Annotated in this window: 66 protein-coding genes (1 of these 66 only partly in view); 35 read left to right on the plus strand and 31 right to left on the minus strand. The window is 54.0% G+C overall.

What is annotated here, in order from left to right; all coding sequences use genetic code 11:
- The 3 genes from prlC to AC2A1E_RS10015 all read left to right on the plus strand — a co-directional run.
- Positions 1-1707, plus strand: the 3' portion of a protein-coding gene (gene prlC / locus AC2A1E_RS10005; protein WP_484383609.1) for an oligopeptidase A. Its footprint begins 336 nt before the window's first position; only the last 1707 of its 2043 coding nucleotides appear in the window; the start codon falls outside the window, past its left edge; the stop codon is at positions 1705-1707.
- A gap of 8 nt (positions 1708-1715) precedes the next feature.
- Positions 1716-2462, plus strand: a complete 747-nt coding sequence (gene rsmJ / locus AC2A1E_RS10010; RefSeq protein ID WP_484383610.1) for a 16S rRNA (guanine(1516)-N(2))-methyltransferase RsmJ — start codon at positions 1716-1718, stop codon at positions 2460-2462.
- Between the two features lie 188 nt (positions 2463-2650).
- The gene (locus AC2A1E_RS10015) at positions 2651-4561 is read left to right on the plus strand and encodes a bifunctional metallophosphatase/5'-nucleotidase (protein WP_484383611.1); all 1911 of its coding nucleotides are present in this window, start codon (positions 2651-2653) and stop codon (positions 4559-4561) included.
- 58 nt (positions 4562-4619) lie between these two features.
- On the opposite strand, the gene gdhA is transcribed toward AC2A1E_RS10015, so the two are convergent.
- Positions 4620-5963, minus strand: a complete 1344-nt coding sequence (gene gdhA, locus AC2A1E_RS10020) for an NADP-specific glutamate dehydrogenase (protein WP_484383612.1) — start codon at positions 5961-5963, stop codon at positions 4620-4622.
- A gap of 184 nt (positions 5964-6147) precedes the next feature.
- Entirely contained in the window at positions 6148-6585 is a 438-nt protein-coding gene (gene uspA / locus AC2A1E_RS10025; RefSeq protein WP_459400469.1) for a universal stress protein UspA, read from the minus strand.
- A gap of 736 nt (positions 6586-7321) precedes the next feature.
- Here uspA and uspB point away from each other — a divergent pair.
- Positions 7322-7657: a universal stress protein UspB gene (gene uspB / locus AC2A1E_RS10030; RefSeq protein ID WP_459402892.1), complete on the plus strand. Its 336-nt coding sequence runs from the start codon at positions 7322-7324 to the stop codon at positions 7655-7657.
- Positions 7658-7721: 64 nt separating this feature from the next.
- Here uspB and pitA read toward each other — a convergent pair whose 3' ends face one another.
- On the minus strand, positions 7722-9227 hold the full coding sequence (gene pitA, locus AC2A1E_RS10035; protein ID WP_484383613.1) for an inorganic phosphate transporter PitA: 1506 nt from the start codon (positions 9225-9227) through the stop codon (positions 7722-7724).
- Between the two features lie 304 nt (positions 9228-9531).
- Here pitA and AC2A1E_RS10040 point away from each other — a divergent pair, with 304 nt between their 5' ends.
- Complete coding sequence (locus AC2A1E_RS10040; protein ID WP_484383614.1) at positions 9532-10734, plus strand: BaiN/RdsA family NAD(P)/FAD-dependent oxidoreductase; 1203 nt, start codon at positions 9532-9534, stop codon at positions 10732-10734.
- Positions 10735-10822: 88 nt separating this feature from the next.
- On the opposite strand, the gene AC2A1E_RS10045 is transcribed toward AC2A1E_RS10040, so the two are convergent.
- Positions 10823-11329 (minus strand): hypothetical protein, encoded by a 507-nt coding sequence (locus tag AC2A1E_RS10045; RefSeq protein WP_484383615.1) that lies wholly within the window; start codon positions 11327-11329, stop codon positions 10823-10825.
- Positions 11330-11594: 265 nt separating this feature from the next.
- On the opposite strand from AC2A1E_RS10045, the gene AC2A1E_RS10050 reads away from it, so the two are divergent.
- Together AC2A1E_RS10050 and AC2A1E_RS10055 are read left to right on the plus strand one after the other, a co-directional pair.
- Entirely contained in the window at positions 11595-11849 is a 255-nt protein-coding gene (locus AC2A1E_RS10050) for a hypothetical protein (RefSeq protein WP_484383616.1), read from the plus strand.
- Positions 11850-12695: 846 nt separating this feature from the next.
- The gene (locus AC2A1E_RS10055) at positions 12696-13172 is read left to right on the plus strand and encodes a CS1 type fimbrial major subunit (RefSeq protein WP_484383617.1); all 477 of its coding nucleotides are present in this window, start codon (positions 12696-12698) and stop codon (positions 13170-13172) included.
- Between the two features lie 84 nt (positions 13173-13256).
- Here the strand turns inward: AC2A1E_RS10055 and AC2A1E_RS10060 are convergent, their stop codons facing one another.
- Positions 13257-13415: a LuxR C-terminal-related transcriptional regulator gene (locus tag AC2A1E_RS10060; protein ID WP_484383618.1), complete on the minus strand. Its 159-nt coding sequence runs from the start codon at positions 13413-13415 to the stop codon at positions 13257-13259.
- Positions 13416-13913: 498 nt separating this feature from the next.
- Between AC2A1E_RS10060 and AC2A1E_RS10065 the strand changes: the two genes are divergently transcribed.
- The 3 genes from AC2A1E_RS10065 to fetB all read left to right on the plus strand — a co-directional run bounded on the left by AC2A1E_RS10065 (position 13914) and on the right by fetB (position 15651).
- Positions 13914-14141, plus strand: coding sequence for a FaeA/PapI family transcriptional regulator (locus tag AC2A1E_RS10065; RefSeq protein WP_484383619.1), 228 nt, complete (start codon positions 13914-13916; stop codon positions 14139-14141).
- Between the two features lie 72 nt (positions 14142-14213).
- On the plus strand, positions 14214-14891 hold the full coding sequence (gene fetA / locus AC2A1E_RS10070) for an iron efflux ABC transporter ATP-binding subunit FetA (protein WP_484383620.1): 678 nt from the start codon (positions 14214-14216) through the stop codon (positions 14889-14891).
- Positions 14878-15651 carry an iron efflux ABC transporter permease subunit FetB gene (fetB, locus tag AC2A1E_RS10075; protein WP_484383621.1) on the plus strand — a complete coding sequence of 258 codons (774 nt, stop codon included), beginning with the start codon at positions 14878-14880 and terminating at the stop codon, positions 15649-15651. Before fetA ends, fetB begins: the two co-directional genes overlap by 14 nt.
- A 191-nt stretch (positions 15652-15842) precedes the next feature.
- On the opposite strand, the gene AC2A1E_RS10080 is transcribed toward fetB, so the two are convergent.
- Positions 15843-16679 carry a TIM barrel protein gene (locus tag AC2A1E_RS10080; protein WP_484383622.1) on the minus strand — a complete coding sequence of 279 codons (837 nt, stop codon included), beginning with the start codon at positions 16677-16679 and terminating at the stop codon, positions 15843-15845.
- A 325-nt stretch (positions 16680-17004) separates the two neighbouring features.
- Between AC2A1E_RS10080 and AC2A1E_RS10085 the strand changes: the two genes are divergently transcribed.
- Entirely contained in the window at positions 17005-18510 is a 1506-nt protein-coding gene (locus tag AC2A1E_RS10085; protein ID WP_484383623.1) for a CoA-acylating methylmalonate-semialdehyde dehydrogenase, read from the plus strand.
- Positions 18511-18525: 15 nt separating this feature from the next.
- The gene (iolB, locus tag AC2A1E_RS10090) at positions 18526-19341 is read left to right on the plus strand and encodes a 5-deoxy-glucuronate isomerase (protein WP_484383624.1); all 816 of its coding nucleotides are present in this window, start codon (positions 18526-18528) and stop codon (positions 19339-19341) included.
- A gap of 41 nt (positions 19342-19382) precedes the next feature.
- Here iolB and AC2A1E_RS10095 read toward each other — a convergent pair whose 3' ends face one another.
- On the minus strand, positions 19383-20219 hold the full coding sequence (locus tag AC2A1E_RS10095) for a MurR/RpiR family transcriptional regulator (RefSeq protein WP_484383625.1): 837 nt from the start codon (positions 20217-20219) through the stop codon (positions 19383-19385).
- A 339-nt stretch (positions 20220-20558) separates the two neighbouring features.
- On the minus strand, positions 20559-22499 hold the full coding sequence (locus tag AC2A1E_RS10100) for a bifunctional 5-dehydro-2-deoxygluconokinase/5-dehydro-2-deoxyphosphogluconate aldolase (protein WP_484383626.1): 1941 nt from the start codon (positions 22497-22499) through the stop codon (positions 20559-20561).
- A gap of 500 nt (positions 22500-22999) precedes the next feature.
- Between AC2A1E_RS10100 and iolD the strand changes: the two genes are divergently transcribed.
- The 3 genes from iolD to iolE are packed head-to-tail and all read left to right on the plus strand — an operon-like array spanning position 23000 to position 26941.
- Positions 23000-24940, plus strand: coding sequence for a 3D-(3,5/4)-trihydroxycyclohexane-1,2-dione acylhydrolase (decyclizing) (gene iolD / locus AC2A1E_RS10105; RefSeq protein ID WP_484383627.1), 1941 nt, complete (start codon positions 23000-23002; stop codon positions 24938-24940).
- Between the two features lie 45 nt (positions 24941-24985).
- A complete protein-coding gene (gene iolG, locus AC2A1E_RS10110; protein ID WP_484383628.1) occupies positions 24986-25999 on the plus strand; it encodes a bifunctional inositol 2-dehydrogenase/D-chiro-inositol 1-dehydrogenase in 1014 nt (337 codons plus the stop codon).
- A gap of 45 nt (positions 26000-26044) precedes the next feature.
- Positions 26045-26941: a myo-inosose-2 dehydratase gene (gene iolE / locus AC2A1E_RS10115; RefSeq protein WP_484383629.1), complete on the plus strand. Its 897-nt coding sequence runs from the start codon at positions 26045-26047 to the stop codon at positions 26939-26941.
- Between the two features lie 36 nt (positions 26942-26977).
- Here iolE and AC2A1E_RS10120 read toward each other — a convergent pair whose 3' ends face one another.
- A complete protein-coding gene (locus AC2A1E_RS10120; protein WP_484383630.1) occupies positions 26978-27475 on the minus strand; it encodes a GNAT family N-acetyltransferase in 498 nt (165 codons plus the stop codon).
- Between the two features lie 389 nt (positions 27476-27864).
- On the opposite strand from AC2A1E_RS10120, the gene AC2A1E_RS10125 reads away from it, so the two are divergent.
- Positions 27865-28560, plus strand: coding sequence for a pirin family protein (locus AC2A1E_RS10125; protein ID WP_484383631.1), 696 nt, complete (start codon positions 27865-27867; stop codon positions 28558-28560).
- Positions 28561-28682: 122 nt separating this feature from the next.
- Positions 28683-29678, plus strand: a complete 996-nt coding sequence (gntR, locus tag AC2A1E_RS10130; protein ID WP_484383632.1) for a gluconate operon transcriptional repressor GntR — start codon at positions 28683-28685, stop codon at positions 29676-29678.
- A gap of 31 nt (positions 29679-29709) precedes the next feature.
- On the opposite strand, the gene AC2A1E_RS10135 is transcribed toward gntR, so the two are convergent.
- Positions 29710-30216, minus strand: a complete 507-nt coding sequence (locus AC2A1E_RS10135) for a gluconokinase (protein ID WP_459400449.1) — start codon at positions 30214-30216, stop codon at positions 29710-29712.
- Positions 30217-30478: 262 nt separating this feature from the next.
- Here AC2A1E_RS10135 and gntT point away from each other — a divergent pair, with 262 nt between their 5' ends.
- The gene (gene gntT, locus AC2A1E_RS10140) at positions 30479-31795 is read left to right on the plus strand and encodes a gluconate transporter (protein ID WP_459400448.1); all 1317 of its coding nucleotides are present in this window, start codon (positions 30479-30481) and stop codon (positions 31793-31795) included.
- Positions 31796-31981: 186 nt separating this feature from the next.
- On the opposite strand, the gene AC2A1E_RS10145 is transcribed toward gntT, so the two are convergent.
- Positions 31982-32575 (minus strand): YhgN family NAAT transporter, encoded by a 594-nt coding sequence (locus AC2A1E_RS10145; protein ID WP_459402891.1) that lies wholly within the window; start codon positions 32573-32575, stop codon positions 31982-31984.
- Positions 32576-32925: 350 nt separating this feature from the next.
- Here AC2A1E_RS10145 and asd point away from each other — a divergent pair, with 350 nt between their 5' ends.
- The 6 genes from asd (at position 32926) to glgP (ending at position 44003) form a co-directional block, all read left to right on the plus strand.
- Positions 32926-34029: an aspartate-semialdehyde dehydrogenase gene (asd, locus tag AC2A1E_RS10150; protein ID WP_459400447.1), complete on the plus strand. Its 1104-nt coding sequence runs from the start codon at positions 32926-32928 to the stop codon at positions 34027-34029.
- A 526-nt stretch (positions 34030-34555) separates the two neighbouring features.
- Positions 34556-36742, plus strand: coding sequence for a 1,4-alpha-glucan branching enzyme (glgB, locus tag AC2A1E_RS10155; RefSeq protein WP_484383633.1), 2187 nt, complete (start codon positions 34556-34558; stop codon positions 36740-36742).
- Positions 36739-38730 carry a glycogen debranching protein GlgX gene (gene glgX / locus AC2A1E_RS10160; RefSeq protein ID WP_484383634.1) on the plus strand — a complete coding sequence of 664 codons (1992 nt, stop codon included), beginning with the start codon at positions 36739-36741 and terminating at the stop codon, positions 38728-38730. The genes glgB and glgX overlap by 4 nt, the downstream gene beginning before the upstream one ends.
- A 12-nt stretch (positions 38731-38742) precedes the next feature.
- Positions 38743-40020, plus strand: coding sequence for a glucose-1-phosphate adenylyltransferase (gene glgC, locus AC2A1E_RS10165; RefSeq protein ID WP_473189494.1), 1278 nt, complete (start codon positions 38743-38745; stop codon positions 40018-40020).
- Between the two features lie 77 nt (positions 40021-40097).
- The gene (gene glgA, locus AC2A1E_RS10170; protein ID WP_484383635.1) at positions 40098-41531 is read left to right on the plus strand and encodes a glycogen synthase GlgA; all 1434 of its coding nucleotides are present in this window, start codon (positions 40098-40100) and stop codon (positions 41529-41531) included.
- 24 nt (positions 41532-41555) lie between these two features.
- The gene (gene glgP / locus AC2A1E_RS10175; protein WP_484383636.1) at positions 41556-44003 is read left to right on the plus strand and encodes a glycogen phosphorylase; all 2448 of its coding nucleotides are present in this window, start codon (positions 41556-41558) and stop codon (positions 44001-44003) included.
- Positions 44004-44236: 233 nt separating this feature from the next.
- Here glgP and glpD read toward each other — a convergent pair whose 3' ends face one another.
- Positions 44237-45745 carry a glycerol-3-phosphate dehydrogenase gene (gene glpD / locus AC2A1E_RS10180; protein ID WP_484383637.1) on the minus strand — a complete coding sequence of 503 codons (1509 nt, stop codon included), beginning with the start codon at positions 45743-45745 and terminating at the stop codon, positions 44237-44239.
- A gap of 1016 nt (positions 45746-46761) precedes the next feature.
- Here glpD and AC2A1E_RS10185 point away from each other — a divergent pair.
- The 4 genes from AC2A1E_RS10185 to AC2A1E_RS10200 all read left to right on the plus strand — a co-directional run bounded on the left by AC2A1E_RS10185 (position 46762) and on the right by AC2A1E_RS10200 (position 51876).
- On the plus strand, positions 46762-47289 hold the full coding sequence (locus AC2A1E_RS10185) for a fimbrial protein (RefSeq protein WP_484383638.1): 528 nt from the start codon (positions 46762-46764) through the stop codon (positions 47287-47289).
- A gap of 88 nt (positions 47290-47377) precedes the next feature.
- Entirely contained in the window at positions 47378-48049 is a 672-nt protein-coding gene (locus AC2A1E_RS10190) for a fimbria/pilus periplasmic chaperone (protein WP_484383639.1), read from the plus strand.
- A 118-nt stretch (positions 48050-48167) separates the two neighbouring features.
- Positions 48168-50741: a fimbria/pilus outer membrane usher protein gene (locus AC2A1E_RS10195; RefSeq protein ID WP_484383640.1), complete on the plus strand. Its 2574-nt coding sequence runs from the start codon at positions 48168-48170 to the stop codon at positions 50739-50741.
- Positions 50742-50886: 145 nt separating this feature from the next.
- Complete coding sequence (locus AC2A1E_RS10200; RefSeq protein WP_484383641.1) at positions 50887-51876, plus strand: fimbrial protein; 990 nt, start codon at positions 50887-50889, stop codon at positions 51874-51876.
- A gap of 77 nt (positions 51877-51953) precedes the next feature.
- Here the strand turns inward: AC2A1E_RS10200 and AC2A1E_RS10205 are convergent, their stop codons facing one another.
- The 5 genes from AC2A1E_RS10205 to malT form a co-directional block, all read right to left on the minus strand.
- Positions 51954-52712 carry a DeoR/GlpR family transcriptional regulator gene (locus AC2A1E_RS10205; protein WP_459400433.1) on the minus strand — a complete coding sequence of 253 codons (759 nt, stop codon included), beginning with the start codon at positions 52710-52712 and terminating at the stop codon, positions 51954-51956.
- Positions 52713-52786: 74 nt separating this feature from the next.
- On the minus strand, positions 52787-53623 hold the full coding sequence (glpG, locus tag AC2A1E_RS10210; RefSeq protein WP_484383642.1) for a rhomboid family intramembrane serine protease GlpG: 837 nt from the start codon (positions 53621-53623) through the stop codon (positions 52787-52789).
- Between the two features lie 145 nt (positions 53624-53768).
- Positions 53769-54095 (minus strand): thiosulfate sulfurtransferase GlpE, encoded by a 327-nt coding sequence (gene glpE / locus AC2A1E_RS10215; protein WP_484383643.1) that lies wholly within the window; start codon positions 54093-54095, stop codon positions 53769-53771.
- A gap of 99 nt (positions 54096-54194) precedes the next feature.
- The gene (locus tag AC2A1E_RS10220) at positions 54195-55172 is read right to left on the minus strand and encodes an autotransporter family protein (RefSeq protein ID WP_484383644.1); all 978 of its coding nucleotides are present in this window, start codon (positions 55170-55172) and stop codon (positions 54195-54197) included.
- 154 nt (positions 55173-55326) lie between these two features.
- Positions 55327-58041, minus strand: coding sequence for an HTH-type transcriptional regulator MalT (gene malT, locus AC2A1E_RS10225; RefSeq protein ID WP_484383645.1), 2715 nt, complete (start codon positions 58039-58041; stop codon positions 55327-55329).
- Between the two features lie 546 nt (positions 58042-58587).
- Here malT and malP point away from each other — a divergent pair.
- Together malP and malQ are read left to right on the plus strand one after the other, a co-directional pair.
- Entirely contained in the window at positions 58588-60993 is a 2406-nt protein-coding gene (gene malP / locus AC2A1E_RS10230; protein ID WP_484383646.1) for a maltodextrin phosphorylase, read from the plus strand.
- 9 nt (positions 60994-61002) lie between these two features.
- Positions 61003-63084: a 4-alpha-glucanotransferase gene (malQ, locus tag AC2A1E_RS10235; protein ID WP_484383647.1), complete on the plus strand. Its 2082-nt coding sequence runs from the start codon at positions 61003-61005 to the stop codon at positions 63082-63084.
- 39 nt (positions 63085-63123) lie between these two features.
- On the opposite strand, the gene nfuA is transcribed toward malQ, so the two are convergent.
- Together nfuA and gntX are read right to left on the minus strand one after the other, a co-directional pair.
- Positions 63124-63699 carry a Fe-S biogenesis protein NfuA gene (gene nfuA / locus AC2A1E_RS10240; RefSeq protein WP_473189504.1) on the minus strand — a complete coding sequence of 192 codons (576 nt, stop codon included), beginning with the start codon at positions 63697-63699 and terminating at the stop codon, positions 63124-63126.
- A gap of 58 nt (positions 63700-63757) precedes the next feature.
- Entirely contained in the window at positions 63758-64441 is a 684-nt protein-coding gene (gntX, locus tag AC2A1E_RS10245; RefSeq protein WP_484383648.1) for a DNA utilization protein GntX, read from the minus strand.
- Positions 64442-64483: 42 nt separating this feature from the next.
- Here gntX and bioH point away from each other — a divergent pair, with 42 nt between their 5' ends.
- Together bioH and AC2A1E_RS10255 are read left to right on the plus strand one after the other, a co-directional pair.
- Positions 64484-65254: a pimeloyl-ACP methyl ester esterase BioH gene (gene bioH / locus AC2A1E_RS10250; protein ID WP_484383649.1), complete on the plus strand. Its 771-nt coding sequence runs from the start codon at positions 64484-64486 to the stop codon at positions 65252-65254.
- A 246-nt stretch (positions 65255-65500) separates the two neighbouring features.
- Positions 65501-65785, plus strand: coding sequence for a YdgH/BhsA/McbA-like domain containing protein (locus AC2A1E_RS10255; RefSeq protein ID WP_484383650.1), 285 nt, complete (start codon positions 65501-65503; stop codon positions 65783-65785).
- Between the two features lie 44 nt (positions 65786-65829).
- Here AC2A1E_RS10255 and AC2A1E_RS10260 read toward each other — a convergent pair whose 3' ends face one another.
- The 5 genes from AC2A1E_RS10260 to greB all read right to left on the minus strand — a co-directional run bounded on the left by AC2A1E_RS10260 (position 65830) and on the right by greB (position 71867).
- A complete protein-coding gene (locus AC2A1E_RS10260; protein ID WP_459400422.1) occupies positions 65830-66063 on the minus strand; it encodes a FeoC-like transcriptional regulator in 234 nt (77 codons plus the stop codon).
- Positions 66063-68378 (minus strand): Fe(2+) transporter permease subunit FeoB, encoded by a 2316-nt coding sequence (gene feoB, locus AC2A1E_RS10265; RefSeq protein WP_484383651.1) that lies wholly within the window; start codon positions 68376-68378, stop codon positions 66063-66065. Before feoB ends, AC2A1E_RS10260 begins: the two co-directional genes overlap by 1 nt.
- Positions 68379-68459: 81 nt before the next feature.
- Positions 68460-68681 (minus strand): ferrous iron transporter A, encoded by a 222-nt coding sequence (feoA, locus tag AC2A1E_RS10270; RefSeq protein ID WP_459400420.1) that lies wholly within the window; start codon positions 68679-68681, stop codon positions 68460-68462.
- A 276-nt stretch (positions 68682-68957) separates the two neighbouring features.
- Positions 68958-71297, minus strand: coding sequence for a Tex family protein (locus tag AC2A1E_RS10275; RefSeq protein WP_484383652.1), 2340 nt, complete (start codon positions 71295-71297; stop codon positions 68958-68960).
- A gap of 93 nt (positions 71298-71390) precedes the next feature.
- Positions 71391-71867: a transcription elongation factor GreB gene (greB, locus tag AC2A1E_RS10280; protein WP_459400418.1), complete on the minus strand. Its 477-nt coding sequence runs from the start codon at positions 71865-71867 to the stop codon at positions 71391-71393.
- A gap of 367 nt (positions 71868-72234) precedes the next feature.
- On the opposite strand from greB, the gene ompR reads away from it, so the two are divergent.
- Both ompR and envZ read left to right on the plus strand, forming a co-directional pair.
- Entirely contained in the window at positions 72235-72954 is a 720-nt protein-coding gene (ompR, locus tag AC2A1E_RS10285) for an osmolarity response regulator transcription factor OmpR (protein WP_037402839.1), read from the plus strand.
- A complete protein-coding gene (gene envZ / locus AC2A1E_RS10290; protein WP_484383653.1) occupies positions 72951-74321 on the plus strand; it encodes a two-component system sensor histidine kinase EnvZ in 1371 nt (456 codons plus the stop codon). Before ompR ends, envZ begins: the two co-directional genes overlap by 4 nt.
- Positions 74322-74345: 24 nt before the next feature.
- Here envZ and AC2A1E_RS10295 read toward each other — a convergent pair whose 3' ends face one another.
- From AC2A1E_RS10295 to AC2A1E_RS10325, 7 genes are all read right to left on the minus strand, one after another.
- Positions 74346-74825 carry a PIN domain-containing protein gene (locus AC2A1E_RS10295; protein ID WP_484383654.1) on the minus strand — a complete coding sequence of 160 codons (480 nt, stop codon included), beginning with the start codon at positions 74823-74825 and terminating at the stop codon, positions 74346-74348.
- A complete protein-coding gene (locus tag AC2A1E_RS10300; RefSeq protein WP_484383655.1) occupies positions 74822-75085 on the minus strand; it encodes a FitA-like ribbon-helix-helix domain-containing protein in 264 nt (87 codons plus the stop codon). Before AC2A1E_RS10300 ends, AC2A1E_RS10295 begins: the two co-directional genes overlap by 4 nt.
- 157 nt (positions 75086-75242) lie before the next feature.
- Positions 75243-76862: a phosphoenolpyruvate carboxykinase (ATP) gene (pckA, locus tag AC2A1E_RS10305; RefSeq protein ID WP_484383656.1), complete on the minus strand. Its 1620-nt coding sequence runs from the start codon at positions 76860-76862 to the stop codon at positions 75243-75245.
- 197 nt (positions 76863-77059) lie between these two features.
- Positions 77060-77938, minus strand: coding sequence for an Hsp33 family molecular chaperone HslO (gene hslO, locus AC2A1E_RS10310; protein WP_484383657.1), 879 nt, complete (start codon positions 77936-77938; stop codon positions 77060-77062).
- A 61-nt stretch (positions 77939-77999) separates the two neighbouring features.
- Positions 78000-78407, minus strand: coding sequence for a ribosome-associated heat shock protein Hsp15 (gene hslR / locus AC2A1E_RS10315; protein ID WP_484383658.1), 408 nt, complete (start codon positions 78405-78407; stop codon positions 78000-78002).
- On the minus strand, positions 78404-79084 hold the full coding sequence (yrfG, locus tag AC2A1E_RS10320) for a GMP/IMP nucleotidase (protein WP_484383659.1): 681 nt from the start codon (positions 79082-79084) through the stop codon (positions 78404-78406). The genes hslR and yrfG overlap by 4 nt, the downstream gene beginning before the upstream one ends.
- 82 nt (positions 79085-79166) lie before the next feature.
- A complete protein-coding gene (locus AC2A1E_RS10325) occupies positions 79167-81302 on the minus strand; it encodes an intracellular growth attenuator family protein (RefSeq protein ID WP_484383660.1) in 2136 nt (711 codons plus the stop codon).
- A 460-nt stretch (positions 81303-81762) separates the two neighbouring features.
- Here AC2A1E_RS10325 and nudE point away from each other — a divergent pair, with 460 nt between their 5' ends.
- The gene (gene nudE / locus AC2A1E_RS10330; RefSeq protein ID WP_484383661.1) at positions 81763-82317 is read left to right on the plus strand and encodes an ADP compounds hydrolase NudE; all 555 of its coding nucleotides are present in this window, start codon (positions 81763-81765) and stop codon (positions 82315-82317) included.
- Positions 82318-82367 lie beyond the last annotated feature (50 nt).

Here is an 82367-nt window from a genome sequence, read left to right on the forward strand (position 1 = left end):
CTGAAAGAGGGCGCAGGCTTCGCTCAACTGACTACGCCACAGCGTAAATCGGTGGAAAACGCGCTGCGTGATTTTGAACTGTCGGGCATTGGCCTGCCGGTAGAGAAACAGAAACGCTACGGTGAGATCGTTGCGCGCCTGTCTGAATTGGGTTCCACCTACAGCAACAACGTGCTCGATGCCACCATGGGCTGGAGCAAGCTGATTACCGACGTTAATGAACTGAGTGGCCTGCCGGAAAGCGCGTTGGCGCAAGCGCAGGCGATGGCCCAGGCCAAAGAACAGGAAGGCTGGTTGTTGACGCTGGACATGCCGAGCTATCTGCCGGTCATGACCTATGCCGACAGTCAGGCGCTGCGTGAAGAGATGTACCGCGCCTTTGCTACTCGGGCTTCCGATCAGGGGCCGAATGCCGGTAAATGGGACAACAGCGAAGTGATGGCAGAAACGCTGGCGCTGCGCCATGAACTTGCGCAGCTGTTGGGCTTTGCCAGCTATGCTGATAAATCCCTCGCCACCAAAATGGCAGAAAACCCGGAGCAGGTGCTGGGGTTCCTGAACGATTTGGCCAAGCGTGCGCGTCCGCAGGCGGAACAGGAACTGGCGCAGCTGCGCGCATTTGCCAAGCAGCATTACGGCGTCGACGAGCTCGAGGCTTGGGACATTACCTATTACGGCGAAAAGCAGAAACAGCATCTGTTCTCCATCAGCGACGAACAACTGCGCCCGTACTTCCCTGAGCAGCGCGTGGTTGAAGGGCTGTTCGAAGTGGTGAAACGCATTTACGGCATTACCGCCAAAGAGCGTAAAGATGTGGATACCTGGCATCCGGAAGTGCGTTTCTTCGATCTGTTCGATGCCAGCGGCGAACTGCGCGGCAGCTTTTATCTGGATCTGTATGCCCGTGAGAACAAACGCGGTGGGGCGTGGATGGACGACTGCGTCGGTAGCCTGCGCAAGGCGAACGGCGAACTGCAAAAACCGGTGGCTTACCTCACCTGTAACTTTAACCGTCCGCTGGGCGATAAACCGGCGCTGTTTACCCATAACGAAGTCACCACCCTGTTCCACGAGTTCGGTCACGGCCTGCACCATATGCTGACGCAGATCGATACCGCCGGTGTCTCTGGTATCAACGGTGTGCCGTGGGATGCGGTCGAGCTGCCGAGCCAGTTTATGGAAAACTGGTGCTGGGAGCCGGAAGCGCTGGCGTTTATCTCCGGCCACTTTGAAACCGGTGAACCGCTACCAAAAGCCTTGCTGGATAAGATGCTGGAAGCGAAAAACTATCAGGCGGCGCTGTTTATCCTGCGCCAGTTGGAGTTCGGCCTGTTCGATTTCCGTATGCACGCAGAATACAGCCCTTCGAGCGGCGCGCAGATCCTGCCAACGCTGTTTGACGTGAAGAAAACCGTGGCGGTCGTGCCATCACCAAGCTGGGGCCGTTTCCCACATGCCTTCAGCCACATCTTTGCCGGTGGCTACGCGGCGGGTTACTACAGCTATCTGTGGGCGGAAGTGCTGTCGGCAGATGCCTACTCGCGCTTTGAGGAAGAGGGGATTTTCAACGCACAAACCGGTAAATCCTTCCTGGATAACATTCTGTCGCGCGGCGGTTCTGAAGAGCCGATGGAATTGTTCAAACGCTTCCGTGGCCGTGAACCGCAGCTGGATGCTATGCTGCGCCATTACGGTATTAAAGGATAACCCGCCACGTGAGCGTGTTTTTATTGTGTGAAGCAGGCGCCGATCCCGGCGCCTTGTCTATTCTGACGCAGCGCTGGCAACTGACTTCCGACGACGATGCGCTGGTGGCGCTGGTATTGACGCCGGAGCGGTTGGAACTGCGCAAGCGCGATGAGCCGAAGCTTGGCGCGATCTACGTTGATTTTGTTACAGGCCCGATGGCGCACCGGCGGCGTTTCGGCGGCGGCCGTGGTGAAGCGGTTGCCAAAGCGGTGGGCATTAAGGGCAATACTCTGCCCAGCGTGGTGGATGCCACCGCGGGGCTGGGGCGCGATGCCTTTGTGCTGGCGGCGCTCGGTTGCCAGGTACGCATGCTGGAGCGTAATCCGGTGGTGGCTGCGTTGTTGGACGACGGTTTACAGCGTGGTTATCAGGACCCCGAGATCGGCCCGTGGCTGCGTGAACGTATGACGCTGCTGCATGCTTCTAGCCTGACGGCGCTGGCGGATCTCGAGCCGCGCCCGGAAGTGGTGTATCTCGATCCGATGTATCCGCATAAGCAGAAAAGTGCGCTGGTGAAGAAGGAAATGCGGGTGTTTCAGTCGCTGGTGGGCAGTGATGATGATGCCGATGGTTTGCTTGAACCGGCTCGTCGCCTGGCTACCAAGCGTATCGTGGTGAAACGCCCGGACTACGCGCCGCCGCTGGCGAATGTTCCAGCCCATGCGGCAACCACCACCAAGAACCACCGTTTCGATATTTATATGCCGCTGTAAAGCGGCAAGATTATTTAACCATCGGATTTCCTCTGACTCTGGCCCTCTCACGGGCTAAGGGGAAAGTTGTTGGTCAATCATTGAACTATCTCACATTTCCCATGCTCCTTCTGCAATGCTGCTGGTAAGTTTGGAATGTGCCTCGCATAATCCCATTTAATTACAATTACCTATGATTAAATCACATTATGAAAAAGACGCTTCTGTCCTTGCTGCTTTGCTTGAGCACCTCTGTTATGGCCGCTGAACCGGTAAATATCACCATTCTGGGCACTTCCGATCTGCATGGCACCTTTGTGCCTTGGGATTACTCCACCGATACCGAAAATCTGGCGGGCAGCCTGAGCCAGATCGCGACTCAGGTGCACCAGGTGCGTGCCCAGCAGCCGAACGTGATTCTGGTGGATGCTGGTGACACCATCCAGGGCAACTTTGTCGAAACCTTCAAGAATGACCAAACCAGCCCGATGATCCTCGGATTTAACGCGTTGGATTACGACGTGTGGGTGATGGGCAACCACGAGTTTGATTTTGGTTTGAAAGCGCTGGCAACCCCGATTAGCCAATTTAAAGGGGCTGCGCTGGCGGGCAATATTTTCTGGCAAAGCGGTAAGCCTTATTTGCCTTCCTACAAGATCGTTGAACGGCAAGGGGTGAAGATTGGCATTATCGGCATGGATACGCCGATGACCGCCGAGTTTGCCAAAGGCACCGATCGTATCGATGGCCTGACATTTACCGATCCGGTACAGGCGGTGAAAAACGTGATCCAGCAGATCCACAGCCAGGTGGATGCGATCGTACTGGTAGCGCATATGGGGATCGATAATGAGAACCAGCGGCCAGGCACCGGCGTGGGGGATATTGCGCGCGCCAATCCGGAATTGGCGGCAATCGTGGCTGGGCATATGCACGTCAAAGTGGATAAAGAGCTGATCAATGGCGTAATTGTCACCGAGCCGGATAAATATGGCCGTGCGCTATCGCGTATCGATCTGCAATTCGAGCAGCAGAACGGCAAGTATGTGTTGATCAATAAAGACAGCTACACCTACCCGATCAAAGGGATGGCGTCCGACAAAAAATTGGAAGAGATCTATCAGCCGTTCCATACCATTCTGCGCGCCAATGCTAACCGGCCGATCGCCCAACTGACGGGGCAGGATCTGGTGCCGCCAGATGCGGTGAAGGGCATCCCGCAGGTACATATTCAGGATACCGGCATCAGCGCGCTGTATCAGGAAGCTGCCCGCTACTATGCACCGCAGGCGCAGGTGATCGCGTTGCAGATTGATAACGATCGGCCAAAGCTGAACGTGGGGACGATTACCGCCAAAGATATCGCCTTTAACTATCAATATGCTGGGGGTGAAATCACCGTTTACCAACTTACCGGCAAAGAGTTGAAAAAGTATATGGAGTGGGTTGGAGATTATTTCAATCAGCAACAGGATGGCGATGTGACCTACAGCTTTAACCCACAGCGCCGCGCCTCCAAATACTCCACCAACGACTTCTTTGACGGCGTGACCTATACCATCGATCTGCGTAAACCGGTTGGGCAACGGATCACCGATCTGAAACTGAACGACGGCACCCCTGTAACCGACAGCACGCCGATTCGCCTGGGGATGAACAGCTATCGTATGGGCCACCTGACGCAGAAAGGCGGGGTGTTGGAGGGGATGCAGTTCCCGGTTCTTTCAGACACCAAGGCCGAATATGGCGAAGAGGCGGGCACGATCCGTAATCTCACTATCCGTTATCTGACCGAGGTGAAGCAGGGCCAATATCAGGGCAAAGCGATGCAACGCTGGAAACTGGTGGGGCTGGAAGGTTATGAACGTGAGCGTAAGATCGTCGAAAAACTGCTGAACGACGGTAAAATCAGCGTACCTACTACCGATGATGGCCGTTACAGCAATGTGGCTTCCATCAACGTCAAAGAACTGCTGTTCAGCGATCCACAGGCGATGCAGCAGCAGATGACGGCGTTGCGGCAACAGGCGCAGGCGGCGAGCGATCCGGTGATCAAACAGCGGTTGAACGATCGGTTAGTGATTATTGGGGCGATTAACTCACAGAAGGGAATCAATTAGAAAAAATTAATGCCGGCTGGAGCGCCGGCATTAAAAAATATCTCACTCTGAGCAGGGATTAGAGCACGCCCTGAGCCAGCATCGCGTCAGCAATTTTAACGAACCCGGCAATGTTAGCACCGTGAACGTAATGCGTTTGCTTGCTCTCGCCGCCGTATTCGACGCAGGCCTGATGAATATCCGCCATGATATGACGCAGGCGAACATCCACTTTCTCGGCTCGCCAGTTAAGACGTGCGGCGTTCTGTGCCATTTCCAGGCCAGAAGTGGCTACGCCACCGGCATTGGCTGCTTTGCCCGGAGCGAACAGCACGCCCGCCTCGAGGAAGGCATCGGTAGCCTGAATGGTGGTTGGCATGTTGGCGCCTTCTGCTACGGCTTTGACCCCGTTGCGGATCAGCGTTTGTGCGGCTTCCAGATCCAGTTCGTTCTGGGTAGCGCAAGGCAGGGCGATGTCCACCGGTACGTTCCACGGCTGCTGGCCTGCCAGATAGGTCAGGCCACGCTCACGGGCGTAATCCTCTACGCGACCGTAACGCTGGTTCTTGATTTCTGCCAGGTGAGCCAGTTTCTCGGTGGTGAAGCCCGCTTCGTCCACCACGGTGCCGCCGGAATCAGAAACGGTGATCACGCGAGCGTCCATTTCTAACGCTTTCTCGATGGTGTATTGCGCCACGTTACCGGAGCCGGACACCGCTACGCGCATGCCTTCAAAACCCAGGCCGTGGCGTTGCAGCATTGAATCGGTAAAGTAAACCAGGCCGTAACCGGTTGCTTCCGGGCGTATCAAGCTGCCGCCGAACGACAGGCCTTTGCCGGTGAACACGCAAGAGGTGTTGTTGGACAGCTTCTTCATCATGCCAGCCATAAAGCCCACTTCGCGGCCGCCTACGCCGATATCCCCAGCAGGCACATCGGTATCTGGGCCCAGGTGGCGATAAAGTTCGGTCATCAACGCCTGGCAGAAACGCATGATTTCGCCCTGGCTTTTGCCCTTCGGATCAAAGTCAGAACCGCCTTTACCACCGCCCATCGGCAGCGTAGTCAGGGCATTCTTGAAGGTCTGCTCAAAGCCGAGGAACTTCAGAATGGACGTGTTGACCGACGGGTGGAAACGCATGCCGCCTTTATACGGGCCGATGGCGGAGTTGAACTGGATGCGGTAAGCGCGATTCACTCGTACCTTGCCAAGATCGTCCACCCAGCTGACGCGGAACTGAATAATGCGCTCAGGCTCAACCAGGCGCTCTAACAAGGCATGGTCACGGTAATGTGGGTTGCGCTCAATGAAGGGCCACAATGAAGTGAAAACTTCACGTACTGCCTGTAAATATTCCGGTTGATGCGAGTTATGGCGCTTTAGCGAGGTTAGAAACGATTCCAGTGATACAGCTTGTTCCATGAATAAACTCCTTTTAGCATTTGGGTTCCCCTGTTTTTATAGATGTAGCTCACAGTTGGGGAGGATGTTGTGTCTATATCGACTATATCACCGGGGGGAGGCTGAATAACAAGTAATAAATAGGGGTTATACAACGAAAAACGCCCGCATTAGGCGGGCGCTGGCAGGCGGGGTTAGCAAATACTTACTTTTCTTCTTCGTCACGCAGCGGCACAATCAGCATGTCGATGTGCACGGTGTTGATCAACTGGCGTGCAGAAGACATCAGTTTGCTCCAGAAATCCTGGTGGTGGCCGCACAGCACCAGATCCACGTCATATTTCTTGATGGCATCGACCAGCACTTGGGCCAGATCGCCGCTGCCGCTCAGGGTTTCGCTGATCGGATAGCCCGCATTTTGCGAAAGTTCGGTTAACGCCTGGTGAGTTTCTTCGGAGATACGTTTCTGCATATCGCCGAGATTGACATCGATCAGGCCGGTATACAGATCGGAATAGTTAACATCAACGTGGATCAGGGAGACTTTGGCATTGTACGGTCGCGCCATGGATACTGCTTTTTCTACCAGAATTTTGCTTTCCGGTGATAGGTCAACCGCGATCAGAATGTGTTTGTAAGCCATGAGAATACTCCTTCCAGATAATGCCGATTAAAGGGTTGGCAGGCATTCAGTGTTCCAGCTTGGCGCTTGCGCCTTACCTGCATAGTACCATTCAGATAACACAGTGATATGTATGTGCGATCACACTGCATTGCATCAATATACCCGTCATACTTCAAGTCGCAGGTGCGTTGGCTTTCCTCGCTCACCCCAGTCACTTACTGGTGTAAGCTCCTAGGGATTCTCTGCGTCGCCGCCTTCCTGCAACTCGAATTATTTAGGGTATCAACCTTACTGTCGTCTACCTCTTTAGTTTTACACCGATGTAACAAAAAATCCTATTGTTTATATGGTTATCTACCATTTTAACCGTTGAGTTATCAGCGTTCTTGAGTAAAGAGGCGTTTACATTTCCCCTTGAACGGCGCAAAAGCGCTGCGGGTTACGGTTATGATTTATAACCAAGTAGTAGATGACAAATTTAGCCATTGCGTTAAATTTTATACAGGATTCAAGTCAGTTTGTGTTTCAGTATCCTACAATAGTGAGTATGGGCTTCACCCTATCCCCTCTGAGCCGCAAGGTGCTTCATATGCACTTTGCGTATCGATGCCCCGTCGGCCAGAGGTTGTGATAATGCGTGGCCACTTAAAAGGTGCTAGGAGGATGGGAGCCACAGGCTCCGGCAGCATTGGGTAGAGGTAGGGCCGTTGGCCCGGCGGTTGGCCGGGATCGCAACGCCCTTGAGGGGGCAATCATCATGAGTACTGTCGCGCTATTTTGGGCTTTGTGTGTGGTATGTGTGATTAATATGGCTCGTTATTACTCTTCTCTGCGTGCGCTGCTGGTGGTTTTACGCGGCTGCGACCCGCTGCTGTATCAATATGTCGATGGCGGGGGGTTTTTTACTTCGCACGGCCAACCGAGTAAACAGATACGCCTGGTGCGCTATATCTTTGCGCAACGTTATTGCGAGCATCACGATCCGGAGTTTATCCGCCGTTGCCAGCGTGTGCGTGGTCAGTTTCTGCTGACGACAGAGCTGTGTGGGTTGGTGCTTCTCAGCCTGTTAGCGATGGCAATCTGGTATTAGATGCTTGATTTATTAGCATAAAGAAAGGCGGCCAAGGCCGCCTTTCTTATTTCATGCACGATAATTAAATCAGCTTCAGAGCCAGCCAGTACAGACTACCGGAAAGCAAAATCGACACCGGCAGGGTCAGTATCCAAGCCAGCGCGATGTTCTTCACGGTTTTACTCTGTACGCCGCCGCCATCTACAAGCATCGTCCCGGCAACCGCCGAAGACAGTACCTGGGTGGTGGAGACGGGCATACCGGTGTAACTGGCCACGCCAATCGACAGTGCGGCAGTCATCTGAGCCGACACGCCCTGTGCGTAAGTCATGCCCTTCTTACCGATTTTTTCACCGATAGTGGTGGCAACACGCCGCCAGCCCACCATGGTACCGAGGGACAGCGCCAAGGCTACCGCAACGATAATCCACATCGGCGCATACTCAACGGTTTCCAGCAGGTCTGAACGCAGGTTCTTCAGGAAACGCTGGTCGTCCGCCGAGGTTTCCGGCAGTTTGGCCACTTTGCCCGCCGTATCCGTTACGCACATCAGCAGGCGGCGCAGTTGGCTGCGCTGTTCCACCGTCAGTTGATCGTAACTCTGCAGGTTGTTCAGCAGGTTGAGGGAGCGCTCTACGGCAATCATGGCGCGCGAACTGTCGCAATGGAACTCAGCCGGTTGGTTAGGCGTCTGAGACGCTTCCTCCGGCGTAGGGACCCGCGGAGTCTGGGCGATCACATGGGAAAGGGAATCCCCATGCTGCTGATAGAATTGCTGCAGGTGAGCGACGGCATCACGCGTACGGGTGATGTCATAACCGGTGGCATTCATATTGAGTACGAAACCGGCCGGAGCAACGCCGATCAGCACCAGCATGATCAGACCGATACCTTTCTGACCGTCGTTGGCACCGTGCGAGAAACTCACACCGATAGCCGACAGGATCAGGGCAATACGCGTCCAGAACGGCGGTTTACGTTTGCCGTCGACCTTCTCACGCTCTGCCGGGGTCATATGGATGCGCTGACGCTTTTTGGTCTTGCTCCAATAACGGCGCAGCACAAACACCATCAGCCCGGCAATAATCAACCCAATCAGCGGGGAGAAGATTAATGACAGGAAGATGCTGATCATTTTCGGCACATTCAGTGCGTCAACCACCGACGTGCTGGTGACGAGAGCGTTGGTTAACCCTACCCCAATGATGGAGCCAATCAGCGTGTGCGAGCTGGACGCCGGTATCCCAAAGTACCAGGTACCGAGGTTCCAGATAATTGCCGCCAACAGCATGGAGAAGACCATGGCTAACCCGTGTGTTGAACTGACGTTCAACAACAGATCGGTTGGTAACAGGTGAACAATGGCGTAGGCAACACTCAGGCCGCCGAGCATGACGCCAAGGAAATTGAACACGCCCGCCATCACGACCGCAACTTGCGAGCGCATAGCACGGGTATAAATTACAGTAGCAACCGCATTGGCCGTATCGTGAAAGCCGTTGATGGCTTCATAGAACAATACAAACATCAATGCGAGGATTAACATCAGGCCGGTATGGAAATCCAGGCCAGTGAACAAATGTAGCATAAGCGTTACGCCAGGTTGGTGGACATGAACGCCGCGCATTATCTGTGACAACCGGTGTCGGGGAAAAGGAAAATATGACGTTTTTTTGATTTCAATGTGACAAAAGAAGGTTAACGGCATGACTAATCGAATAACTATCAGCATATTACCTGTATTTACGCTTGCTAACATTTTCTTACGGTAGCGTCGGCCCGCCGATGCCTTTACAATCCTCCGCCGCAGATTTAACGCTGACTGGCAGCGAAACGGCGTGAAATAGCGCGCTTTTACCGCGATTGTGATTTTTTTGCTCAGAGAGGCTCAGGTGGAACAGTTTGATGTCGTAGTGATAGGTGCGGGTGCCGCAGGGATGTTTTGTGCTGCGCAGGCTGGGCTTCTCGGCTGCCGGGTGCTGCTGCTCGACAACGGCAAAAAACCGGGCCGCAAGATCCTGATGTCCGGCGGTGGGCGCTGTAATTTTACCAATCTGTATACCGAACCGGCGGCTTATCTCTCGAACAACCCACATTTCTGTAAATCTGCGCTGGCGCGTTATACCCAGTGGGACTTTATCGATCTGATTAATCGCCACGGCATTGCTTACCACGAAAAAACGCTGGGGCAGTTGTTCTGCGATGAGTCGGCACAACAGGTGGTTGATCTGCTGGTGAAGGAGTGCGAACTCGGTCAGGTGACGATGCGTTTGCGCAGCGAAGTGCTGAGCGTAGAAAAAACCGACGGTGGGTTCGAGCTGGCGCTGAATGGTGAAAAAGTGAGTGCTCGCTCACTTGTTGTGGCCAGCGGCGGGCTTTCGATGCCGGGCTTGGGGGCATCGCCCTTCGGTTACAAGCTGGCGGAGCAGTTTGGCCTGAAAGTCTTGCCCACCCGTGCCGCATTGGTGCCGTTTACCCTGCACAAACCGTTGTTAGAGCAATCCCAGACGCTTTCCGGCGTTTCGGTGCCTGCGGTGGTGACAGCGGAGAACGGCACCAGTTTCCGTGAAAGCATTCTGTTTACCCATCGCGGTCTTTCTGGCCCAGCGGTTTTGCAGATTTCCAGCTACTGGCAACCCGGTGAGTTTGTGAGCATTAACTTACTGCCCGCGCTAGACCTGATGGGCTTCCTGAACGAGCAACGGCAGGCCCATCCTAACCAGAGCCTGAAAAACACCCTGGCGCTGCACTTACCAAAACGTCTGGTTGAGTTCTTGCAAACGCTGGGGCAACTGCCGGAAGCGACACTGAAACAGCTCACCCCGGCCCAGCAGACCGCGTTGGTTGAGAGTCTGCAAAACTGGCGGGTACAGCCGAACGGTACCGAAGGTTACCGCACCGCAGAAGTGACATTGGGCGGCGTGGATACCAAAGCGCTTTCTTCCAAAACCATGGAGGCTAACAGCGTGCCGGGCCTGTACTTTATCGGTGAAGTGGTGGATGTGACAGGGTGGTTAGGGGGGTATAACTTCCAGTGGGCCTGGAGTTCCGCCTGGGCCTGCGCGCAGGCGGTGGCCGCTGTTTTGGAGAAGTAACACTGCCGATCGGCCCTTTTGCCCCTGTGGCAATCCCACATGCTGTGTTTTCGCCAGGGGGGAAAAGGTTCTGCCAACATCCAATCGGTTAACTGACTATTAAAGTCTGTGCAGCATTTTTTTGCTTCTGGCGGCGCATACTTCTGAATGATAACAGGAGCACTCCACCAATAATTGCCGAAATAGATGAGAATATTCCCAAGGTTATCCAGCTATTTTTATTGCCTTTTTCATTACTGCCGGGTTTGACAAGCTTGTATTCACCATTGCGGTCAACAAAGACTTCGCGTTGTATACTATATCGAGAACCTTTTGAGATTCTTGCTTTTAATGCAGAATCTATCTTCTCCTCACCTTTATATTTTCCGTCTTCCGACTGAAAGATTGCATAGTAGTATTTAACTTTTTTATATGATTTTCTTCCTGTTTTTTCACTGACTTCTTTTTCGTATTGGGCTCCAGTGGTAAGGAATTTATAAACCCCAACACTTTCATAACTTCGCCAAATAGAGTAACCCGCTGCATAAGAAAACATTAAGCTACCTAAAAAAACAAGAGTACCGAGTATCATGAAATACACACGAGAACTAGTCATTGATCCCTCAAAACCAGATTAAAAAAACTATCTTTTCAGACAGGTGTAAAAATACTTGCTTGAGTATAATAAAACCATATATTCACTGTTTTGATTAAGATCAAAGGCGTCAGAGGCATGATTCCAATATGATTAATTAGTGATAAATGCTACAGATTTTGCTTCCTCACAAAGCATAGTATGATTCATTACCATGAAGTATTAAGTTAGCTGATGTTTTCAAGGTTCAAATCAGTGGTGAAGTGTCTAAAAATAGGAGGTGGGTATGTTTTTCTTAAAAAAAATTATTGAAAATGATAAAGCATCTTGGTTAAAAAATTTCGGTACTTCTGGTATTGCTACGGGTATTCTACTTTGTCTCCATTCGATAATGATGTATTTTTCTGATGTCGATCTATTTGGTATGCCCAATTATAATCAATCAGAGTTCTTTCATTTTGCGTTTTCATTTTCATTTGGCATTATCACTCTGCTTGTTGGCATTCGTCTTTATAGAAAGTTTGATGGCCGCATTAAATAACAGCAAATGCTGTTTGCGTGCAGCGATTGATATGACCAAGAGCGTGGTGGAATAAATCAAGGTTCTTGCCGATCTTCCCTGGCAATTTTCGCTTTTTTGGGTTGCAGGCGGCACAACCCTGGCTCTGAAAGCCGCTTCGGCTACGGGAGGCGGCATCTGTACCATACGTATCGGTTTGGGCAGTTCGCTTCTCAATCGAGTCTGAATAAGTTGGTGTACTGGTCTGACAGTCAGGTTTTGTAATATAGAGAAACCTGATATATGAATAGCTTTTCAATCCCCATAATTATTGATTTCCTCGCCCTAAGCTCCGTCTTTTTTGAGAGCAGCAACTCGTTGCCTGACCGATTCTTCCGCGTATTGTCACCTTTTAACTCGAGCTATTCACAATGTAGAAGATAATAGCGTTTTATCAAATTGGCAGGTTCATAGTAATGTATATTTTATTTATCATAGGGGAAAAATTTTACAGATGTTATTTGAAAAAGTGCTGTAAATTCCTCTATAATCTATTTGGGGTAGGTAAAGAGCGAATGAGTCAAGTTCACGCTATGTATGTTTAATATCAAATGGCTACGTGTTAACCCCGTCATACCCCAAGTTGCATGTACTTTGGCTTTTCTGTAGCCCGAATTATTCAAAGATATAATAGGAGTTTTCTTAAGGGTTGGACCCCAGCCGTTTGTCTGCAAACGATATTTCAGTATCAAAGCGCATTTAATGCTGATGATATTGAATCATGAGCGGGCAAGTCGGTAATACTTAATGTATTTTAATGGGTAATCAAATATGCATATCAACAAACCATTATTGGCACTAGTAAGTGGGTTATTCCTTGTTTCAGGAATGAGTTATGCGCAAGAAACTCACCCCGGCGTGATAAAAACCATCAAGATCACCGCGAATATCAGTGACAGTATTTTTGTTTCACGGCCAGACGGCGGGGGGTGGTACGACACGGTAAGTTTGGCAGCAACGGACGGTACGCAGAAGTCTTTCGCGGCCGACATCCCGGTTCAAGTGTGGACCACCACGCCAAGCGTCGATGTCTCTCTGGTTCACCCCCTTGATCTCACTCGCACTGATGCTGCCTACAAAATGGAGCAGGTTAACGTTAAGTTTGGTGATGGGGCAGGTGCAGGCAAAGACCTCAGCGCGTCACAGACGTTTGTGCAGAAGACAAAAGTGGGTAACGGCTACCAAAGTATCTATCACCTGCAAATCAAAGCCAATTCTCCCACCACCGCTGACCGGGCCACCACGCAAGGCCTTTACACGGGCGATCTGGTCATGCTGTTCGAGATCCCACCCAGCGCTATTTGAAGGAAAGCCCTGGTACTGAATCACCCCCGTCATAATCTACGGTGGCCACTCAGGTGGTCACCGCTATCTGATACGCACAGAGCCTCATCCCCCTAGCCTTATCTGGCTCAGCAAGACCTTATGCAACTCGCTGCTCTTGTTGACGTTGAGCTTACGCATCGCTGAGCGTTTGTGGGAACTGATGGTTTTCTGGCTGCGCTGTAGCATACCGGCGATGGTTGAGGCGGGCATGCTGGTGCTCATCAGTTTGAGTATTTGCTTTTCGCAGGCGCTCAGCGCCGCGATTTATACTGGCCGCTGGCGTGTGATACCGCCCATGGTTGATGACAGAAGCGTTCCAGTACCTCAGCGGTTTGGCCAGTGAAAGCCACTTTCACGCTTTTCTTGACGGCGATATCACAGCCTTTCAACAGAATGCTGAACTTCTCAGACTACCTGTATCAGCAACAACGTCATGTCACGGCTGGCACAGTCGGAGCCAATTAATAGAGTCGGGTTTCTGAGCGAGATTAGTCGGCAAAACGCTCGGGAACGCGGCCTATGTATCGAGAGAGATAAGTGGGTCACTACCGTTTAGTCAACTGAGAGAAGCGTTATGTCACTATTTATGAAGGTGCTGGGTGAGAGAGGGTTTTATCGATAGCTTACGTATGGTCGCCGCATATAGAGACGCTTAAAAGTCATGATAGGGAGAAAACTATGGGGAGAACAGCCATCAAATATGAACTTAAAAAACGGCATATGCTAAAGGTATTACAAGATTTGTGTTCGTTGCAGATGACTCCGGGAGAATTGCAAGCCCTGCCACCGCCGGAACTGTGGCCGAAAACGCGGGAGCTGGCAGACCAGTGTGGCGAGAACATCTATGTGACACGCACGCTGCTCTTGGCGCTGGAGAAAGAGGGCAAGGTTCACTGCACTCATCGCAGCATCAATAACTCATTGCGTTGGTACATTTACACTGAATAAAAAGTGGCAGTTTGGCTGTCGCATGCAAGATGAAAGGTATAATGAGTCATCCTGTAAAAAACTGGAGCCACCATGCAGGGCTGTAATGACATATTGGTATTGGATGATATCCATTATCAAATCGGGGATGCAGTCATTCTGGATTCCGTCTCTTTCACGCTGAAGCCGGGCGAATTCAAGCTGATTGCCGGGCCTTCGGGGTGTGGGAAAAGTACGCTGCTAAAAATTGTCTCTTCTTTAATCAGCCCGACTCGCGGCTGCATTCTGTTTGACGACCAATCGATCAATGATATTGCGCCAGAAGAGTATCGCAAACAGGTGTCTTACTGTTTCCAGACGCCATCGCTGTTCGGTGCCACGGTCTATGACAACCTCGCGCTGCCTTACCAAATTCGTAAACTGAAGCCGGATGAACAGAAAATGCAGCGGGATCTTGAGCGCTTTGCTTTGCCTGGCAGTATGTTGAAAAAAGGGATTAACGAGTTATCTGGCGGTGAGAAACAGCGTATTTCCCTGATTCGTAACCTGCAGTTTATGCCCAAGGTATTGCTGCTGGATGAAATCACCAGCGCGTTGGATGAGGACAACAAGCGTAACGTCAATACGCTGATCCACCAGTTGGTGGCTGAGCAGGGGCTGACCGTGCTGTGGGTAACGCACGATCGAGATGAAATCAGCCACGCAGACGATGTGATTACCCTGCCGTTCAACCGCGCCAATACTCAGGAGAGCACCGATGAATCAGCCTAGCATTACCAATGAGTCATTGGGGCTTTCGATGGTTTTGGTGGTTGTCGCCATTTTGATCAGCCACAGAGAAAAGCTGGCGTTAGAAAAAGAGATTATCTGGAGCATGTGCCGCGCGGTGGTGCAACTGATCATCGTCGGTTATGTGCTGAAGTATCTTTTTGATTTAAATAATGAAATCCTGACTGTGCTGATGGTGTTGTTTATCTGCTTCAATGCGGCTTACAACGCGCAAAAGCGCAGCAAATATATCGATCACGCGTTTGCCATCTCGTTGATTGCCATTACCACCGGGGCGGTGCTGACGCTGGTGGTGTTGGTGTTAACCCGCGCCATCACCTTTACGCCGATGCAGGTGATCCCCATCTCCGGCATGATCGCCGGTAACGCCATGGTGGCCGTAGGGCTGTGTTACAACAATCTGGGGCAGCGTTTTAACAGCGAGCAGCAGAAAATCCAGGAAATGCTCAGCCTGGGGGCCTCCCCCAAGTTTGCCTCTGCGGCGCTGATCCGTGACAGCATCCGTGCTTCGCTGATCCCCACGGTGGATTCGGCCAAAACCGTCGGTCTGGTGAGCCTGCCGGGGATGATGTCGGGGCTGATCTTTGCCGGTATCGATCCGGTAAAGGCGATCAAATACCAGATTATGGTGACCTTTATGCTGCTTTCCACCGCCAGCCTGTCGACCATCATTGCCTGCTATTTGGCGTATCGGAAGTTCTACAATTCGCGTAAGCAATTGTTGGTGGAGCGGTTGAAATAAAGGGAGCGCAGATGGCTGTGATATCTACAGATATGCCAGCCATCAAAACAGAGTAATGCGGTTTGCGTTCTAACTACACCTTGATGCTCGGTTTTCGGCGACTAAATTGTATATCACGCTGAACTTGCACGGTTGCATTGGTCGAACCAATGGCGAGTTCAGAGTCTCTTTGCAGTCCAGAATTGCCCATATCAATCCTGTAACAGCGCAATACTTTGGCGGATCTCGCGTTCAATATCCTGTTCCGTCCATGTATCCAACTGTGAAGAGAAGGGTTCGAAAGCATAGAGCCCGCGATAACCCAAACGCTCCAGGTTCTGCACCTGTGCTTTACTCTTCAAGCGATCCTTATCACTCAGCATAATGCGTTGCTCATCGCTCAACGCACTTTTGTTCATCGGATCTTCCACACCGGAAAGATGCACCAGACCAATTTGCTCGACCTGAATCTGCGTATCGAAGTCCGCCTGACTCACCTCGCTCAGGTAGTGATGGAAGGTATCCAGCACCATTTTATAAGGGGCTGCGGAATCGCGGATCAGCGCCTGGGTCAGTAGCGAAGAGCGCAGAGAACTGATGCCGAAACCCAAGGGTTCGACGTAACCCGCAACATCGTATTGCTTGAACAGCGGTGCCAGCAGTTGCAGTGATTCCAGCGTATCTTCGCGCTTTTGCGCCTCGCTGCGGCGATCGCCCGCGTTGCAGTTAGGGCACAGCACCACTGCCCGGCAGTGGAGGGTTTTTGCCTGCGCCAATAGGGTTTCGGTTCTGGCCAACAGCGCGGCTTTATCTGCCAACAGGTTGAATTGCCCCAGAGCGTTGATGGTGACGATCTCAATCCCGTATTCGGCCGCTAGCGCGTTGGTCTGCTCATAGCTCAGATGGTCGGTGACGCTGCCGCTCGGCATATCGTTGCGCAACTCAACCTTGTTGAGCCCGCACCTTTTTACCAGGCGGAAGAAACTTTCCAGGTTGAGCTTGGGGGCAATCTTACGGTTGATGCAAAAACGTTCTAAGGCAATGACCATCCTGTTTTACTCCTGTATGTAACGGGGATTCACGCAACTTGCTGCTGCACTCCGGGCTTCTATCCAATCTTTAAAAAGAATATTTATTTCATATTTATATAAATTTGAAATTTTATTGTTTGATCGGGTTCAAGAAATCAGCAAGACACTAGCGGGTAAAACGAACTTTAACCGTAGTGATGACTAAGATTTGCGATGCTCCGCACTAAAATTAAATTTTCTAAAATAATTTATTTGAAATATATTTTTCATTGAAATAGAGTCCTTAGCATATGGTCAGGATTTCGCCTGTCTGTCGCAGCGCGGACTTAAAGAGGGTGGGGAGATGAAAACTGTAGGTAACTTTATTGGCGGGCAGGTGTGCCTGAGCAGCAGTAGCCAAACCGCGGACGTACACAACCCGGCCACCGGTCAGGTTGAACGCCGCGTTACGCAAAGCACCGCCGCCGAGGTGAAACAGGCGATTGATGTCGCGCATCAGGCATTCAGTGATTGGTCGCGCACCACGCCGCTGCGCCGGGCGCGCATCATGTTCAATTTCAAAACTTTGCTGGAGCAACACCGCGAAGAGTTGGCGCAGATGATCGTCAGCGAACACGGCAAGGTCTACTCCGATGCGCAGGGTGAACTGACGCGCGGGATCGAGGTGGTGGAGTTTGCCTGCGGTATTCCGCATCTGATCAAAGGGGAATATTCAGCGGATGTAGGAACCGGCGTCGACAGTTTCTCACTGATGCAGCCACTGGGCGTGGTGGCCGGGATCACCCCGTTCAACTTCCCGGCGATGGTGCCGATGTGGATGTTCCCTATTGCGCTGGTTTGCGGCAACACTTTCATACTAAAACCCCCAGCTCTGGTGCCTTCCGCCTCGGTGCGCCTGGCGCAACTGCTGCAAGAGGCCGGGCTGCCGGACGGGGTATTCAACGTGGTGCACTGCCCCAACGAAGAAGCTTCACAGCTGTGTACCGATCCGCGCATTCAGGCGGTAAGTTTTGTCGGATCGTCCACCGTTGCCGAGCATGTTTACACCACCGCCAGCGCCCACGGTAAACGCGTGCAGGCGTTTGGCGCGGCGAAGAATCAGGCCATCGTGATGCCGGATGCCGATCTGGATGCTACGGTGAATGCCCTGATGGGCGGCGCATTCGGCTCTGCCGGTGAACGTTGTATGGCCCTACCGGTGGCCGTGGTGGTCGGCGATAGCACCGCCGATAAGCTGGTCGCCAGGCTCAAACCGTTGATTGCCCAGTTGCGTGTTGGCCCAGGCATACAGCAGGGCGGAGAGGAAAACGAAATGGGGCCGCTGGTTTCATCGGCTCACCAGAAAAAAGTGCTGGGGTATATCGATCTCGGTGTGCAAGAGGGGGCCACGCTGGTGGCCGATGGCCGCAATTATCAGGTGCCAGGCTATCCGCAGGGGTATTACGTGGGTGGCACGTTGTTCGACCACGTCACGCCGAACATGCGCATCTACCGTGAAGAGATCTTCGGGCCAGTGCTGGGCATCGTGCGCGTACCGGATTATCAGACCGCCATCGACACGGTAAACAGCCATGAATTCGGTAACGGCAGCGCGATTTTTACCAGCAACGGCCACTATGCCCGCCAATTTGTGCAAGAAGTGCAGGCCGGAATGGTGGGGGTCAATGTGCCGGTACCAGTGCCGATGGCGTTTCATAGCTTTGGCGGCTGGAAGCGCTCGGTATTCGGTGCGCTTAACGTACATGGCACCGACGGCGTGCGATTCTATACCCGCATGAAAACCACCACCGCCCGTTGGCCAACCGGCCAGCAGACGCTGTCTGAATACAGTATGCCCACGCTGGGGTAATTGAGAGGATAATCCATGTCTTTATTACTGGCCAAATGCCAGCCGCCGGATGCACAGGGGCGCATCCAAGCGGTGACGCCAGAGAACGCGGGCTGGCGTTATGTCGGGTTTGAGGTTTATCGCTTGCAGGCCGGGCAATCGCTGCAACTGGCCAGTGCGGATAAAGAGCTGTGCCTGGTGCTGGTGGCGGGCATTGCCTCGGTGGCGACCCAGCACGCAGAGTATCCGCATATTGGCAAACGCATGAACCCGTTTGAACGCACCCCGCCTTATGCGGTGTATGTTCCGCATCAGGATCGCGTAGAAATCCGTGCTGAAAGCGACTTGGAACTGGCGGTATGCAGCGCACCGGGCAACGGGCATTTACCTTCACGCCTGATCACACCGGCGGACGTCGGCGTTGAGCGGCGGGGCAAAGGCCGTAATCAGCGGTTGGTGCATAATATCCTGCCCGATAGCGCACCTGCCGACAGCCTGCTGGTGGTCGAAGTCTATACCGATGAGGGTAATACCAGTTCCTACCCGAGCCATAAACACGATCGGGAAGACTCACCGGATGAAACCTATCTGGAAGAAACCTATTACCACCGCCTTAACCCCGAGCAGGGCTTTTGCCTGCAACGGGTGTATACCGACGACCGTTCGCTGGATGAATGCATGCCAGTCTATAACCGTGATGTAGTGAAAGTACCACGCGGTTATCACCCGGTGGCCACGTTAGCGGGTTATGACAGTTACTATCTCAACGTGATGGCCGGGCCAGTGCGCTTGTGGAAGTTCACTTGGGAAAAGGATCACGCCTGGATTAATAGCGAGAGTTATTCGTTGTAGGAATAGAGTAAAGGCGCTGCTGCATGGCAGCGCCAAACCCCCTACAACTCCTTAGCGTTATTCAGCGCCAGCGATACCGCCAGCGTTTGTGCCAGGCACATCGAGGCCACCTGCGAGCGGAACCCATCGACCTGTGCTTCGCGCACCACAAAGCAGACATCGCTGAAGGCGGCCAGCGGGCTGACCTGGCTGTCGGTAATGGCGATTTGCAGCGCACCCTGTTTGGCCCCCAACTCCACCAGTTCGATCGCCTCTTTGGCGTACGGCGAGTAGCTGATGGCGATCACCACGTCTTTGGGTTTCACCATGCTGAGCTGTTCGGTAAACATCCCGCCTAATCCGTCGATCAGGAATGCGCGTCTTTCCAGGTGGCGCAGCGCGTAGGTGAGGTAAGACGCCACGCTGAACGAGCGGCGCAGGCCAATCACATAGATATTTTCCGCGTTGTTCAACAACTCTACCGCCCGATCCAACTGTTCGGCGCTGGTTTGCATCGCAAGCTGTTGCAGCGCCTGCGAATTAACCATGGTGAAGACGTTGAGGATTTCAGCGGGTTTTTCTGGCGCGACGCTGTCATCGGAAGAGGTTTGGCGGAACAGCCGTGCGCGTTCGGTATAGTTAACCGTTTCTTCCATCAGGTGCTGGCGAAAAACCTGTTTCATTTCGTTAAAGCCGTTAAAACCAAAGGCGCTGGCGAAACGAATCAGGGTAGACGGCGGGACACTGGCCTGTGCGGCGATGGAAGCAACGGTATCGAAAGCAATGCTATTACTGTTATCCAGAATATAGCGCGCCACCTGTTTTAAACGCTTGCTGAGCGTTTCATAACGGCGACGGATCTCATCTTGTAACAGCGAAAGTTGAGTTGGGTTATTCATCCATTCGGCTCGCAGTAGGGGGAGGAAGCGTATCGATGTATACGCCTGAATTATCGGCAGGCCATTCTAACAGATGGAGCGGAAATTTCATTTCATCAAAAAGCGATTTATTCCATCGCAAGCTGCGTTGCCTCACAGAAAATCGGCAAAAAATCCCCTTAAAGCGGCGAAAAGCACCTTAAGGGGAAATGAGGTAATGCCGGTCTGTTATGCCAAAAAGTGCCTGATTTTTCGGCACAATGCTGAAAGTTTCGCCCCCTCTCCCTGTGGCAGAGGGCCGGGTGAGCAGCTTTAGTTCGGTGAAACTCCCCTCATCCTAGCCCTCAATTGTTGTCAGGTTTAGCGAAGAGCCGTTTTTTCCTCAGGCTGTGGGCGATACTGCCGCCATAGGTCGATCAACCTCAGGTATTTCTGTTTCACCTGTTCGATTAAGGCGGCATCGTCGATCTCCCCCTGTAGCCAGAGACGGGAAGGGGGGCCAAAGATGGTGCGGCCAACCGCAAACCCTTTCACCCAGCGGGCGTCTGCGGCGGCGGCAAAGCCCGCTTGCAGCGTGGCTTCCGGCGCATCCAGCCCCAGAATAAGCACCCCACGGCAGAACGGATCCTGAGCCTCAATCAGTGCGCCCACCTCTTGCCAGTTGGCGGCGCTCAGCGGGGGCAGTTTCCACCAGTCGGGTTTGATCCCCAAGCGGTAGAAATGTTCCAGCATGGTCAGATAGTGGCGCTGGTCTTTGTCTGCGCTGTTTTCCGGCAAAATCACCTCAAGCAACAGTTCGTGGCCGGATTTGCAGCAGCCGCGATACACCTCGGTAATCCATTCATCCTGTTCACGGCGCAGCTCCGCCGCATCTTGCGGATGATAGAACACCAGGCATTTCACCACATGTTCCTGCGGCCAATCGAGTAACTGTGAGCCGATATTACCGTGCTCCAGCCGCAATGGGCGCGAGCCTGGCTGCTCAACCGGGCGGCCAATCCACCAGCCTTGGCCGGTGATGTCATTCAGCACCGTCTGGCCGTAGGTGGTATCTGCCAGAATGCCGCTGTTGCCCTTAAGGCCGCCTTCTGCCGCCGCTGCCTGAGCCGCGGCCAACAGCAGGGTTTTCAAACGGGGAATGCGATCTTGGTCAACGCCCGCTTGATGTGCCATATCCGCCAGTTGCTTACGGTGATCGAAGGCAAACACACACAGCTCGGGCCATTGCTGTTTACGCGTGGTCACCCGGTGCAGATGGTTCAGGCGTGCATCGCGATCCGGGCGTGGCACCTGCTGTTCACGCTGCAAATAGTCATCCAGTTCCCGCTTGGTGGGCATCGCCGGTGCGCAGCCATGGCGCGACACCACCAGCGCTCCGCAGGCATTGGCGTAGCGGCAGGCCTGATCCCAACCTTCGTCATTCAGGTAGCCGCGCAACAGGCCGGACATAAAAGCATCCCCTGCGCCCAGCACGTTGAGCACCTCAACCCGCACGCCGGAGTGCAGTTTCACCTGCTGCCAATCCTCGACGATCGCTCCTTCAAAGACCGAACAACCCTGTGCGCCACGTTTGCACACCAGCGTTGCCTGGGTGGTTTTACGCACGTTTTGCAGGGCAGTCAGCGTATCGGTGCTGCCACCGGCAATATGGAACTCTTCTTCGGTACCGACGATCAGATCGAAATGATGCAGCACCTCTTGCAGTTCGCGGGTGACTTTTTCTGATTCGACAAAGCGGGTTTCACCGTCCCCCAGCGAGGTCAGCCCCCACAGCACCGGGCGGTAATCGATGTCCAGCGCGGTGCGCAACCCATAGCGGCGCGCATATTCCAGTGCTTTCAGCACCGCCGCACGGGTATTGGGGTGCGAAAGGTGGGTGCCGGTGATCGCCAGCGCTCTGGATGAGGCGATGTAGTTTTCATCGATATCTTCGGGCGTTAGGGCCATATCGGCGCAGTTTTCGCGGTAAAAAATCAGCGGGAAGGTTTCCTGATCCTTGATGCCGAGGATCACCAACCCGGTCAGGCGCTGTGGGTCGGTGATCAGGTATTGCGTATCGGCCCCGACGCGCTGTAGCTCTTCACGCAGGAAACGGCCCATGTGCTCATCCCCCACGCGGGCCAGCATGCCGGACCTGAGCCCCTGGATCGCCGTACCGTATGCCACGTTGCCGGACGAGCCGCCAAGGTATTTGGCAAAGGTGCTGGCATCTTCCAGGCGAGCGCCAATTTGTTGCGCATAGAAATCGACAGCGATGCGCCCCAGGCAGATGACATCAAGCTGCTTGTGTTGTGTAGCCATACCCGTTTCCTTCTGTATTAAGCGAAACCCGACTGCGATCCGGTCAAAGCGATGAGTAAATTATGAGGAATAAAAATTTCAATTTCAATGTTGAATGAAATTTAAACCCCGAAAATATGAGATGGCTGATAATGGCGTAAAACCGGGCGGAGCGGCAGCTAGACCGCGCTATTGCTGGCCTACGGCGAGCGCTGAACAAGCTCAAGCCTGACGGGGGTTGCTTGACAATTTGGTGGTAATAGATTGGCGTTTTTTGCATCCTCACGATAAAGAAAATTAATAACCTTATGAATTACAACTATAAATAGGCTTTCTGATTCATTGGTTCTGCGATCCTTATCGCAAAATGAAATATTTTTTCTGTTATTAAATTTTATGGAAAATATATTTGTTTATAATCGGTGGCGTTTCAGATTGTTCGATATCACACGGTTTCTCAGGCCCGAGCATGGCATCCCGTTGCAGGGCACCTACGGATAACGAATCGAAAGGGTGAGTAAATGGGGAAGATCAGGTTAACCATGGCGCAGGCGCTGGTCAGATTTCTCGATAACCAGTACCTGTTGGCAGACGGCGTAGAAACCAAGTTCGTCAAAGGCATTTTTGCGATCTTTGGCCACGGTAACGTGCTCGGTCTGGGGCAGGCATTGGAGCAGGATTGTGGCGATCTGCGGGTGCATCAGGGGCGCAACGAGCAGGGCATGGCGCATGCTGCTACCGGCTTTGCCAAACAGAAACTGCGGCGTCAGATCTATGCCTGCACCTCGTCCGTCGGCCCCGGAGCGGCCAATATGATCACCGCTGCGGCCACCGCCACGGCCAATCGTATTCCGCTACTGCTGCTGCCGGGCGATGTGTTTGCCTCGCGTCAGCCGGACCCGGTATTGCAGCAGATTGAACAGTCTTACGATCTCAGCATCAGCACTAACGACGCTTTCCGCGCCGTCAGCAAATATTGGGATCGCATCGTGCGCCCAGAGCAACTGATGAGCGCCTGCATCAATGCCATGCGGGTGCTCACCGATCCGGCCGAAACCGGTGCCGTTACGCTGTGTTTACCGCAGGACGTGCAGGGTGAAGCCTACGACTACCCGGATTACTTCTTCCAGAAACGGGTGCATCGTCTCGATCGTCGCCCGGCAACCGCAGGTATGCTGGCTGATGCGCTGGCATTGCTGAAAGGCAAGCACAAACCGCTGTTAATCTGCGGCGGTGGCGCAAAGTACTCCCAAGCCGGGCAGGCGCTGAAGCAGTTTGCTGAGCAGTTTCATATTCCGTTTGCAGAAACCCAGGCCGGGAAGGGCACCATACCTTCAGACCACCCTTATAACCTGGGGGGGATCGGCGAAACCGGCTGCCTGGCAGCCAACATGCTGGCAAAACAGGCTGATGTGGTGATTGGCGTCGGCACCCGTTATAGCGATTTCACCACCTCATCCAAGTGGCTGTTCCAGCACCCGCAGGTGGCCTTCCTCAATATCAACGTCAGCGCGTTTGATGCTGGCAAACTGGATGCGGTGCAGGTGCTGGCAGACGCCCGCGAGGCGCTGGATGCCCTGAGCAAGCCACTGGCACAGGCGGATTATCGTTCCGGCTGGGGCGATGCCATCCGTAGTGCACTCAGCGAGCAGCAGCAGGAAACCCGGCGCGTCTATCAGGCAGCCTATACCGGTGCCGATTTTGTGCCAGAAATCGACGACGCCCTCGATCATGAACGCGTCTTCGCCGAATTTATCGAAAAAACCGACTCCGTACTGACCCAAAGCCGGGTGCTTGGCGTGTTGAATCAGCACCTGCCGCCGGACGGCATCATCGTGGCCGCTGCCGGTAGCCTGCCGGGCGACCTACAGCGCGTCTGGCAGAACCGCAGTGAGCACGGTTATCACGTGGAATACGGTTACTCCTGTATGGGTTACGAAGTTAACGCCGCGCTGGGCGTCAAGCTCGCCGAACCACAGCGTGAAGTGTATGCCATGGTGGGTGACGGCGCGTTCATGATGCTGCATTCCGAACTGGTCACCTCGATCCAGGAAGGCTGCAAAATCAACGTGCTGCTGTTCGATAACATGACCAACGGCTGCATCAACAATCTACAAATGGGCAACGGCATGGGCAGCTACACCACCGAATTCCGCTTCCGTAACCCGCAGGGCGGCAAGTTGGATGGCGAATTGGTGCCGGTCAACTTCGCCATGCTGGCGGCGGCCTACGGCTGCAAAACCTATAGCGTTACCAACGAGCAGCAACTGATCGACGCGCTGGCGGATGCGCGTAAGCAACAGGTTTCTACCCTGCTGGATATTAAAGTGCTGCCCAAAACCATGGTGCACAACTATCTCAGCTGGTGGCGCGTGGGCGGTGCCCAGGTGGCCGAAAGTGAAAAAATCGCCGCAGCGGTTCGCCAGCAGCAAGAGAACATTGATAAAGCCCGCGACTACTGAATTGCCAGACATTACATCTGCCGTACATATGCGAGGAGAGCGAGAATGACATTGAATATTGGGGTGATTGGTACCGGAGCCATCGGCAGAGATCATATTCGCCGTTGCAGCAAAGTGCTGCAAGGCAGCCGGATTGTAGCGGTGAATGATATTAACCGTGACAGCGCGGCCAAAGTGGTCAGTGAGTTGAAACTGGATGCGCAGGTGTACGACAACGGCCACGATCTGATCCGCGCCGCCGATGTACAGGCGGTGTTGGTCACTTCATGGGGCCCAAGCCATGAAGAGTTTGTGCTGGCGGCGATTGCGGCGGGTAAACCGGTGTTCTGCGAGAAGCCGCTGGCGGTCACCGCACAGGGCTGTAAAAACATCGTCGAAGCCGAAGCCAAACAGGGCAAGCGGCTGGTGCAGGTCGGTTTTATGCGCCCTTACGATCAAGGCTACCGTGCGCTAAAGCAGGTGCTGACCAGCGGCCAGATTGGTGAACCCTTAATGTTGCATTGTGCGCATCGTAACCCGACGGTCGGCGAGGCCTACACCACGGATATGGCGATTACCGATACCCTGATCCACGAGATCGACGTGCTGCGCTGGCTGCTGGACGATGATTACGTCTCTGTGCAGGTGGTGTTCCCACGCAAGTCCTCCAAAGCCTATTCACACCTTAAGGATCCGCAGATTGTGCTGCTTGAAACGGCCAAAGGCACCCGCATCGATGTGGAAATCTTTGTGAACTGCCAGTACGGCTACGATATTCAGTGCGAAGTCGTCGGTGAAACCGGTATTGCCAAATTACCGGAACCCTCTGCGGTGCAAATGCGCAGCGGGGCTAAGCTTTCCACCGAAATTCTGACCGACTGGAAAGAGCGCTTTATCGACGCCTATGACGTTGAGCTGCAAGCTTTTATCAACGACGTGCAAACCGGCAAACTGACCGGCCCTTCCGCCTGGGATGGCTATGCCGCAGCGGTTGCTGCCGATGCCTGTATTGCCGCACAGATCAGCGGCGAAATTGTGCCGATCCGGCTGCCTGCCCGCCCTGATTTTTACGGTAAATAAATAGGGCCATAAGTGGTGGGCATTAACCGATTACCGAGGCTGAAAATGAATCAAGAACATGTGAAGTTAGCCATCGCCCCGATTGGCTGGACCAATGACGATCTGCCCGAGTTAGGGCAAGAAAACACCTTCCAGCAGTGCATCAGCGAAATGGCGCTGGCGGGGTTCATCGGTTGTGAAGTGGGCAGCAAATACCCGCGCGACCCAAAAGTGCTGAAACCGATGCTGGATATTCGTGGTATCCAAGTCTGCAATGCCTGGTTCAGCACCTTCTTTGCCGATGGTTTGAAGGAGAAAACCATTGATGAATTTGTGAATCATATGAACTTCCTGCATGCCATGGGTGCGAAAGTGATTGGTTGTTCCGAACAAAGCCGTAGCATTCAGGGCACCAGCAAAGGGGTGTTTGAAGAGAAACCCTATTTCAGCGACGCTGAGTGGCAACGCATCGCTGCTGGCTATAACGAACTGGCGAAAATTGCTGCCAGTAAAGGCATGCAGGTGTGCCTGCATCACCATATGGGCACCGGCATTCAGACGGCGGAAGAGATCGACCGTTATATGAGTATGGTGAATGACGATGTTTACCTGCTGTTTGATACCGGGCACGCCTACTATTCCGAAGGCAGCCAAAGCGCGATGTTGGCGATCCTGGAAAAATACCTGCCGCGTATCAACCATGTGCATTTGAAAGACGTACGTGATGAGGTGGTTGCAGCAGTGAAAGCCAACAGGCTGAGCTTCCTCGATGGCGTGAAGAAAGGCACCTTTACCGTGCCGGGCGACGGCGTGATCGATTTCCGCCCGGTGTTTAAACTGTTGGACGAAGGTGGTTATCGAGGTTGGATGGTGGTCGAAGCCGAGCAGGATCCGGCGATCGCCAACCCGTTTGAATACGCGGTGAAAGCGCGGCGCTATCTGCGCGAAACTGCGGGGCTTTGAGCAGGGCGGGGCGCATCATCGCGCCCCGTGGTGATCTCAAACTGAACGTAACCGTGCCATATGGTAGGCATCAACCAGTTCGCCGTCGCGGAAGGCAAAGCGGCGGCTGGTGCCTTCAATCTCGAAACCGAATTTGCGATACAGCGCGATTGCGCTCTGATTGTCGGTGAATACCGTCAGCTCAATGCGTTCGATGGCACCCCAGTTGTCGCAAATATCGATCATCGCCTTCATCAGCGCGCTGCCAATGCCTTTGCCGTGGTAATTAGCATCGACGCAGAGACCAAAAGTGGCCACATGGCGGCGGCGGATGCGTTGGATGAGTTCCACCGTCAGTTGGCCGACCACCTGCTCATTAATACAGGCCACCAGGCTGTAAGTCCCGGGTTTCACCTCGGCAATGCGTTGTTGCCAGTGGGCTTTTGACGGTAGCGGCAGTTGTAGCGTGTCACGGTAAACGGCGGGGTGCGAGAACAGTTGATGCAATGCTTCGGCATCTTTATCTTCTACGTGACGAACCACAATCTCGCTCATTATTGCTTCTCCTGTGAGTTTACCTTATTGAATAACCTCTAAAATTATCTGTTTACCCTAGGGAGTCAATATTCTTGTCAACTGTTCAAAAAAACGCTTTACAAGTGCGAATGATAATGATTATTATTAGCGTGCATTCAGGGGAAAGCATCAACCTTTGATACTGTCGCTTGAAGGCACGACATTGCTCACATTGCTTCCAATGTTTACTTAGCCAGCTCGGGTGCTGGCTTTTTTTTGCCCAAATTTCCTCGTCTGCTAACTTGGCCAACTTATTTGCAACTCGGTTGAAAACTCCATCTGATTTTTTGAAGAGAGGGGTGAGATTTTTACGCTTTCTTATTCTGCCGCCAGGACTAGACTGTAGAAAACGTTGAGGAGAGTTGAAGATGATTTATTTACGTAAAGCAGAAGATCGCGGTCATGCCAATCATGGTTGGCTGGATAGCTGGCACAGTTTCTCATTTGCTGACTACTATGATCCTGATTTTATGGGGTTCTCGGCATTGCGGGTGATCAATGAAGATGTGATCGACGCCGGTCAGGGTTTTGGTACCCATCCCCATAAAGATATGGAGATCCTCACCTATATCCTGAGCGGTACGGTGGAGCATCAGGACAGCATGGGTAATAAAGAACAGATCCATGCCGGTGAGTTTCAGATTATGAGTGCTGGTACCGGGGTGCGTCACTCTGAGTACAACGCCAATAGCGATCGGCCGTTGCATCTTTATCAGATCTGGATTATCCCGGATCAGGTTGGGCTGACGCCACGCTATGAGCAACGTAGGTTTGACGCACCGCAGGGTCGCCAACTGGTACTGTCGCCGGATGCCCGCGAAGGCTCGCTGAAAGTGTTCCAGGATATGACGCTGTCGCGCTGGGCGCTGAAAAAAGATGAGCAGTCGGTCTACCCGATTCAGGCTGAACGCCGAGTCTGGATCCAGGTGGTGCGCGGTAATGTCACCATCAATGGTCACAAGGCGGGTACCAGCGATGCGCTGGCCGTGTGGGATGAAGTCGCACTATCGATTCATGCCGACGAAGACAGCGAGATACTGTTGTTCGATCTGCCACCGGTATGATGGAGCAGGGGCCAGCGTGTTGGCCCCTTTTTCTTGCCCGCAGGCCACAGAAGCAACAATATCGGCCTGCCGTTTTTTTTGCTAGAATGGCCGCCCATTCACGGTAAGCCAGTTCATTGATAATGAAGAAAAAACGGCCGGTGCTCCAAGATGTCGCAGATCAGGTTGGCGTCACCAAGATGACGGTGAGCCGCTATTTGCGTAACCCCGATCAGGTTTCTGCGGCTTTACAGCAGAAGATTGCGATCGCGCTGGACGATCTTGGCTACATCCCCAACCGTGCCCCGGATATTCTTTCCAATGCCACCAGCCGTGCAATCGGCGTGCTGCTGCCGTCGCTGACCAACCAGGTGTTCGCCGAAGTGCTGCGTGGCATCGAGAGCGTGACCGATGCGCATAATTATCAGACCATGCTGGCGCACTATGGCTATCTGCCGGAGCGTGAAGAAGAACGCCTGACGTCTTTGCTGTCTTACAACATTGACGGGCTGATCCTGTCCGAGCGTAACCACACTCCGCGCACCTTGAAGATGATCGAAGTCGCCGGGATCCCGGTGGTCGAGTTGATGGACTGTGTATCGCCGTGCATCGATCTGGCTGTGGGGTTCAACAACTTTGAGGCCGCCCGCCAGATGACGCAGCAAATTATCGCGCGCGGCCATCGCCACGTGGTGTATCTCGGCGCGCGCCAGGATGAGCGTACTCTGATCAAACAGCAGGGCTATGAGCAGGCGATGCGTGAATCCGGCCTTGAGCCGCACAGCGTCATGACCGCGCGCTCTTCTTCCTATTCTGCCGGTGGCGAACTGTTGCTCGAGGCACAGCGCGCTTACCCGCAGATCGACAGTATCTTTTGCACCAACGATGATTTGGCGATCGGCGCGGCGTTTGAATGCCAGCGTCAGGGGCTTTCGATCCCGCAGGATATGGCGATTGCCGGTTTCCACGGCCACGATATTGGCCAGGTAATGGTGCCGAAGCTGGCGAGCGTGCTGACGCCGCGTGAGCGCATGGGGCAGATCGGCGCGGAACGCCTGCTGGCCCGCTTGCGGGGTGAAATAGTTGGCCCACGCATGGTTGACGTCGGTTTCACCGTGATCCCCGGCGGCAGTATCTGAAGCAGGGCGCATATCTGCGCCCTCAGCCCATTTATTTCTGCAGTTCGGCCACGCAACGGCTGACCACGCCTTCGATATCGGTATCGATATCAATGCAGATCACATCTTTCTCATCGGCCGTGGGTTCTTCCAAAGCGTCAAACTGGCTTTTCAGCAGATCGGTCGGCATAAAGTGCCCGGAACGCGCCTTCAGGCGTGCCAGAATCACATCGAAGCTGCCTTTCAGGTAGATAAACACCATGTTTTCGTTGTCTTTGCGCAGCAGATCGCGGTAGCGGCGCTTCAGCGCGGAGCAGACGATGATCCCATTTTCATTTTTGTGATTCAGGCTGTACGCCGCATCATTAAGACGCTGCAACCAAGGAACACGGTCATCGTCATTCAACGGTTGCCCGCTGGCCATCTTCTGGATATTGGCGCGCGGATGCAGATCGTCGCCATCAATGAATTTTGCCTGGATTTCCCGTGCGACAGCCGCGCCAATCGTGGATTTGCCGCTACCGGAGACGCCCATCAGGATGATGCTTTTTCCCGCCATAAGTTTGATCTCTATCTCAGAATAAGAATTTTGCCTTGGTTGATGGTTTCGAATCTTACCATGTTACCGGTATCATGATACGGGTAACAAATGGAGATGTGATTGTCATCACAAAGGGTTAGAGCCAGGGATAGTCGTCTGTACTCAATCGCACTCAAGCGGCCCAGTAACACCAGGAAAGGGCCGTAAAACTAAAACCAAGCACCCTTTTTCGCTGCCGTTTTGCGAAGAGGCTAAGTGATAAAAGAGTTGGAGAAAAATTATGCCATTAGTGATTGTTGCAGTCGGCGTAGCCATGCTACTGCTGCTGATGATCCGCTTTAAACTGAACGGCTTTATCTCGCTGATTCTGGTCGCGCTAGCGGTTGGGATCATGCAGGGCATGCCGGTGGATAAGGTGATTGGTTCCATCAAGGCCGGCGTTGGCGGTACGTTGGGGGGGTTGGCGCTGATCATGGGCTTTGGTGCCATGCTCGGCAAACTGTTGGCGGACTGCGGCGGAGCACAGCGCATCGCTACCACTCTGATCGACAAATTCGGCAAACAGCATATTCAATGGGCGATTGTGCTCACCGGTTTTACCGTCGGCTTCGCGCTATTCTATGAAGTGGGTTTCGTGTTGTTGCTGCCGCTGGTGTTCACCATCGCCGCTTCTGCGCGTATTCCGCTGCTGTATGTGGGTGTGCCAATGGCTGCGGCGCTGTCCGTAACCCACGGTTTCCTGCCGCCGCACCCTGGCCCAACCGCTATCGCCACCATTTTCCATGCGGACATGGGTAAAACCCTGCTGTTCGGTACCTTGCTGGCGATCCCAACCGTGATCCTGGCGGGCCCGGTGTATGCCCGCTTCCTGAAAGGCATCGACAAACCGATCCCTGAAGGCTTGTACAACCCGAAAACCTTTACCGAAGAAGAGATGCCTGGCTTTGCCGTCAGCGTAGCAACCTCGCTGGTGCCGGTGATCCTGATGGCACTGCGTGCGGTAGCGGAAATGGTGCTGCCAAAAGGCCATGCCGTTCTGCCTTATGCTGAGTTCTTCGGCGATCCGGTGATGGCAACGCTGATTGCGGTGTTGATCGCGATCTTCACCTTCGGCCTGAACCGTGGCCGCAGCATGGATGAAGTGATGGCAACCGTGACGGAATCCATCAAAATCATTGCCATGATGCTGTTGATCATCGGCGGTGGCGGTGCGTTCAAGCAGGTGCTGGTGGACAGCGGGGTGGATAAGTACATTGCCAGCATGATGCAGAGCAGCGGCGTTTCGCCGATCCTGATGGCCTGGTCAATTGCGGCGATACTGCGTATTGCGCTGGGTTCTGCCACCGTCGCGGCGATTACCGCAGGCGGTATCGTTGCACCGTTGATCGCTACCACCGGGGTCAGCCCGGAGCTGATGGTGATCGCCGTGGGTTCAGGCAGCGTGATCTTCTCACACGTTAACGACCCAGGCTTCTGGCTGTTCAAGGAGTACTTCAACCTGACCATTATGGAAACCATCAAGTCCTGGTCGGTGCTGGAAACTATCATCTCAGTCTGCGGCCTGATCGGCTGCCTGCTGTTGGCGATGGTGATTTAACGCTTTAACGCTAGGGCGCAGCAGCGCCCTGAGGTTGATGACAACGTCGACTTCTAGCCCGAGATACCCGGGTCTAGCGCACCGAGGGGCACTTCGACGGCTTACGCCGTTACGACCCCTTCGGCACGCTCCCCCTAATAACCGGCTTTGTCAGCAGTCTGAGGGCGCAGCAGCGCCCTAGCGTGGTTACAGTTTCATATAGGCTCGGATGCCATCCAGGAACATTTGGGTGGAGAGCATCACCAGAATCAGCCCCATCAACCTTTCCAGCGCGTTCACCCCTTTGCTGCCCAGCAGGCGCAGGAACAGGCTCGACATCAGCAGGATCGCCGCCGACAACCCCCAGGCAATCAACAGCGCCACCACCAGGTGCGACAACTGGTTAGGATACTGATGCGAAAGCAGCATCAGCGCCGCCAGAATCGACGGCCCGGCCACCAGCGGAATGGCAAGCGGCACCAGGAACGGCTCTTCACCGGCAGAAAGGCCGGTACTGTTACCTTCCTGAGACGGGAAAATCATCTTGATGGCAATCAGGAACAGGATAATCCCGCCGGAGATCGATACGGTTTCGGTGCGCAAGTTGAGAAACGCCAGAATACGCTCACCGGCAAACAGAAAGACCAGCATCAGCAGCAAGGCGATCAGCAGTTCGCGGATCAGCACCACCCGGCGGCGACGGGGCTCCAGGTGCTTGAGCACCGACATAAAAATCGGCAGGTTACCCAGCGGATCCATGATTAAAAACAGCAGCACCGTGGCCGAAATCATCTCTGTCATCATTACCTCAAAATCTGAAAAATGCGCCGGTGACTCGGGCAACACCCTGGTCTCTACATCCCCATCTCTTAGAAGAATGGCAGATATATAAGAAGCATTGCTGAGAATCGCTCAGCCATCGAATAAATTCACTTTGCGCCTGCGCCGACATTTTGTAAGGTGGGTATACCCTTCATACTTGAAGTTGCAGGGGTGTTGGCTGCCTTCGCTCACCCGAATCACTTACTTGAGTAAGCTCATCGGGATTCGCTCTGTTGCCGTCTACCTGCAACTCCAAGTATTTTGGGTATAGATATTATTCACCACTTATTACGACATGGTCGTTTATCCCCAAGGCAGGACTGTAAATTATGAAAAACGTTGGTTTCATCGGTTGGCGCGGTATGGTCGGCTCTGTACTTATGCAACGCATGACAGAAGAGCGCGATTTTGACGCCATTCGCCCGGTATTCTTTACCACCTCGCAGCACGGCGCTGCCGCCCCGGTTTTCGGCGGCCAACAGGGTACGCTGCAAGATGCGTATGATGTTGAGGCGCTAAGCGCACTCGACATTATTATCACCTGCCAGGGCGGTGATTACACCAACGAAATCTATCCAAAGCTGCGTGCAACCGGTTGGAAAGGTTACTGGATCGACGCCGCCTCCTCTCTGCGCATGAAAGATGATGCCATTATCATCCTTGACCCGGTGAACCACGACGTGATCCAGGAAGGGCTGAATAAAGGTATCAAGACCTTTGTCGGGGGGAATTGCACGGTCAGCCTGATGCTGATGTCACTGGGTGGCCTGTTTGCCAACAACCTGGTGGAGTGGGCGTCGGTAGCCACCTATCAGGCGGCATCCGGCGGTGGCGCACGTCATATGCGTGAACTGCTGATGCAAATGGGCATGCTGCACGCCGACGTAGCTAAAGAGCTGCAAAGCCCGGCTTCGGCCATTCTGGACATTGAGCGTAAGGTCACTGAAGCCACCCGTTCCGGCAAGTTGCCGACCGATAACTTTGGCGTGCCTTTGGCTGGCAGCCTGATCCCGTGGATCGACAAACAGTTGGATAATGGCCAGAGCCGCGAAGAGTGGAAAGGCCAGGCGGAAACCAACAAGATCCTCAATACCTCGGCGATTATTCCTGTTGACGGTCTGTGTGTCCGCGTCGGTGCGCTGCGCTGCCACAGCCAGGCATTCACCCTGAAGCTGAAAAAAGATGTGCCGCTGGCGGAAATCGAACAGATGCTGGCAACGCACAACGACTGGGTGCGCGTGATCCCGAACGACCGCGAACTGACCATGCGTGAACTGACGCCTGCGGCGGTGACCGGTACGCTGAACACGCCGGTCGGCCGTCTGCGCAAGCTGAATATGGGGCCGGAATATCTCTCCGCGTTCACCGTCGGCGATCAGTTGCTGTGGGGTGCTGCTGAACCGCTGCGCCGCATGTTGCGTATTCTGCTGTAAACCTCTGCCCAACAGACCTCAGGATGCATTGTAGCCTGAGGTCCAGCGGGATAAGCTGAACTTCCTGAGGGCTGGTCTCTTTCGGCCCTTTAACACCTTGTTTTCAACACTCTCTGTTCTCTGTGTACGCAACCCACCTTTTATCGTTTCTGGCGCGAAGGGAGATGGAAAATCGCTGAAAGAGGGAATGAAACACTGCCGTAACATGCGTGTCACAAAGCCGGTTGCAGCGCAAACAGGCTGCCAGATCTGTCGTTTTTCCAATGCAAAATTTTCCTTTGTAATCATCAATGCTTCTACAGACTTTGGCTATGCTTGTTAGGCTGACGAATTCATACCGATTAACGGTGAGTATTTGTCTGAAAAGTAGACATAAAGAGCGGTATTTCGGCTTTGAAGGATGCAAATTAATCAATAACCGACCGAAATCACGCTTTAGGTTCTGAATGAATTGCATGATAGACACAATGGCTGCTGTTAGGTGTAGCCCCTTAAGAGTCATGCTCTTAATCTAAGGAAGAATGCCATGCCTGTACTTCCCGATCGTGACGTGATCAATCAGATAATTTCCGGCCACTACGCCGATCCTTTTGCCCTGCTGGGTATGCATGTTACAGAGCGCGGGTTGCAAATTTGCGCTCTATTACCGGATGCGGGTTCCGTGTGGCTGGTGGAGAGCAAAACCGGCAACCGTGTGGTTCAGCTCAATTGTGACGATGCGCGCGGCTTTTTCAGTGCCATCGTACCGCGCCGTAAAACCCCTTTCCGTTATCAGCTGGAAGCCAGTTGGCGCGATCACCAGCAAATTATCGAAGACCCTTACCGTTTTGGCACTCTGTTGCAGGATATCGACAGTTGGCTGCTGGCCGAGGGCACTCATCTGCGACCCTATGAACGACTGGGGGCTCACCCCGGCGAACTCGATAGCGTAGAAGGTGTCAGCTTTGCCGTGTGGGCACCGAATGCACAGCGCGTTTCTGTGGTTGGCGAGTTTAACTTCTGGGATGGCCGACGCCACCCAATGCGCCTGCGCAGAGAAAATGGGATTTGGGAACTGTTCCTGCCGGGCGTCAAGGCCGGGCAACTGTATAAATACGAGATCATTGACTGCTACGGCAATGTCCAACTGAAAGCCGATCCTTATGCTTTTGAAGCGCAGATGCGGCCGGATACGGCGTCGCTGATTACGCCGCTGCCAGCCGTGGTGGAAAATACCCCCGAGCGGCAGCGGGCTAATGATTTTGATCGCCCCATTTCAATTTACGAAGTGCACCTTGGCTCATGGCGGCGTCATACCGATAACAATTTCTGGCTCAGTTACCAGGAACTGGCCGAACAGCTGATTCCTTACGTCAAAGAGATGGGCTTCACCCATCTTGAACTGCTGCCGATCAACGAGCATCCGTTTGACGGCAGTTGGGGGTATCAGCCATTAGGGCTGTATGCGCCGACGCGCCGTTTCGGGACTCCTGCGGAGTTCAAAGCCTTTGTGGCTGCGGCGCACGAAGCCGGGATCAACGTGATTCTTGACTGGGTGCCGGGGCATTTCCCAAGTGATGCTCACGGGTTAGCGAACTTCGACGGCACGGCGCTGTATGAGTATGCCGATCCGCGCGAAGGGTTCCATCAAGACTGGAATACCCTGATCTACAACTATGGCCGCCACGAAGTGCGTAACTATTTGGCGGGCAATGCGTTTTATTGGTTGGAACGTTTTGGTATCGATGGGCTGCGTGTGGATGCTGTCGCTTCGATGATCTACCGCGATTACAGCCGTGCCGACGGCGAGTGGGTGCCGAACTACTACGGCGGCAATGAAAACCTGGAGGCTATCTCCTTCCTGCGCTACACCAACCAGACGTTGGGCAAAGAGCGGCCAGGTGCAGTGACGCTGGCGGAAGAGTCTACTGACTATCCGGGGGTGACGCTGCCACCGGAGGCCAACGGTTTAGGGTTCCATTACAAATGGGATCTGGGCTGGATGCACGACACGCTGGATTACATGAAATGCGATCCGGTACACCGTAAATATCATCACAACATGATGACGTTCGGCATGCTCTACTCCCACACCGAGAACTTTGTGTTACCGATATCGCACGATGAAGTGGTGCACGGTAAACGTTCTATTCTGGACCGTATGCCGGGCGATGCGTGGCAAAAATTCGCTAACCTGCGGGCGTATTACGGCTTCATGTGGGCACATCCGGGCAAAAAACTGCTGTTTATGGGCTGCGAGTTTGCTCAGGGCCGGGAGTGGAATTTCGATACCAGCCTTGATTGGCACCTGCTGGAAGGGACGGATAGTTGGCACAACGGTGTACAGCGCCTGGTGCGCGATCTCAACCACTGTTACCAGAACCATGCGCCGCTGTATGAGCGTGATTATCAAGCCGGTGGTTTTGAGTGGTTGGTGGTGGATGATCATGAAAACTCGGTGTTTGCTTTTGCGCGTTACGACTCGCACGGCAATGAACTGATTGCCATCAGTAACTTTACCCCGGTGCCGCGTCATCATTACCGCATCGGTATTTCCCGCCCCGGTGAATACCGTGAAATCCTCAATACCGATTCGCACCATTATCACGGCAGTAATGCCGGTAATCAGGGGCGGGTGATTTCAGAGTCGATCGGCAGTCATGGCCGTGAGCATTCGATCAGCATCATGGTGCCGCCGTTGGCAACAGTGTATTTGTTGCGGGAGGTGCAATGATTGCACTGACCCCCGGCCTCGCTGCGCCTTTAGGGGCTTATTACGACGGTAATGGCATCAACTTTACGCTGTTTTCTGCCCACGCCACGCAGGTGGAACTATGCCTGTTCGACGCCGAGCTGCGGGAAACACGTTTGCCGTTACCGGCACGCAGCGGTGACATCTGGCATGGTTATTTGCCGGGTGGCGAGCCGGGGTTGCGTTATGGTTTCCGGGTGCATGGTCCGTTCGAACCGCAGCGAGGGCTGCGGTTTAACCCCAACAAGCTGCTGCTCGACCCTGCCGCCCGCGCGGTGGAAGGGCCGGTGGCCGATCACCTGCATCTGCATGGCGGTTATGACCAGCCGGATCCGCAGGACAGCGCGTCGCTGATGCCGAAATGCATCGTGATCGATGAACGTTACGACTGGGAAGACGATCGCCCACCGGCAACGCCGTGGCGCAAAACGGTGCTCTACGAAGCCCACGTGCGTGGCTTGACGTTGCTGCATCCGGAAATCCCGCCGGTATTGCGCGGCAGCTTCGCCGCCCTCGGGCACCCGGTGATGATCGCCTACTTCAAGCGGCTGGGGATTACTGCGCTTGAGCTGTTGCCGGTACAGCAGCACACCACGGAACCGCGTTTGCAGCGCCTGGGGCTGATCAACTACTGGGGCTACAACGTACTGGCGCCCTATGCGCCGGATAATCGCTATTCCAGCCTGAGAACCGAGATGACGCCGTTGCGCGAGTTTCGCGATGCGGTGAAGGCGCTGCATAAGGCAGGCATTGAAGTGATTCTCGATGTGGTGTTCAACCACAGCGCAGAATTGGATCTCGACGGGCCGACGCTGTCACTGCGCGGCATCGATAATCCGAGTTATTACTGGCTTGAACCCGATGGCGACTACGTTAACGCCACCGGCTGTGGCAATACGCTGCGGTTGGATCAGCCAGCAGGAGTGGCGTGGGTGATGGATTGCCTGCGTTTTTGGGTACGTGAGTGCCATGTTGACGGTTTCCGTTTTGATCTTGGCACCGTGTTAGGCCGTACACCGGCGTTTGACCGCGATGCACCGCTGTTTCAGGCGATGCTGGCGGACGACACGCTGGGGCGCTGCAAACTGATTGCCGAACCTTGGGACATTGGTTCCGGCGGCTATCAGGTTGGGGCGTTTCCCGGCCGTTTTGCCGAATGGAATGACCATTTCCGTGATGATATCCGTAGCTTCTGGCTGCAAGGGCATCTGTCACTCGGTCAGTTCGCCCGGCGTTTTGCTGCCTCCAGCGATGTGTTCAACCAACGTGGGCGCGCGCCTTATGCCAGCATCAATATGCTGGCGGCCCACGACGGATTTACCCTGCAGGATGTAGTGAGTTTCAACCAGAAGCACAACCAGCCGAACGGCGAAGGAAACCGTGATGGCAGTGACCACAACTTTAGCTACAACCACGGTGTTGAAGGCCCAGTTGCTGACGACGCCATCGTGCAACACCGTAGGGTCAGTCAGCGGGCGCTTCTTGCCACGTTGCTGCTGGCTCAGGGAACGCCGATGTTGCTGGCCGGCGATGAACATGGACACAGCCAGCAAGGCAACAACAATGCCTATTGTCAGGATAACGAAACCACTTGGCTCAACTGGGCCAAGGCGGATGATTCCCTCACCGCATACACCGCCGCGCTGATCCGCCTGCGCCAGCAAATCCCTGCTTTGCAGCAAGATTGCTGGTGGCAAGAGGGAGACGGCAGCGTGCAGTGGCTGAATGTGCATGGGCAACCGCTCAGCGCACAGGAGTGGGAACAGGGCGATCGGCTGTTACAGATCCGCCTGTCGCAACGTTGGCTGCTGGTGATCAATGCCACGCCGCAAGACGTTGAGATGACGTTACCTGATGGGGATTGGCAGGTTGTCGCCCCCTTTACGCAGGAAGAAGATTCTCAGGCGGAGTTACCCGCCTGGTGCCAGGCTGCGCATTCTCTTTGCGTGCTGGCAGAAAAGAAAAATTAAAAGGAGTCAGCTATGGTTAGGTTTGAGAGTAAAGACCCCCTGATGTTAGCGCGCCAATTGCCGAATAAAACCGTTGCCCTGATATTGGCTGGTGGTCGTGGCTCGCGTTTGAAAGATTTGACCTCTACCCGTGCCAAACCGGCCGTGCACTTTGGCGGGAAGTTTCGCATCATTGATTTTGCCATGTCGAACTGTCTGAATTCGGGGATCCGCCGGATGGGCGTGATTACCCAATATCATTCCCACACGCTGGTGCAACATATTCAGCGTGGCTGGTCGTTCCTCAATGAAGAGATGAATGAGTTTGTCGATCTGCTGCCTGCCCAGCAGCGCCAGAGTTCCGATCACTGGTACAAAGGCACCGCCGATGCGGTGTACCAGAACCTGGATATTATCCGCCGTTACGATGCGGAATACGTGGTGATCCTGGCCGGTGACCATATTTATAAAATGGATTACTCGCGCATGCTGATCGACCACGTGGAGAAAGGGGCGCAGTGTACGGTGGCCTGTATTCCGGTGCCGATCAGCCAGGCCAGCGAGTTTGGCGTGATGAAGGTGGCCGATAACGACCAGATCCTGGAGTTTCTTGAGAAGCCGGAAAATCCACCCGCCATGCCGGGTAATCCGGAGATGGCGTTGGCCAGCATGGGGATTTACGTCTTCAATGCCAAATATCTGTTCCGCTTACTGGAAGAGGATATGGCGACGCCGGATTCCACCAACGATTTCGGCAAGGATCTGATCCCGAAAATCACCGCACAAGGGGAAGCCTGGGCGCATCCGTTCACCATGTCCTGCGTGACTTCCAGCCCGGATGCACCGCCGTATTGGCGTGATGTCGGGACGCTGGATGCCTATTGGCGTGCTAACCTTGATCTAGCATCGGTAACGCCGGAGCTGGATATGTACGATCGCGCCTGGCCAATTCGCACCTATATGGAACCATTGCCGCCTGCCAAGTTTGTGCAGGACCGTTCTGGCAGCCACGGTATGACCATGAACTCGCTGGTGGCTGGCGGCTGTATTGTTTCCGGTTCGGTGGTTGTCCATTCGGTGCTGTTCTCGCGTGCGCGAGTGAACTCTTTCTGTACTATTGACTCTTCAGTATTACTGCCTGATGTGAACGTTGGCCGCTCTTGCCGCCTGCGTCGCTGCATTGTCGACCGTGCCTGCCAAATTCCGGAAGGGATGGTGATTGGCGAGAACGCTGAAGATGACAGCAGACGTTTTTATCGTTCAGAAGAAGGCATTGTACTGGTGACGCGCGAAATGCTGTCAAAGCTGTAGGCATTGGCTGAACCCGTGGGCGCTCGCTGCGCCCTCTATCTCTGCAAAGAAGTTTTTGCCGAATTTCAGGAGTGAGAATGCAGGTTTTACACGTATGTTCTGAAATGTTCCCTCTGCTTAAAACGGGTGGTCTTGCAGACGTTGTTGGCGCATTACCGGCGGCACAAATTGCTGCAGGTGCGGACGTTCGGGTGTTGTTACCGGCTTTTCCTGATATCCGTAACGGTATTCCGGACACCGTACTGGTGGCGGAGATCGACTCTTTCGCCGGGCGGGTGGGCTTGCGGTATGGCACCTATCATGGCGTCGGGGTTTACCTGATTGATGCGCCTTGGCTGTATGACCGGCCGGGCAGCCCATATCACGATCAGTCAATGAACGCTTATCCAGATAACCATCGCCGCTTTGCGTTGCTGGGGTGGATGGCCTGTGAGTTGGCGAAAGGGCTGGATCATTACTGGCGGCCAAAGGTGGTGCATGCGCATGATTGGCATGCCGGGCTGGCCTGCGCTTATCTGGCGGCCAATGGTTATCCTGCACGCTCTATCTTCACCGTGCATAACCTGGCTTATCAGGGGTTGTTCTCTGCCCATCATATGCCGGAGCTGTGGTTGCCACCGTCGTTCCTTAATCTTTACGGTTTGGAGTTCTACGGTCAGATCTCATTCCTTAAAGCCGGGCTGTTTTATGCCGATCATATCACTACCGTCAGCCCGACCTATGCGCGTGAAATTACCCGCGCGGAGTTTGGTTATGGCATGGAAGGGTTGTTGCAGGATCGTCAGCGGCAAGGCCGGTTGAGTGGCATTCTTAACGGTGTGGATGACAAGATCTGGGATCCGTCCCACGATGCACGTCTGACCGCCCGTTATGACGCCGATCGCTTGAAAGACAAAGCGAAGAACAAGATTCACCTGCAAAAGGCCATGGGTTTACAGGTGGATGAGTCTTTGCCACTGTTTGCCGTGGTCAGCCGCCTGACCAGCCAAAAGGGGTTGGATCTGGTGCTGGATGCCTTGCCGGCGCTGCTTGATCAAGGGGGGCAACTGGCGTTGCTGGGAGCCGGTGATGCGGTGTTGCAGCAGGCTTTTCTGGCGGCTGCGGCGGATTACCCAGAGCAGGTGGGTGTGCAGATTGGCTATCATGAGGCGTTCTCTCACCGGATTATCGGCGGGGCGGATGTGATTCTGGTGCCGAGCCGTTTCGAGCCTTGTGGCTTGACTCAGCTTTATGGTTTGAAATATGGAACGTTGCCGCTGGTGCGTCGCACTGGCGGGCTTGCGGATACGGTAGTGGACTGCGCGCTGGAGAATCTGGCCGACGGCACTGCCAGCGGATTTGTGTTTGATGATTGTGACGCCGTTGCCTTGAGTAACGCGATCCGACGCGCCTTGGTACTGTGGAGCAGGCCGAAACACTGGCGCCACGTACAACGCCATGCCATGGGCCTGGATTTTGGCTGGCAGGTCGCGGCAAAGGATTATCTGTCGCTTTATCAACGCTTGTTGTAATTACGCACTTGGGAACAAATCGTTATGACTTCACCATTTAGTTACACCTCACCCACGGTCAGTGTGGAAGCGCTGAAACATTCTATCGCCTATAAACTGATGTTTATTGTCGGTAAAGATCCGGCTATCGCCACCCAGCATGACTGGCTGAACGCCGTGCTGTTTGCAGTGCGCGACAGGATGGTGGAACGCTGGCTGCGCTCGAACCGCGCCCAGCTTTCGCAGGACGTGCGGCAGGTCTATTACCTGTCGATGGAATTCCTGCTCGGCCGTACATTATCAAACTCTTTATTATCTATGGGGATTTACCAGGATATTGAAGATGCATTGGATGAAATGGGCCTGAGCCTGAGCGAATTGCTCGAAGAAGAAAACGATCCTGGCTTGGGCAATGGCGGCCTGGGGCGTTTGGCGGCCTGTTTCCTTGATTCGCTTGCCACGCTGGCGCTGCCAGGGCGGGGCTACGGTATTCGCTATGAATACGGCATGTTCAAGCAGAACATCATTAATGGCCAGCAGATGGAATCGCCAGATTACTGGCTGGAATATGGCAACCCGTGGGAGTTCCCGCGTCATAACACCCGTTATAAAGTGCGTTTTGGCGGGCGTATTCAGCAGGAAGGGGCGAAAGCACGCTGGCTGGAAACCGAAGAGATCGTGGCGATCGCTTACGATCAGGTGATCCCCGGTTTTGATACCGATGCCACCAACACGCTGCGCTTGTGGAGTGCTCAGGCCAGTAACGAAATCAACCTGGGTAAATTCAACCAGGGCGACTACTTCGCCGCAGTGGAAGATAAAAACCACTCCGAAAACGTATCGCGCGTGCTCTATCCTGATGACTCTACCTATTCTGGCCGTGAATTACGTCTGCGGCAGGAGTATTTCCTGGTGTCGGCCACGGTGCAGGATATTCTCAGCCGCCACTGGACGATGCACAAAACCTTCGACAATCTGGCCGATAAGATCGCTATTCACCTCAATGATACTCACCCGGTATTGTCCATTCCTGAACTGATGCATTTGCTGATTGATGAGCATAAATTCAGTTGGTTGGATGCCTGGACGGTGGTGGAGAAGGTGTTCTCTTATACCAACCATACGCTGATGAGCGAAGCACTGGAGACCTGGCCGGTCGATATGTTGGGCAAGATCCTGCCGCGTCACTTACAGCTTATTTTCGAAATCAACGACCATTTCCTCAAGCATGTGCAGGAAGTGATCCCTGGCGATAACAAGCTGTTGTCGCGTGTTTCCATTATTGATGAAACCAATGGCCGCAGGGTACGTATGGCATGGTTGGCGGTAGTGGCCAGCCATAAAGTGAACGGCGTTTCTGCATTGCACTCTGAGCTGATGGTGCAATCTCTGTTTGCCGATTTCGCCCGCGTATTCCCGGATCGTTTCTGTAATAAAACCAACGGGGTAACGCCGCGTCGCTGGCTGGGCCTGGCTAACCGACCACTGTCGAAAGTGCTGGACGACAGCATTGGTCATCACTGGCGTACCGATCTCAGCCAACTCAGTGAAATCAAACCCAACGTGGATTACCCGAGTTTCCTACAGGCGGTACAGGCGGCCAAGCGCCAGAACAAAGAGCGTTTGGCGAGCTACATTGCTAAGAAACTCAACGTGGTGGTGAACCCGGATGCGCTGTTTGACGTGCAGATCAAGCGTATCCATGAATATAAGCGCCAACTGCTTAACGTGCTGCATGTGATCACCCGCTATAACCGTTTGTTGCAGGATCCGGAAACCAAGAGCGTGCCACGCGTGGTGATCTTTGCCGGTAAAGCGGCTTCGGCTTATTACGCGGCCAAGCAGATCATTCGTTTGATCAACGACGTGGCGAAGGTGATCAACAACGATCCGCGTGTGCACGACGATCTGAAAGTGGTATTCATTCCGAACTACGGCGTGAGCTTAGCGCAGATGATCATTCCGGCGGCGGATCTTTCCGAGCAGATCTCGCTGGCGGGTACGGAAGCATCAGGCACCAGTAACATGAAGTTTGCTCTTAACGGCGCGTTGACCATCGGCACGTTGGACGGTGCTAACGTCGAAATGCTGGAGCATGTCGGGGAAGAGAATATCTTTATCTTCGGCAATACTGCCGATCAGGTAGAAGATCTACGCCGTGCTGGCTATAACCCGCGTCAATATTATGAGCAGGATGCCGAGTTGCATCAGGCACTGACGCAGATTGCTACCGGTGCGTTCAGCCCGGAAGAGCCGCAGCGCTACAGCAACCTGTTTGATTCGCTGGTCAATCTGGGCGATCACTATCAACTGCTGGCGGATTACCGCAGCTATGTGGATACGCAGGACAAAGTGGATGAGGTGTATCTGAATCAGGACGATTGGACGCGGCGCGCCATACTGAATATCGCCAATATGGGCTATTTCTCTTCTGACCGTACTATTCAGGAGTACGCGGACGAGATCTGGAACATTAAGCCGATAAAATTGTAATAGAAAAGGGCCGAATAACGGCCCTTTGAGGTTGATGACAAAGTAGTTTTTAAGCCCGAGATACTCGGGCCTAGCGCACCGAGGGGCGCTCCGGCGGCTTACGCCGCTACGACCTCTTCGGCACGCTCTCCCTAATATCTGGCTTTGTCAGCAGTCTGAAAGGGCCGAATAATGGCCCTTTAGGGAAAGATGTTCGGAGGCTCAGCGTGCTGGGCCTCTTTTTTGCCTTGAGATTAAGAGGCCAGCGGCAGCGCTTTCAGCTTCGCGTGTTCAGCCAACCAGGCTTTCACCCGCGCCTGCTGGGCTTCATCAAGCCACATACCCAATTTGGTGCGGCGCCAGATGGCATCATCCAGCTCTACCACCCACTCTTTTTCTACAAGATAGTTGAGTTCCGCCTCATACAGACCATGACCAAAGTCTTCACCCAACTCGCTCAGGCTAGTGGCATTCGCCAGGATCAGTTCGCTGTGGCTGCCATAAGTGCGGGCGTAGCGGCGAGCCAGCGACTCTGGCAGCCAACCGTATTGGCGGCGCAGTTTGGCGGCATAGCTATCACGATCGCCACCGATGTCGCCACCGGGCAGCGCGCCGTTCTTGGTCCACGCCGGGCCAGCGCCAGGGTAGTAGTGCGCCAGTTTTTCCATCGCATGCTCGGCCAGCTTGCGGTAGGTAGTGAGTTTACCGCCGAACACGGAAAGCAGGGGAGCTTTACCCTGATCGTCATGCACATCCAGCGTGTAGTCACGGGTGACCGCCTGCGGCGAGTCCGATTCATCATCACACAGCGGACGCACGCCGGAGTAGGTCCAGACGATATCGTCACGGCCCAACTGCTTCTTGAAGTGATCGTTATACACCTTCAACAGATAGTCGATTTCGTTGTCATCGATTTTCACGTCTTTCGGGTCGCCGTGGTATTCCACGTCGGTGGTGCCGATGATGGAGAAGTCATCCAGCCATGGGATCACGAACACAATACGGTGGTCTTCGTTTTGCAGAATGTAAGACTGCGGCTGGTTATGCGCCTTCGGTACCACAATGTGGCTGCCTTTGATCAGACGGATACCGTAAGGGGATTTGAGTTTCAGGCCGTCGTCGAAGAAATGCTTCACCCACGGGCCAGTGGCATTGACCAACCCTTTGGCGCGCCAGGTCAAGGTTTTGCCGCTGTCGATATCGGTGGCTTCCACCATCCACAGGCCATTTTCACGCCAGGCGCGGGTGACTTTAGTGCGGGTACGCACCTCGCCGCCACGTTCAACCACTTCCTGCGCGTTCAATACCACCAGGCGTGCATCGTCTACCCAGCAGTCTGAATATTCGAAACCGCGCGTTAATTCCGGCTTCAGTACCGATTCTGGTCCAAAACGCAAACCTTTACTGCCTGGCAGGCTGGTGCGTTTACCCAAGTGATCGTACAGGAACAGACCGGTGCGGATCATCCAGGCTGGGCGTAAATGCGGTTGGTGCGGCAGGCGGAAGCGCATTGGAAAGGCGATGTGCGGTGCCAGTTTGAGCAGGACCTCACGCTCGGCCAGCGCTTCGCTCACCAGGCGGAATTCGTAGTGCTCCAGGTAGCGCAGGCCACCGTGGATCAGCTTTGAGCTGGCGGAAGACGTAGCACAGGCCAAGTCTTGCGCTTCCAGTAGCAGAACGGACAGCCCGCGCCCGGCTGCATCTGCTGCGATGCCGGCACCGTTGATGCCGCCACCGATCACGATCAAGTCTTTGGTTTCCACGTTAACTTCCTCCAGATGTTCGGAATAGCTCTTTAATGTTCGTTTTCGCTCATGATTGTAATCAAAAACCAACAAACAAGCCAAGAGTTAACCAAACAAAAACATTTTTGCGTGATAGAGGTAACGATTCGGTGATAATTGGCAACGAACCTAATGATGATTTAGGCCAATGGAGAGAGGATCTCGTGCCTTGACTGGCTGGTGCTCGTCTAGGCATCACATTTCTTGCTCTAGATTAGGTTTTTGGTATGCACCTCTGATTATACCCGGAAAGTGAGTAGGTGTTTTTAATCTGTCAAAACAACGTTATTGACCCTGTTTTAGATATGCTTATTCCATAAAATTACTGCTTTATATTAGATTTTCGTATAACTCCTTCCTCGATCTAGAAGAGTCAATTATTTGATTTTTCTAATATTTATCTTTATGCTATAAAAATAAAACATTACATGAAACAAAATAACATCTCCTCGGCCATAAAAAAGATCTTTATAGTCCTCCCATCTCAAAGTAATACACCCAACGTTAAACATGTAATGTGTGACTTTAGTAATCCATTAACTACGCTTTTTAAAATGACATAATGAGATTTTCTGAAAAAGAGTGTTCTGCCTCCTTCTGCTCATAGTGGTATTTAATTGCCGTATTAATAAAACCCAGCATGCAGAAAAAATGCGCATCGTGTTAAGCGTCTATCGAGAATCGATAGCTGCTATTTTATTCATTAATGTATAGCAATGATAAAGATAGATTATTCTTTGTATTAAAAAGCATGGAATAAAACAACTCGCGCAAAGTAATACCTTGCTTGTGAATAATCCTCGCAAGCATGTTAATCGGGAGCTATTGGCCGAGCGGTTTATTAACCAAACCAATAGTATTATCTCCCCTAAATAATTCGATTTGCACGAAAGCCAACGCCTCGGTAAGTTGAACTATGGCTGGGATATGAAACGATGTTAATGCATCAAATCAAGTCATAAATACGGATTCCGTATTTTAAAGGAAAGTGTTAAATGAAAAAGAATATTATCGTTGCCACCCTGGCTGCTGTTGCTGCTATGAGCTCCGTTTCTGCATTTGCTGCAGATGGCCAGATCAACTTCACCGGTGAAATCATCGATTCTGCCTGTGAGGTGGTGAACAACGTCAGCGCCCCACTGAATGTTAACCTGGGGAAAGTGGCTAAAACGGCTTTCTCAGGTGCGGGTGATACGGCTTCAGCCACCAAGTTTACACTGCAGCTGAAAAACTGCCCTGTCACATTAACCGGTGCGGCAGTGAAGTTTGAAGGTACAACCGCGGGTGGTGACAGCAGTGTCTTGGCACTGACCCAGGGCGCTGGCGTAGCAACAGGCGTGGGCATTCAAATCACTGATGCTTCTGATTCAATTGTGCAGTTGAACACCACTTCAGCCCTCTACCCGCTGGTATCAACCGGTGTGAATAGCCTGGACTTCGTTGCGCGTTATATTGCAACCGCAGCTGATGTTGGCGCGGGCCAGGCGAATGCCGTAGCCAGCTTCACCATTAACTACAACTAAAAATCAGCTAGTAGAAAAAGCTGTGAAATAACGGGGGAGGCCATGCCCCTCCGTTATTATTAAATCTTCACTTGTGGAATCAAGATATATGAAATTCTCACCTGTATTAATTTTAGCCCTGTTATTCACCATAAATGTGGCACAGGCGGGTGTCATTGTGGGTGGAACCCGGCTGATTTATGACGGCGATAAGAAGGAGTCTTCACTGAGCGTCAAAAACCCGGATAAAACGTCTTATTTAATCCAAACCTGGATTGAGACGGCCGGTGGTGCTGAGAAAGCCCCCTTTATAGTGACACCACCGCTGTTTCGTTTGGATGGCGGAAGGGAGAACGTACTGCGTGTGGTGCGAGCAGGTGGCAATCTGCCTGTAGATAAAGAATCCTTATTCTGGATAAACATTAAATCTATCCCATCTGCCGAACAGAATATCGATAGAAATACGCTGCAAATTGCCGTTAAGACACGCATCAAGCTGATTTATCGCCCGCAAGGGGTGAAAGGCAGCCCAGAAGATGGGGCTGACAAAATTATTTGGCAGCGCATTGGCAATGACCTGCAAGTGACTAACCCCACACCCTTCTATATGAACTTCCAAGGGGTGCAAGTGGCTGGAAAGGACGTGAAAGAGGCGACCTATGTTGCTCCAGGCAGCACCGCCCGCTTTGCCTTGCCGTCAGGCGTCAGCGCAGGCCGTGTAAGTTGGAAAATCATCAATGACTATGGCGGCGCTGGTAAAGAACATACGGCAACGCTGTAAACGATGCGGATGGAGCCAGAAAGCCACATACATCCAATAAATAAAGGGCACTAGGGGAAAGGATATTCCCCTGTCGGCCATCGGGTAAAACAAGTGAGTCGTCGTAAAGGTCAGTAACATGTCTAGGAATTGGGTAAAAAGTAAGTCTTCGCTGCGCGTCAGCCCGCTCGCTTATTTCATTGCTACACAGCTGATGCTGCTGGGGGGCGTCTCCTTCGGGGCGCAAGCCCGTGAGTCTTTCAACCCAGCTTTATTGGAGGTCGGTAACCCGCATCACGACAGCACTGACCTGACCGTGTTTGAAGAGGGGGCCTTACAGGCTCCCGGTACTTACCGGGTGGATATCTACATCAACAATGAGCAGCAGGATACACGCAGCGTTGAGTTTCAGATGGGGAAAAATGCGCAGGGTGAAGACAGCCTGCAGCCTTGTCTAACGGTTGCTCAGTTGAATGAAATGGGTGTTAAAACTGACCTGTTCCCGGAGATGGGCAATGCTGAGGCACAGTGTGCCAACCTGAGCGCTATTCCACAAGCCAATGCCGAATTCCGTTTTGATGCCCAGCAACTGCTGCTGAGTATTCCGCAGGCGGCCATGTCACAGCAGGCGCAGGGCACTGTACCGGAGAGCCAGTGGGATAAGGGGATCCCATCCTTGTTGCTGAACTACAGCCTGAGTGGAGCTAACACCTTGGCACGTGACGGCAACCGCGGTGACAGCAGCAGCCAGTTTGCCAACCTGCGCCCCGGTATCAACGCTGGCCCATGGCGGTTGCGCAACTACACAACGCTGAACCGCGATGATCAAGGGCAAAGTGAATGGAGTACGGTGTACACCTACGCAGCGCGTGACATCGCTTTTCTTAAAAGCCAACTGGTGTTGGGTGACAGCACCTCACCAAGCGACGTGTTCGACAGCGTACCGTTCCGTGGAGCACAACTGGCATCGGACGATGACATGATACCGGACAGCCTGAAAGGCTATGCGCCAGTGGTGCGTGGTATTGCACGCACCCATGCCCAAGTGACCATCCGCCAGAATGGCTATGTGATCCACCAGAGTTTCGTGGCTCCGGGAGCATTTGAAATTACCGACATGTTCCCGACTGGCGGCAGCGGGAATCTGTTTGTGACCATCCGCGAGTCTGACGGCAGCGAGCAGCATCTGACTGTTCCTTATGCGTCACTCCCGTTGTTGCAACGTGAAGGACGCCTGAAATACGCCATAACCGGTGGGCAATATCGTTCTTACGACAGCAGCGTAGAGAAAACCACCTTCGGCCAGGCTACGGCAATTTATGGCCTGCCCTATGGACTGACCGCCTATGGCGGCGGGCAGTTTGCCAGCGGGCAGTATCAGTCCGTGGCGTTGGGGATGGGGACCAACCTGGGTGACTTTGGTGCGCTGTCGACCGACGTGACCCAGGCGTGGTCCACTCTGCAAGATCAACCACAAGAAGATGGCCAGTCGTGGCGGATCCGTTACAGCAAAAACGTTGTGCAGACTGGCACTAACTTTGCCATTGCGGGTTACCGCTACTCTACCGATGGCTACTACAGCCTGCAGGAAGTACTGGATACCCACCGGGAGCAAGGCAGCCAACCACGGGACGAACGCCGACGCAACCGCTCTGAACTGACCATGAACCAGAATTTGTGGGAAGGGGCAGGTGCTTTGTCACTGAGTTGGATCAGCGAAGACTACTGGAACAGCAATCGCACTATGCGTTCAATTGGAGCCGGGTATAACAACAGTTGGAACGGCATCAGCTACGGCTTGAACTACAGCTACAGCGAGAACTCGACCGCGAGTGGCAGCCATGATGGTGGGCGCGTATACGACAGGGACCAGATGTTCTCGCTTAACGTTAGCGTGCCGCTGGACCGTTGGATGAGAAATACCTATGCAAACTATACGATAAACAGCAGCAAGCAAGGGGGAAGCACTCACTCTGTTGGCTTGGGCGGTTCGGTGCTGGCGGACAACAATCTGAACTGGAGCGTGCAGCAGGGTTACGGTACCCAGGGTGTAGGTAACAGCGGCAACCTGAACGCCGATTACCTCGGCACTTATGGGCAGGTGAATGCGGGCTATGGTTATGACCGCAACAACCAGCGGCTGAACTACGGTGTACAGGGCGGCGTGCTGGTGCATGAAAACGGTGTGACCTTCGGCCAGACGTTGGGAGAAACCGTAGCGCTGGTGAAAGCACCGGGTGCAGCGGGGATCGGTGTGAGTGGCCAGACCGGAGTGAAGACCGACTGGCGGGGCTATGCCATCGTGCCATACAGCAGCCCGTACCGTAAGAATCAGGTGCAGTTGAATACCGAAACGTTGCCGAACAATGTTGATCTGACGATGAGCAGCCAGAATGTGGTGCCAACGCGCGGTGCCGTGGTGCGCGCCGAGTTTGAGACCAACGTGGGCCAGCGTGTGTTGATGAACCTGTTCAGAGCAGGCGGTGCTCCGGTGCCGTTTGGCGCGACGGTCAGCAATCCGGCGCAGAAAGCGGCACAGGGTTTTATCGTGGGTGACAATGGGCAGGTTTATCTAACCGGATTGGCGGACAGCGGTTTACTGAACGTGAAATGGGGCAGCGGGGCCGCTCAGCAGTGCCAGGTGAATTATTCACTGGCGAAGCAGGTGCCAGAACTGGCGGGTATTCAGACGATAGACGGACAATGCCGATAATAAATCAGAATAAAAATCGCTTTTCCAAGATAAGTCATCACGCATAGCCGAATACTCACTGAACCTGTTCTAGATATCAAGACAACAGCAATGGGCTGATGTTACGTCCCATTGCTGATATATGTGTTAATGAGATTAATTAAATATGAAATTACACTGCAATCTTTACCATGTAATAATAATCTGCTTGTTGCTATTAATATCAGCATCGGCCTCTGCTAAGTGTACGGCACCTTCGTCCAATGTGACCTTCTCAAACTTGGCGGCTCCAGCAGATGCCTCTCTGGGGTCTGTGATAGGAACTGTGGTGATAGCCACAAAAATAAACTGTAATAAGGAAGGGACAGTTAACGTCAGTGACAGTGCCTGGAGTATCTATTTATCTCCTACCAACATTGACTTGGGAGCATCCACTTTTGGTACCAGAAATTCCCCCATTGCAGGGATAGGAATACAATGGGTAAACCTGAATAGTAATACAGGAACAAGCCAGACCTTCAGTAGCGATTATCTCAATAATACCAATACTCAACGAGGAGTCGCTCTTGAAGGTGTGACAACTTTTACTGATACTTTCAGATTAATTAAAACTGGCCCGATCTCGTCTACCAGTGCCACGGACACCATAACCTTGGGGTATCAATATAGAACTTCCACTACAAAAGTCTCCCAGGGCCCACTGTTCAATTACACCATAACGATTCCACCGGTGAAGGTAACAACCTGTTCAGTCGCGAGCAAAGCACTCAATGTAAGATTAGATCGTGTATTAAAAACGGATTTTACAGGGGGCGGTTCTCACTCGAAAAGCAAGGACTTTGCTATTTCACTGAGTCACTGCGATGCAGGTTTGAACGTCAGCATATCACTCTCACCGGGTAATGCTGGCAGTAGCAATAGCGCATTGGGGTTGTTAACGGCGGAGAATTCCTCAAGCGCTAGCGGGTTGGCCTTGCAGTTGATGTACAACAATGCACCGGTTCAATTAGGTACCGCTTTCAAAGTGCTGGGCTCAACAACGGCAGAGGGCAGCGGTTATGAAATCCCACTGGCGGTGCGTTATTACCAAACAGCCACCGAGATAACCAGCGGCACTGTCAACTCCAGCGCCACCTTTACCATGACGTATAACTGATCTTGGTGGCCGTACTATGAATCACTTGGGAGCATTGAATGCTCCCAAGCGATTATCGTTGTGGGGGAGGGCAAAAATCAGCACAACTCGAGTTGTACGTCATACTGCTCGATGATCTTCATTACGCTCGGCGGCGGAGCCTGGTCGGTAAACAGGTAATCAATCAGGTTCATATTGCCCAGGTTAACCATCGCATTACGGCCGAACTTGGAATGGTCAGTCACCAGCATCACGCAGCGGGAGTTTTCGATAATCGCGCGTTTGGTGCGCACCTCGTGATAATCGAACTCGAGCAGCGAACCGTCCATATCGATCCCACTGATGCCGAGAATACCGTAATCCAGGCGGAATTGGGAAATAAAGTCCAGCGTGGCTTCACCCATAATACCGCCGTCGCGGGTACGCACTTCGCCACCGGCCAGGATCAGGCGGAAATCCTCTTTGGCGGTGAGCAGGGTGGCGACGTTCAGGTTGTTGGTCACGACACGCAGGTTTTTATGATTCATCAGCGCATGGGCCACCGCTTCCGGGGTGGTGCCGATATCGATAAACAGCGTGGCGCCATCGGGGATCTGGCTGGCGACACGTTGGGCGATGCGGGCTTTCTCTTCGGACCACATCACCTTGCGATCGTGGTAGGCGGCATTGACCGAGCTGGACGGCAGCGCCGCGCCGCCGTGATGGCGTTGTATCTTGTTCTGATCGGCCAGGTCATTCAAATCACGGCGAATGGTTTGCGGGCTGACGGCAAAATGCTCGACCAACTCTTCTGTACTGACGTAACCCTGCTGACGCACCAATTCGATAATGGCGTCATGACGCTGTGTCTGCTTCACGATAATCCCCTAAAACGCCCGGTGTCTTTCAAGTCGCCACCTGGTCGGCAGCCACCCGAAATCCGCAGAGTAAATTATTTTTCGTTGTGCGTGCGATGACGCGTGTCCCAAAATGCCATTAATAACCCTAACACTAAACCGGCTACGTGTGCCGCGTTGGCGATCGACATTCCTAAAATATCGAAATAGCCAGCGACCAGCCAGAGCACGGAAAACACCATCAAACCGCGTGGTAGATTGAGGCCGCATTCGGGATTGCGTTCACCGCTCAGCCAGACGTAGCCCATCAGCGCGTAAACGACGCCAGACAGCCCGCCAAACAGCGCACCGCTGAACAAAGATTGCGCCCAGCCGCTGAAAAAGGCCGAAACCACGGCGATCACGAACAGTTTTCCCGCGCCGAGGCGTTTTTCTACCGGGCCACCAAGGTACCACCACCAGAGCAGGTTGAAGGTAATGTGCAGCAGCGAGAAGTGCAGAAACGCATGGCTGAACCAGCGCCACAGTTGGCCGTATTGCGAGCTGTTCTGCGGCCAGGAGAGCCAGTACATCACGGTATCATCCCCCAGCACCTGCATCAGGATATACACCAGAATACACAGTGACATGACCGTGAGCGTCAGCGGCCCGGCTTTGCTGCGGATAATTTGCAGGTAAGAGAATTGCTGGTAATGCAAACCGGCGTCGGTATTGCCCGCCTGCCAACTGGCGGCCTGATAGCGGTTATTCAGGGGATCGAGCAGAAACTGCTGCAACTCATGTTGCACCTGTTCCAAGTGGCCCTCGTCCGCCAGCCAGATTTCTGCCGCCTCGCCGGTATTGCGGATCTCAAGTGGGATGTGCTGCGTTGCCATGTAATCGACAAAGGCTTGTGCCAGACGAGGGTTGGATACGGCGATCACTCGAACCATGGGTTTTCCGTCTAATTAGATGATGTTATCCGCGAGTTTACCCCTCTGCGGCATTGATGGCAGATTATACCGTTGAAATACTGAACGCAGTGATAAAAACAGCGGAGAATTGAGCAGGCCGCCTAAATGAACGGCCTGTAAAGAATCAAGCGGAGGTTTCGACATCCTGCGGGAACTGGCGTGCCCAAGCCTCAAAGCCACCGTCGATGCTGTAAACCGCGTCAAACCCCTGATGCAGCAGGTACTGTGCGGCGCTGCGGCTGCTGTTGCCGTGGTAGCACATGACCATCACCGGGCGTTCGAACTCATTTTGCTGCATAAAAAGCGGCAGGCTGGCGTTGGTAAGATGAAACGCCCCGGGTGTGTGTCCGGCGGCAAAGCTTTGCGGATCGCGGATATCGACCAGCGTCGCGCTGCCTTCTTTCCAACGGGTATGGGCCTGCTCAACGCCGATCGCTTCAAACTGTTCCATGACTTCAGACTGCCTCGTAATTGGGGGGATCTGATTAGTGTAACCAAATCCACCCCATTTATGACCAGAACAACCCTGTGGGCTTTTCCGGCGGGCAGATTACCAGCGGTAGCTCAGACCCAATGAGGCACCGTAATCCTGATAACTATTGCTGCCCATGGTGGTTCCCCCTTCCATCCAGAGCTGGAATTGGCTGGAAGTTGGCGTTTTTATGCCGACCTTCACTTCGAAGAGATTATTAAGGGAGCCTGCTTCTATTCGCGATTCATTAAAATAGACCGCGTTGCTGCCGTTATTATGCCACCAGTTGGTAGCCAGATAGGCGGTAATATTGTCGTCTTGATTGCTATACCAACGAATGCCTGCCCGCGAAGTGAAATCTGGTGCATCACTCTGCCGAATGAATGTGTCTGTGGCATCACGATAATTATCGGTACGGAAATCGTTATAGATAAGCTGAAGCTGTGGCTCGATAATCAATTCCCACGCAGAGAGAGGTTGGAAAGCATAACCGGTTTCCAAAGAGAGGCTAAAATTGTTGCTGTTATAATCCTCTTGCCCTGCACTATTGTTAAACCAAGAATACTGTAGCCACGAATCAATATAAGCGCCTTCATGGTTTTTACTGTCTTGATACCAAGTGCTATAAAGCCCGACGGAATAACCGTTAACTCGGCCGTCAGATGTGGTGTTGGCGAAGTGCGACTCGCTATCAGCGCGGCCGTATCCCGTCATGAGACCCAAGGTCCACTCTTCGTTTTCCTGCTGTAACGCGAAAATATCGCCACCGAGCATGAACACCTGGCGATTCATATCGATCGGCAGGTTATCATCGGCTGCGCTCAGGTTCTTGGTGCTATAGCCGGAGGCGCGTAGCCATAACTGATCGCTACCTGGCGATGTTTTCCGCTGGTGCAAGGTTTGAGAAAATAATGAACGCGCGGCGATCTGATTACCTAAATAGGTGCCCGCATCTGCGCGATAGCTATAATCTGTGGTCGTGTTTTCGCTGGCTATTGCTGGGGAAATAGCGAAAGAAAGGCCTGCTGTAATTAGAAATTTCCTAGTTATTGCCATTATTCCAACTCCTTATGGAAAATATTAGGCAATACTACTGAGAGCAAGAGCTAATGTCATTGGGCTTGTGCAAAATAAGAATACGCCCGTCAATTTCCAAGCGGCAGTGTTCAGCTCACCGAGCGGCTGAACACCGAATGCCGTTAATTCCCCGTTATGCTCCATAGCCCATCATTTTCAGCAACTGCTGTGCTTGCTGCACCGCTTCCTGTCGATGGGCAACCCCCAGTTTCTGATACAGATTACGAATATGGGTTTTGATGGTGGTAGCCGCCACCGCCAGTTCACCGGCGATCTGTTCGTTGCTGTAACCGGAATAAATCAGGCCCAGCACCTGCCACTCACGCTGGGTCAGCGGGCTGGTACGGATCAGTTCCGGCACCTGTGGGTGGGTCAGCAGTTTATCGACGAAACTCTCGTCAAAATGGGCGAACTTGTGGCGATGATGCTGGTTGATGTCGCGCAAAATGCGTTGCGCGCGGTGCTGCTCCAGCTCAGGCAACGTATTAAGTTGGATTAACTGACGCAGTTGCTGCGCCATGGTTTCCCCTTCAATCACAAAGTGGCTGATAAACCCGGTGCGGTTTGCCAGCGCCAGCGCTTCGATCAGCACCCGTTGCGCGTCGCCTTTGCGATCCATCTGCCAATAAAGCTGATTGCTGAGCAGCAGATTACGATTGAGATCGCTGACCAGCCGCAGGCGGCGGGCGTTTTCATTCAATTCGTCCAGCACCACTTCGGCTTCTTCGAACTGGCCGAGCATAATCTGCACGCGGGCAATATTGCGCCACTGGCCCTGCATAAAGTGGTTGTTCGCCATGCCCGGTTTTTCGGTATGGCGCAGCCAGTTGGCGGCCGCGGCGGTGTCTCCGGTCATCTGCCAATGGATCACCCGGGGTTTATCGGCGTTGGTCAGCCAATCGCGGTGATATTGCGAGCCGTGCAGCAAGACTTCGCAACGCAGCAGGTGGCTATTGGCATTATCCAGATCGCCCCGTGCCAGTGAACATTTCGCCAACATCGCCAGGCATTGCAACTGCTGCTGTGGCTGGTAGTTGGCCAGCACCTTCAGCCCTTCACGCGCGGCGTCCTCGGCCTCGTCCAGCCGTGACCATGACCAGAGCACCTGCGAGCGGATACGCAGTAGGAACTCATGCATTGGCAACTGCTCCAGGTGCTGTTCGCGCACCAGCTCAAAGGCTTTTTCCTGCGTTTCGTAAGCGGCCTGCAAGAAGCCTTGGGCGATCAGAATTTCGCTTTGCTGCAACAGCGCCCACAGCGCGTAATGATAAGCCTGATGGCGGCGTGCCATCTGTTCGGTCTGCTGCATCATCGGCAGCGCGCGCGCCAGCTCGCCTTTGCAGTGGTGAACTTCGCCAGTGACCGAGGTGGCCACGATGCGGCTGTAATAGCTGGAAAGCGGCAGGAACTTTAGCGCTTCGGTAGCCAACCGTTCGGCCTCTTCCGGCTTGCCAGCGTTGATCGCCACCTGCGCGCGCAATGCATCGAATTCGGCATGCAAGGTCTGGTCGATGGCAATTTTCTGTTCGTGCATGGCCTGTTCGGCGCGTTCCAACTGGGTGTTGACCTCGCTGTAGCGGTGCTGGCTTTGTGCCAGCCAAGCCTGCAACAACGCCAGTTTCGGGCTTTGGATCAAGCGTTCATACGGCAGTGCCTTTAGGCACTCCTCCAGCAGCGCTAACTCACTGTGGTGGAACAACAACCAGGCATGTTGCAGCAGGATATCGCGCAGCATGCTGACGTCGCTGGCCGCCAGCGCATGGTGGATGGCTTCCGCTGGGTAACCGAGTGCCAGCCAGCCTTCGGCGGCGGCACGATGCAGGCCCGGTAGCTCCAGCGCCAGTTCCCACTGGCAGCGCTGGCGCAGGAATGAGGCAAATAACGGGTGGAAACAGAACCACTCACCGGTATCGTCCATGCGGTGGATAAACAGCCCTTGGCGTTCCAACTCTTCAAGACGCTGCTGGCCGTTATCTTCGCCGGTCAGGCGCACGATCAGCGCGTCGTTCATTGAACGCAATACTGAGCAGCGCAGCAGGAAGGCGCGGGCATCGGCATCGACGCGATCCAGCACCTCATCCACCAGATAATCGGAAAGGTGGCTGGCATTCAGCCCGGCTAAACGCTTGGCGGATTGCTGGGCGGAAGAGGTGGACTGGCGGGCAGACAGCGCGATCAACTGCAATGCGGTGGCCCATCCTTCCACTTCGTCGCACAGGCGGCTGCTGTCATGGTGTTCAAGCGGTGAACTCAAGCGGTAGTCAAAGAACTGCTTGGCTTCCTGGTGGGTAAAGGCCAACTGCTGCGTGCTCAATTCCAGCAGTTGGTCGCGCACCCGCAGATTAGCGATGCCGAGAGCAGGCAGCGTGCGCGACAGCAGGATCAGCGTCAGGTTTTCTGGCTGATGGCGCAGGAAGAAGCGCATCGCTTCGTGGATCACGTCGTTGGTAATCAGATGATAATCATCAATCACCAGATACAGGGGGTGATGCCAATCGGAAAGCTCGATAAACAGCTGTGCGAATAGCGCAGACAGGCTGGCGTACTGGTGTTTTTGGCTGAGCGCCTCGCTTTTCACGCAGTGCCCGCCGGTGGCCTGCTGCACTGCGGCGATCAGATAACTGGCGAAGCGCTCTGGCTGGTTGTCGCTTTCATCCAGAGAGTACCACCCCAGATCCGATTTGCCCGCCGCCCATTGGGCAACCAGCGTGGTCTTTCCATATCCTGCCGGGCAATTGACCAATGTCAGGCGATAATTTGCCGCACTGGCTAATTTGACCAGCAGGCGATCGCGTATCACGGTATTTTGCAGCCGTACCGGACGGCTCAGTTTTGATGGGATCAGCATAATATTCCAGGTGTAAAGTGCGGTTCCCGCCGCCGAAGGACTGCCCGAAGGTTTTTTGTCGCGAATCTTCTTCGGGACCGGGGCAGTATTAATTATTTTGTAGCTCGTAATTAATCCCCCTCAATAACTTCGAACATCGCCAAACGTATTGCAACAAGCTTCCGCTTTGGCTTGGAGTTAAGTTGCTATCGATCACACTTTTTTATGCCCCGCAACCAAGACGTTTTTTATCGAGACGTTTAATGGCACTCGGTAACTGTAGTGCAATTTTGTCGGATGACGAGGTCAGTACAAAACTTCAACGGCCGAAGTGACTATGTTAACGTCACAGCACAGCATCCTGCCGTTGTTTTTGTGCGCAACGATAGCCCTGATGGGGGATGTTGAGCCCCTTCAGAGGGGATAAAAAGTGCCCGAGATCACAATTCCGACTACGCCCCAACTCTCCTCCCTCGCTAATCCCCAGGCGGGATGATGCCGTTGTGCGTTCTCCCCGGCACGATAGCGAAAAAATTGGCCCATTTATCGGATTAGAGAGTTTTCCCTATGTCACAGTCTATGCTTAAAAAGGACGTTTTTCTGGCTGCGCTGACTCGTCAGTGGCAGCGTTTTGGCCTCAGTTCCGCACAGCAGATGACCCAACATCAATGGTGGGAAGCTGTCAGTGCTGCGCTTGCCGAGCAACTGGCGGCACAGCCGGCACCGCGTAAAAGCAGCAAGTCGCTGCGCCATGTGAATTATATCTCGATGGAATTCCTGATTGGCCGCCTGACGGCCAATAACCTGATCAACCTTGGCTGGTACGACACGGTTGAAGCGGTGCTGGCCGAGCAAGACGTCAAGCTGGCGGATTTGCTGGAGCAGGAAACCGATCCGGCGCTGGGCAACGGCGGGCTGGGGCGCTTGGCGGCCTGCTTCCTTGATTCAATGGCGACGGTGGAACAACCGGCCACTGGCTATGGCCTGAACTATCAGTACGGGCTGTTCCGCCAGTCGTTCAAAGAGGGGCACCAGCAGGAAGCGCCAGACAACTGGCAGCGCGAGAGCTATCCGTGGTTCCGCCATAATGCGGCACTGGCGGTGGATGTTGGCATCGGCGGTAAAGTGGAAAAACTGGCCGATGGCCGCGAACTGTGGCACCCGGAGTTTACCCTGCGTGGCGAAGCTTGGGATCTGCCGGTACTGGGGTTCCGTAACGGGGTGACCCAACCGCTGCGCCTGTGGCAGGCAACGCACGCGCATCCGTTCGATCTGAACGATTTCAACGATGGCAAATTCCTGCAGGCAGAAAAACAGGGCGTTGAAGCGGCTAAACTCACCAAAGTGCTCTATCCGAATGATAATCATCAGGCTGGCAAACGCCTGCGCCTGATGCAGCAGTATTTCCAGTGCGCCTGTTCGGTGGCGGATATCCTGCGCAAACATCATCAGGCGGGCCGCAAGATTGCAGACCTGCCAAAGTACGAAGTGATCCAGCTGAACGATACTCACCCGACCATCGCTATTCCGGAAATGCTGCGCATCCTGTTGGATGAACATCAGATGGATTGGGATGCCGCCTGGGCGATCACCAGCAAGACCTTCGCCTATACCAACCACACGCTGATGCCGGAAGCCCTGGAGTGCTGGGACGAAAAACTGGTGCGCAGCCTGCTGCCACGCCATTTCTCAATCATCAAACAGATCAACGCCAACTTCAAAAAGCTGGTGGACCAACACTGGCCGGGCGATGACGCCGTTTGGGCCAAACTGGCGGTACACCACAACAAGCAGGTGCGCATGGCGAATCTGTGCGTCGTGAGCGGTTTTGCGGTTAACGGTGTAGCGCAACTGCACTCGGATCTGGTGGTGAAGGATCTGTTCCCAGAGTACTACCAATTGTGGCCGAACAAATTCCACAACGTCACTAACGGTATTACGCCGCGCCGCTGGCTGAAGCAGTGTAACCCGGCGTTGTCCGGCCTGATCGACGAAACGCTGAAGGTAGAGTGGGCCAACGATCTGGATGCGCTGAAAGGCCTGGAAAAGTATGCCGACGATGCGGCGTTCCGCCAGCAGTATCAGCAGATCAAACGCGATAACAAGGTGGCTCTGGCCAATTACGTGCATAGCGTGATGGGTCTGACGCTCAACCCGGATGCGATCTTCGACGTACAGATTAAACGCCTGCATGAATACAAACGTCAGCACCTGAATTTGCTGCATATCCTGTCGCTGTATCGCCAACTGCGCGATAACCCAGAGATGGATATGGTACCGCGCGTGTTCCTGTTCGGCGCCAAAGCGGCTCCAGGTTACTACCTGGCGAAAAACATCATTTATGCGATCAATCAGGCGGCGGAGAAGATCAACAACGATCCGATCGTGAAGGATCGTCTGAAAGTGGTGTTTATTCCAGACTACCGCGTTTCGGTAGCGGAGCTGATGATCCCGGCGGCCGATGTGTCTGAGCAGATCTCCACCGCCGGTAAAGAAGCTTCCGGCACCGGCAATATGAAGCTGGCGCTGAACGGTGCCTTGACCGTGGGTACGCTGGACGGTGCTAACGTTGAGATTGCCGAGCAGGTGGGCGAAGACAATATCTTCATTTTCGGCAATACCGTGGAGCAGGTTAAGGCGTTGTTGAAGAAGGGTTACGATCCGCTGAGTTATCGTAAGAAAGACAAACACCTGAAAACGATTCTGGATGAATTGGCCAGTGGCATCTTCAGCCAGGGTGACAAGCACGCGTTCGATCTGATGCTGCACAGCCTGCTGGAAGGCGGCGACCCGTATCTGGTGCTGGCAGACTTTGCTTCCTATTGTGAAGCTCAACGGCAGGTAGACAAACTGTATCGTGACCGCGACGAATGGACGCGCCGCACTATCCTTAACACCGCGCGCGTGGGCATGTTCAGTTCCGATCGTTCGATCCGTGACTACCAGCAGCGCATCTGGCAAGCCAAGCGTTAAGGAGTACGAATGAGTAAAGGTATCGATCAGGCGGCCTCCCAGGCAGGGATTGCGGCTGATTACATCAATGCCCATGGTAAACAGCAGGCTATTTCGCCGGAAACCAAGCGTAAGCTGCTGGATGCCATGAGTAACGCGTCGCTTCGTTCGGAGGCTGCGCCGTTACCATTGGTGAAAGTGTTCTATCACGGCAGCCCGGTGGCTTTGCCGCTGGGCGGCAGCGGTGAGTATCACTGGGTGCTGCAATGCGAGGACGGTAGCCAGCAACGGGGCCGCGCCAGCGCGCGCAAAACCTTGACCCTGGCGGGGAAACTGCCGCAGGGGTATCACCAGCTCCAACTGACGCAGGGCGAGCAACAATGGCAGTGTCGGTTGATTGTCGCGCCGAAACGCTGCTATGAACCCCAAGCCCTGCTGACCGGAAAAAAACTGTGGGGTGCCTGCGTGCAGCTCTACACGTTGCGTTCCGATCGTAACTGGGGCATCGGTGACTTCGGCGATCTGCGCGTGATGGTCAGCGAAGTGGGGGAACGCGGCGGTGCCTTTGTTGGGCTGAACCCGATCCATGCGCTGTATCCGGCCAATCCGGAAAGTGCCAGCCCTTACAGCCCTTCTTCACGGCGCTGGCTGAACGTGGTGTATATCGACGTCAACGCGGTGGAGGATTTCCAGCACAGCGCAGCCGCGCAGAAATGGTGGCAGAAAGCGGCGACACAGAAGCTGCTGGCGAAAGCGCGCAGCAGTGACCAAGTGGATTACAGCGCGGTCACCCAACTGAAGCTGGCGGCGCTGAAGCTGGCGTTCCCGCAGTTTCAGGCCCGCAAGGCCAGCGATGCGTTGAAGCAGGCGTTTGAACGTTTCGTGAGTGAAGGGGGCAGCAGCCTGTACCAACAGGCGGCCTATGATGCGCTACATGCGCATCTGTCTGCCAACGATAACAGTATGTGGGGTTGGCCGGCTTGGCCGGAAGAGTACCGGCAGGGTAATGGGGCCGCAGTAGAGGCTTTCTGCCAACAGCATACGGATGACGTGACTTTCTATCTGTGGCTGCAATGGTTGGCTGCCAGCCAGTTTGCCGAATGCTTCGGCCAAAGCCAAGAACAGCAGATGCCAATCGGCCTCTATCGCGATCTGGCGGTAGGCGTGGCGGAAGGCGGCGCTGAAACCTGGTGTGAACGCGAGCTGTATTGCCTGGGAGCGTCTGTCGGGGCTCCGCCGGATATCCTCGGCCCGCTGGGGCAAAACTGGGGCCTGCCGCCGATGGATCCCCATGTGATGGTGGCGCGCGGCTACCAGCCGTTTATCGATTTGCTGCGTGCCAATATGACCAGCTGCGGTGCTTTGCGTATCGACCACGTCATGGCGTTGTTACGGTTATGGTGGATCCCTTACGGTGAAACTGCCGATAACGGGGCCTATGTCAAATACCCGGTTGACGATCTGCTGGCGCTGTTGGCGCTGGAAAGCCAACGCCATCGCTGCATGGTGATTGGTGAAGATCTCGGTACCGTACCGGTGGAGATCGTCGGCAAACTGCGTGACAGCGGGGTTTACTCCTACAAAGTGCTGTATTTCGAACGTGATAGCGAGAGCCAGTTCCGTGCGCCGCAGTCTTATCCGGTGCAGGCGATGGCTACCATTACCACGCACGATCTGCCCACGCTGCGTGGCTATTGGCAGAGCGGTGATCTGACGCTGGGGAAAACGCTGGGGCTATACCCGGATGCCGAGGTGCTCAAAACGCTGTTTGCCGATCGTGAACGTGCCAAGCAGGGCTTGCTGGATGGCCTGCACCGCTACGGCTGTGTGCCGCAGAAGGTCGGCAAAAAAGCCTCTTTGTTGGCGATGAGCCCATTGTTGAACCGTGGTTTGCAGCGTTATGTGGCGGACAGTGCCAGCGCGCTGCTGGGTCTGCAACCGGAGGATTGGCTGGATATGGCCGATCCGGTCAATATCCCAGGCACCAGCAATGAATACCCAAACTGGCGGCGTAAGCTGAGCCATACACTGGAAGAGATGTTTGCCGATCGGCAGGTGAATCGTTTACTGAAGGATTTGGATAAACGGCGCAAGAAGGTGTCGGCTGGATAATGTATTACGTTAGGGCGCCGTATTGGCGCCCTAGACACATCAATAATAGGAGTGTTCACCACGCTGATGCTCGGTGAGGTCGCGTACTCCTTTCAGTTCTGGGAACTTCTGCAACAGCTCTTTCTCGATCCCTTCCTTCAGCGTTACGTCAACCATCGAACAACCGTTGCATCCGCCGCCGAACTGCAAGATAGCCAGCCCGTCGTCGGTGATTTCCATCAGCGTAACGCGGCCGCCGTGGCCTGCCAACTGCGGGTTGATCTGCGATTGCAGCACGTATTCCACACGTTCCATCAACGGTGCATTGTCGTCGACTTTGCGCATTTTGGCGTTTGGCGCTTTCAGCGTGAGCTGGGAACCGAGTTGATCGGTGACAAAGTCGATTTCAGCGTCTTCAAGATACGGCGTGCTCAATTCATCGACGTAGGCAGACAGCTTTTCGAATTTCAGCTCGGTGTCTGTTGCTTCTACCGCATCTGGCGGGCAATAAGAAACACCGCATTCAGCCGTTGGCGTACCCGGATTAATTACGAATACGCGGATTTGGGTGCCTTCTTCTTGGTTTGCCAACAGTTTGGCAAAATGTTCCTGTGCTGCATCTGTTATACGGATCATGGCATTGACTCAATAGTTGACTGCTATAGTAGGATATAATACGCCCATTGCGGTGGTACTACAATGTGCGGCAGACGCACCAGATCTGCAAGGATGCGACGCCCTGTTTCTGCAATAATTTAGCGATTTCTGCCACCGTGCTACCGGTGGTGACTACGTCATCCAGCAGCGCCACATGCTTCCCTGCCAGGTTTTCATCACAACGGAATGCGCCGCGTAAATTGCGCCGCCGCGCGCGGGCGATTAGTTGCTGCTGTGGCGAGGTAGCTCTGATCCGGCGCAGCGCGGCGGGCCGATATTCACACTCCAACCAGTGCGCCAATGGCCGGGCCAGCAGATCGCTCTGATTGTAACCCCTACGCCAGCAGCGTTTATCCTGTAAGGGTACCGCTAAAATGATGTCCGGTTTGTTCAGATGTTGCTCTCGGTGAGCTCGGAGCCAGTGCAGCAGGATCAGCCGAGCCAGCGTCGGGGCCAGTTCTGGCGTGCGCTGGAATTTGAAGCGCTTGATTAACCTACTGATTGGCAGGCAATAGTCGGTGGCAAAAACCAGTGCCTGCCAGGGCGGTGGTTGTTGCAGGCAGCGGCCACAAGGCCGGTGCGGATCGCCGCTAGGTAAACCACAGCGTGGGCAACTGATGGGTTTGGTGGGCAGTTCGCGCAGGCAATAGCTGCAAATGCCCTGCTGCATTAGCCTTAATGGTTGCCGGCATAGCCAACAGCGGCTGTAGATTGATAGCATACCGTCCTCCGTGACGGAACGAGTTCAGAAGGACAATAACTGATGACAGCGCTGTACTGGCAAACAATGGGCGAAGGCGATCGCGATCTTGTGCTGCTGCACGGATGGGGATTGAACGCCGAAGTATGGAGTTGCACGTTGGATCGATTGACGCCGCATTTTCGCGTGCACCTGGTCGATCTGCCGGGCTATGGCCGCAGCCAGGGTTATGGTGCGTTATCGCTGCAACAGATGGCGGACATCCTGCTGGCGGCCGCCCCTGCGCGCGCGTATTGGTTGGGCTGGTCATTGGGTGGGCTGGTGGCCGGGCAGATTGCCCTGACGCAGCCTGAGCGGGTAGCAGGGCTGATTACCGTGGCTTCTTCGCCCTGTTTTGCCGCGCAGGAGGATTGGCCAGGGATCCGGCCAGAAGTGCTGAGCGGTTTCAAGCAGCAGCTTAGCGAGGATTTCAACCGTACCGTAGAGCGCTTTCTGGCGCTGCAAACCCTGGGGACCGAAAGCGCCCGCCAGGATGCGCGCCTGTTAAAAACCGTGGTGCTCAATCAACCGATGCCGGGTGTCGCGGTGCTCAATAGCGGGCTTGATATGCTGCGCACCGTGGATCAGCGGCAGCAGTTGGCCAAGCCAGCGATGCCGGTGCTGCGCATTTATGGTTACCTGGATGGTTTGGTACCGCGCAAGGTCGCGACGCTGTTAGATGAGTGGTGGCCGCAGTCGTCTTCGGTGGTGATCCCCAAGGCGGCCCATGCGCCTTTTGTCTCTCACCCTGAAGAATTCACTAGCATTATTAATCAATTTGCTGCAACCCGGTAGGCGTGCGGCTTCGCGCTGATATCACCCTGATTGCGGCCCAAAAAGGCACAAAAGAGCGCTACAAGGTCGACTAATTGGCGGATAAAAAAGCAGGCTGATTCGATATATGAAGGGCTAGATATGTGGCGAACGGTGAGAAAACTGCATGTATTTTTCACCGCGCCCTTGAGCGCCGTGGCGTATCGATGCCTGATTTATTGTTAACGGCCTTCATAACAACTCATTTATCCGCTTAGAGGTATGGTCATGAAATCATTGAAGATGACGGTTGTAGCATTGGTTGTGGGTTTAGCGTCTTTCAGCACAATGGCGGCAACATTACTCACTCAGGAAGATTTGGATAAGGCGCCAGGCAAGTACGAGAAAATTGGCATGATAACGTCAACTGCCCAAGCCACCGATCCCATGGACTTGAAAGAGGAATTGTCCAAACTGGCTGACGAGAAAGGTGGGAAGTACTACGTGGTTGTGGCTGCCCGCGAGCATGGCAAGTTCAGTGCGGCCGCTGAAGTGTATAAAGATAAGAAATAATTTGCTAACGAGGGGCGCATAGCGTGCGCCCCTGTTTTTTATCTCTAGTTTTTCAAGCGATAAACTACCGTACTGCATCTTTCTGGGCAGCGTTTGCAGCTGCCGCTCAGGCATTCACTGTTGTCCTGCTCAATACGCTCCACTTTACCCATGTCGGTTAAACGCTCCAGCATGGCTTCAACCAGCGGCAACGGCGTTGCCAACTGGTGGCTCAACTGTTGAGCCTGAGCGCTGCCCCGCAGGGCGAGCGCATCACGGATTTGCAGCAGGCTGGCCATCAGTGGCAATCACCTTGCGGGTTTTGGCAACAGGCGGCAGGCGTTGCGTTGCGCAGACGGATGGTCACGCGGCTACGGGCTTTACGTAATGCCAGCAGCAGCAAAGCATTGAAGGCCAGCACCGACAGGATCGCCACCAGGCTGTATTGCGGATGCTGGCTAAAGGTCGCTATCTGGTAGAACAGGGTAGCCAGCGAGTAGGCCACATTCAGCCCCCACAGAATGGAGAAAGTCATCCAGCCCCGACTCGATTCGCGGGCAATCGCACCCATCACCGAAACGCACGGCACATACAGCAGCACGAAGATCAGATAGCTGTAAGCAGAAATTGAGGTGCCGAATTTGCTGCTCATGACCCCCATTGAGCCTGCGCCCATTTCGCCATCGCCCTTGCTGGCTTCGATCGGGTTGGCAAGTACGCTGAGGCTGAATGTGCCTTTCAGACCTTGCCAGGTTTCCTCCAGAGCGGCAGACAATTCATCCAGCAGGTTGAAATTGGCGGCGTCGAACGGTTGATTGGTGATGTGTTCGGCGGTGTACAGCGTGTTGAGCGTTCCCACCACCACTTCTTTGGCCATTGCTCCGGTAACCAGGCCGACGGTCGCCTGCCAGTTATCGCTGTGTACGCCCATCGGTTGCAGCAGCGGTGTGAGCACTTTGGAAACCGAGGCCAACGCTGAATCATTGATGCTGTCTACCGGCTTGCCGCTGAACGAGAAGCTGTTCAGGCCACCGATCAGGATACTGGCAATCACAATGACTTTCCCGGCGCGCAGCACAAAACCTTTCAGGCGTTGCCAGGTCTGCAACAGCAGGCTTTTCAGGTGGGGGACGTGATAAACCGGCAACTCCATGACGAACGGTGATGCTTCACCGCGCATGATGGTGTATTTCAGCACCAGGCCGGTAAGAATAGCGACCACGATACCCAGCATATACAGCGAGAACACCACGCCAGCGCCGTCTTGGCCGAAAAATGCCGCAGCGAATACGGCAAAGATCGCCAACCGCGCACCGCAGGACATAAAAGGAGCCATCATGATGGTGATCAGGCGTTCACGTTGGGCATCCAGCGTGCGTGCACCCATGATCGACGGCACGTTGCAGCCGAAACCGACGATCAGCGGTACGAAGGATTTCCCCGGCAAGCCGAGCGCCTGCATCAGGCGATCCATCACAAAGGCGGCGCGCGCCATGTAGCCGGAGTCTTCCAAAAAGGACAGGAACAGGTACATCATGCCGATCTGCGGTACCAGTGGCAGCACGGTATTGATACCGCCACCGACACCCTGTGCCAGGAAAATGGTCAGCCATTCTGGGAAATGCAGAGTATAACCCACCCATTGGATCCCCTGAATAAAGATGGCCGCCGAACCGAGATCGAAGATCGGTTGCAACGCACCGCCAATATTGATCGCCAGCAGGAACATCAGGTACATCACCAGCAGAAAAATCGGCACGCCGAGCCAGCGGTTGAGGATCACTTTATCCAGCATTTCAGTCAGGCGGTTCGGCAGAGCTTGCTGCGCGTTACTGACGGCATCGCAAAGGGTTGCGATCGACTGGTAACGGGCATCGGCAATCACCAGCGCCGGATCTTCCTGCTGCTGTTGTTGCAGCGCCTGCCTGGCCTGCGGCAGCAGAGCGATAGCATTACCGGCCAACTGGTGGCTATAAATATCCCCTTCCAGCATTTGCAACGCCAGCCAGCGGCGCTGTTCGGTGGGCAGATTCTGCGGCATGGCATCGGTCAAGGCGTTGACTTGGTCTAGCAGCAACGGCGGGTAATTTACCAAGGCTTTGAGCTGATTGAACCGATGACCGTCGATCATCTGTTTCAGCATGCCAATCCCGTCGGCTTTGGTAGAAATCAGCGGTACGACCGGGCAACCCAGGCGTTCAGACAAAGCCGCAAGATCAATCTCGATGCGCTGGCTTCTGGCGATATCCAGCATATTCAGCGCCACGATGCAGGGAATGCCCAGCTCCAGCAGTTGCAGCGTCAGGTAAAGGTTACGTTCCAGGTTTGACGCATCTACCACGTTGATCAACAAGTCAGCGTCGCCGCTCAGGATGTAATGGCAGGCGATCTGTTCGTCAAGCGAGGTCTGTTCGGAGATGGTGGTGAGCGAGTAGGTGCCGGGCAAATCGACCAGAGTAACCTGCGATTGCGCTGTGGAAAACTGGCCCTCTTTGCGTTCAACCGTGACTCCGGCCCAGTTACCGACCCGCTGACGCGCACCGGTAAGCTGGTTGAACAAGGTGGTTTTCCCTGAATTCGGATTACCTATCAAGCCAATGGTGATTTTTTTCATAATCCAACGTGATATCAGTAAATTAAGTACCGGCCATGCGCAGAAGCACGGCAAAAGCCTGAGGCGGGGGGCGGCGTGTGGTTACTGGCCGTCGAGCAGGATCAGGTCCAAATCTTTTTTCCGCAGCACCAAGCTGACGCGGCGGGTTTTTATTTCTATTGGATCGCCGAGTGGTGCAACGCGTACTACTTCAAATAATGAACCGGGCAGCATCCCGAGCGACAGCAGTTTCTGTCGGTAAGCGGGGCTGATTTCACTGGAGAAACCGGCAATTTTATAAGTCTGTTTAGGAAGAAGATGCATATTACCTTCTTGGTGATCAAAACGTTCCCGTTGGAACGTTGCTTTCAGAACAGTTTTGCCCTGGCTACCCGAGAGGGGTAAATGGAGCCGAAACAGCTGAGCCATGGAGTGGCCCAATAAACACGCAACATAATAATAGTGAGAACGATTATCGTAATCAATACAAGAAACAGGGTTGTTGACTGCTAATTGTACTACTTTCTTGCGGTGCATCAAAAATAAGTGGAAATCTTATCTGGCAGAGGGCGGGGTGAACCCCTCCCTCTGCCGTTAGGCTTAACGTTTCTTGCCAAACGCCGCAGCCAGCGCGTCACCCATGGCACTGTTGTTTGCCGGGGTGGTGGTGCGTGGTTTTGCTGCTTTATTGGCAGGCGCGCGTGAGGCGTTGTCGCGTGCTGGAGCGCTGTTGTTGCTACCGCTGCCACGGCGCGATGAACCTTCGCCCGGTTGCTCATCCAAGCGCATGCTGAGTGCGATACGCTTGCGTTGCAGATCGACCTCCATCACCTTCACTTTGACGATATCACCGGCTTTCACCACGGTGTGCGGATCCTGCACAAACTTATCTGCCAGCGAGGAGATATGCACCAGGCCATCCTGATGTACGCCGATATCCACAAACGCACCGAAGTTGGTGACGTTGGTGACCGAGCCTTCCAGAATCATCCCGACTTGCAGATCGTTCAGCGTTTCCACGCCTTCTGCAAAGGTGGCGGTTTTGAATTCTGGGCGCGGATCGCGGCCCGGTTTTTCCAGCTCTTTCAGGATGTCGGTCACCGTTGGCACACCGAATTTCTCATCGGTGAAATCGCTGGCTTTCAGGTTGCGGATGGCGTTCGAGTTGCCCATCAGATCCTGCAACGCCTGCTGGGTCGCGGCCAGAATGCGCTCCACCACCGGGTAGGTTTCCGGGTGAACGGTTGAGGCATCCAGCGGGTTATCACCGTGGTTGATACGCAAGAAGCCCGCACACTGTTCAAAGGCTTTTGGCCCCAGGCGGCTGACTTTCAGCAGTTGATCGCGGTTGCTGAAACGGCCGTTTTCATCACGCCAGGTGACGATGTTCTGTGCCATCATACGCGTCAAACCAGCTACTCGGGTCAATAAAGGCACGGACGCGGTATTCAGATCCACACCCACGGCGTTTACGCAGTCTTCCACCACTGAATCCAGCTTCTTCGCCAACTGGCTTTGGCTGACGTCATGCTGGTATTGGCCGACGCCGATGGATTTAGGGTCGATCTTCACCAGTTCGGCCAGCGGATCCTGCAAGCGGCGGGCAATGGAAACTGCACCGCGCAGCGAAACATCAAGGTTCGGGAATTCCAGCGCCGCCAGTTCGGAGGCGGAATAGACCGAAGCACCGGCCTCGCTGACGATCACTTTCTGTGCCTGCACATTCGGGAACTGCTGCTGTAGCTCAGCAAAGAAACGCTCGGTTTCACGGGAGGCGGTACCGTTGCCGATCGCTACCAGTTCCACCTGGTGCTTGATGCACAGTGCTGCAACCACCGCAGCCGCTTTAGCGGCCTGACCGGTGTGCGGATAAACGGTATCGGTCACCACCAGTTTGCCGGTGGCATCAACCACCGCCACTTTGACGCCGGTACGCAGGCCAGGGTCCAGGCCCATGGTGGCACGCATACCGGCCGGGGCGGCCATCAGCAGATCGTGCATATTGCGGGCGAAAACGTTGATCGCTTCGTCTTCCGCACGCTCACGCAGGGTGCCCATCAGTTCGGTTTCCAGATGCAGCAGCACCTTGATGCGCCAGGTCCAGTTAACCACCGCTTTGCGCCAGACATCGGCCGGCGCATTGTTCAGGCGCAGGTTCAGGTGGTTGATGATGATCAACTCGCCCTGGCTTTCGCGCGGCGCTTCTTCAAACTGCGGATCGGCATTCAGCGCCAGTTGCAGTACCCCTTCATTGCGGCCGCGGAACATCGCCAGCGCACGGTGAGAAGGCACTTGGGCAATCGGTTCGTGGTGATCGAAGTAGTCGCGGAATTTCGCGCCTTCCTCTTCTTTGCCTTCCACCACCTTGGACACCAGATGGGCATTTTTCCACAGGTAATCGCGCACTTTGGCCAGCAGCGTGGCATCTTCGGCGAAGCGTTCCATCAGGATATAGCGCGCACCGTCCAGCGCCGCTTTGACATCGGCAACGCCCTTGTCGGCATCGACATAACGTTCGGCCGCCTGTTCTGGCTGCTGCTGTGGATCTTGCCACAGCAAGTCGGCCAGCGGCTCCAGACCGGCTTCAATAGCGATCTGACCACGGGTGCGGCGCTTGGGTTTATACGGCAGGTAGAGGTCTTCGAGTTCGGTTTTGCTCAGGGTGGCATTAATTGCCCCAGCCAACTGTTCGGTCAGCTTACCTTGCTCGTCGATGGATTTGAGGATGGTCTGGCGGCGATCTTCCAGTTCACGCAGGTAACCCAAGCGGGTTTCCAACTGGCGCAGTTGGGTGTCGTCCAGGCCTCCGGTGACTTCCTTACGATAGCGTGCGATAAACGGCACGGTATTACCTTCATCCAGCAGACGGATGGCGGAGTCAACTTGCTCCGGCCGGGCCTGCAATTCTGTTGCAATAATGCGGCTCAGTGGGTCATTCATAAGTCGGGTATCTGTTCAGCACGATAATCAATAGGGGGATAGTTATACGGTTTGCAGGGATAAAATGCCAGCGCAGTGGGCTGACATGCCCCTTCACTCTTTCACATAGGTGATCTCATTGACCGACCAAAACGCTTCACCGGCAGGCGTTTGCACCGTGGCGCTATCGCCCACTTCCTTTTTCAGCAGCGCGCGGGCCATCGGTGAGTCGATGGAGATGTAGTCTTTACGGCCGAAAATCTCATCGTAACCGACGATACGAAAGCGTTTGATCTCACCCTCATCGTTTTCGATCTCCACCCAGGCACCAAAAAACACCCGGCCTTCCTGCTGCGGCGAATAGTCGACGATTTTCAACTGCTCAAGGCATTTGGTGAGGTAGCGCACGCGGCGATCGATTTCACGCAGCCGCTTTTTGTTGTACTGGTAATCGGCGTTTTCACTTCTGTCGCCCAGGCTGGCGGCCCAGGTGACTTTCTTGGTCACTTCCGGGCGCTCTTCACGCCAAAGAAAGTCCAGTTCTTGCTTCAGCTTGTCGTACCCTTCACGGGTAATCAGCAATGTTTTCATCGTTATCCACCTTGCAGTCAGCCGTTAATCTGGGGATTCTCGCATAAACGGGTCATTGGGTGAGTTTTTTATCGGTATCTCTGCGGTACACTGCCAAAACCGCCAGTTTGGGATGTTCGGCTGTCTGTGTAAACAATCACAAGTAAGCGGGGGCCCTGGCCCGATACTTAAGTGAAAACAGTTGATATCTGAGCAAAAGAATAAGCTTTGTAACAATTTCGGCTAGAATGTATACCATTAAATGCTGTCAGTAATGACGGGGTTTTTTAACAATACAAGGCTGTTGCCAAACCGTCGCCAGCAGTGCTTATACATCTGTGCCAGCCACAGCCTAGAATCAGGCAATACAGCCTTTGGGAGTAATACAATGCAAGAAAATCATAAGATTCTGGTTGTCGATGATGACATGCGCCTGCGTGCGCTTTTAGAACGTTATTTAACGGAGCAGGGCTTTCAGGTTCGTAGCGTGGCCAACGCTGAGCAAATGGATCGTTTGCTGACGCGTGAATCTTTCCATCTGATGGTGTTAGACCTGATGCTGCCGGGTGAAGACGGGCTTTCTATCTGCCGCCGTCTGCGCAGCCAAAGCAACCCGATGCCGATCATTATGGTGACCGCCAAGGGTGAAGAAGTGGATCGCATTGTCGGGCTTGAAATCGGTGCCGATGACTACATTCCTAAACCGTTCAACCCGCGTGAACTGCTGGCCCGTATTCGTGCGGTGCTGCGCCGTCAGGCCAATGAACTGCCTGGTGCGCCTTCGCAAGAAGAAGCGGTGATCGCCTTCGGTAAATTCAAACTGAACCTGGGCACGCGCGAAATGTTCCGCGAAGACGAGCCTATGCCGCTCACCAGCGGTGAGTTTGCGGTGTTGAAAGCGTTGGTCAGCCATCCGCGTGAGCCGTTATCACGCGATAAGTTGATGAATCTGGCTCGTGGCCGCGAATACAGCGCGATGGAGCGCTCCATCGACGTGCAAATTTCTCGCCTGCGCCGCATGGTTGAGGAAGATCCGGCCCATCCTCGTTATATTCAGACCGTTTGGGGCCTGGGTTACGTCTTCGTGCCGGACGGCACTAAGGCATGAAGCGATTGCGCTTTTCACCGCGTAGCTCGTTTGCCAGAACTTTGCTGTTGATTGTCACCTTGCTGTTCGTCAGCCTGGTGACGACCTATCTGGTGGTGCTCAACTTCGCCATCTTGCCCAGCCTACAGCAGTTCAACAAGGTTCTGGCGTATGAAGTCCGTATGCTGATGACCGACCGGCTGCAACTGGAGGATGGCACGCTGCTTGAAGTGCCACCGGCGTTCCGCCGTGAAATCTACCGTGAACTGGGCATTTCCCTGTATACCAATGCTGCGGCGGAGGAAAGTGGCTTGCGCTGGGCGCAGCACTATCAATTCCTCAGCCAGCAGATGGCGCAGCAACTGGGTGGGCCGACTGACGTCCGCGTTGAGGTGAACAAAAACTCACCGGTGGTTTGGCTCAAAACCTGGCTGCAACCGGACATCTGGGTGCGCGTTCCGCTGACCGAAATCCATCAGGGTGATTTCTCACCGCTGTTCCGTTATACCTTGGCGATCATGCTGCTGGCGATCGGCGGTGCCTGGCTGTTTATCCGTATCCAGAACCGCCCCCTGGTTGAGCTTGAACACGCGGCCTTGCAGGTGGGGAAGGGGATTATTCCGCCGCCGCTGCGCGAATATGGTGCCTCTGAGGTGCGTTCCGTGACCCGTGCCTTTAACCAGATGGCGGCCGGTGTGAAGCAACTTGCCGACGATCGTACGCTGCTGATGGCTGGGGTGAGTCACGATCTGCGCACGCCGTTGACGCGTATCCGGCTGGCGACCGAGATGATGAGCACCGAAGATGGCTATCTGGCGGAGTCGATCAATAAAGATATCGAAGAGTGTAACGCCATCATCGAGCAGTTTATTGATTACCTGCGCACCGGCCAGGAAATGCAGACCGAGATTAGCGATCTGAACACTATTCTGGGCGAAGTGGTGGCGGCAGAAAGTGGCTATGAGCGGGTGATTGAAACGGACATCCTACCGGGCGAATTGATGATGAATGTGCATCCGTTATCAATCAAGCGCGCAGCGGCCAATATGGTGGTGAATGCGGCCCGCTATGGCAACGGCTGGATCAAGGTCAGTAGCGGGCGTGAGTTGCAACGCGGCTGGTTCCAAGTGGAAGACGACGGCCCAGGGATCAAGCCGGAAGAGCTCAAACACCTGTTCCAACCCTTTGTGCGCGGCGATAGTGCGCGCAGCACCAGCGGTACTGGGCTGGGGTTGGCGATTGTGCAACGTATTATTGATGCTCATGCTGGGGTGTTGGATATCGGCACCAGTGAACGCGGTGGGCTGCGCATCCGAGCCTATATTCCGTTGCCGATGGAGAAAAGAGAATCGGCCAACGGCCATCAAACGGTAAAAGACACCGCATAGCTTCCTGACCGGGCTGTGGCTCGGTCAGGGCTTTCTGCTCATCACGTAGTATTCCGCTGCCTCTTCATGCAAGCGCAGGCTGGTGGTGGCCTGCCACGGGTCGATTAGGGTAACACCACTATGAATGAAATCCTTGGTGTTACGTGTTGCCAATACGGCACCATAATGCAGGCAAGTCGCGGCAATTTGATTGTCTGCCATGCTGATAATTGTACCGCGACGGCGATTGGCCCCCATTAATTCTGCATGCTGTATGGCGCAGTCAGCATCAAAAGGTAAAATCCTTTCAGGAAACTCTTCCTGTAGCATCAGATCTAAACGATTTTGCAGTTCAAGCTGCCTTTTCCCTGCGGGCATACAGGTGATGCCGGTATAGAGTTCTGCAACCACGATTGCACTTAGATAAAATTGATAAGTATCCTGTTCATCCAGCCACTTCAAAACGGTGTAATGAGGGGCTGGGCGCAGTAACTCTGAAACTACATTAGTATCGAGAATGATCATGCTTGGTCATCATCATCGTCAAAATTAATAATGCGTGGCGGTGTTGCGTCACGTGGTGGGATATCCAGTTCAACACCGCCGAATTCAGCAAAATGCTGATGCAGGCGCGTTCCCAACCCATAACGCGGCGGCTTTTTCACCAGTGCCTGCTTCAAAATCATGCGAACTTCCTCCTCCATGGAATGGCCATTTTTAGCCGCTGAGATACGCAGCAATTCTTTTACTTCATCATCCAGATTCCTGACGGTTATGGTAGCCATTGATCCCCCCTTTGCTAGCAATGATTGCATTGCATGATTATCCTATCGGGTTGATTAAAAAACAAGCTACTGAAATGAAAAAAGGCGCGAAATCGCGCCTTAAGGTAGAAAGTGTAGGGGGCTAAAACACTGAGACAACGCCCCCTACAAGAGGGTATTACAGCTTCGGCCCTACACTGACCAGCGCTGCGCCAGCCGGTGTATCGGTATATTTATCGAAGTTGGTGATAAAGCGATTCGCCAGATCGTGCGCTTTTTCTTCCCACTGCTCGACCTTGGCGTAGGTGGCGCGTGGGTCGAGGATCGCCGGATCAACGCCCGGTAAGGCGGTTGGCATCGCCAGATCGAAGATCGGCAGCGTGATGGTTTCTGCTTTATCGATTTCACCGTTGAGGATGGCGTCGATAATGCCGCGGGTATCTTTGATCGAGATACGTTTACCCGTGCCGTTCCAACCGGTATTCACCAGATAAGCCTGCGCACCGGCCGCCTGCATGCGCTTAACCAAGACTTCGGCGTATTGGGTTGGGTGCAATGACAGGAAGGCGGCACCAAAGCAGGCTGAGAAGGTCGGCGTCGGCTCGGTAACACCGCGCTCGGTACCGGCCAGTTTCGCGGTGAAACCAGACAGGAAGTGGTACTGGGTCTGGTTGGCCGTCAGGCGTGATACCGGCGGCAGTACGCCAAAGGCATCGGCGGTCAGGAAGATCACCTTGGTGGCATGGCCTGCTTTTGAAACCGGTTTAACGATGTTTTGGATATGGTAGATCGGATAGGAAACGCGGGTGTTCTCGGTTTTCGAACCGTCGTTGAAATCCACGGTGCCATCGGCCAGTACGGTGACGTTTTCCAGCAGCGCATCGCGCTTGATGGCGTGATAGATATCCGGCTCAGCCTCTTCGGAAAGCTTGATGGTTTTGGCGTAGCAGCCACCTTCGAAGTTGAACACCCCGTCGTCGTCCCAGCCGTGTTCGTCATCGCCGATCAACTGGCGTTTCGGATCGGTCGAGAGCGTGGTTTTACCGGTGCCAGACAGACCAAAGAACACCGCTACATCGCCTTTCTCACCCACGTTGGCCGAGCAGTGCATAGAGGCAATACCTTTCAGCGGCAGCAGGTAGTTCATCATCGAGAACATCCCTTTCTTCATTTCGCCGCCGTACCAGGTACCGCCGATCAACTGCATGCGTTCGGTCAGGTTGAACGCCACGAAGTTTTCCGAGTTCAGCCCCTGTTGCTGCCAGTTCGGGTTGGTGCATTTGGCCCCGTTCATCACCACGAAGTCAGGCTCGAAATCCTGCAACTCTTCTTCGCTTGGGCGGATGAACATGTTTTTCACAAAGTGTGCCTGCCAGGCCACTTCGGTGATGAAGCGAACTTTCAGACGGGAGTCTGCGTTGGCACCACAGAAGGTATCAACCACAAACAGGCGTTTGCCAGAGAGTTGCTCGGTGACCAGCTGTTTCAGATCTGCCCAGACTTCGGGGCTGAGAGGTTTGTTATCGTTCTTGCCTTTACCCTGATCGGCCCACCAGACGGTGTCCCGGGTGATATCGTCGCGGACGATGTATTTATCTTTTGGAGAACGGCCAGTGAAGATGCCAGTATCAACGGCAACGGCTCCCAAGCTGGTTACGACGCCACGCTCAAACCCTTCCAATGAAGGGTCGGTCTCTTCCTTAAACAGTAATTCATAACTCGGATTGTGAACGATTTCACCAACGTTATGAATACCATAAGCGGCAAGATCCTGGTGGGTTATACCTTTAACACGCATGTCACTGCTCCTTGATCACAGAATTTCTGGCAACAATTGTAGGGATTCAGCAGGGAGTAACCGCGATAGCTATCAAATATTTAACGTTTAAAACGTTTTTTAGCTACGTTATGAGATATAGCACACGGAAAAAAGCAAGCGTGCAAACGGTGAGGCTTGGCGAGCGCCAGAACGCGCTCGCCAGAGTGTGGTGCAACTTAGTGTAGCTGTGGGTTGCTGTCGGTATTACCACTGTAAAGTGCGGCGATGTCCACGGCATCGAACAGGTAATGATTGCCGCAATAGTCGCAATGCATGTCGATGTTACCGTCTTGCTCCAGCATGTTGGTCACTTCCTCTGCCGGTAGTGTGATCAGCGCATCGGCACAGCGCTGGCGCGAACAGGTGCAGCGGAAGGTCACATCCTGCGGTTCGTAGAGCGTCACTTCTTCCTGATGATACAGGCGATAGAGCACCTCGTTGGCTGGCAGGTTGAACAGCTCTTCATTCTTGATGGTGGCGGTCAGTTGCACCAGGTGATCGAAGTCATCGGCATTGCCGTCCTGTGCCGGTAGCACTTGCAGCAGCATGCCGCTCGCTACGGGCTTACCTGCCGATTCGCCGGTACGGATAAACAAGCGGGTTGGCAACTGCTCCGACTGACGGAAATAACCTTCCAGGCATGCTGCCAGGGTTTCACCTTCCAACCCGACAACGCCCTGATAGCGCTCGCCTTCGGTCGGGCTGATGGTGATCACCATGATACCGTTGCCGAGCATCTGATGCAGTGTATTGCCTTCAACGATCGGGCCTTCTACACGGGCTACACCGCGCATTTCCTGGCGGTTGTTACCGTTGATAACGGCCAGCTTGAGCGGGCCGTCACCCTGTAGCTGCACGGTGATGTCACCGTCGAATTTCAGCGTGGCAGTCAGCAGACTGGTGGCAACCAGCAGTTCACCGAGCAGTTGTTGTACCGGTGCCGGGTAGTCATGATTGGTCAGAATCTGCTGATAGGTTTCATTGACGGTAACCAGCTCACCGCGCACCGCGTAGTTTTCGAACAGGTAACGGTGTAATTGGTCATGGTTGGACATAGTTTTCTCTCATTGAGGCGAGGGATGATTCCGGCTCGCCAGGCTATCTTATTGTGCAGCCCTACTGGGGCTGGCTCTTGAATTTAATCAAATCACGCCGCTCTTTTTTGTCTGGACGGCGATCCGGGTGCGGCATGGTCAGTGAGTTCATCTTGCGGGCCAGCGCCACTTTTTCGCGGTTGGCGATGCTGGCCTTGGTTTCCTGATAGATCTGCTGGGCCTCGCTGGCCCCTCGCCGCTGGCCGGTGACGGCCAGTACCACCACGGTACGTTCTTCATTGCCTTGGCGCAGTTTGATCTCGGCATTAATCTCAACGATTTTGCTCGGCTTGCCGCGCTGCCCGTTGTAATGCACCTTACCGCCGTCGATCATTTCGCGCGCCAGCGCACGGGTTTTATAAAAACGTGCCGCCCACAGCCATTTGTCCAGACGGACGGCATCATCATTCTGCGTTGCTTTGGCTTTCATGGCTTCCCCTGTTGCAGCGCCGGTATCAACTGGCGATAGTCGCTCATTGACGGATAGCGCTGGAAAGTTTTACTCGCCGTGCTGGAGTCCGGGTTTTGCACCCCCAGGCAGTGGCGGATACCAAAGGCTCGGGCAGCATCCAGAATAGGCTCACTGTCATCAACAAACAGCGTGTGCTGTGGATCAAAACCGGTTTGCTGCTGCACCGCCTGCCACAGACGCTGATCTTCTTTTGGATAACCAAATGTGTGGGTGGAAAGCAATAAATCAAGGTGCTGATCCAACCCGGTGTGCTCAATTTTTACCGCCAGGCTGTGTGGATGGGCATTGGTCAGCAAAATGGTCCTGTGGCCTGCATGGCGCAAAGCCTGTAGAAACGGCTCGGTATCTTCACGCAACCGCGCGCGGCTGCCCACTTCGCTGGTCATGCGATAGATATCCAACCCCAGCCGATGGCTCCAGTAATCAAAGCAATACCAATTCATGGTGTGCTGTACGGCGAGATATTCGGCATAAATGATTTTACGGGCGTCATCGAACGGGATGGCCCGCTGCTCACTCAGCGCTTGTGGAACCAGCGTCAGCCAGAAATGGCTGTCGAACTCCAGATCGAGCAGAGTGCCGTCCATATCCAGCAGCACGGTATCAATATCGTGCCAGTCGAACTCGGGAACCATGAAAAAACTCCATAGGCAGGCCGGTGGTGGCCCATAGTGTTAGCGTAGCATAAGCCGAGTTTGGGTTGTGCACGCGTAATGACTAAACCACCGGGCGTATGGAAACCGGATTGAGCTGAGGATTGAAGCAGCTTTCATAGTAGCGTTGGATATCAGCAAGACGATGTTGGTTCTTGCGCCAGCGCTGTACCAGTTGCCAGGTGTTATAGCCAAGGCTGGCTACCAGCGCCAGCAGTAACAGGCTGGTGCCAAGGTAACGCCACAGGGTGATCATATCGGGTTCGCTGTGTAAGGCGATATGGCGGGTACCATTGGCATCAACAGAGATGCTGGTAATGACCCCCTGAGCGCGGAACGGCGTATGCAGTAACAGGCTGGAGAGACGTTGCAGCTCGCTCCACTGGTCGAGCGCATTGTATTCATTCAGTGGTTGAGTGGGCAGCGGATGATCGACCAGTTGTTTGCCTTCATCGCTGGTGATCAGAAAGCCACCCGGCGGTGGGCTGTTGAGTGCGGCAGCGGCCTGGCGGGTTTCATTAGTGACAAACGACGAGGTCGCTGCGTTGCTCAGGCTCTCCAGCGATTCTGCACTGACTGGCCGCAGCAGGACGTTAACGCCCTGAAGAGCGCCTGATTTGGCGCGTTTCACCAGGCTGGCCCAGTTTTTGGCGTTCCCCAGATTGACCAGGGCGTTTTTCAGCCGGACACAGTCGTTTTCCATGTCGCAGAGATCATGGGTTTTCAACACGATATCCGAAAAATCATCCAACAGGATCATACCGGATTTCTCAATGGCGCTGGCCAATTGCGGGTTCAGTTTCTGGTCAGCTCCGCTGGGGTGCAACTGCCGGTTAATCGTGGCCAGCAGGGCGGAGGCTTTGTCGATCACCTCCGATTCCGGTTGCGGTAACGGGGCGGCATTGTTCCAGTAGATCCCTGAGCAATCGAAAGGCATAAAGCCGGGCTGCGCAGCACTCACGTTGCCTGATGGCACATAGCACATGCCGTAGCCCTGAATTTTCAGGGTATCACCAATGCGTAATGGGGTGGCTTCCAGCGCCTGTACGCTGGTGACGTCGCTTCTCTGTGCGCCCTGTAGCCACGCGCTGCTCAGTTTGACCGGCAGGCTGAGCGGTACGTAGGTCAGCAGCAACAGCATCGTTACCAAGGCACTGGCGGCCAGCACGGCGTGCTTTCCCCATGGCTGCAAAGGGAAATTTTTCACTTCATCATGCAGGGAGAGATAACGCCCTTGGCGCACCACTTGCCGGTTGAGGTAGATATCCACATTGGTGACTTTACCCAGATCGGACGTGAGGTAAGGCTGCCAATGTGGTGGGTAAGTCAAATCGATCACCCCCAGCGAGATATTACTGAGTTGCCCCTGATCGGTTTCGTCGAACAGCCCCCAGCGCTTTGGCGTGCCGCGTAGGCAGTGGACTTCCTTCAGTTCGCTTTCGGTCGGGTGGCGCAGCAGATTCCAGCAGCCCCAGATGATCATCAGCACTGCAACAAAGATCATCCAGGGGATGATCATCACCGGGCTGATCAGGCTGAAGAACAGCAGCAACAGGGCGGCGGAAATGGTGGCCGCTTCCTTGATACCGTTCGGGCGATTCAGCGCATGCTCCTGGGGGGTTTCCTTACGGATATTGACCAGTTCAATATGTTCACTCTCTTCCTGGCGGATGGAGGCATTCCTTACTGGCATCGCAGTAGTTACTACGGGCGGTTGTGGGCGCTCGTGAAGATGATCGAGCAGCGAATGGCCATTGAGTGAGATAACCAGCGGCAGCGTCTGGGTTCTGATCACTTCAACATGATTATCGGCGCTGATGTATTGTTCCCAGAATGGCGGCAGATGTATTTCTTCGGAATCGAGATAATAGCGCAAATTATTGGGTTCATCGCTGGCCAGGCCATAGCGGGTAATGGCATGGGTGATAGGGTAAACCTTGTCGCTCTGTGGTATGAGTGCCAGCCTGACGGAAGGCAGCGCCGGGGAGGAGGGCAAAAGTTTGTTACCTAGCCTGCTCTGCTGATTGAGGTAATACTCAACTGCCGCACGTTCATCCGCAGTCAGTTTGCGGTGTGTTGGTTTAATGAACGGCAGAGAACCTGCCAATACGGGCTGTTTGCGGAATTTAAACCAGAAATAGAGGCCAGCAGCGATCAGGCAAGCTAGCACCAAGACCAATATTAACACTATTGTGCTCATGCTGCCCTCATCGTGAACTCATAAAACCCGCCAACCTCACTCATAATTTGCTGCCTATTATTATACGGAGTTAGCTTCCAAGGGATATACCCTTCCTGTTTGAAGCTGCTGGTAGGCGGCAACTTGGATACTGAATCACCCACGAATAAATGGATATGCCACAGAGATGCTCCGCATAACTAACCAAGGGCTCATATGATGATAGCAACCACGCCACAGACCCGATATCGGCTTTATCCTATTTTATTATTCAGTTTTTAGTGAGTTTTTTGTGAAAATGGCTTCGTACTGGCTACGCTTGTTAAAAAAAAGTAAATTAACGCTTAAGTTCGTTGCGACAGAGGTTCTCATTAACGCACAATGTGATCAAGATCGAGTTTGTGCGCCCCTGTTTGGTGCAGCACGCCCATCATTATCCTGGTTGCCTGCTTTCTGAGCGGACAGCCCATTTGAGGCAATCATGCATAAACACCTGCAAAAACCTAAAATTCTGAAAGTAGAAACGGTCGCGCGTTCGCGTTTATTCAACGTGGAATCGGTCGATCTGGAGTTCAGTAATGGTGTACGGCGGGTGTACGAGCGTATGCGGCCTTCCGAGCGTGAAGCGGTGATGATTGTACCGGTGGTGGGGGACGATCTGCTGCTGATCCACGAATACGCGGTGGGCACCGAATCTTATGAGCTGGGGTTTCCAAAAGGCCTGATCGATCTTGGTGAAGGGGTGCTGGAAGCGGCCAACCGTGAATTGATGGAGGAGGTGGGCTTTGGTGCAAGGCGCTTTGATTTCCTGAGTAAACTGACGATGGCTCCCTCTTATTTTTCCAGCCAGATGAATATCGTGCTGGCGCACGATCTCTACCCGCAAAGCTTGGAAGGCGATGAGCCGGAACCGTTGCCACAGGTGCGCTGGCCAATTGCCAACATGATGGCGTTATTGGAGGAACCGGATTTCCGTGAGGCCCGTAACGTCAGTGCGCTGTTCCTGGCCGAAGCCTTCCTGCGTAACTCGCGTTAACATTGCCAGATAACGTTCAGTTAAAAAAACGGCCAGATTACTCTGGCCGT

It is taken from the genome of Serratia sp. HNCC26DJ206, from assembly GCF_057180605.1.

Coding starts and splice junctions, on each gene's coding strand:
- AC2A1E_RS10055 (WP_484383617.1), top strand. CDS start 12,696: ATGAGTTATGCGCAAGAAACTCACCCCGGCGTGATAAAAACCATCAAG.
- fetB (WP_484383621.1), top strand. CDS start 14,878: ATGAATCAGCCTAGCATTACCAATGAGTCATTGGGGCTTTCGATGGTT.
- malP (WP_484383646.1), top strand. CDS start 58,588: ATGTCACAGTCTATGCTTAAAAAGGACGTTTTTCTGGCTGCGCTGACT.
- glgB (WP_484383633.1), top strand. CDS start 34,556: ATGCCTGTACTTCCCGATCGTGACGTGATCAATCAGATAATTTCCGGC.
- AC2A1E_RS10200 (WP_484383641.1), top strand. CDS start 50,887: ATGAAATTACACTGCAATCTTTACCATGTAATAATAATCTGCTTGTTG.
- AC2A1E_RS10195 (WP_484383640.1), top strand. CDS start 48,168: ATGTCTAGGAATTGGGTAAAAAGTAAGTCTTCGCTGCGCGTCAGCCCG.
- feoB (WP_484383651.1), bottom strand. CDS start 68,378: ATGAAAAAAATCACCATTGGCTTGATAGGTAATCCGAATTCAGGGAAA.
- AC2A1E_RS10015 (WP_484383611.1), top strand. CDS start 2,651: ATGAAAAAGACGCTTCTGTCCTTGCTGCTTTGCTTGAGCACCTCTGTT.
- gdhA (WP_484383612.1), bottom strand. CDS start 5,963: ATGGAACAAGCTGTATCACTGGAATCGTTTCTAACCTCGCTAAAGCGC.
- feoA (WP_459400420.1), bottom strand. CDS start 68,681: ATGCATCTTCTTCCTAAACAGACTTATAAAATTGCCGGTTTCTCCAGT.
- pitA (WP_484383613.1), bottom strand. CDS start 9,227: ATGCTACATTTGTTCACTGGCCTGGATTTCCATACCGGCCTGATGTTA.
- nfuA (WP_473189504.1), bottom strand. CDS start 63,699: ATGATCCGTATAACAGATGCAGCACAGGAACATTTTGCCAAACTGTTG.
- nudE (WP_484383661.1), top strand. CDS start 81,763: ATGCATAAACACCTGCAAAAACCTAAAATTCTGAAAGTAGAAACGGTC.
- glpE (WP_484383643.1), bottom strand. CDS start 54,095: ATGGAACAGTTTGAAGCGATCGGCGTTGAGCAGGCCCATACCCGTTGG.
- AC2A1E_RS10095 (WP_484383625.1), bottom strand. CDS start 20,219: ATGAATAACCCAACTCAACTTTCGCTGTTACAAGATGAGATCCGTCGC.
- AC2A1E_RS10255 (WP_484383650.1), top strand. CDS start 65,501: ATGAAATCATTGAAGATGACGGTTGTAGCATTGGTTGTGGGTTTAGCG.
- yrfG (WP_484383659.1), bottom strand. CDS start 79,084: ATGGTTCCCGAGTTCGACTGGCACGATATTGATACCGTGCTGCTGGAT.
- malQ (WP_484383647.1), top strand. CDS start 61,003: ATGAGTAAAGGTATCGATCAGGCGGCCTCCCAGGCAGGGATTGCGGCT.
- AC2A1E_RS10300 (WP_484383655.1), bottom strand. CDS start 75,085: ATGGCTACCATAACCGTCAGGAATCTGGATGATGAAGTAAAAGAATTG.
- envZ (WP_484383653.1), top strand. CDS start 72,951: ATGAAGCGATTGCGCTTTTCACCGCGTAGCTCGTTTGCCAGAACTTTG.
- hslO (WP_484383657.1), bottom strand. CDS start 77,938: ATGTCCAACCATGACCAATTACACCGTTACCTGTTCGAAAACTACGCG.
- glpG (WP_484383642.1), bottom strand. CDS start 53,623: ATGGTTCGAGTGATCGCCGTATCCAACCCTCGTCTGGCACAAGCCTTT.
- uspA (WP_459400469.1), bottom strand. CDS start 6,585: ATGGCTTACAAACACATTCTGATCGCGGTTGACCTATCACCGGAAAGC.
- glgP (WP_484383636.1), top strand. CDS start 41,556: ATGACTTCACCATTTAGTTACACCTCACCCACGGTCAGTGTGGAAGCG.
- gntR (WP_484383632.1), top strand. CDS start 28,683: ATGAAGAAAAAACGGCCGGTGCTCCAAGATGTCGCAGATCAGGTTGGC.
- AC2A1E_RS10220 (WP_484383644.1), bottom strand. CDS start 55,172: ATGGCAATAACTAGGAAATTTCTAATTACAGCAGGCCTTTCTTTCGCT.
- AC2A1E_RS10080 (WP_484383622.1), bottom strand. CDS start 16,679: ATGGTCATTGCCTTAGAACGTTTTTGCATCAACCGTAAGATTGCCCCC.
- ompR (WP_037402839.1), top strand. CDS start 72,235: ATGCAAGAAAATCATAAGATTCTGGTTGTCGATGATGACATGCGCCTG.
- AC2A1E_RS10100 (WP_484383626.1), bottom strand. CDS start 22,499: ATGGCTACACAACACAAGCAGCTTGATGTCATCTGCCTGGGGCGCATC.
- AC2A1E_RS10120 (WP_484383630.1), bottom strand. CDS start 27,475: ATGAGCGAGATTGTGGTTCGTCACGTAGAAGATAAAGATGCCGAAGCA.
- pckA (WP_484383656.1), bottom strand. CDS start 76,862: ATGCGTGTTAAAGGTATAACCCACCAGGATCTTGCCGCTTATGGTATT.
- gntX (WP_484383648.1), bottom strand. CDS start 64,441: ATGCTATCAATCTACAGCCGCTGTTGGCTATGCCGGCAACCATTAAGG.
- bioH (WP_484383649.1), top strand. CDS start 64,484: ATGACAGCGCTGTACTGGCAAACAATGGGCGAAGGCGATCGCGATCTT.
- AC2A1E_RS10135 (WP_459400449.1), bottom strand. CDS start 30,216: ATGGCGGGAAAAAGCATCATCCTGATGGGCGTCTCCGGTAGCGGCAAA.
- iolB (WP_484383624.1), top strand. CDS start 18,526: ATGTCTTTATTACTGGCCAAATGCCAGCCGCCGGATGCACAGGGGCGC.
- AC2A1E_RS10295 (WP_484383654.1), bottom strand. CDS start 74,825: ATGATCATTCTCGATACTAATGTAGTTTCAGAGTTACTGCGCCCAGCC.
- AC2A1E_RS10045 (WP_484383615.1), bottom strand. CDS start 11,329: ATGACTAGTTCTCGTGTGTATTTCATGATACTCGGTACTCTTGTTTTT.
- malT (WP_484383645.1), bottom strand. CDS start 58,041: ATGCTGATCCCATCAAAACTGAGCCGTCCGGTACGGCTGCAAAATACC.
- greB (WP_459400418.1), bottom strand. CDS start 71,867: ATGAAAACATTGCTGATTACCCGTGAAGGGTACGACAAGCTGAAGCAA.
- gntT (WP_459400448.1), top strand. CDS start 30,479: ATGCCATTAGTGATTGTTGCAGTCGGCGTAGCCATGCTACTGCTGCTG.
- glgC (WP_473189494.1), top strand. CDS start 38,743: ATGGTTAGGTTTGAGAGTAAAGACCCCCTGATGTTAGCGCGCCAATTG.
- asd (WP_459400447.1), top strand. CDS start 32,926: ATGAAAAACGTTGGTTTCATCGGTTGGCGCGGTATGGTCGGCTCTGTA.
- fetA (WP_484383620.1), top strand. CDS start 14,214: ATGCAGGGCTGTAATGACATATTGGTATTGGATGATATCCATTATCAA.
- iolG (WP_484383628.1), top strand. CDS start 24,986: ATGACATTGAATATTGGGGTGATTGGTACCGGAGCCATCGGCAGAGAT.
- AC2A1E_RS10050 (WP_484383616.1), top strand. CDS start 11,595: ATGTTTTTCTTAAAAAAAATTATTGAAAATGATAAAGCATCTTGGTTA.
- AC2A1E_RS10325 (WP_484383660.1), bottom strand. CDS start 81,302: ATGAGCACAATAGTGTTAATATTGGTCTTGGTGCTAGCTTGCCTGATC.
- hslR (WP_484383658.1), bottom strand. CDS start 78,407: ATGAAAGCCAAAGCAACGCAGAATGATGATGCCGTCCGTCTGGACAAA.
- iolD (WP_484383627.1), top strand. CDS start 23,000: ATGGGGAAGATCAGGTTAACCATGGCGCAGGCGCTGGTCAGATTTCTC.
- AC2A1E_RS10065 (WP_484383619.1), top strand. CDS start 13,914: ATGCTAAAGGTATTACAAGATTTGTGTTCGTTGCAGATGACTCCGGGA.
- AC2A1E_RS10260 (WP_459400422.1), bottom strand. CDS start 66,063: ATGGCCAGCCTGCTGCAAATCCGTGATGCGCTCGCCCTGCGGGGCAGC.
- AC2A1E_RS10145 (WP_459402891.1), bottom strand. CDS start 32,575: ATGACAGAGATGATTTCGGCCACGGTGCTGCTGTTTTTAATCATGGAT.
- AC2A1E_RS10190 (WP_484383639.1), top strand. CDS start 47,378: ATGAAATTCTCACCTGTATTAATTTTAGCCCTGTTATTCACCATAAAT.
- AC2A1E_RS10275 (WP_484383652.1), bottom strand. CDS start 71,297: ATGAATGACCCACTGAGCCGCATTATTGCAACAGAATTGCAGGCCCGG.
- AC2A1E_RS10125 (WP_484383631.1), top strand. CDS start 27,865: ATGATTTATTTACGTAAAGCAGAAGATCGCGGTCATGCCAATCATGGT.
- AC2A1E_RS10060 (WP_484383618.1), bottom strand. CDS start 13,415: ATGAGCACCAGCATGCCCGCCTCAACCATCGCCGGTATGCTACAGCGC.
- glgX (WP_484383634.1), top strand. CDS start 36,739: ATGATTGCACTGACCCCCGGCCTCGCTGCGCCTTTAGGGGCTTATTAC.
- AC2A1E_RS10085 (WP_484383623.1), top strand. CDS start 17,005: ATGAAAACTGTAGGTAACTTTATTGGCGGGCAGGTGTGCCTGAGCAGC.
- iolE (WP_484383629.1), top strand. CDS start 26,045: ATGAATCAAGAACATGTGAAGTTAGCCATCGCCCCGATTGGCTGGACC.
- glgA (WP_484383635.1), top strand. CDS start 40,098: ATGCAGGTTTTACACGTATGTTCTGAAATGTTCCCTCTGCTTAAAACG.
- AC2A1E_RS10185 (WP_484383638.1), top strand. CDS start 46,762: ATGAAAAAGAATATTATCGTTGCCACCCTGGCTGCTGTTGCTGCTATG.